At 73.1% G+C, this 115,343-nt stretch carries 101 protein-coding genes and 1 riboswitch (2 of these 102 cut by a window edge); of the genes, 49 read left to right on the forward strand and 52 right to left on the reverse strand.

The genetic code is table 11. From position 1 onward, the window contains the following. Positions 1-484: the final stretch of a benzoate/H(+) symporter BenE family transporter gene (locus tag FZC61_RS10220; RefSeq protein ID WP_148614068.1), read on the forward strand. It extends 704 nt beyond the left edge of the window; 484 of the gene's 1,188 nt are visible here — the last part of the coding sequence; its start codon lies off the left edge, out of view; the stop codon is at positions 482-484. On the opposite strand, the gene FZC61_RS10225 is transcribed toward FZC61_RS10220, so the two are convergent. Genes FZC61_RS10225 through FZC61_RS23935 form a run of 4 tightly spaced genes read right to left on the reverse strand, consistent with a single transcriptional unit; the run spans position 481 to position 2,810 of the window. Beyond that, positions 481-957 (reverse strand): acyl-CoA thioesterase, encoded by a 477-nt coding sequence (locus tag FZC61_RS10225; protein WP_211357198.1) that lies wholly within the window; start codon positions 955-957, stop codon positions 481-483. The genes FZC61_RS10220 and FZC61_RS10225 overlap by 4 nt on opposite strands. Before the next feature lie 51 nt (positions 958-1,008). Continuing rightward, entirely contained in the window at positions 1,009-2,373 is a 1,365-nt protein-coding gene (locus tag FZC61_RS10230; RefSeq protein ID WP_148614069.1) for an HNH endonuclease, read from the reverse strand. A 41-nt stretch (positions 2,374-2,414) separates the two neighbouring features. Then, positions 2,415-2,654 (reverse strand): hypothetical protein, encoded by a 240-nt coding sequence (locus tag FZC61_RS10235; RefSeq protein WP_148614070.1) that lies wholly within the window; start codon positions 2,652-2,654, stop codon positions 2,415-2,417. A gap of 30 nt (positions 2,655-2,684) precedes the next feature. Further along, entirely contained in the window at positions 2,685-2,810 is a 126-nt protein-coding gene (locus FZC61_RS23935) for a hypothetical protein (RefSeq protein ID WP_281289810.1), read from the reverse strand. A gap of 86 nt (positions 2,811-2,896) precedes the next feature. Between FZC61_RS23935 and FZC61_RS10240 the strand changes: the two genes are divergently transcribed. Continuing rightward, positions 2,897-3,469, forward strand: a complete 573-nt coding sequence (locus FZC61_RS10240) for a TetR/AcrR family transcriptional regulator (protein ID WP_148614071.1) — start codon at positions 2,897-2,899, stop codon at positions 3,467-3,469. After that, positions 3,466-5,205, forward strand: a complete 1,740-nt coding sequence (locus FZC61_RS10245) for an FAD-binding dehydrogenase (RefSeq protein ID WP_148614072.1) — start codon at positions 3,466-3,468, stop codon at positions 5,203-5,205. Before FZC61_RS10240 ends, FZC61_RS10245 begins: the two co-directional genes overlap by 4 nt. 4 nt (positions 5,206-5,209) lie before the next feature. Here FZC61_RS10245 and FZC61_RS10250 read toward each other — a convergent pair whose 3' ends face one another. The 3 genes from FZC61_RS10250 to FZC61_RS10260 all read right to left on the reverse strand — a co-directional run bounded on the left by FZC61_RS10250 (position 5,210) and on the right by FZC61_RS10260 (position 7,500). After that, positions 5,210-6,532, reverse strand: coding sequence for an OmpL47-type beta-barrel domain-containing protein (locus tag FZC61_RS10250; RefSeq protein ID WP_148614073.1), 1,323 nt, complete (start codon positions 6,530-6,532; stop codon positions 5,210-5,212). 53 nt (positions 6,533-6,585) lie between these two features. Further along, positions 6,586-7,080, reverse strand: a complete 495-nt coding sequence (locus tag FZC61_RS10255) for a hypothetical protein (RefSeq protein ID WP_148614074.1) — start codon at positions 7,078-7,080, stop codon at positions 6,586-6,588. Between the two features lie 132 nt (positions 7,081-7,212). Continuing rightward, the gene (locus tag FZC61_RS10260) at positions 7,213-7,500 is read right to left on the reverse strand and encodes a DUF1905 domain-containing protein (protein ID WP_148614075.1); all 288 of its coding nucleotides are present in this window, start codon (positions 7,498-7,500) and stop codon (positions 7,213-7,215) included. 24 nt (positions 7,501-7,524) lie between these two features. Here FZC61_RS10260 and FZC61_RS10265 point away from each other — a divergent pair, with 24 nt between their 5' ends. The 3 genes from FZC61_RS10265 to FZC61_RS10275 are packed head-to-tail and all read left to right on the forward strand — an operon-like array spanning position 7,525 to position 12,918. Continuing rightward, positions 7,525-8,010 (forward strand): PH domain-containing protein, encoded by a 486-nt coding sequence (locus tag FZC61_RS10265; RefSeq protein WP_148614076.1) that lies wholly within the window; start codon positions 7,525-7,527, stop codon positions 8,008-8,010. Further along, a complete protein-coding gene (locus FZC61_RS10270; protein ID WP_148614077.1) occupies positions 8,007-9,464 on the forward strand; it encodes a PH domain-containing protein in 1,458 nt (485 codons plus the stop codon). Before FZC61_RS10265 ends, FZC61_RS10270 begins: the two co-directional genes overlap by 4 nt. A gap of 46 nt (positions 9,465-9,510) precedes the next feature. Next, a complete protein-coding gene (locus tag FZC61_RS10275) occupies positions 9,511-12,918 on the forward strand; it encodes a pyruvate carboxylase (RefSeq protein WP_148614078.1) in 3,408 nt (1,135 codons plus the stop codon). Positions 12,919-12,928: 10 nt separating this feature from the next. On the opposite strand, the gene FZC61_RS10280 is transcribed toward FZC61_RS10275, so the two are convergent. The 3 genes from FZC61_RS10280 to lpdA form a co-directional block, all read right to left on the reverse strand. Continuing rightward, positions 12,929-14,101, reverse strand: coding sequence for a SpoIID/LytB domain-containing protein (locus FZC61_RS10280; protein WP_148614079.1), 1,173 nt, complete (start codon positions 14,099-14,101; stop codon positions 12,929-12,931). 90 nt (positions 14,102-14,191) lie between these two features. Further along, positions 14,192-15,592, reverse strand: a complete 1,401-nt coding sequence (locus FZC61_RS10285) for an NAD(P)H-quinone dehydrogenase (RefSeq protein WP_148614080.1) — start codon at positions 15,590-15,592, stop codon at positions 14,192-14,194. A 406-nt stretch (positions 15,593-15,998) separates the two neighbouring features. After that, positions 15,999-17,396, reverse strand: coding sequence for a dihydrolipoyl dehydrogenase (gene lpdA / locus FZC61_RS10290; RefSeq protein WP_148614081.1), 1,398 nt, complete (start codon positions 17,394-17,396; stop codon positions 15,999-16,001). A 63-nt stretch (positions 17,397-17,459) separates the two neighbouring features. On the opposite strand from lpdA, the gene FZC61_RS10295 reads away from it, so the two are divergent. The 6 genes from FZC61_RS10295 (at position 17,460) to FZC61_RS10320 (ending at position 21,195) form a co-directional block, all read left to right on the forward strand. Next, positions 17,460-17,906 (forward strand): gamma-glutamylcyclotransferase family protein, encoded by a 447-nt coding sequence (locus FZC61_RS10295; RefSeq protein WP_246142651.1) that lies wholly within the window; start codon positions 17,460-17,462, stop codon positions 17,904-17,906. 18 nt (positions 17,907-17,924) lie between these two features. Then, on the forward strand, positions 17,925-18,731 hold the full coding sequence (locus FZC61_RS10300) for a purine-nucleoside phosphorylase (RefSeq protein WP_148614083.1): 807 nt from the start codon (positions 17,925-17,927) through the stop codon (positions 18,729-18,731). An 11-nt stretch (positions 18,732-18,742) separates the two neighbouring features. Next, entirely contained in the window at positions 18,743-19,405 is a 663-nt protein-coding gene (locus FZC61_RS10305) for a TetR/AcrR family transcriptional regulator (RefSeq protein WP_148614084.1), read from the forward strand. A 31-nt stretch (positions 19,406-19,436) separates the two neighbouring features. After that, a complete protein-coding gene (locus FZC61_RS10310) occupies positions 19,437-19,826 on the forward strand; it encodes a MerR family transcriptional regulator (RefSeq protein ID WP_148614085.1) in 390 nt (129 codons plus the stop codon). Positions 19,827-19,860: 34 nt separating this feature from the next. Beyond that, positions 19,861-20,859 (forward strand): aldo/keto reductase, encoded by a 999-nt coding sequence (locus FZC61_RS10315; RefSeq protein WP_148614086.1) that lies wholly within the window; start codon positions 19,861-19,863, stop codon positions 20,857-20,859. Between the two features lie 66 nt (positions 20,860-20,925). Further along, complete coding sequence (locus FZC61_RS10320) at positions 20,926-21,195, forward strand: hypothetical protein (RefSeq protein ID WP_148614087.1); 270 nt, start codon at positions 20,926-20,928, stop codon at positions 21,193-21,195. A 39-nt stretch (positions 21,196-21,234) separates the two neighbouring features. On the opposite strand, the gene FZC61_RS10325 is transcribed toward FZC61_RS10320, so the two are convergent. Continuing rightward, complete coding sequence (locus FZC61_RS10325; RefSeq protein WP_148614088.1) at positions 21,235-21,771, reverse strand: HEAT repeat domain-containing protein; 537 nt, start codon at positions 21,769-21,771, stop codon at positions 21,235-21,237. Positions 21,772-21,789: 18 nt separating this feature from the next. Between FZC61_RS10325 and FZC61_RS10330 the strand changes: the two genes are divergently transcribed. Continuing rightward, positions 21,790-23,472 carry a phospho-sugar mutase gene (locus FZC61_RS10330; protein ID WP_148614089.1) on the forward strand — a complete coding sequence of 561 codons (1,683 nt, stop codon included), beginning with the start codon at positions 21,790-21,792 and terminating at the stop codon, positions 23,470-23,472. Positions 23,473-23,499: 27 nt separating this feature from the next. On the opposite strand, the gene FZC61_RS10335 is transcribed toward FZC61_RS10330, so the two are convergent. Continuing rightward, a complete protein-coding gene (locus FZC61_RS10335) occupies positions 23,500-24,087 on the reverse strand; it encodes a hypothetical protein (RefSeq protein WP_148614090.1) in 588 nt (195 codons plus the stop codon). Between the two features lie 23 nt (positions 24,088-24,110). Between FZC61_RS10335 and deoC the strand changes: the two genes are divergently transcribed. The 5 genes from deoC to FZC61_RS10360 are packed head-to-tail and all read left to right on the forward strand — an operon-like array spanning position 24,111 to position 28,534. Next, entirely contained in the window at positions 24,111-25,073 is a 963-nt protein-coding gene (deoC, locus tag FZC61_RS10340; RefSeq protein ID WP_148614091.1) for a deoxyribose-phosphate aldolase, read from the forward strand. A 17-nt stretch (positions 25,074-25,090) separates the two neighbouring features. Then, positions 25,091-26,524 carry an aldehyde dehydrogenase family protein gene (locus FZC61_RS10345; protein WP_148614092.1) on the forward strand — a complete coding sequence of 478 codons (1,434 nt, stop codon included), beginning with the start codon at positions 25,091-25,093 and terminating at the stop codon, positions 26,522-26,524. After that, positions 26,524-27,405: an aldehyde dehydrogenase family protein gene (locus FZC61_RS10350; protein ID WP_148614093.1), complete on the forward strand. Its 882-nt coding sequence runs from the start codon at positions 26,524-26,526 to the stop codon at positions 27,403-27,405. The genes FZC61_RS10345 and FZC61_RS10350 overlap by 1 nt, the downstream gene beginning before the upstream one ends. After that, the gene (locus FZC61_RS10355) at positions 27,402-28,019 is read left to right on the forward strand and encodes an ATP-binding protein (RefSeq protein WP_246142626.1); all 618 of its coding nucleotides are present in this window, start codon (positions 27,402-27,404) and stop codon (positions 28,017-28,019) included. The genes FZC61_RS10350 and FZC61_RS10355 overlap by 4 nt, the downstream gene beginning before the upstream one ends. Next, the gene (locus tag FZC61_RS10360) at positions 28,016-28,534 is read left to right on the forward strand and encodes a hypothetical protein (RefSeq protein WP_148614094.1); all 519 of its coding nucleotides are present in this window, start codon (positions 28,016-28,018) and stop codon (positions 28,532-28,534) included. The genes FZC61_RS10355 and FZC61_RS10360 overlap by 4 nt, the downstream gene beginning before the upstream one ends. Here FZC61_RS10360 and FZC61_RS10365 read toward each other — a convergent pair. Together FZC61_RS10365 and FZC61_RS10370 are read right to left on the reverse strand one after the other, a co-directional pair. After that, positions 28,518-28,958: a hypothetical protein gene (locus tag FZC61_RS10365; RefSeq protein WP_148614095.1), complete on the reverse strand. Its 441-nt coding sequence runs from the start codon at positions 28,956-28,958 to the stop codon at positions 28,518-28,520. The genes FZC61_RS10360 and FZC61_RS10365 overlap by 17 nt on opposite strands. An 18-nt stretch (positions 28,959-28,976) precedes the next feature. Then, complete coding sequence (locus FZC61_RS10370; RefSeq protein WP_148614096.1) at positions 28,977-30,059, reverse strand: adenosine deaminase; 1,083 nt, start codon at positions 30,057-30,059, stop codon at positions 28,977-28,979. 56 nt (positions 30,060-30,115) lie between these two features. On the opposite strand from FZC61_RS10370, the gene FZC61_RS10375 reads away from it, so the two are divergent. Further along, complete coding sequence (locus FZC61_RS10375) at positions 30,116-30,571, forward strand: MaoC family dehydratase (RefSeq protein ID WP_148614097.1); 456 nt, start codon at positions 30,116-30,118, stop codon at positions 30,569-30,571. Positions 30,572-30,596: 25 nt separating this feature from the next. After that, positions 30,597-30,977: a hypothetical protein gene (locus tag FZC61_RS10380; RefSeq protein ID WP_148614098.1), complete on the forward strand. Its 381-nt coding sequence runs from the start codon at positions 30,597-30,599 to the stop codon at positions 30,975-30,977. A gap of 47 nt (positions 30,978-31,024) precedes the next feature. Here FZC61_RS10380 and FZC61_RS10385 read toward each other — a convergent pair whose 3' ends face one another. The 13 genes from FZC61_RS10385 to FZC61_RS10445 form a co-directional block, all read right to left on the reverse strand. Continuing rightward, positions 31,025-32,311 carry a thymidine phosphorylase gene (locus tag FZC61_RS10385; RefSeq protein WP_148614099.1) on the reverse strand — a complete coding sequence of 429 codons (1,287 nt, stop codon included), beginning with the start codon at positions 32,309-32,311 and terminating at the stop codon, positions 31,025-31,027. After that, the gene (locus FZC61_RS10390) at positions 32,308-33,501 is read right to left on the reverse strand and encodes a cytochrome P450 (RefSeq protein WP_148614100.1); all 1,194 of its coding nucleotides are present in this window, start codon (positions 33,499-33,501) and stop codon (positions 32,308-32,310) included. The genes FZC61_RS10385 and FZC61_RS10390 overlap by 4 nt, the downstream gene beginning before the upstream one ends. After that, positions 33,473-33,868 (reverse strand): cytidine deaminase, encoded by a 396-nt coding sequence (locus FZC61_RS10395; protein ID WP_148614101.1) that lies wholly within the window; start codon positions 33,866-33,868, stop codon positions 33,473-33,475. The genes FZC61_RS10390 and FZC61_RS10395 overlap by 29 nt, the downstream gene beginning before the upstream one ends. Then, the gene (locus tag FZC61_RS10400) at positions 33,865-35,133 is read right to left on the reverse strand and encodes an ABC transporter permease (RefSeq protein ID WP_148614102.1); all 1,269 of its coding nucleotides are present in this window, start codon (positions 35,131-35,133) and stop codon (positions 33,865-33,867) included. The genes FZC61_RS10395 and FZC61_RS10400 overlap by 4 nt, the downstream gene beginning before the upstream one ends. Then, on the reverse strand, positions 35,130-36,362 hold the full coding sequence (locus FZC61_RS10405; protein WP_148614103.1) for an ABC transporter permease: 1,233 nt from the start codon (positions 36,360-36,362) through the stop codon (positions 35,130-35,132). Before FZC61_RS10405 ends, FZC61_RS10400 begins: the two co-directional genes overlap by 4 nt. Further along, a complete protein-coding gene (locus tag FZC61_RS10410) occupies positions 36,359-37,927 on the reverse strand; it encodes an ABC transporter ATP-binding protein (RefSeq protein WP_211357199.1) in 1,569 nt (522 codons plus the stop codon). Before FZC61_RS10410 ends, FZC61_RS10405 begins: the two co-directional genes overlap by 4 nt. Before the next feature lie 188 nt (positions 37,928-38,115). Continuing rightward, complete coding sequence (locus tag FZC61_RS10415; protein WP_170286060.1) at positions 38,116-39,123, reverse strand: BMP family lipoprotein; 1,008 nt, start codon at positions 39,121-39,123, stop codon at positions 38,116-38,118. Between the two features lie 234 nt (positions 39,124-39,357). Beyond that, on the reverse strand, positions 39,358-40,524 hold the full coding sequence (locus tag FZC61_RS10420; protein ID WP_246142627.1) for an amidohydrolase: 1,167 nt from the start codon (positions 40,522-40,524) through the stop codon (positions 39,358-39,360). 107 nt (positions 40,525-40,631) lie between these two features. Then, positions 40,632-40,871, reverse strand: a complete 240-nt coding sequence (locus tag FZC61_RS10425; protein ID WP_148614107.1) for a hypothetical protein — start codon at positions 40,869-40,871, stop codon at positions 40,632-40,634. A 215-nt stretch (positions 40,872-41,086) separates the two neighbouring features. After that, positions 41,087-41,482, reverse strand: a complete 396-nt coding sequence (locus tag FZC61_RS10430; RefSeq protein WP_148614108.1) for a hypothetical protein — start codon at positions 41,480-41,482, stop codon at positions 41,087-41,089. Positions 41,483-41,595: 113 nt separating this feature from the next. Further along, a complete protein-coding gene (meaB, locus tag FZC61_RS10435; RefSeq protein WP_148614109.1) occupies positions 41,596-42,585 on the reverse strand; it encodes a methylmalonyl Co-A mutase-associated GTPase MeaB in 990 nt (329 codons plus the stop codon). After that, on the reverse strand, positions 42,585-44,750 hold the full coding sequence (gene scpA, locus FZC61_RS10440; protein ID WP_148614110.1) for a methylmalonyl-CoA mutase: 2,166 nt from the start codon (positions 44,748-44,750) through the stop codon (positions 42,585-42,587). Before scpA ends, meaB begins: the two co-directional genes overlap by 1 nt. Continuing rightward, positions 44,747-46,471: a methylmalonyl-CoA mutase family protein gene (locus tag FZC61_RS10445; RefSeq protein WP_148614111.1), complete on the reverse strand. Its 1,725-nt coding sequence runs from the start codon at positions 46,469-46,471 to the stop codon at positions 44,747-44,749. Before FZC61_RS10445 ends, scpA begins: the two co-directional genes overlap by 4 nt. Positions 46,472-46,678: 207 nt before the next feature. Between FZC61_RS10445 and FZC61_RS10450 the strand changes: the two genes are divergently transcribed. From FZC61_RS10450 to FZC61_RS10475, 6 genes are all read left to right on the forward strand, one after another. Beyond that, positions 46,679-48,001, forward strand: a complete 1,323-nt coding sequence (locus tag FZC61_RS10450) for a hypothetical protein (RefSeq protein ID WP_148614112.1) — start codon at positions 46,679-46,681, stop codon at positions 47,999-48,001. A 78-nt stretch (positions 48,002-48,079) separates the two neighbouring features. Next, positions 48,080-49,750, forward strand: coding sequence for a SpoIIE family protein phosphatase (locus tag FZC61_RS10455; protein WP_148614113.1), 1,671 nt, complete (start codon positions 48,080-48,082; stop codon positions 49,748-49,750). Positions 49,751-49,829: 79 nt separating this feature from the next. Next, the gene (locus tag FZC61_RS10460; protein ID WP_148614114.1) at positions 49,830-50,885 is read left to right on the forward strand and encodes a glycosyltransferase; all 1,056 of its coding nucleotides are present in this window, start codon (positions 49,830-49,832) and stop codon (positions 50,883-50,885) included. Between the two features lie 85 nt (positions 50,886-50,970). After that, the gene (locus FZC61_RS10465) at positions 50,971-51,690 is read left to right on the forward strand and encodes a succinate dehydrogenase cytochrome b subunit (RefSeq protein ID WP_148614115.1); all 720 of its coding nucleotides are present in this window, start codon (positions 50,971-50,973) and stop codon (positions 51,688-51,690) included. 17 nt (positions 51,691-51,707) lie between these two features. Further along, the gene (locus tag FZC61_RS10470; RefSeq protein WP_148614116.1) at positions 51,708-53,732 is read left to right on the forward strand and encodes a fumarate reductase/succinate dehydrogenase flavoprotein subunit; all 2,025 of its coding nucleotides are present in this window, start codon (positions 51,708-51,710) and stop codon (positions 53,730-53,732) included. A gap of 104 nt (positions 53,733-53,836) precedes the next feature. Further along, complete coding sequence (locus FZC61_RS10475; RefSeq protein ID WP_148614117.1) at positions 53,837-54,580, forward strand: succinate dehydrogenase/fumarate reductase iron-sulfur subunit; 744 nt, start codon at positions 53,837-53,839, stop codon at positions 54,578-54,580. Here FZC61_RS10475 and FZC61_RS10480 read toward each other — a convergent pair. Beyond that, entirely contained in the window at positions 54,564-55,613 is a 1,050-nt protein-coding gene (locus tag FZC61_RS10480; RefSeq protein WP_170286061.1) for a helix-turn-helix transcriptional regulator, read from the reverse strand. The genes FZC61_RS10475 and FZC61_RS10480 overlap by 17 nt on opposite strands. An 18-nt stretch (positions 55,614-55,631) precedes the next feature. On the opposite strand from FZC61_RS10480, the gene FZC61_RS10485 reads away from it, so the two are divergent. Then, positions 55,632-56,204, forward strand: a complete 573-nt coding sequence (locus tag FZC61_RS10485) for an isochorismatase family protein (RefSeq protein ID WP_148614119.1) — start codon at positions 55,632-55,634, stop codon at positions 56,202-56,204. A gap of 13 nt (positions 56,205-56,217) precedes the next feature. On the opposite strand, the gene FZC61_RS10490 is transcribed toward FZC61_RS10485, so the two are convergent. From FZC61_RS10490 to trpS, 3 genes are read right to left on the reverse strand one after another with little or no spacing between them, the layout of a single operon-like run. Continuing rightward, positions 56,218-57,279 (reverse strand): YihY/virulence factor BrkB family protein, encoded by a 1,062-nt coding sequence (locus tag FZC61_RS10490; protein WP_246142629.1) that lies wholly within the window; start codon positions 57,277-57,279, stop codon positions 56,218-56,220. 15 nt (positions 57,280-57,294) lie between these two features. Continuing rightward, positions 57,295-57,807, reverse strand: a complete 513-nt coding sequence (locus tag FZC61_RS10495) for a 2'-5' RNA ligase family protein (RefSeq protein WP_148614121.1) — start codon at positions 57,805-57,807, stop codon at positions 57,295-57,297. A 9-nt stretch (positions 57,808-57,816) separates the two neighbouring features. Then, positions 57,817-58,878 (reverse strand): tryptophan--tRNA ligase, encoded by a 1,062-nt coding sequence (trpS, locus tag FZC61_RS10500; protein WP_148614122.1) that lies wholly within the window; start codon positions 58,876-58,878, stop codon positions 57,817-57,819. A 51-nt stretch (positions 58,879-58,929) separates the two neighbouring features. On the opposite strand from trpS, the gene FZC61_RS10505 reads away from it, so the two are divergent. Further along, on the forward strand, positions 58,930-59,697 hold the full coding sequence (locus FZC61_RS10505) for a maleylpyruvate isomerase family mycothiol-dependent enzyme (protein ID WP_211357200.1): 768 nt from the start codon (positions 58,930-58,932) through the stop codon (positions 59,695-59,697). Positions 59,698-59,721: 24 nt separating this feature from the next. Here the strand turns inward: FZC61_RS10505 and FZC61_RS10510 are convergent, their stop codons facing one another. Further along, positions 59,722-60,066, reverse strand: a complete 345-nt coding sequence (locus FZC61_RS10510) for a hypothetical protein (protein WP_148614123.1) — start codon at positions 60,064-60,066, stop codon at positions 59,722-59,724. 70 nt (positions 60,067-60,136) lie between these two features. Here FZC61_RS10510 and FZC61_RS10515 point away from each other — a divergent pair, with 70 nt between their 5' ends. Together FZC61_RS10515 and FZC61_RS10520 are read left to right on the forward strand one after the other, a co-directional pair. Beyond that, complete coding sequence (locus tag FZC61_RS10515) at positions 60,137-61,618, forward strand: M20/M25/M40 family metallo-hydrolase (protein WP_148614124.1); 1,482 nt, start codon at positions 60,137-60,139, stop codon at positions 61,616-61,618. Between the two features lie 56 nt (positions 61,619-61,674). Next, positions 61,675-62,844, forward strand: a complete 1,170-nt coding sequence (locus FZC61_RS10520) for a GNAT family N-acetyltransferase (protein WP_148614125.1) — start codon at positions 61,675-61,677, stop codon at positions 62,842-62,844. Here FZC61_RS10520 and FZC61_RS10525 read toward each other — a convergent pair. Then, positions 62,796-64,031, reverse strand: coding sequence for an MFS transporter (locus FZC61_RS10525; protein WP_148614126.1), 1,236 nt, complete (start codon positions 64,029-64,031; stop codon positions 62,796-62,798). The genes FZC61_RS10520 and FZC61_RS10525 overlap by 49 nt on opposite strands. Before the next feature lie 153 nt (positions 64,032-64,184). Between FZC61_RS10525 and FZC61_RS10530 the strand changes: the two genes are divergently transcribed. After that, complete coding sequence (locus FZC61_RS10530) at positions 64,185-64,892, forward strand: SDR family NAD(P)-dependent oxidoreductase (RefSeq protein WP_148614127.1); 708 nt, start codon at positions 64,185-64,187, stop codon at positions 64,890-64,892. Here FZC61_RS10530 and FZC61_RS10535 read toward each other — a convergent pair. Both FZC61_RS10535 and FZC61_RS10540 read right to left on the reverse strand, forming a co-directional pair. Continuing rightward, a complete protein-coding gene (locus tag FZC61_RS10535; protein ID WP_148614128.1) occupies positions 64,876-65,286 on the reverse strand; it encodes a hypothetical protein in 411 nt (136 codons plus the stop codon). The genes FZC61_RS10530 and FZC61_RS10535 overlap by 17 nt on opposite strands. Positions 65,287-65,322: 36 nt before the next feature. Next, on the reverse strand, positions 65,323-68,886 hold the full coding sequence (locus FZC61_RS10540) for an ATP-binding cassette domain-containing protein (RefSeq protein ID WP_148614129.1): 3,564 nt from the start codon (positions 68,884-68,886) through the stop codon (positions 65,323-65,325). Between the two features lie 58 nt (positions 68,887-68,944). On the opposite strand from FZC61_RS10540, the gene FZC61_RS10545 reads away from it, so the two are divergent. Next, complete coding sequence (locus FZC61_RS10545) at positions 68,945-69,577, forward strand: ribonuclease FAU-1 family protein (RefSeq protein WP_170286062.1); 633 nt, start codon at positions 68,945-68,947, stop codon at positions 69,575-69,577. Between the two features lie 99 nt (positions 69,578-69,676). Here the strand turns inward: FZC61_RS10545 and FZC61_RS10550 are convergent, their stop codons facing one another. Next, positions 69,677-71,866 (reverse strand): NADP-dependent isocitrate dehydrogenase, encoded by a 2,190-nt coding sequence (locus FZC61_RS10550; RefSeq protein WP_148614131.1) that lies wholly within the window; start codon positions 71,864-71,866, stop codon positions 69,677-69,679. A gap of 177 nt (positions 71,867-72,043) precedes the next feature. On the opposite strand from FZC61_RS10550, the gene FZC61_RS10555 reads away from it, so the two are divergent. Continuing rightward, positions 72,044-73,141 carry an MIP/aquaporin family protein gene (locus FZC61_RS10555; RefSeq protein ID WP_211357201.1) on the forward strand — a complete coding sequence of 366 codons (1,098 nt, stop codon included), beginning with the start codon at positions 72,044-72,046 and terminating at the stop codon, positions 73,139-73,141. A gap of 54 nt (positions 73,142-73,195) precedes the next feature. On the opposite strand, the gene FZC61_RS10560 is transcribed toward FZC61_RS10555, so the two are convergent. Further along, complete coding sequence (locus FZC61_RS10560; protein WP_148614132.1) at positions 73,196-73,837, reverse strand: hypothetical protein; 642 nt, start codon at positions 73,835-73,837, stop codon at positions 73,196-73,198. Between the two features lie 81 nt (positions 73,838-73,918). Between FZC61_RS10560 and FZC61_RS10565 the strand changes: the two genes are divergently transcribed. Then, the gene (locus FZC61_RS10565; protein WP_148614133.1) at positions 73,919-74,905 is read left to right on the forward strand and encodes a malate dehydrogenase; all 987 of its coding nucleotides are present in this window, start codon (positions 73,919-73,921) and stop codon (positions 74,903-74,905) included. 71 nt (positions 74,906-74,976) lie between these two features. Here the strand turns inward: FZC61_RS10565 and FZC61_RS10570 are convergent, their stop codons facing one another. The 7 genes from FZC61_RS10570 to FZC61_RS10600 all read right to left on the reverse strand — a co-directional run bounded on the left by FZC61_RS10570 (position 74,977) and on the right by FZC61_RS10600 (position 85,713). Then, positions 74,977-75,441: a DUF3017 domain-containing protein gene (locus tag FZC61_RS10570; RefSeq protein WP_246142630.1), complete on the reverse strand. Its 465-nt coding sequence runs from the start codon at positions 75,439-75,441 to the stop codon at positions 74,977-74,979. A gap of 5 nt (positions 75,442-75,446) precedes the next feature. After that, the gene (locus tag FZC61_RS10575; RefSeq protein WP_148614134.1) at positions 75,447-76,307 is read right to left on the reverse strand and encodes a bifunctional methylenetetrahydrofolate dehydrogenase/methenyltetrahydrofolate cyclohydrolase; all 861 of its coding nucleotides are present in this window, start codon (positions 76,305-76,307) and stop codon (positions 75,447-75,449) included. Positions 76,308-76,369: 62 nt separating this feature from the next. Further along, complete coding sequence (locus tag FZC61_RS10580) at positions 76,370-80,497, reverse strand: Calx-beta domain-containing protein (RefSeq protein ID WP_148614135.1); 4,128 nt, start codon at positions 80,495-80,497, stop codon at positions 76,370-76,372. Positions 80,498-80,681: 184 nt separating this feature from the next. Then, complete coding sequence (locus FZC61_RS10585) at positions 80,682-81,920, reverse strand: MFS transporter (RefSeq protein WP_148614136.1); 1,239 nt, start codon at positions 81,918-81,920, stop codon at positions 80,682-80,684. Positions 81,921-82,159: 239 nt separating this feature from the next. Beyond that, entirely contained in the window at positions 82,160-83,716 is a 1,557-nt protein-coding gene (purH, locus tag FZC61_RS10590) for a bifunctional phosphoribosylaminoimidazolecarboxamide formyltransferase/IMP cyclohydrolase (protein ID WP_148614137.1), read from the reverse strand. 22 nt (positions 83,717-83,738) lie between these two features. Continuing rightward, a riboswitch (ZMP/ZTP riboswitch) is annotated at positions 83,739-83,816 on the reverse strand. Positions 83,817-83,822: 6 nt separating this feature from the next. Beyond that, positions 83,823-84,431 (reverse strand): phosphoribosylglycinamide formyltransferase, encoded by a 609-nt coding sequence (purN, locus tag FZC61_RS10595; protein WP_148614138.1) that lies wholly within the window; start codon positions 84,429-84,431, stop codon positions 83,823-83,825. A gap of 10 nt (positions 84,432-84,441) precedes the next feature. Then, entirely contained in the window at positions 84,442-85,713 is a 1,272-nt protein-coding gene (locus FZC61_RS10600) for a cell division protein PerM (RefSeq protein ID WP_148614139.1), read from the reverse strand. A gap of 179 nt (positions 85,714-85,892) precedes the next feature. On the opposite strand from FZC61_RS10600, the gene FZC61_RS10605 reads away from it, so the two are divergent. From FZC61_RS10605 to FZC61_RS10615, 3 genes are all read left to right on the forward strand, one after another. Further along, on the forward strand, positions 85,893-87,752 hold the full coding sequence (locus FZC61_RS10605; protein ID WP_148614140.1) for a SigE family RNA polymerase sigma factor: 1,860 nt from the start codon (positions 85,893-85,895) through the stop codon (positions 87,750-87,752). A gap of 83 nt (positions 87,753-87,835) precedes the next feature. Beyond that, positions 87,836-89,200: a hypothetical protein gene (locus FZC61_RS10610; protein WP_148614141.1), complete on the forward strand. Its 1,365-nt coding sequence runs from the start codon at positions 87,836-87,838 to the stop codon at positions 89,198-89,200. A 134-nt stretch (positions 89,201-89,334) separates the two neighbouring features. Next, on the forward strand, positions 89,335-90,585 hold the full coding sequence (locus FZC61_RS10615; RefSeq protein WP_148614142.1) for a class I SAM-dependent methyltransferase: 1,251 nt from the start codon (positions 89,335-89,337) through the stop codon (positions 90,583-90,585). Between the two features lie 54 nt (positions 90,586-90,639). Here FZC61_RS10615 and sucD read toward each other — a convergent pair whose 3' ends face one another. Together sucD and sucC are read right to left on the reverse strand one after the other, a co-directional pair. Continuing rightward, positions 90,640-91,533 (reverse strand): succinate--CoA ligase subunit alpha, encoded by an 894-nt coding sequence (gene sucD, locus FZC61_RS10620; protein ID WP_148614143.1) that lies wholly within the window; start codon positions 91,531-91,533, stop codon positions 90,640-90,642. Position 91,534: 1 nt separating this feature from the next. Further along, positions 91,535-92,707 carry an ADP-forming succinate--CoA ligase subunit beta gene (gene sucC / locus FZC61_RS10625; protein WP_148614144.1) on the reverse strand — a complete coding sequence of 391 codons (1,173 nt, stop codon included), beginning with the start codon at positions 92,705-92,707 and terminating at the stop codon, positions 91,535-91,537. Positions 92,708-93,185: 478 nt separating this feature from the next. Between sucC and FZC61_RS10630 the strand changes: the two genes are divergently transcribed. Beyond that, the gene (locus tag FZC61_RS10630; RefSeq protein ID WP_211357202.1) at positions 93,186-94,049 is read left to right on the forward strand and encodes a M23 family metallopeptidase; all 864 of its coding nucleotides are present in this window, start codon (positions 93,186-93,188) and stop codon (positions 94,047-94,049) included. A 383-nt stretch (positions 94,050-94,432) separates the two neighbouring features. Here FZC61_RS10630 and pcrA read toward each other — a convergent pair whose 3' ends face one another. Beyond that, a complete protein-coding gene (gene pcrA / locus FZC61_RS10635) occupies positions 94,433-96,877 on the reverse strand; it encodes a DNA helicase PcrA (protein WP_148614146.1) in 2,445 nt (814 codons plus the stop codon). Between the two features lie 277 nt (positions 96,878-97,154). Between pcrA and FZC61_RS10640 the strand changes: the two genes are divergently transcribed. Continuing rightward, positions 97,155-97,817, forward strand: a complete 663-nt coding sequence (locus FZC61_RS10640; RefSeq protein ID WP_148614147.1) for a sortase — start codon at positions 97,155-97,157, stop codon at positions 97,815-97,817. 19 nt (positions 97,818-97,836) lie between these two features. On the opposite strand, the gene FZC61_RS10645 is transcribed toward FZC61_RS10640, so the two are convergent. The 3 genes from FZC61_RS10645 to FZC61_RS10660 are packed head-to-tail and all read right to left on the reverse strand — an operon-like array spanning position 97,837 to position 100,684. Then, entirely contained in the window at positions 97,837-98,733 is an 897-nt protein-coding gene (locus FZC61_RS10645) for a M15 family metallopeptidase (protein WP_211357203.1), read from the reverse strand. Next, entirely contained in the window at positions 98,730-99,407 is a 678-nt protein-coding gene (locus FZC61_RS10655; protein WP_148614148.1) for a LuxR C-terminal-related transcriptional regulator, read from the reverse strand. The genes FZC61_RS10645 and FZC61_RS10655 overlap by 4 nt, the downstream gene beginning before the upstream one ends. After that, positions 99,404-100,684 (reverse strand): ATP-binding protein, encoded by a 1,281-nt coding sequence (locus FZC61_RS10660; RefSeq protein WP_170286063.1) that lies wholly within the window; start codon positions 100,682-100,684, stop codon positions 99,404-99,406. Before FZC61_RS10660 ends, FZC61_RS10655 begins: the two co-directional genes overlap by 4 nt. A 157-nt stretch (positions 100,685-100,841) precedes the next feature. Here FZC61_RS10660 and FZC61_RS10665 point away from each other — a divergent pair, with 157 nt between their 5' ends. The 6 genes from FZC61_RS10665 to FZC61_RS10690 all read left to right on the forward strand — a co-directional run bounded on the left by FZC61_RS10665 (position 100,842) and on the right by FZC61_RS10690 (position 108,918). After that, the gene (locus FZC61_RS10665) at positions 100,842-101,963 is read left to right on the forward strand and encodes a PspC domain-containing protein (RefSeq protein WP_170286064.1); all 1,122 of its coding nucleotides are present in this window, start codon (positions 100,842-100,844) and stop codon (positions 101,961-101,963) included. Continuing rightward, a complete protein-coding gene (locus FZC61_RS10670; protein WP_148614150.1) occupies positions 101,960-102,313 on the forward strand; it encodes a hypothetical protein in 354 nt (117 codons plus the stop codon). Before FZC61_RS10665 ends, FZC61_RS10670 begins: the two co-directional genes overlap by 4 nt. Continuing rightward, a complete protein-coding gene (locus FZC61_RS10675) occupies positions 102,310-102,852 on the forward strand; it encodes a YbaK/EbsC family protein (protein WP_148614151.1) in 543 nt (180 codons plus the stop codon). Before FZC61_RS10670 ends, FZC61_RS10675 begins: the two co-directional genes overlap by 4 nt. A gap of 54 nt (positions 102,853-102,906) precedes the next feature. After that, on the forward strand, positions 102,907-104,622 hold the full coding sequence (locus FZC61_RS10680; protein WP_211357204.1) for an ABC transporter ATP-binding protein: 1,716 nt from the start codon (positions 102,907-102,909) through the stop codon (positions 104,620-104,622). Further along, positions 104,619-106,361 carry an ABC transporter ATP-binding protein gene (locus tag FZC61_RS10685; protein ID WP_148614152.1) on the forward strand — a complete coding sequence of 581 codons (1,743 nt, stop codon included), beginning with the start codon at positions 104,619-104,621 and terminating at the stop codon, positions 106,359-106,361. Before FZC61_RS10680 ends, FZC61_RS10685 begins: the two co-directional genes overlap by 4 nt. A gap of 349 nt (positions 106,362-106,710) precedes the next feature. Beyond that, positions 106,711-108,918, forward strand: coding sequence for an acyltransferase family protein (locus FZC61_RS10690; RefSeq protein ID WP_170286065.1), 2,208 nt, complete (start codon positions 106,711-106,713; stop codon positions 108,916-108,918). 18 nt (positions 108,919-108,936) lie between these two features. Here the strand turns inward: FZC61_RS10690 and npdG are convergent, their stop codons facing one another. After that, positions 108,937-109,626, reverse strand: a complete 690-nt coding sequence (npdG, locus tag FZC61_RS10695) for an NADPH-dependent F420 reductase (RefSeq protein ID WP_148614154.1) — start codon at positions 109,624-109,626, stop codon at positions 108,937-108,939. A 98-nt stretch (positions 109,627-109,724) separates the two neighbouring features. Here npdG and FZC61_RS10700 point away from each other — a divergent pair, with 98 nt between their 5' ends. Next, the gene (locus FZC61_RS10700; RefSeq protein WP_148614155.1) at positions 109,725-110,762 is read left to right on the forward strand and encodes an LLM class F420-dependent oxidoreductase; all 1,038 of its coding nucleotides are present in this window, start codon (positions 109,725-109,727) and stop codon (positions 110,760-110,762) included. A gap of 16 nt (positions 110,763-110,778) precedes the next feature. On the opposite strand, the gene FZC61_RS10705 is transcribed toward FZC61_RS10700, so the two are convergent. After that, complete coding sequence (locus FZC61_RS10705) at positions 110,779-111,498, reverse strand: MerR family transcriptional regulator (RefSeq protein WP_148614156.1); 720 nt, start codon at positions 111,496-111,498, stop codon at positions 110,779-110,781. A gap of 67 nt (positions 111,499-111,565) precedes the next feature. On the opposite strand from FZC61_RS10705, the gene FZC61_RS10710 reads away from it, so the two are divergent. The 3 genes from FZC61_RS10710 to FZC61_RS10720 form a co-directional block, all read left to right on the forward strand. Further along, positions 111,566-112,714: an acyl-CoA dehydrogenase family protein gene (locus tag FZC61_RS10710; RefSeq protein WP_148614157.1), complete on the forward strand. Its 1,149-nt coding sequence runs from the start codon at positions 111,566-111,568 to the stop codon at positions 112,712-112,714. Positions 112,715-113,044: 330 nt separating this feature from the next. Continuing rightward, positions 113,045-114,907 carry an AMP-dependent synthetase/ligase gene (locus FZC61_RS10715; RefSeq protein ID WP_148614158.1) on the forward strand — a complete coding sequence of 621 codons (1,863 nt, stop codon included), beginning with the start codon at positions 113,045-113,047 and terminating at the stop codon, positions 114,905-114,907. Positions 114,908-114,989: 82 nt separating this feature from the next. After that, on the forward strand, positions 114,990-115,343 hold the start of the coding sequence (locus FZC61_RS10720; protein ID WP_148614159.1) for a class I SAM-dependent methyltransferase. Its footprint extends 480 nt past the window's final position; only the first 354 of its 834 coding nucleotides appear in the window; it begins with the start codon at positions 114,990-114,992; its stop codon lies beyond the right edge, outside the window.

Here is a 115,343-nt window from a genome sequence, read left to right on the forward strand (position 1 = left end):
GGCCGTGATGGCGTCGTTCGGCTACACCGCTCCGCTGCGTCCGGCCCTCGGGTTCTCCGGCGCCGTGACGGTCGCGACGGCTCCGCTGGGCGGCTACTCGATCAACCTGGCCGCGATCTCCGCAGCCTTGGCGGCCGGACCCACGGCCGGCGACGACCCGGACCGGCGCTGGGTCGCCGGGGTGTCCTCCGGGGTCACCAACCTGTTCCTGGGCCCGCTGGCCGCCCTCGTCACCACGGCCTCCGCCGTCGCTCCTGCCGGCGTGATCGCCGCGGTCGCCGGGGTGGCGCTGCTGGGGACCTTCGGGTCTGCCGCTGCGGCCGCCCTGGCCGACGAGGGCGCTCGCGAGGCGGCCGCGATCACCTTCGTCGTCGCCGCCTCCGGGTTGACGGTCGCCGGGGTCGGGCCGGCGTTCTGGGCGCTGGTAGCAGGCGGGGTCTACCTGGTCGTCGTCCGGCCGGCCTGGTTGCTGCCGGTGGCCTAGGACGGCGTCGGTGCGCCGCCGTTTGCCGCGTCCCCGCGCAGCTGGAGCAGGCGCGCTCGAAGGTCGTCCGACACCGGGGCCTTGCTGTTGGTCGCGTAGGAGAAGGTGACGATCAGCGACTCGCCGTCGGCCGCGGCCGCGACGTGGCGGTGGCTCACCGCCCGGTAGGACATGACGAACCGGTCGTCGCCGACGTCGCCGATCCGCGCACCGACGGTGACGGTGTCGGGATAGGTCAGCGGGATCCGGAACCGGCAGCTCGCCGAGTGCAGGATCGGCCCGACGTCACCGGACTTCTCGATCGCCCCGAGACCGAGCTCGGCGAAGCACGCGAGGCGGGCAGTCTCGAAGTAGCGGAAGTAGACGACGTTGTTGACGTGGCCCATCGCGTCCATGTCGCCCCAGGCGACGGGGATCTCCACCCGCACCGGGAAGTCGGCCAGCAGGTCAGCGATCCGATGCTCGTGCGTCACCGGGGCAGGTTATCGATCCACGCCGGTTCGGGGCGGGTCGTAGCGGCGTCGTCAGGCCGCGCGGTAGTGCTGGATCACCGACGCGAACCCACGCTCGGGCGCGCTCACGTAGTCGACGCGGGCCGACTGTGGGACAGGAGAGGGTCGGGCTGGTGAGGGGGGCGAGGGCGCTCGCGAGCGGTGGCGGTGGCCGGTGGGGGTGACGGTCTCGACGGCGTGGCGGCCGTCGTCGTCGTCGACGACGCGTTGGCGCCAGCCGGGCGCCTGCTTGGTGTGGTCGCAGGCCTCGCAGAGCCCCTGCAGCTGGTCGGCGTCGGTCGCACCACCGTCGGCCCAGGCGACGACGTGGTCGGCATCGCGGATCGGGGCGTCGCACCAGGGAGTGCGGCAGATGCCCTGGTCGCGGAGCGTGAGGAACTCGGAGAGCCCGTCGGTGGCCAGGCGCTGCCGGGTGCTCATCGCGACGAGGCGGCCGGTGGGGTCGGCGTAGAGGCGGCGCACCCAGGCCTGCACGGCCTCGCTGGCGCGAGCGACGACCTCGCGGGCGACCTGGGCGGGCACGGGGCCCCAGCCAGGCACGGTGGCCGGCTCGTGGCCGGCGCCCACCAGAGTCGCGTCGGACATGACGAGGTCGACGGTGACCGGGACGCCCGCGGCCTCGGACTGCCCGGTGAGTCGCTCGACCAGCAGGTCGGCCATGATCTGTCCGCGGCTGCGGGGGTCGCCCTGGGCGCGCAGCGCCTCGGCCGACTCCTTCAGGTTGGCCCAGCACGCGACACCCTGGACCATCGGGACCAGCCCGGTGAGGTAGGCCATCCCCTCGGGGGCGGGGCGCACGGTGACGTTGCGGTCGCCCACCGCCCGCGCGTGGCGGCGTACGACGCTGGCGGGGTCGAGCGCGTAGGCGCGCTTGGCCACCTCGGCGGCCAGGGCGCGGGTGCCGAGCCCGTCAAGCAGGCGGGCGTCGCCGCACACGCCCTCGTCGACCACGGCCCGGTCGCTGCGCCCCAGTCCCCCGGTCTCACGGGCCACGACCTGGGCCCGGTGTTCGTTGAGCCGGCCCTCGCGCAGGGCGCGGCGGGTGGCGGGCAGGTCGGTGGCGAGGTCCTTGGCCAGCCCGAGCAGGACCTGGCCCCGGTGGGGCGACTCCTGCCGGGCGAGCGCGACCTGGGCGGCGACCCCGCGGCCGCGACGCTGCGAGGGGACCCCCACGGCGGCGTCCTGCTCGCGCACCGAGGCGTCGAGCCCGACGGCGAGGTCGCCCTGGGCAGCGCAGGCCGCCGACTTGAGCTGCTCGAGGGCGGCGAGCAGGGCGACCCGCTCGGCGTCGGCTGCGGTGTCGTGGCCGGCCGGGTCGACGGCACCCTCGACCAGTGCGGCACGGAGGCCGCGGACCTGGTCGAGGAGGGCTGACATGGTCACATCATGTGTCGAACAGGTGTTCGATTGCAAGCGGGCTACGGCGAGGGGTCGTGCGTCTGGACGGCGTTCTCCGCGTCAGCCGCCACGTGCGACCGCCAGACGGCGTCGGCCCAGCGCTGGGTGGCGAGGACGAGGCAGAACGCGATCACCACACCGACCAGGCCGTGGCCGAGACCTGCCCACAGGACGGCGGCGTCGGCGACCACGACAGCGAGCGCCAGCGCCACGAGAGTCGAGGTACGGCGCCGACGCGGACGGCGGTCGGACGGGCGCACCCGGCCACCATCGCACGACCGGGGGCGGCGTCAGCGTGTCAGCAACGAACCGATCGTGACCTCGTCGCGGGCCAACCCGGCCGCCGCGTGCTGTCGATCGGCCTCGTCCGCAGGCAGCGCCGGGTCGGTCGAGGTCATCCCCTGCGGCAGCACCATGAGCCCCACCCCATGCCGGCGACCCTACGACGATCCCATGACACCCAGACTTAGCGAGCATCCACTCGCTAAGTTAGGGTCGGTCCGTGCCCACCCAGCTCGAGCGTCGTACGGCGACCGTGACGCGTCTGCTCGACGCGACCGAGGTCGTCGTCCACGAGCGGGGCTACGCGGCCACGACCGTGGCGGCCGTCTGCGCCGAGGCCGGGGTCAGCCAAGGCGGTCTCTTCCGCCACTTCCCGCACCGCCGGGCCCTGCTGGTCGCCACCGCGGCGCGTGTCGCCGAGCGCCAGACCGCCGACGTCCCGGCCGGTCTCGGCCTGCTCGAATCACTGCGCCACCTGCGCGACCTCGTGCGCTCACGGCCCAACCAGGTCTGGCACGAGCTCGTGCGCGCCGCCCGCACCGACGCCGAGCTGCGTGCCGACCTGGCGCCGGCCCTGCGCGACTACCACCGGCGCACCGGCGCTGCCGTCGCCGCGCTCGCCCCGACCGGCCGGCCCTGGACCGACCGGCACCAGGCCGCGCTGCGCATCGTCGTCAACTACCTCGACGGTGAGGCCGCCGTCGCCCACGTCCTGCCCGACCCCGCCCGTGACGAGGCCACCCTGCGGACCCTCGCCGACCTGCTCCACCCGCTCTTCGAGGAGACCCCATGAGCACCACGCCCCACACCGTGCCCGACACCGCCTTCGAGCCCGACGCGATCGTCGTCGGCGCCGGTCTGGCCGGCCTGGTCGCCACCCACGAGCTCGTCCTGGCCGGCAGGAAGGTGCTCGTGGTCGACCAGGAGAACCGCGCCAACCTCGGCGGCCAGGCGTTCTGGTCGCTGGGCGGGCTCTTCTTCGTGGACTCCCCCGAGCAGCGACGGATGGGCATCAAGGACTCCGTCGAGCTGGCCCTGCAGGACTGGTGGGGCTCGGCCGCGTTCGGCGACTCCGTCGACGAGGGCGGTGACGACTGGGGCCGCCGCTGGGCCCGGGCCTACGTCGAGTTCGCCGCCGGTGAGAAGCGCGACTACCTGCACGCGCTGGGGCTCAGGTCGGTGCCGATGGTCGGCTGGGCCGAGCGGGGTGGCGCCGACCCGCAGGGCCACGGCAACTCGGTCCCCCGCTTCCACCTCACCTGGGGCACCGGGCCCGAGGTCGTGCGGATCTTCGCCGAGCCCGTGCTCGCCGGTGAGGCCCGAGGGCTCGTGCGGTTCGCCTTCCGCCACCGGGTCGACGAGGTCGTCGTCTCGGACACCGAGGACGCCGAGGACGGGCCCAGGGTCGTCGGCGTCCGCGGCTCAGTGCTCGAGCCGAGCCACGAGGCGCGTGGGGTGGCCTCGTCGCGGGTCGCCGTCGACACCTTCGAGCTGCGGGCGCCGGCGGTGGTCGTGACCTCCGGCGGCATCGGCGGCAACCACGACCTGGTGCGCCGGACCTGGCCGACCGAGCGGATGGGCAAGGCTCCCGAGCACCTGATCTCCGGCGTACCGGCCCACGTCGACGGGCGGATGCTGGCGATCAGCGAGGCGGCCGGGGCCCGCGTCGTCAACCGCGACCGGATGTGGCACTACACCGAGGGCATCCACAACTGGGACCCCATCTGGCCCGAGCACGCGATCCGGATCATCCCCGGCCCGTCGTCGTTGTGGCTCGACGCGCACGGCAAGCGCTTCCCCGCACCCAACTTCCCCGGCTGCGACAACCTGCAGACGATGCGCGCGATCCTCGCGACCGGCTACGACTACTCGTGGTTCGTGCTGACGCAGACGGTGATCGAGAAGGAGTTCGCCCTGTCGGGCTCCGAGCAGAATCCCGACGTCACCGAGAAGGACCTCAAGGTGCTGCTGCGCGAGCGCCTGTCGAAGGGCGCCCCGAGCCCGGTGGAGAGGTTCAAGGATCACGGCGAGGACTTCGTCGTCGCCGACACCGTCGACGACCTCGTCGCCGGCATGAACAAGCTCGCCCGCGGCAGCGGCGACCGGCCGGCGCCCGTCCTCGACGTCGCCGAGGTCGAGGCGATGATCATCGCCCGCGACCGCGAGCTCGACAACGGCTTCTCCAAGGACGCCCAGCTCATGCTGGTCGCCAACGCCCGCCGCTCGCGCACCGACAAGGTCGTGCGCGTCGCCAAGCCGCACAAGATCCTCGACCCGGCCCACGGTCCGCTGATCGCCGTGCGCCTCAACATCCTGACGCGCAAGACCCTCGGCGGCATCCAGACCGACCTGTCCTCACGTGCCCTGGGCGCCGACGGCCGGCCTGTGCCGGGCCTGTACGCCGCGGGTGAGGTCGCCGGGTTCGGCGGCGGCGGGGTCCACGGCCACAACGCCCTCGAGGGCACCTTCCTGGGCGGGTGCATCTTCTCCGGGCGGGCCGCCGGACGGGCGATCGCCGCCGGCGACTGACAGCTCAGCCGACAGGTCCTGCGACAACGGCACTGCCGGTGTTGCCGGCGGCGTCGGTCGGGACGGCACGTGCGTAGTAGGCGAAGGCGTCCGTCGAGCTGACCGTCGCCGGCGCCGTCCAGCTGTTGCTCGAGGAGACCGTCACGACCGTCTCCGTGCACGAGCCCCAGATCGGCGGGAGCAGGTTGATGAAGAGCAGCCCGGTCCCCCGGCAGAACGTCACCGTCACCGACGCGGGCTCTGACGTGGTGCCGGTGACCGTGAGGTTGCCGCCGCTCCTGGTGAAGCTGCTGACGGCCACCGTCGGTGCGACCGTGTCCCGCACGACCGTGGCCGTCCCCGAGGCCGTGTTGGGGTTGTCGGCGACGTCGACGGCCGCGGCGGCGGGCACCGACACCGACAGGGTGCCCTGCCCGGTCATCCCGCTGATCGCCACGGTGTACGACGCCCCGGTGCCGCTGACGGCGGCTGTCGCGCCGGTGACGCCCGACAGCACCACGTCGGTGGAGGTGAACCCGGTCACCGCCTCGGAGAAGGTGACGGTGAGCTGCGCCGTCGACGCGTTGGTCGGGTCGGCCTGCCCACCGGCCTTGGCCACGGTGACGGTCGGTGCGGTGGTGTCGAGCCTGACCGTCGTCGAGCCGATGACGCTCACGTTGCCCGCCGCGTCGGTGGCTGCGTAGGTGACCACGCGGGTGCCGTCGCCGCTCACCGAGACCGAGGTGGTCGCGGCGGCCACGGTCGTGACCGTGCCCCCGTCGATGCGGTAGCTGATCGAGGCGACCCCGGCCGGACCGACGTCGGTGGCGGTGAGGGGCACGGTGACCGGGGCGGTGCGCTGGTAGCCGTTGGCGTTGGCGACCGGCGAGACGGAGCCCGCCACGATGCTCGGCGCCGTCGCGTCAGTGGCGAACGCGGCACTGGCCGTGCTGGTGCTGGTCCAGCTCTGCTGGGTCGCGGTGACGACGTAGCGGTGCGTGCCGGTCGGCACGGCCGGGTCGTCGCAGGCCAGCGAGGCGGTGGGGCTCCCGGCGCTGGTGCCGCAGGCGGCCGCGGTGCTGCCGTCGGCCTCGTCGACCCGGACGACGACGTAGGACTGCGCCGCCAGCCCGCCCGAGGTCGTCGCCGCGGTCCACGCGACGTGGACGGTGCTCGACCAGGCCGTGCCGCTCACGGTGACGACGGGGGCGCTGAAGGTGGCGGTCACCGCAGTGCCGCTGCCGAGCCCCGTGGTGCGCCAGAAGGCCCACGCCGGCTGGGTGCAGGTCACGACCGCGAGCACGACGACGCCGAGCAGGACGCCTCGACGCAGCAGGCCGTGGCCCACCCCGCCTCGACGCCCTGCTCGGTGGTCACCGGCTCGGGCCATGGCGTCTCAGGTCAGGAGGCCGCGTAGGCGATCGCGACCGTGGCGCCCTTGCACTGGTCCTGGTTGCTCCCGGCCTTGTTGTTGAAGGCGATCGTCAGGCCGCTCCACGCTCCTTGGGCGGTGCCGGCCGGGACCTCGGCGTTGACCACGGCCGTGCCGCCGACGGTGTAGTCGGTCGCGTCGCACGTGCCGGCGGCGGCACCTCCGGCCTTGCTGACGGTGAGACCGGTGATGGTCACCGAGCCGACGTAGACCGGGCCGCTGTTGGGGTTGTCGAAGGTCCCGCTGAGGGTCTGCGCCGCGACGCCGGGCGCGAGGTTGGTGATGACGGTCGACTGGTTGACCGTGACGGCGGTGTTGGTGCCGGTGGTGACCGTGCCCGAGCCGGTACCTCCCGCCGTCCAGTAGGCGTAGGCGCCACCGGCGGCGGCGACGACACCGACCGCGGTGAGGACGGCGACCCGCCGGCGACGGCGCGGCGGCTTGGGACTGGCGTGCTGGGACATGTGGGTTTCCTCCCCGTAGACCCGACCTCGCTCGTCTGGGGGTCGAGGGTCGGGTGTTGCTACCACCTTCCGCCCGCACCTCCCCGGCCCGCCACGGCCGACGGGGCAGACCCTCATGGCCCGGTTGGGGCATCAGGTCGCGACGATCAGCCTCACCGTCACCACGTCGCCGAGCTCGATCCCCTCGGCGCGGCGTACGGCGTCCTTGACCGGTACGACGTAACCGCCCTCGCGCGGCCACAGCGCGGTCGTGAAGTCGGTCGCGCCGATCCGGCCGGTGACCGGCACCATCCCCCAGCCGTAGGACACCAGGGGCGCGACGTCGGCGAGAGCGGTGCACTCGGGCTCGGGGACGGCCACGAAGTGGTACGGGGAGGGCCCACGCCACGAGAACACCTCACCGCTGAACGCGAGCTCCACGGACCCCACCCTAGGCTCGGGAGCATGTCGGAGTCCGGGACCAGCCTGCGCGACCCCGCCCACCGCGTCAGCCCCCGGGCTCGGGTGATGTGGACCGTGACCGCGGCGACCGAGGGGGCGGTCGCGGTCGCGGTGCTGCTCGTCGCTGTCCTGGCGTGGGAGGTGCCGTGGTGGACGCTGGCGGCCCTGGTCGTCGTGGTGGTCGGGTGGGTGGCGGTCGTGCCGCGGTGGCGCTACCTCGTGCACCGGTGGGAGACCACCGAGACGGCCGTCTACACGCAGACCGGGTGGTGGGCCCGCGAGCGCCGGATCGCGCCGATGAGCCGCATCCAGACCGTCGACTACGCCGAGAGCCCGGTGGCGCGGCTCTTCGGGCTGGCCAGTGTCACGGTGACCACGGCGTCGGCCGCCGGGGCGCTGAGCATCGACGGGCTCGACCGCGACGTGGCACGGCGGCTGGTCGACGACCTGACCCGCCAGGCCGACGCCGTGGAGGGCGACGCCACGTGAGCCTGCCCGTGGCGCCGTCGGACTGGCAGCGCCTCGACCCGCGGATGCTGCTGGTGCACCCGGTGCGCGAGCTGGTCCGCTTCCTGCCCGCGCTGCTCGTCCTCACCGTGGCGGGCTCGGCGTCCAGCGGCCCGCCCTGGGAGCTGCTCGGCGTCGTCGCCGCGGTCGCGGTCGGCATCCTGCGCTACCTGACGACCCGCTACCGCGTGGCGGCCGGGCGCATCGAGCTCAAGCGCGGCCTGCTCAGCAGGCGCATCACCTCAGCGCCGCTCGACCGCGTCCGCACGGTCGACCTCACCTCGTCGGTCATCCAGCGGGTCCTCGGCCTGACCACCCTGCGCATCGGCACCGGGCTGGCCGCGGCCGACGACAGCGACGCGCTCGACCTCGACGGGCTGCCGGTCGACCGGGCGCGCGCGTTGCGGGCCGACCTGCTGCACACCGCCACCGTCGGGGTCCTCGACCGGGCCGGCACGCCGCCCGACGACGGTCGCACGCTGGTCGCGTTCGACCCGCGGTGGCTGCGCTTCGCGCCGTTCACCGGCACCGGCCTCGTGGTCGTCGCCGCGACCATCGGTGGGGCGACCCAGCTGCTCGACTCCCTCGGCGTGTGGCGCGACCTGCGCTCCGACGACCTGCCCGTCACCTCGGTCGTCGGGGTCTGCGTCGCGGCGGCTGCCGGCCTGCTGGTCCTGCTGACGCTGTCGGTGCTGGGCTACCTGGTCACCAACGGCGGGTTCCGGCTGACGCAGCAGGGCGGTGCGTGGCACGTGCGCCGCGGCCTGCTGACCACGCGCGAGACCAGCATCGACGAGGAGCGCCTGGCGGGCGTGTCGCTCGGGGAGCCGCTCGCGCTGCGCCTGACCGGCGGCCGGCACCTGCAGGCGATCGTCACCGGCGTCGACCGCTCCGAGACCGGCAGCTCGACCCTCGTGCCCCCCTCCGACGCCGACGTCGCGCCCCGCGCGGCCGGGCTGCTGCTGGGGCACGACGCACCCGTGGCGGTCGCGCTCACCCCGCACGGCCCGGCAGCGGCGCGCCGACGCTGGACCCGGGCGCTGGTGCCCGTCGTGCCGGTGGTGGCGGCCGCGGTGGTCGTCGGGGTGCGCGAGGGCTCGTGGTGGCTGCTGGTCCCGGCCGGGCTGCTGGTGCTGGGGGCGGCCGCGCTCGCGGCCGACCGGGTCGCCGGTCTCGGGCACGCCCTGTCGCACGGCCACGTCGTGGCGCGCTCGGGCAGCCTCGCGCGCCGTCGCGAGATCCTCGGAGTCGACCACGTCATCGGCTGGAACCTGCGCGCCACCTGGTTCCAGCGGCGTGCCGGCCTCACCGAGCTGGCCGCCACGACCGCCGGCGGCGGCGGGTCGGTCCGGTTGCTCGACGTGCCCGAGGCCGACGCCGTACGCCTGGCCGACCAGGCCCTGCCCGGGTTGGTCGAGCAGTTCTTCCGGGCGTGAGACGGCACGCCGCCGTCCGACGCCCCGATTCACTAGGTTGACGCCCATGTTCTCGAAGGTGCTGGTGGCCAACCGTGGCGAGATCGCGATCCGGGCGTTCCGCGCGGCGTACGAGGTGGGGGCCCGCACGGTCGCGGTGTTCCCCTACGAGGACCGCTGGTCCGAGCACCGGCTCAAGGCCGACGAGGCCTACGAGATCGGTGAGCGCGGCCACCCGGTGCGGGCCTACCTCGACGCCGAGGCGATCGTCGCGGTCGCGGTCAGGTCGGGCGCCGACGCGGTCTACCCCGGCTACGGCTTCCTCTCGGAGAACCCTGCTCTCGCCGAGGCGTGCGCCAACGCCGGCATCACGTTCGTCGGCCCACCCTCGACGGTGCTCGAGCTGACCGGCAACAAGGCACGGGCGATCGCCGCGGCCAAGGCGGCCGGCGTCCCGACCCTGGCCAGCGTCGAGCCCGGCACTGACGTCGACGCCCTCGTGGCGGCGACCGAGGTGGGTGGCCCCGACGGCGGACGGATGCCCTACCCGCTGTTCGTCAAGGCCGTCGCCGGCGGTGGCGGGCGCGGCATGCGCCGCGTCGAGCGGCCCGAGGACCTCCGCGAGGCCGTCGAGACCTGCATGCGCGAGGGCGAGGGCGCCTTCGGCGACCCGACGGTCTTCATCGAGCAGGCCGTCGTCGAGCCCCGTCACATCGAGGTGCAGATCCTCGCCGACGGCGAGGGCAACGTGATGCACCTCTTCGAGCGCGACTGCTCGGTGCAGCGGCGCCACCAGAAGGTCGTCGAGATCGCCCCGGCGCCCAACCTCGACCCCGAGCTGCGCGAGCGGATGTGCGCCGACGCCGTGCGCTTCGCCCAGGAGATCGGCTACCGCAACGCCGGCACCGTCGAGTTCCTCCTCGACCCGGCCGGCAACTACGTGTTCATCGAGATGAACCCCCGCATCCAGGTCGAGCACACCGTGACCGAGGAGGTCACCGACGTCGACCTCGTCCAGTCCCAGCTGAGGATCGCCTCCGGCGAGACCCTCGCCGACCTCGGCCTGTCGCAGGAGACCGTGCAGCTGCGCGGGGCCGCGCTGCAGTGCCGGATCACCACCGAGGACCCCGCCAACAACTTCCGCCCCGACACCGGCGTGATCACGACCTACCGCTCCCCCGGTGGCGGCGGCGTCCGCCTCGACGGCGGCACCGTCTACACCGGAGCCGAGGTGTCGGCCCACTTCGACTCGATGCTCGCCAAGCTCACCTGCCGCGCGCGCACCTTCGACAAGGCCGTCGAGAAGGCCCGCCGCGCCGTGGCCGAGTTCCGCATCCGCGGCGTCTCCACCAACATCCCGTTCCTGCAGGCGCTGCTCGACGACCCCGACTTCGCCGCCGGGCACGTGACGACGTCGTTCATCGAGACCCACCCCCAGCTGCTCAACGCCCGCAGCTCCGGCGACCGGGGCACCAAGCTGCTGACCTACCTCGCCGACGTCACGGTCAACCAGCCCCACGGCGCCGCGCCCGTCTCGGTCGACCCCGCGTCCAAGCTGCCCGACGTCGACCTCACCGTCCCCGCCCCCGACGGCTCGCGCCAGCTGCTGCTCGCGCTCGGCCCCGACGCCTTCGCCCGGCGCCTGCGCGAGCAGACGACGGTCGCGGTCACCGACACGACCTTCCGCGACGCCCACCAGTCGCTGCTGGCCACCCGGGTGCGCACCCGCGACCTGCTCACGGTCGCCGGCCACGTCGCGCGCACCACCCCCGAGCTGTGGTCGCTCGAGGCCTGGGGCGGCGCGACGTACGACGTGGCGCTGCGCTTCCTCGGCGAGGACCCCTGGGAGCGGCTCGCCGCGCTGCGCCAGGCGGTGCCCAACATCCAGCTGCAGATGCTGCTGCGCGGACGCAACACCGTGGGCTACACGCCCTACCCGCGCGCGGTCACCGAGGCGTTCGTCGAGGAGGCCGCGGCCACCGGCATCGACGTCTTCCGCATCTTCGACGCGCTCAACGACGTCGAGCAGATGCGCCCCGCGATCGAGGCGGTGCGCGCCACCGGCACGACCCTCGCCGAGGTGGCGCTGTGCTACACCGGCGACCTGTCGAGCCCCGACGAGAGGCTCTACACCCTCGACTACTACCTCGCCCTGGCCGAGCGGATCGTCGACGCGGGTGCCCACGTGCTCGCCATCAAGGACATGGCCGGGCTGCTGCGCGCGCCGGCCGCCCGCACCCTGGTCACCGCGCTGCGCGAGCGGTTCGACCTGCCCGTGCACCTGCACACACACGACACCCCCGGCGGCCAGCTCGCCACCCTGCTGGCCGCGATCGACGCCGGCGTCGACGCCGTCGACGCGGCCTGCGCCTCCGTGGCCGGTACGACGTCGCAGCCCGCGCTCTCGGCGCTGGTCTCGGCGACCGACCACTCCGCGCGCGAGACCGGCCTGTCGCTGGCCGCCGTCAACGCCCTCGAGCCCTACTGGGAGGCGACCCGCCGCGTCTACGCGCCGTTCGAGTCGGGCCTGCCGTCGCCGACCGGCCGCGTCTACCGCCACGAGATCCCCGGCGGTCAGCTCTCCAACCTGCGCCAGCAGGCGATCGCGCTGGGCCTGGGCGAGAAGTTCGAGCAGGTCGAGGACATGTACGCCGCGGCCAACGACATCCTCGGCCGGATCCCCAAGGTCACCCCGTCGTCGAAGGTGATCGGCGACCTGGCGCTCTCGCTGGTCGGCATCGGCGCCGACCCGGCCGAGTTCGCGGCCTCGCCCGAGAGGTTCGACATCCCCGACTCGGTCATCGGCTTCCTCAACGGCGAGCTCGGCGACCCGCCCGGCGGGTGGCCCGAGCCGTTCCGCACCAAGGCGCTCGCGGGCCGCACCTGGAAGGCCCCGGCCGAGTCGCTGACCCCCGAGGCCGAGGCCGGGCTCGCCGGCGGGTCGCCCTCGCGGCGTCGTACGCTCAACGAGCTGCTGTTCCCCGGCCCCACCAAGGACTTCGCCGAGGTCCGTCAGACCTACGGCGACGTCTCGGTCCTGCCGACCCTCGACTACCTCTACGGCCTGCGCCAGGGCGACGAGCACGAGGTCGAGATCGAGCCCGGCAAGACCCTGCTGATCGGGCTGTCGGCGATCAGCGAGCCCGACGAGCGCGGCTACCGCACGGTCATGGCCATGATCAACGGCCAGATGCGCCCGATCTCGGTGCGCGACCGCAGCGTCGCGTCCGACGTCGCCGCCGCCGAGAAGGCCGACGCCGGCAACGACAAGCACGTCGCCGCCCCCTACCAGGGCGTCGTGACGGTCGTCGTCGCCCAGGGCGACACCGTCGAGGCGGGCCAGACCCTGGCCACCATCGAGGCCATGAAGATGGAGGCCTCGATCACCGCACCGACGGCCGGGGTCGTCGAGCGGCTGGCCCTGTCGGGTACCCGGGCCGTCGAGGGTGGCGACCTGGTCGTGGTGCTGGGCTGAGCCGGCCGGATCAGCGCACTTCGCTGAACCAGGTGGAGTTGAGCCCGAAGTAGGACCGGAAGGTCTCGCCGCTGACGGTGGTGGACGTGCGCGAGCCGACGATCTCGATGCTCGTCACGCGGCCGCCCCACTGGCCGTTGCCGTCGCGCGCGACTGCACCGATGTGCTCGAACATCCCGATCGCCGGGAACGCCCGCTCGATCTCGGCCGGGGCGATGGAGTCGGACACGCCGCGGAAGTAGTCGTCGTAGGGGTCCTGCTTGGCCACCAGGTAGGGCTGGGAGCCGGCGGACATCCAGCCCCCGTTGCTGGCGGAGAACTGCGTGAACGCCGGGCGGCCGTCGACGGTCAGCACCCGCCCCCTGGTCGCGGCGACCGCGGCGTCGGTGGTGGCGACCTCGCTGGCCACGCCGCCGTAGACCTGCGACGAGGTGGTGTCGTCGACGTGGACGTAGCGGCGGCGGCGGTCGTTGCGCTCGAAGGCGGCGTAGGTGCGGGCCGCGACCGCCTGTGCCTGCAGGGCGGCCGGCTCCCACGACGGGAAGATCTCGCGGGGTACGACGCCGCGCAGGTAGGCCTCCAGCGGCACGACGTTGACCGTGTCGCGCGAGCTCGACGACGGCGACGGGCGCGCCGAGCGCAGCGCCCCGCGGTAGGCGCTGCGTCCTGCCGGCGTGACCAGCGTGACCGGTCGGCCACCGGCCGACAGCTCCGCGTCACCGGGCACGGTGCGCAGCACGTGCCAGCCGCCGCCGGCGCCCTTCCAGGCGACCTTGCTGCGGCCCTCGGGGGCCGGGGTGATCCGCCACCGGCGCGCCGCGGTCGGGGCGTCGAGCGAGGTGGTGCGACCGCTGCCGAGGCTGCGCACCCGCAGACCGGGCCGGTCGACGACCACGACGTCGTCGGTGGTGTCGGCCGTGAGCAGCACGCGCATGGACCCACCGGCGCTCCCGCTGCCCAGGTCGGGGTAGTAGAACCCCAGGATCTGCCGCTGGCTGCGCCCGGCGAGGGCCTGCGCCTGGGCGCCGTACTGCGACAGCCCGTGGCCGTGCCCGAAGCCGTTGGTCACCAGGCGCACGGTCGTCGCCCGCTCGGCGGGGCGGGCCGACGCGGGTGCAGGCGCCACGCTCGCCGCCGTCGACAGGGCCAGCGACAACGCGAGGCAGGTCCGCAGAAGGATCACCGAGAGCTCCGGGTGGTGGTCGGGATGTCCGGGCCAGACTACGGGGACCCCTGACGAGCGGGCGACGTCGCGACGTCGGCCGACCGCCCTTCAGGACGTGCGCCCGGCCTCGAACCGGTGCAGCCGGCGCGCGGCCTCGGCGATGGAGCCGCTGACCGACGGGTAGACGGTGAAGACCTGGGCCAGCTGGTCGGCCGTGAGCGACTCCGCGACCGCGACGGAGATCGGGTGGATCAGCTCGCTGGCGCGCGGACCGACGACGACGCCGCCCACGACGATGCCGGTGCCGGGACGGCAGAACAGCTTGACGAAGCCGTCGCGCACGCCCTGCATCTTGGCGCGCGCGTTGCCCGACAGCGGCAGGGTGACGACGTCGGCCAGCATGTCGCCGGCGTCGACGGACTTCTGCGACCAGCCTACGGTGGCGATCTCGGGGGCGGTGAACACGTTGGACGAGACCTTCTTGAGGTCGAGCGGGTGCACGGTGTCGCCGAGGAAGTGCCACATCGCGATCCGGCCCTGCATGGCCGCGACGCTCGCGAGCATGAGCACCCCGGTGCAGTCGCCCGCGGCGTACACCCCGCGTGCGGAGGTGCGCGAGACGCGGTCGACGTAGACGAAGCCGCCGTCCTTGAGGATCACCCCGGCGTCCTCGAGGCCGAGGTCGGCGGTGTTGGGCACCGAGCCGAGGGCGAGGATGCAGTGGCTGCCCTGCACCTCACGGCCGTCGGTGAGGCGCACCGTGACCACGTCGCCGTCGCGGGTCACCGACTCCATCCGCGAGGTCGACAGCACCGTCATGCCACGGCGGATCGAGACGTCCTCGAGGACCTTGGAGGCGTCGGCGTCCTCGCCGGGCAGCACCCGGTCGCGGCTGGAGACCAGGGTCACGGGGATGCCGAGCGCGAGGTAGGCGCTGGCGAACTCGGCACCGGTGACGCCGGAGCCCACCACGATCAGCTTGCTGGGCATCTCGGTGAGGTCGTAGACCTGCTCCCAGGTGAGGATGCGCTCGCCGTCGGGCTGAGCGCTCGGCAGCGTGCGCGGCGCGGCCCCGGTGGCGACCAGGACGGCGTCGGCGTCGTACGTCGCCCCGTCGACGACCACGCGGCCCGGGCCGTCGAGCCGCCCCCGGCCCTTGACGACGCGCACGCCCTCCTTGTCGAGGCGGCGGGCGATGTCGTCGGACTGGTCGGCCGCGAGGGCCTTGACGCGGGCGTTGACGCGCGCGAGGTCGACGCGGATGGTGCGGGCCGCGTCGCCCTCGTGGTCGTGGAAGTCGATGCCGAGCTCGGCGGCGGCGGCGACCTCGGTCATGACCTCGGCCGTCGCGATGAGCGTCTTGCTCGGGACGCAGTCGGTGAGCACCGCCGACCCGCCGATGCCGTCGGAGTCGACGACCGTGACCTCGGCGCCCAGCTGGCTCGCCACGAGGGCAGCCTCGTAGCCACCGGGTCCTCCGCCGAGGATGACGACCTTGTCGGTGCTCATGACCTCAGGCTATCGAGCGCGCACCCCGGGCACGCAGCCACGGGGTGGCTGCACGACCTGACCACACGGCGCACGTCACAGCCGGTCGGCCCCCGCGACCACCGACGACGCACCCACGCACCCCGACCCGAGGAAGCAACCAGGCACAGGCGCCCGGGGCCCGCCCAGACCGGACCACACGGCGCACCTCACAGCCGGTCGGCCGCTGCGACCACCGACGACGCACCCACGCACCCCGACCCGAGGAAGCAACCAGGCACAGGCGCCCGGGCCCCACTCAGACCGGACCACACGGCGCACGTCACAGCCGGAGGGCCCCCGCGCGGGCCGGCCCCGCCGTACCAAACGGCGGCAGCCCTACAAGAGAGACGCGGGGCCGCCGCGCGAGCCCACCGGCTGGGACCAATCAGAAGTTGATCATGTGGCCGGCGATGCCGTGCACGGCCTCCTTGACGGCCTCGGAGAGCGTCGGGTGGGCGAAGATGTTGCGCGAGACCTCGTCGGCGGTGAGGTCCCACTGCTGAGCCAGCGTCAGCACGGGCAGCTGCTCGGTGACGTCGGGACCGATGAGGTGGGCGCCGAGCAGCTCGTTGTGCTCGGCGTCGGCGACGACCTTGACGAAGCCGACGGCGTCGCCGAGGCCCTGCGCCTTGCCGTTGGCCGAGAACGGGAAGGTCGACGTCTTGACGTCGTAGCCCTTCTCGCGGGCCTGGGCCTCGGTGTAGCCGAAGGAGGCGACCTGCGGCTGGCAGTAGGTCGCACGCGGGACCATGACGAAGTCGATCTCCATCGTCTCGGCGCCGGCGATGGTCTCGGCGGCCACGATGCCCATGGCCTCGGCGACGTGGGCGAGCATGAACTTCCCGGTGACGTCGCCGATGGCGTAGACGTGGTCGACGTTGGTGCGGCCGCGGCCGTCGACCTCGATGGCACCGCGCTCGGTGGTCTTGACGCCGATCGCGTCGAGCCCGTAGCCCTCGAGCCGCGGCGCGAAGCCGAACGCGGCCATGAACTTGTCGGCCTCGAGCACCTGCTCGTCACCGCCCGCCGCGGGGGCGACGGTGACCTTGACCCCGGAGCCGGTGTCCTCGACGCCCTTGACGGCGGTGGAGGTGAGCACCTTCACGCCGAGCTTCTTGTAGTGCTTGGCGAGCTCCTTGGACACGTCGGCGTCCTCGGTGGGGACCATCCGGTCGAGGTACTCGACGATGGTGACGTCGACGCCGAAGTTCTTCAGCACGTAGGCGAACTCGACGCCGATGGCGCCGGAGCCGCCGATGATGATCGAGGACGGGAGGTTCTCGTCGAGGATCTGCTCCTCGTAGGTCACGACGTTGCCGCCGATGGTGACGCCGGGCACGGTGCGCACGGTGGCACCGGTGGCGATGATGAGGTGGTCGAAGGTGTGCGAGGTGGTCTCGCCGTCCTTGCCCTTCACGTCGATCGAGGTCGGGCTGGTGAGGGTGCCCCAGCCGTCGACCTCGGTGATCTTGTTCTTCTTCATCAAGAAGTGGACGCCCTTGACGATGCCGGCGCTGACCTGGCGGCTGCGCTGGTGGGTCGGGCCGAAGGACATGGTGGCGTCGCCCTCGATGCCGAACTTCGCCTTCTCGTGCGTCAGCACGTGCGCGAGCTCGGCGTTCTTGAGCAGCGCCTTGCTGGGAATGCACCCGACGTTGAGGCAGACCCCGCCCCAGTACTTGTCCTCCACCACGGCGACGGACTTGCCGAGCTGGGACGCGCGGATGGCAGCGACGTACCCACCGGGGCCGGCACCGAGGACGAGGACATCGAAGTGGCTCACACGGCGATCGTAGTGCGGTCGCCTCGACGACTCGCCCCGGGCACTACCCTGCTCACCGTGACGATGTACGCCGCCTACGGGAGCAACCTCGACCCGGCCCGGATGAGCGAGCGTTGCCCCCACTCCCCCCTGCAGACCACCGGGTGGCTGACCGGCTGGCGACTCACCTTCGGCGGCGAGGAGCACGGCTGGGACGGCGCGCTGCCGACCCTGGTGCAGGACCCCTTCGAGCAGGTCTTCGTCGCCGTCTACGACGTCGGGCCCAAGGACGAGTCGGCCCTCGACGCCTGGGAGCAGGCCGACTCCGGCCTCTACCGCAAGACCAAGGTGCGCGTCGCGACGATGAACGGCGAGCTGGTGGTGTGGACCTACGTCCTCGACGCCTACGAGGGCGGGCTGCCGTCCGCGGTCACGCTCGGCGTCCTGGCCGACGCCGCCGAGGCCGCCGACGCGCCCGACGACTACGTCGCCGCGCTGCGGCGACGGCCGTGCCGTTCGACGGGGCTGTAGGTCCTAGAGTCACGCCTTGTGAGCGACCCCACTCTTGACCCCCACGACCTGGCCCGCGACGCGGCGCGCCGCCTCGCCGAGCTGACCGGGGTCGAGCGTCACGACGTCGCCCTGGTCCTCGGCAGCGGCTGGCTGCCGGCCGTCGACGCGCTGGGCGAGGCGACCGCCGAGATCGACACCACCGACCTGCCGGGCTTCTCGGCCGCGGCCGTCGTCGGCCACTCCGGCAAGATCCGCAGCATCAGGGCCGGTGACCGGCAGCTGCTGGTGTTCCTCAGCCGCACCCACTACTACGAGGGCAAGGGCGTCGCCGCCGTCGTCCACGGCGTCCGCACCGCCGCGGCGGCCGGGTGCCGCGCGATCGTGCTCACCAACGGCTGCGGCGGGCTCAAGGAGACCTGGAGCCCCGGCACCCCCGTGCTGATCAGCGACCACATCAACCTGACCGGCAGGTCCCCCATCGAGGGCGCTCACTTCGTCGACCTCACCGACCTGTACTCCCCGCGGCTGCGGGCCCTGTGCCGGCAGGTCGACCCGAGCCTCGACGAGGGCGTCTACGTGCAGTTCCCCGGGCCCCACTACGAGACCCCGGCCGAGATCGGCATGGTCCGGGCCATCGGTGGCCACCTGGTCGGGATGAGCACGACCCTCGAGGCGATCGCCGCCCGCGAGGCCGGCCTGGAGGTGCTCGGCATCAGCCTGGTCACCAACCTGGCGGCCGGCATCAGCGGCGAGCCGCTCGACCACGCCGAGGTGCTCGAGGCCGGGCGCGCCGCCGCCAGCCGGATGGGCGACCTGCTCGGTCGCGTCGTCCCCGGGATCTGAGCGGGCTCGCCGTGCCCGAGCCCGACCGCGCCGCCCCGGGCCCCGCCGACGAGACCCGTCGCCGGCTGCTCGTCGCCGCGACCCTGGGGTTCGCCGAGCACGGTGTCCACACGGCCTCGCTGCTCGAGATCACCCGCCAGGCCGGGCAACGCAACCGCGGAGCGGTCCACTACCACTTCGGCTCGCGCACCGGCATGCTCGTCGCCGTCCTCGAGCAGCACGTCGAGCTGCTGACCTCCCGCGAGCGCGAGCTGCTCGCGATCGCGCGCCAGCGTCCCGACAGCGACCTCGCCTCCGCGGTGGAGGCCCTGGTCCGGCCGGCGGTCGAGCTGGCCGAGCTGGGAGGCCAGGGCCGCGCCTACCTCATGATCCTGGCCGAGCTGGTCGAGGAGAATCCCGAGACGATGGACCCCGAGGTCCTCGCCGCCCTGCACCGGATGGGCGGCTACGACGCCTACGCGCTGCTCGAGCAGCGGGTGCCGCCGATGGCCGACGACATCCGGGCCGAGCGGCTCTCGCTGGTGACGTCGTTCATCCTGCGCGCGATCGCGGACCGCGGCCGCGCCGGCGAGCGGGCCTCGGCCCGCTCGCAGCTCGCGCTCGAGCCGTTCGCCGCCAACCTCGTGGCGATGGTCGTCGGCATGCTCAGCGCCCCGGCGCCGCAGCCGGCTTGATCTGGAGCCGGCTCCAGGCTTCACTGGCCCGATGAGCGACGGCCTCCCCATCGCCGAGGCGGCTGCTCGCCTCGGCCTGACGCCCGACACCCTGCGCTACTACGAGCGCGACGGCCTGCTGCTGCACCCGGTCGGGCGCGCACCCAGCGGCCACCGGCGCTACGGTCCCGACGACGTGCGCTGGATCGAGCTGGTCACCCGCCTGCGGTCGACCGGCATGACGATCCGCGACGTACGCCGCTACGCCGACCTGGTCCGCGATGGTGCCGGCAACGAGGACGAGCGTCTCGAGCTGCTGCGCGAGCACCGCCGCAAGGTCCTGGCCCAGCTGGCCGAGGTGCAGCAGCACCTCGGGGCGATCGACTACAAGATCGGGGTCTACGTCGATGCCCTCGAGGGGCGCGACGCCGGGGCGGCTTGACTTCGAGCGCGCTCCAAGCGACAAGGTGGAGGCCATGACCCTCCAGACGCGCACCCTCGGAATCGCCTCCCCGCTCGACGTCTCGGCCCTCGGCCTGGGCTGCATGGGGATGTCGGAGTTCTACGGCACCCCCGACGAGGCCGGCGGGATCGCCACGATCCACCGCGCCCTCGACCTCGGCGTGACCTTCCTCGACACCGCCGACATGTACGGCCCGTTCACCAACGAGCGCCTGGTCGGCCGGGCGATCGCCGAGAGCGGCCAGGGCCGCGACGGCGTCGTGCTGGCGACCAAGTTCGGCAACGAGCGCAGCGAGGACGGCGGGTTCCTCGGCGTCAACGGCCGACCCGATTACGTGCGTGCGGCCTGCGACGCCTCGCTGCAGCGCCTCGGCGTCGACCACATCGACCTCTACTACCAGCACCGCGTCGACAAGACGGTCCCGATCGAGGAGACCGTCGGGGCGATGAAGGAGCTCGTCGAGGCCGGCAAGGTCCGCCACCTCGGACTGTCCGAGGCCGGGCCCGACACGATCCGCCGCGCCCACGCCGTGCACCCGATCACCGCCCTGCAGACCGAGTACTCGCTGTTCACCCGCGACCTCGAGGCCGAGATCCTGCCGGTGCTGCGCGAGCTCGGCATCGGCCTGGTCCCCTACTCCCCCCTGGGCCGCGGCATCCTCACCGGCGCCATCACGCGCGGGTCGCTGGCCGACGACGACTCCCGCAACAGCCGGTTCCCGCGGCTCAACGGCGACGCGCTCGACGCCAACCTCGCCCTGGTCGACCGCATCAAGCAGCTCGCCGACGAGAAGGGCTGCACGCCGGGCCAGCTGGCCCTCGCGTGGGTCCTCGCGCAGGGCGACGACGTCGCCCCCATCCCCGGCACCAAGCGGGTCGCCTACCTCGAGGAGAACCTCGGCGCGGCCGACCTCGACCTCACCCCCGCCGACCTGGCCCGCATCGCCGACGCCGTCCCGGCGGACGCGGTCGTCGGTGACCGCTACGGCGACATGAGCTCGATCGACGCCTGAGGCCCTCGGCCGGTCTCGCCCGCCGGGGTGAGTCGTCGCGCGGAGGCGCCGTGATGGCGTCGAGCGATGAGCTACGACCGCGAGCAGAGCATCGACAACCCCGTTGCCCAGGGCCAGGCCGACCCCGACGGCTCGACCGAGGCCGACGGGGCCCCAGAGGGGCTGGCCGGGTCCGCCGACCCCGGCAAGCGGTTCCGCGAGATGGAGGTCAGCGAGGAGGAGCAGCGCGAGATCGCCGCGGAGCGCGAGCGTCGCCTCGACCCCGCCAACCGTCCTGACAATGCCGAGGTCGACAACACCCACCGCACGTTCGAGGACGGCGAGTTCAAGGACTAGCGCCGGTCGGGCGCCCGCGCGGGGCCGCGCTCGAGGACCTCACAGGTCGAGGCGACGCATCAACGCCTCGAGCGCCCTGCCGGCCTGACGCCGTACGTCGGGGTGGTCGTCGTCGAGCAGGGACCGGACGACCGCCACGTGCTCACGGTCGCCGCTGACGGCCAGGCAGCGCACCGCCTGCGCGCGCACCCGGGGCAGCACGTGACGGGCCAGCGCGGCCGCGCCGTCGCCGGCGCCCGCGACGTCGTGCCGGGTCGCGACCTTGAGGCACATCTCGGCGGGCCGGTAGTGCTCGTCGCCGAGCCCGCGCACGACCGCGTCGGTCGCCGCGTCGTCCCACACGTGCAGGAGCCCGCGGGCCCCCCACGTGCGCACCCAGTAGTCCTTCCAGGCGTCGGGGTCGAGCACGTCGTCGCCCGGGAGCCACGCGTGGCCGGTGATCCCGCGCAGCTCGTCGAGGTAGCGCTCGCGGGGCGCTCCACCGAGCAGCGCGACGCACGCCGACACGAACGCCGAGGTCCCGATCCGCGCGGCCAGGTCGGTGATCGACCGGGCCACGGGAGGGCGGGTGGGCATGACGCTACGGTGCCTCACATGAGCCCCGACGTCGACGTCCTGGTCGCGCGCGCCCGCGCCTGGATGGCCGAGGACCCCGATCCGCAGACCCGCTCCGAGCTCGCGCAGGTCCTCGCCACCGTCGAGGCCGACGGCCCCGACGCCGCGGCCGCGGCCGCCGACCTGGCCGACCGGTTCCGCGGCTCCCTGGAGTTCGGCACCGCAGGCCTGCGCGGGGCCCTGGGGGCCGGTCCGCACCGGATGAACCGCGTGGTCGTGCTGCGCGCCGCGGCCGGCCTCGCGGCGTACCTGCACCAGGAGGGCGCGACCGGCCAGTCCGGGCAGCGCTCGGTCGTCATCGGCTACGACGCCCGCCACAACTCCGAGGTGTTCGCCCGTGACACGGCCGAGGTGATGAGCGGGGCCGGCTTCACCGCGTGGGTGCTGCCGCGCCCGCTCCCGACGCCGGTGCTGGCCTTCGCGATCCGCGAGCTCGGGTGCGCGGCGGGCGTGATGGTGACCGCGAGCCACAACCCCCCTCAGGACAACGGCTACAAGGTCTACCTCGGCGACGGCAGCCAGATCGTGCCGCCCGCCGACGCCGACATCGCCGCCCACATCGACGCGGTCGGCCACCTCGCCGAGATCCCGCGCGGGGGCCCCGGGACGCTGCTCGGCGAGGACCTGGTCGACCACTACCTCGACACGGTGGCGGCCCTGGCCGAGGACGGTCCGCGCGACCTCGACGTGGTCTACACCCCGCTGCACGGCGTCGGCGGCACGACGGTGCTCCAGGTGCTCGAGACCGCCGGGTTCAGCGAGCCCCGCGTGGTCGCGGAGCAGGCCGAGCCCGACCCCGACTTCCCGACCGTGGGCTTCCCCAACCCCGAGGAGCCCGGGGCGATGGACCTCGCGCTCGCGCTGGCCGAGGAGACCGGGGCCGACCTGGTCGTGGCCAACGACCCCGACGCCGACCGGTGCGCGGCCGCCGTACCCGGGCTGCACGGTTGGCGGATGCTGCGCGGCGACGAGGTCGGGGCGCTGCTGGCCCACCACCTGCTGGCCCGCGGCCGTACCGGCACCTACGCCACCTCGATCGTGTCGTCGTCGCTGCTCGCCACCATGGCGGCCGCGGCGGGCCAGCTCCACGAGGAGACCCTCACGGGGTTCAAGTGGATCGGCCGCGTGCCCGGTCTGGCCTTCGGCTACGAGGAGGCGCTCGGCTACTGCGTCGACCCCGACCACGTGCGCGACAAGGACGGGGTCTCGGCGCTGCTGCTGCTCTGCGAGCTGGCCGCACGGCTCAAGGCGGAGGGACGCGGCCTGGTCGACCTGCTCGACGACATCGCCCGCGAGCACGGGTTGCACGCGACCGACCAGGTGTCGGTCCGCGTCGACGACCTCGCCCGGATCCCCGCGGCGATGGCGCGGCTGCGCGAGCACCCGCCCACGACGCTCGGCGGGCTCGCCGTCCTTGCGGTCGACGACCTCGCCCAGGGCACCGCGGCGCTGCCGCCCACCGACGGCCTGCGCTACCGCCTCGCCGACGGTGCCCGCGTGATCGTGCGGCCCAGCGGCACCGAGCCCAAGGTCAAGTGCTACCTCGAGGTCGTCGTGCCCGTCGAGGCCGGCGCCGCCGACGGGGTCGAGGCCGCGCGCATCAGCGCGGCCGCCCGCCTGGACGCCCTGGGCGCCGACATCCGCGCCGCTGCCGGGATCTGAGCGAGCCTGCGTCGGCAGGGGCGCAGGTCAGACCAGGATCGCCACGACGAGCGCGACGGTCGAGGCGGCCAGCACCGCGATCTCGGCCACGGCCGGCACGCGCTCCACGGGCGGTCCGCCGGCACCGGGGTCGGTGGGCTCCTCGCGGCGCTGGGCCTGTGCGCGCAGCAGGGAGGCCCGCTCGCGGATGCGCTGCTCGACGAAGAGCGCGAACGCCTTGTCGGACAGCGACGCGGCGGAGTCGGCGTCGCCGACCAGGTCGTCCTTCTTCATCTGCCGCCGCGGCCGCCCGACGGCGGGCGAGGTGTAACGCTTCTCACCGACCCGGACCGCCAGCACCTGGCGTACGACGACGTCCTCGACCGCCACGAGCGGGATGCGCACGGTGTCGACCATGTTGCGCAGCACGAGCGTGTCGTCCTCGATCGCCACCCGGGGCCGCAGCAGCGAGACCCAACTCACGGCGGCGAAGAGCACCCCGAGGGCCACCACCGCCCACGACCCGCCCTCGGTGATCGCCGTCACCGCGGCCACGAGCCCGATCACCACGCCGCAGGTGCCGAGGACCCGCCCGCTGGTGGGCGGGAACCGCTCGTCCGAGTTGTCGCCGTCCATGATCCCAACTCTATGCTGGGCTGATGCCCACGACCGCCACGGACTACTCCGACGTCACCGGGTCCGAGGCCTCGCTGCGACGCTTCCTCCACGGACTGCCCGGGGTCGACCAGGTCGGCGCCGAGGCCCGCGCCGCCGCCCTCGGGACCCGCTCCATCAAGACGACCGCCAAGGCCCAGGCCCTCGACCTGGCCATCCGCATGGTCGACCTCACCACGCTCGAGGGCCAGGACACCCACGGCAAGGTGCGCGCGCTGGCGTCCAAGGCGATGCGGCCCGACCCCGCCGACCCGACCTGCCCCGCGGTCGCCGCGGTCTGCGTCTACCCCGACATGGTCGCCACGGTGAAGCAGACCCTCGGGTCCTCGGGAGTCAACGTCGCCGCCGTCGCCACGGCGTTCCCCAGCGGGCGCGCCGCGCTCGACATCAAGCTCGCCGACACCCGCGACGCCGTCGAGGCCGGCGCCGACGAGATCGACATGGTCATCGACCGCGGCGCGTTCCTGTCGGGCCACTACCTGCGGGTCTTCGAGGAGATCGTCGCGGTGCGTGAGGCCTGCGCCCGCCCCGGCGGCGACGACGCCCACCTCAAGGTGATCTTCGAGACCGGTGAGCTGCAGACCCTCGACAACGTACGCCGGGTGAGCTGGCTGGCGATGATGGCCGGCGCCCACTTCATCAAGACCTCCACCGGCAAGGTGCAGCCCGCGGCCACGCTGCCCGTCACGCTGGTCATGCTCGAGGCCGTCCGCGACTTCCGTGAGGCCACGGGGCAGATGGTCGGGGTCAAGCCCGCGGGCGGCATCCGCACCGCCAAGGACGCGATCAAGTACCTCGTGATGGTCAACGAGGTCGCCGGGCCCGACTGGCTCGACCCGGCCTGGTTCCGCTTCGGCGCCTCCACGCTGCTCAACGAGCTGCTCATGCAGCGCACCAAGATGACCACCGGGCGCTACTCCGGTCCCGACTACTTCACCCTCGACTGAGGCCAGGACTGACACGCATGGACTTCACCTACGCCCCGGCCCCCGAGTCGCGCAGCATCGTCGACCTCAAGGCGTCCTACGGCCTGTTCATCAGCGGCCAGTTCGTCGACGGCCACGGCTCGTCGTTCAAGACGATCAGCCCGGCCACCGAGGAGGTCCTCGCCGAGGTCGCCGAGGCCGACGACGCCGACGTCGACGCCGCGGTCAAGGCCGCCCGCCGCGCCCACACCCGCGTCTGGTCGCGGATGCCCGGCAGCGAGCGCGCCAAGTACCTCTACCGGATCGCCCGCATCATCCAGGAGCGCTCCCGCGAGCTCGCCGTCCTCGAGTCGCTCGACAACGGCAAGCCCATCAAGGAGTCGCGCGACGTCGACGTCCCCGTGGTCGCCGCCCACTTCTTCTACTACGCCGGGTGGGCCGACAAGCTCGAGCACGCAGGCTTCGGCACCACCCCGCTCGGGGTCGCCGGCCAGGTCATCCCGTGGAACTTCCCGCTGCTGATGCTGGCCTGGAAGGTCGCGCCCGCCCTGGCCTGCGGCAACACCGTCGTGCTCAAGCCGGCCGAGACCACGCCGCTGACCGCGCTGCTCTTCGCCGAGATCTGCCAGCAGGCCGACCTGCCGCCCGGGGTCGTCAACATCGTCACCGGAGCCGGTGGCACCGGTCAGGCGATCGTCGCCCACCCCGACGTCGACAAGGTCGCCTTCACCGGCTCGACCGAGGTCGGCAAGGCCATCGCGCGGGCCGTGGCCGGCACCGGCAAGAAGGTCACCCTCGAGCTGGGCGGCAAGGCGGCCAACATCGTCTTCGACGACGCGCCGATCGACCAGGCCGTCGAGGGCATCGTCAACGGCATCTTCTTCAACCAGGGCCACGTCTGCTGCGCGGGCTCACGGCTGCTGGTGCAGGAGTCGGTCGCCGACGAGCTGCTCGAGCGGCTCAAGCGCCGGATGGGCACGCTGCGCGTCGGTGACCCGCTCGACAAGAACACCGACGTCGGGGCCATCAACTCCGCGGCGCAGCTGCAGCGCATCCGCGAGCTCAGCGACGTCGGCGAGGCCGAGGGCGCGGGCCGCTGGTCGCCGCCGTGCGAGCTGCCCGACCGGGGCTTCTGGTTCCCGCCGACGATCTTCACCGGCGTCTCCCAGGCCCACCGGATCGCGCGCGAGGAGATCTTCGGACCGGTGCTCTCGGTGCTGACCTTCCGCACGCCGTCCGAGGCGGTCGAGAAGGCCAACAACACGCCGTACGGCCTGTCGGCCGGCGTCTGGACCGAGAAGGGCTCGTTGATCCTGCACATGGCCGGTGCGCTCAAGGCCGGCGTCGTCTGGGCCAACACGTTCAACAAGTTCGACCCCACCAGCCCGTTCGGCGGCTACAAGGAGTCGGGACAGGGTCGCGAGGGCGGCCGCCACGGACTCGCGGCCTACCTGAAGGGTGGCGACCTCTGATGGCTCGTGACACGACGCGGATCGACGTCCGCAAGACCTACAAGCTCTTCATCGGCGGCGCGTTCCCGCGTTCGGAGTCGGGGTACTCCTACGTCGTCAACGACGCCAAGGGGAAGTTCGTGGCCAACGCCGCCCTCGCCTCGCGCAAGGACGCCCGCGACGCGGTCGTCGCCGCCCGCAAGGCCGCCGGCGGGTGGGCCGGCCGCACGGCCTACAACCGCGCGCAGATCCTCTACCGGGTCGCCGAGCTCGTCGAGGACCGGCGCCCGCAGTTCCTGCTCGCCGTCCAGCAGTCCGAGGGGCTCAGCGCCGCCAAGGCGGGCGACGTCCTCGACGCCGCGATCGACCGCCTGGTCTGGTACGCCGGGTGGGCCGACAAGCTCACCCAGGTCGTCGGCAACGCCAACCCCGTGGCCGGGCCGTTCTTCAACCTCAGCACGCCCGAGCCCACCGGCGTCGTCGCGGTGCTCGCACCCCAGGAGTCGTCGCTGCTCGGCCTCGTGTCGGTGGTCGCGCCGGTGGTGGTCACCGGCAACACGGCCGTCGTCGTGTCGTCCTACGACCGTCCGCTGCCGGCGGTCACGTTCGCCGAGGTGCTCGCCACCTCCGACGTGCCGGGCGGCGTCATCAACGTCCTGACCGGCTCCGCGGCCACCGTCGGACCATGGCTGGCCTCCCACATGGACGTCAACGCGATCGACCTCACCGGGATCGCCGGTGACACCGCGCTGGCCACCGACCTCGAGGTCGCGGCCGCCGACAACCTCAAGCGGGTGCGCCGGGCCCCCGCCGCCGAGCCCGACTGGACCCTCACCCCCGGCCTCGACACCATGACCGACTTCGTGGAGATCAAGACGGTCTGGCACCCGATGGGCGTGTGACCCAGGTGGTCGCGCAGGTCGTCGTGCTCGCCGGCCCTTCGGGGTCGGGCAAGTCGCGACTCGCCGAACGCCTGGGCCTGCCGGTCCTGCGGCTCGACGACTTCTACAAGGACGGCCACGACCCGACGCTGCCGCGCATCACCAGCGGGGCCAACGCCGGCATCACCGACTGGGACGACCCCCGGTCGTGGCTGTGCGACGACGCCGTGGCCGCCGCCGTGGCGCTCTGTCGCGACGGCGCCGGTGACGTGCCCGTCTACGACATCGCCCACGACGGCCGGACCGGCTGGCAGCGGCTCGACCTCGCGGGCGCGCCGTACGTCGTGGCCGAGGGGATCTTCGCCCAGGAGGTCGTGCCGCACCTCGAGGCCGAGGGCCTGCTCGCCGCGGCGTTCTGCGTGCGGCAGGCGCCGGCGGTCACCTTCTGGCGGCGGCTGGTCCGCGACCTGCGCGAGCACCGCAAGCCGCCGCTGGTGCTCGTGCGCCGGGGCCTGGCCCTGATGCGCGACCAGCGCCACGTCGTCGCCCACGCCGTGAGCCTCGGGTGCACCCCCGTCCTGCCCGACGAGGCCGCCGCGGCGGTCCGCGCGCTGCTCGAGCAGGTCGAGCGGTGAACCCGCTGGCGGCCGGGCTGCGCCAGCCCGACGCCCGCTCCTGCGGGGCCGCCAGCGTCGTGATGGCGCGGCTCGTGCGCGACGCCGTGACGCCGACTCCCGCCGCGTTCCGGCGCGAGGTGCTCGACTGCCACCGTCGCCTCACCGCCCCTCGCGACGCAGGCAGGTGGCAGGTGCCCTGGCCCCGGGCGATCGGCACCCCGCCGTGGGCCGTGCGCCACGAGCTGGAGTCGGTGACCGGTCACGCGCACGAGGTGCACGTGGCGCGCTGGTCGCGCGCCGCGGCGTACGACCGGCTGGCGACCGCCGGTGGTGCGCTCTACGTCGGCAGCCGGACGCTCCCCCGCCACGTGCTGCTGGTGCTGCCCCCGGTGGGCGACGCCGACGACGGGCTCTGCTGCTACCAGCCCTCACGGGGCACCGTGGAGGTCCTGACCCGCGACGAGTTCGTGGGTGCGCGCCTGCGGTCGGCCGGCTGGCCCTACCCGTGGCTGCTGGTCACCCCCGCCGGCTGACGCCGCTGCTCAGGGCCCGTCGTACGAGGAGGGCGCCCGCCAGGGCCACCACGAACTCCTGCGGCAGTCGTCGGGGCGACTCGCGCTGGATCTGCTGGTGCCACAGGTCGACCGCGGACGGGAACGGCGAGCGACCGAAGAAGAGGTTGCTGGGCTTGTCGGCGTCGGGCAGGCAGGCGCCGAGCATGCCGGCGACGACCCGTGCCCGAGGCTCGGGACCGGCTGCCCGCGCGACCGCACCCAGGGTGGCCAGCCCGACGAGCCCGTCGACCACCGCCACCGGCAGGAAGATCGACTCGTCGCCCCAGTGCGGCACGCTGTCGAGGACGGCGTGCGACACGACCCCGAGGGCGAACGCCGAGGCGGGGCCGGGCGAGACCGCCCCCACCAGGGCACCCGACAGGACGTGGTTGGTGATCAGCACGGTCAGCCCCTCAACTCATCAGGCCATCAGCGCCGCGTACCCAGGCTTGATGACCTCGTCGATGATCGCGAGCCGCTCGTCGAAGGGCAGGAACGCCGACTTCATCGCGTTGACGGTGAACCAGCGCAGGTCGTCGAGGCCGTAGCCGAAGGCCTCGACCAGCGCCGTCATCTCGTCGGTCATCGAGGTGTTGCTCATCAGCCGGTTGTCGGTGTTGACGGTGACCCGGAAGCGCAGCCTGGTCAGCAGCCCGATCGGGTGCTCGGCGATGCTGGTCGCCGCACCCGTCTGCACGTTGGACGCCGGGCACATCTCGAGCGGGATCCGCTTGTCGCGCACGTACGACGCCAGGCCGCCGAGCTCGACGGTGCCGTCGTCGTGCACCGTGATGTCGTCGATGATCCGGACGCCGTGACCCAGCCGGTCGGCCCCGCACCACTGGATGGCCTGCCAGATCGACGGCAGCCCAAACGCCTCGCCGGCGTGGATCGTGAAGTGGGAGTTCTCGCGCTGGAGGTACTCGAACGCGTCGAGGTGCCGGGTGGGCGGGTAGCCGGCCTCGGCCCCGGCGATGTCGAACCCGGCGACGCCGCGGTCGCGCCACGCCACGGCGAGCTCGGCGATCTCCATCGAACGGGCCTGGTGCCGCATCGCGGTCAGCAGCTGGCGCACCACGATGCGGTGGCCCCCGGCACCGGCCTCGGCGGCTCCGGCGTCGAACCCCTCCTGCACCGCCGCGACGACCTCGTCGAGGGTGAGACCGCCCTCGACGTGCTGCTCGGGGGCGTAGCGGACCTCCGCGTAGACCACGCCGTCGGCCGCGAGGTCCTCGACGCACTCGCGCGCCACCCGCACCAGCGCGGCGCGGGTCTGCATCACCGCGACCGTGTGGTCGAAGGTCTCGAGGTAGCGCTCCAGGGAGCCGGAGTCTGCCGCGTCGGCGAACCACGCACCGAGCGCCTGCGCGCTCTCGTGGGTCGGCAGGGTGTGCCCGACCTCGTCCGCGAGCTCGAGGACGGTCGCCGGCCGCAACCCACCGTCGAGGTGGTCGTGCAGCAGGACCTTGGGCGCCGAGCGCACCGTCTCGCGTGTAGGTTCCATGGCGTCATCCAACCACCCCCCTGCTCGTCCGCGACGAGCCAAGCCCAGGAGGCACCATGCGCACCTTCACCACGCTCGACGAGGTCTCCGGGGCCGTCGGTGAGGAGCTCGGAGCGGGCGACTGGCTGACCATCGAGCAGGAGCGGGTCAACACGTTCGCCGACGCCACCGACGACCACCAGTGGATCCACGTCGACGTCGAGCGCGCCAACGCCGGCCCCTTCGGCGGACCCATCGCCCACGGCTACCTCACGCTGTCGCTGATCCCCTTCCTCGGCACGTCGGTCTTCACCTTCGCGACCCCCGGCGCCAAGCTCAACTACGGCCTCAACAAGGTGCGTTTCCCCAACCCCGTCAAGGTCGGTCACCGCATCCGCGACCACGTCACCCTCCTTGCCGTCGACGACCTCCCCGCCGGCAAGCAGGTGACGATGAAGCACGTCATCGAGATCGACGGCGAGTCCAAGCCGGCCTGCGTCGCCGAGATGGTCGTCCTGCTGCTCGAGGCCTGAGGACGCCGCGCAGCGGTACCTCGTGGTGACGTCGACCGTGGACATCCTCGGCTTCTTCGCGGCGACGTCGGCACGGACCGACGACGAGGTGCTGCGGCTGGGCGACGCGGCGTTCGCCCACGCGGCCGTCACCGAGCTCCCCACGACCCTGAGCATCGCGGTCGTGGTGGTGTACGCCGCGGCGGCGACCGACGAGGTCTCGTTCGCGATCGGGCTGCAGCGTCCCGACGGCTCACGGTCCGAGCGTCGGCACGGGCTCACGGTGGTCACCCCGGGGCGCTACGCGCACCTCGACGTCCCCGTGGACGTCTTCGAGGAAGGTGGGCACGCGCTGCTGCTCCATCCCCTCGCGGACACCGCCACGACCCTCGCGACCTACCCGTTCGGCGTAGGACTGTCGCACTGAGGCGTCTCGACCCGACCGGCCCGGTGGGCCCTGTCGGTACGTCGCCCTCAGCCGACCCGGTCGATGACCAGCGGTGAGGCGACCGGAGCGTCCGGGCCGATCTCCCAGCCGCCGTCGAGCGAGGCCAGCGCGCGGTCGAAGCGGGCGGGCTCGTCGGTGAGCAGGGTGAACAGCGGCGACCCGGCGGTGACCGCGTCGCCGGGGCGGGCGTGCCACACGACACCGGCGCCGGCCTGCACCGGGTCCTCCTTGCGGGCACGGCCGGCGCCCAGCCGCCAGGCCGCCAGGCCCACGGCCATCGCGTCGAGCCGGGTGAGCACGCCGGAGATCGGCGCGATCACGACGTGCGACTCACGCGCCACCGGGAGCGCGGCGTCGGGGTCGCCGTCCTGGGCGCGGACCATCGCCTTCCAGACGTCCATCGCCGAGCCGTCGGCCAGCTTGTCGGCGGGGTCGACGTCGTCGCGCCCGGCGCCGGCGAGCATCTCGCGGGCCAGGGCCACGGTGAGCTCGACGACGTCGGCCGGTCCCCCGCCGGCGAGCACCTCGACGGACTCGGCGACCTCGATCGCGTTGCCGGCGGTGAGGCCGAGCGGCACCGACATGTCGGTGAGCAACGCCGTGGTCCGGACGCCGGCGTCGGTGCCGAGCGCGACCATCACCTCGGCGAGCTCGCGGGCGCGGGTGACGTCCTTCATGAAGGCCCCCGAGCCGACCTTGACGTCGAGGACCAGGGCGCCGGTGCCCTCGGCGATCTTCTTGCTCATGATCGACGACGCGATCAGCGGGATGGCCTCGACGGTGCCCGTGACGTCGCGCAGCGCGTAGAGCTTCTTGTCGGCAGGCGCCAGACCGTCGCCGGCGGCGCAGATGACCGCACCGACCGACTCCAGCTGCGCCATCATCTCGTCGTTGGTCAGCGCCGCCCGCCAGCCGGGGATCGACTCGAGCTTGTCGAGGGTGCCGCCGGTGTGGCCCAGGCCGCGCCCGGACAGCTGGGGCACGGCGACCCCGCAGGCGGCCACCAGGGGCGCCAGCGGCAGCGTGATCTTGTCGCCGACCCCGCCGGTCGAGTGCTTGTCGGCCGTGGGCCGCGAGAGCGAGGAGAAGTCCATGCGCTCCCCCGACGCGATCATCGCAGCGGTCCACCGCGTGATCTCGTGGCGCTCCATGCCGTTGAGCAGGATGGCCATGGCGAGCGCCGACATCTGCTCGTCGGCCACCTCGCCGCGGGTGTAGGCGTCGACCACCCAGTCGATCTGGGAGTCGGAGAGCTCGAGGCCGTCGCGCTTGGCGAGGATCACCTCGACTGCGTCGTGGAGGGGTCTGTTCACCCGGTGACCCTACTGAGGTCGGGGCCGGTCAGGCCGAGACCGGCACGGACCGGCACGGACCGGTAGCCACGAAGCACGAAGGTGCCGCGGCTCTCGGGCTCGGAGCGGAGCTCGAGGCCGGGGTACGTCGCGTGCAGCGCGGTCAGGGACTCGGTCAGCTCCATCCGCGCGAGCGGCGCTCCGAGGCAGAAGTGCACGCCGGCCCCGAACGCCACGTGCGGGTTGGGGTCACGGTCGAGGAGCATCTCGTCGGGCCGCTCGAAGACCTCGGGGTCGCGGTTGGCAGACCCGAGCAGGGCGGCGATCTTCTGGCCCGCCCGGATGAGTACCCCGGCGACCTCGACGTCGTCGGTCGCAGTCCGCTCGAAGAGCTGCAGCGCGGAGTCGAAGCGCAGCATCTCCTCCACGGCCAGGGCGACGTCGCCAGGCCGCAGCCCGCGACGCAGCGCCGCGACGCAGCCGTTGCCGAAGACGTTGACCGACGCCTCGTGACCCGCGTTGAGCAACAGGACCACAGCCGCGACCACCTCGTCGTCGCTCAGCTCCGTGCCCGCCAGGTCGCTCATCAGGTCGTCTCGGGGCCGCTCGCGGCGCTCGGCGAGGAGCTCGCGGACCAGCGCGGCGAAGTCGGTGGCCGCCGCGACGGCCGCTGCCTGCACCTCGTGGTCCGGCGCGACCTCGTACATGCCGACGATGGCCTGCGACCAGCGTCGCAGGTCGCCGGCGTGCGAGGCGGGGACGCCGAGCAGCTCGGCGATCACCAGCACCGGCAGGGTCTCGGCGAAGTCACCGACGAGGTCGAAGCCGGCCGGATCCACCTCGTCGAGCAGCGTGGCCGCGAGTGCACGGACCCGGGGTCGCAGGCGCTCGACGTGGCCCCGGTTGAAAGCACGGGCGACCGGTCGGCGAAGGCGCGCGTGGTCGGGTGGTTCGTTCTCCATCATCTGGTTGCGGTGCAGCAGGTTGAAGGGTTCGAGGGCCGCCGCCGGCTCCCGGTCGCGCCAGATCCGGCCCAGGCGACGCTCGCGCAGCACAGCGCCCACGGCCTCGTGGGTGAACGCGAGGTACACCCCGGTCCGCTCGTGCCATGCGACGGCGTGACGGGCGCGCTCCTGGGCCAGGAACCGGTAGGGATCGGCGACGAACTCGGCCGACCCGAGGTCAAGCGAGGTCGTCGGGACCGAAGGCATCGGGCAGCACCTCGTCCATGCGCTTGACACCGGAGACCGTGAGCAGCAGCAGGTCCTTGCCGCCGTTCTCGGAGAGCAGCTGGCGGCACCGGCCGCACGGCATGATGACCGTGCCGTGCCCGTCGACGCACACGAAGTGCGTCAGCCGACCGCCGCCGGTGAGGTGGAGCTGGCTGACGAGCCCGCACTCGGCACACAGCGCGACACCGTAGGCCGCGTTCTCGACGTTGCAGCCGGCCACGTGGCGACCGTCGTCGACGACGGCGGCCGCACCGACACGGAAGCGGGAGTACGGGGCGTAGGCGTGCTGGGCCGCCGCGGTGGCCTCGGCCGTGAGGGCTTCCCAGTCGAACCCGCCGACCGTCACCCCGCGCTCCCCTTGCGGTAGACCTGACCGTCGGCCGCCGGCATCCGCAGCCGTTGAGCCGCGAAGGCCAGCACGAGCAGCGTGATCACGTAGGGCGTCATCCGGGTGAAGTCACCGGGCACCTCGTCGATCGCGAAGTAGAGCGCCCCCAGGCCGAACGCGACGAGCGCCATCACGGCGGCGGTGCGGACGTTGCGCCGGTAGAGCTGGAACAGTGCCGCACCGGCGGCGAGGACCGCGATCGCGAGCAGGAGCGCGTGCACGGAGTCCTGACCCGAGCGCAGGCCGAGGGTCTCGGTGTAGCCGAACAGGCCCGACCCGGCCAGCAGGCCGCCAGGACGCCAGTTGCCGAAGATCATCGCGGCCAGCCCGATGTAGCCGCGACCGCCGGTCTGGCCGTCGCGGTAGGAGCTGGACGCGACCATGGACAGGAAGCAACCGCCCAGGCCCGCCAGCCCGCCGGACACGATGACGGCGATGAACTTGTACTTGATGACGTTGATGCCGAGCGACTCGGCGGCGGCGGGGCTCTCGCCGCACGACCGCAGTCGCAGGCCGAAAGACGTCTTCCACAGCACGAACCAGGTCAGGACGCACAGCAGCACCGCGATCACGACCAGCACCGACAGGCCGTTGCACAGTGCCCGAGCCACGGCGGCCAGCTCGGAGACGAAGAAGATGTCGTCCTTCTCCACCTTGCCCAGGCTCTCGACCAACGGGTCGATGGTCAGCGACGGTAGGTCGGGCAGGCCCGGCGACTGGGTCGCACTGCCGCCCTCGCGCTCGCCGAAGGTGACCGCCGCGAGGTACTGGACCGCGCCGAGCGCGATGATGTTGATCGCGACACCCGACACGATGTGGTCGACGCCGAAGGTGACCGTGGCGATGGCATGGACGAGCCCGCCGATCGCCCCGAAGAGGATGCCCCCGAGCACGCCGGCCCAGGCCCCGTAGTAGAACGCGAAGTAGGCCGCGCCGAAGGTGCCCAGGATCAGCATTCCCTCGAGACCGATGTTGACGACACCGGCACGCTCGGACCAGAGCCCGCCCAGACCGGCGAGCAGGATCGGGGTGGTCGCGGCCAGCGAGGCCTTGATGGCACCCGAGGACGTGAGGTCGTTGGCGTCGGTCACCAGCTCCAGCACCGACAGGAAGAAGATCAGGACGACGAAGACGACCGGTGCCGCCCAGAGCGGGACACGGCGCCGGCGTCCGGTGGCCGGCGCGACGGTGGTGGGGACGAGCTGGGTCTCGGGCACGCTCACAGCGGGGCCTCCTCAGGTTGGTCGTCGGCGTCGCGAACCGCACCCGGAGTCGCGGGGAGGGTCGTCGCCGCGTGCGTGCCGTCACCGTCGACACCCTTGACACGCTCGGCACCCTCGACACCCTCGGCGGGCGGCGACGCAGGGTCCCGCTGGGCGAGCACGCGGGCGACGTGCTGCTGCTCGAGCCGCAGTCCGTAGCGACGCACGACCTCGGAGGAGATCACGACCATCAACAAGATGGTGCCCTGCATGATCTTGACGATCTCGGGCGAGACACCGGCATCGATCTGCAGCTTGTTGCTCTGCTCGTCGAGGAAGGCGAAGAGGAGAGCCCCGAGCGCCACGCCGATGGGGTGGTTGCGCCCGATCAGTGCCACCGCGATCCCGGTGAAGCCGAGGCCGGCCGGGAAGGTCGAGCCGTAGGAGTGGTACTCGCCGAAGATGTAGGGCAGCCCGACCAGGCCGGCGAACGCGCCGGAGATCATCATCGCCACCACCGTCATCCGCTTGACGTTGATGCCGGACGCCACGGCGGCGGTCAGGGACTGACCGGTGGCGCGCAGGTCGAAGCCGAACCGGGTGCGGTTGATCATGAACCAGTAGACGAACCCGGCCACGACCGCGATCACGACGAAGCCGTAGATCTCAGACGCCGGACCGTCTCCGATGGAGATGTTGGGGATCCAGCTCTCCTCGGGGATGAGCTTGGTCTGCACCACGCTCACGTTGCTCTGGGTGGCCGACTTGGCGAGCTCGCGGGTGATGAACGCGGTGAGACCGACCGCGACCGCGTTGAGCATGATCGTGGAGATCACCTCGCTGACCCCGCGGTAGGCGCGCAGCACGCCGGCGATGCCGGCGTACAGCCCGCCGGCGACCATCGCGGCGATGATCGCCACCCCGGTGTTGAGGTAGCCCGGCAGCCAGGCCTCGCCGGCGACGAAGGCGGCCATCAACGCGGCCACGAGGAACTGGCCCTCGACGCCGATGTTGAACAGGTTCATCCGGAAGCCGATCGCGACGGCGATCCCGGAGAGGTAGTAGATGGTGGTCTTGTCGATGATGTTGGCCCAGTTGCGCTCAGCCGGGGCGGTCCGCAGGACCTGCCAGACGGCCCCGATCGGGTCGTCGGCGAGGAACAGCACCAGGCTGATGACCAGGACCGAGAGCACGAGCGCCAGGACGGGCACGGAGAGCGCGAGGACCGCGCGCTGGAGGCGGATGTTCACGCCGTGACCGCCTGTCCCTCGTCGGAGGTGGCCCCGGTCATCGCGGACCCGAGCTGCTCGGGCGTCACCGAGGCCGGGTCGAAGGTGCCGACGAGCCGGCCGCGTAGGATCACCTCGATCCGGTCCGACAGGCCGATCAGCTCGTCGAGGTCGGCCGAGATCAACAGCACCGCCAGTCCGTTGCGGCGCGCCGTCTTGATGTGGTCCCAGATCGCGGCCTGGGCGCCCACGTCGACGCCGCGGGTGGGGTGGGAGGCGATCAGCAGGATCGGGTCGCTGCTCATCTCGCGCCCGACGATCAGCTTCTGCTGGTTGCCGCCGGACAGGGCGCGGGCGAGCACGTTGGGGCCGGGCGTGCGCACGTCGTAGTCCTCGATGATGCGCTCGGTGTCCTGACGAGCCGCCCGACTACGGATCAGGCCGCGGGACGAGCTCGGTGGGCGCGACTGGTGGCCCAGGATCCGGTTCTCCCACAGCGGCGCGTCGAGCAGCAGGCCGTGTCGGTGCCGGTCCTCGGGGATGTAGCCGATCCCTGCCTCACGACGGTCCAGGGTGCTCGAGCGGGAGATGTCGACGCCCGCCAGCTCGATCGCACCGGTGACCCCGGGGCGCATCCCCATGATCGCCTCGACCAGCTCGGCCTGGCCGTTGCCCTCGACCCCGGCGATGCCGAGCACCTCGCCGCGGTGGACCTCCAGCGACACGGCATCGAGCAGCGGCCGGCCGTCGGGCGCGGGCAGCGTGAGGTCGCGGACCGACAGCAGCACGGTGTCGGTGACGGTGGAGGTCTCGGTGCTCGGCGAGGGCAGCTCGGCCCCGACCATGAGCTCGGCGAGCTGGCGCGAGGTGACGCTGCGCGGGTCGGTCACGGTCGTCACCGTGGTGCCACGGCGGATGACGGTGATCTCGTCGGCGACCGCGCGGACCTCGTCGAGCTTGTGGGAGATGAAGATGACCGAGAGGCCCTCCTGCTTGAGTCCACGAAGGTTGTCGAAGAGCTCCTCGACCTCTTGCGGCACCAGGACCGCGGTGGGCTCGTCGAGGATGATGAGGGTGGCTCCGCGGTAGAGGACCTTGAGGATCTCGACCCGCTGACGCGCGCCGACCCCGAGCTCCTCGACGAGGCGGTCGGGCTCGATGCCCAGCCCGTAGGCGTCGGAGATCCTCATGATCTCGCGGCGCGCCGCACGACCGATCCCGTGGAGGCGCTCGGCGCCGAGGACGACGTTCTCGACGACGGTGAGGTTGTCGGCCAGCATGAAGTGCTGGAAGACCATGCCGACGCCGGCCTTGATCGCGTCGGCTGGGGACGACAGCGAGAGCTGCCGGCCGTTGATGGTGATCGTGCCGGAGTCGGGCGGCTGGACGCCGTAGAGGATCTTCATCAGCGTCGACTTGCCGGCGCCGTTCTCGCCGACGATGGCGTGGATGGTGCCGCGCCGGACGTCGATGTTGATGTCGTCGTTGGCGATGACGCCGGGGAAGCGCTTGCCGATCCCGCGCAGCTGGACCGCCAGGTCGTCCGGAGGGCCGCCGGTGGTGCTGGCACCGTCAGGGTGGGGCACTGCCTGAGTCACGGTGACCGTGACCTCCTTCGCGAGCTGGTGACCGCGGCCGATTGGCGGACGGCCGACGTCAGGATCGTACTGACCACCGGGCCCGCGACGGACGAGGCCCGCGTGGACGCGTGGAGCGTGCGCGCGGGCCTCGCCTACCGACCGGTTTGCCGAGCCAGAAGGCCCGGCGAACGAGGTCACGGGGTGGTGGGAACCGTGATGGTGCCGTCGATGATCTGCTGCTTGTACTCGTCGAGCTTGGCCGCGATGTCGTCGACCTGGCCACCGCTGGTGGAGTAGCCGACACCGTCGACCGAGAGGTCGTAGCGGGTGACGCCCGACGGGAAGGTGCCGTCGTTGACCTGGCTGAGGTACTCGTAGACCGCGACGTTCACGTTCTTGAGCATCGAGGTCAGGATGACGTCCTGCACGGCCGGGTCGGCGGTGTTGTACTGGTCGGAGTCGACGCCGATCGCGAGGTTGCCGCTGTCGGCGGCCGCCTCGAAGACGCCGCCGCCCGAGCCACCGGCTGCGTGGTAGACGATGTCGGCACCCTCGTCGAACATGCCCTCGGCCGCCGTCTTGCCCTTGGCCGGGTCACCGAAGCCGGAGAAGTCCGGCGGCTGGGTGAGGTAGGTCGACTGGATCTCGACGTCGGGGTTGACCGCCTTGGCACCAGCGATGTAGCCCGCCTCGAACTTCTGGATCAGCGGGACCTCGACGCCACCGACGAAGCCGATGTTGCCGGTCTCCGACTTGAGCGCGGCGGCCGCACCGACGAGGAACGATCCCTGCTCCTCGGCGAAGACCAGGTCGGCGACGTTGTCGGCGTCGATCGACTCGTCGTCGATGATGGCGAAGTGGACGTCGGGGTACTCGGCGGAGACCTTGGTCAGGGCCGCGGCGTAGGCGAAGCCCACGGCGATCACCGGGTCGTAGCCACCGTCGGCGAAGGTCCGCAGCCGCTCCTCGCGGGCCGCCTCGTCCTCGCCGTCCTCGGCCTCGGCCTCCTCGGAGGTCATCCCGAACTCCTCGATCGCCTGGTCGAGACCGGCGGCAGCCGAGTCGTTGAACGACTGGTCGCCCCGACCACCGACGTCGTAGGCCATGCCCACCTTGACGTCGCTCTCGGCCGACGTGGCGCCCGAGCCCGAGTCCGTGGCACTCGGCTCGCTGTCCTCGCTGGCGCACGCGGTCAGAGCCATCACGCTGACGCTGAGCACTGCTGCAATCTTGGTCGTGAGACGCAAGATCCCTCCTCAAGTTAGTGGTGCGCCCATCGGTCGGGGCACACGGAAAACAAACGTGACCTTAGCCCCGCCCGCACCCGGGAAGAGGTAGTTGGGTGGACAAATCTGTGAACGTCACCAGTTGTTACCTGACAGTGACCACGACCAGGTCACGCCGGGCTCGCTGCGCGCGGCCCACCCGGACCGCCATCAGGAGCTCTCGAGCGCCCCGATGGCCGCCATGGCCAGCACGCGGGCCCCGATCCCGATGGCCCGCTCGTCGATGCGCAGGTTGCCCTGGTGCAGGTCGTACGTCGCCCCGCCGGGGGTGCGGGTGCCGAGGCGGAACATGGCGCCGGGCACCTGGTCGGTGTACCAGCCGAAGTCCTCGCCGCCCAGGCTCTGCGGCACGCCGGTCTGCCCGCCGTGGCCGAGCACGGCACGCGTGGCGGCGGCCAGGATCGCGTTGGAGCCCGGGTCGTTGACGACCGGGGGCACGCCCTGGAGGTAGTCGATCGTGGCGGTGACGCCGTAGGGCCGCACGATGTCGTGGACGGCCTCGCGGATGATCGGCTCGCAGCGCGCCCAGGCGACGGCGTCGAGGATGCGCACGGTGCCGGCGACCATGCCGGTGTCGGGGATGACGTTGGGCGCCGATCCGGCCCGCACCATCCCCCACACCACGCTGACCCCCGCACGCGGGTCCATCCGGCGGCTCAGGACGGCGGGCAGCTCACTGGTCACCTTGGCCAGCGCGAAGGTCAGGTCACCGGTGAGGTGGGGCCGCGAGGTGTGTCCGCCGTTGCCCTCGAGGTGGACCTCGATCTTGTCGGCGGCGCTGGTCAGCGCCCCGGAGCGCAGGCCGATGCGGCCCACGTCGACGTTGGGGTCGCAGTGCAGCGCGAAGATCCGCTGCACGTCGTCGAGGTGGCCCTCGGCGATCAGCTGCTTGGCGCCGCCGGGCATGACCTCCTCGGCGGGCTGGAACAGCAGGCGCACCCGTCCGGGCAGGTCACCGCGCTCGTGGACCTCACCGAGGGCGAGGGCGGCACCGAGCAGGCTGGAGGTGTGGACGTCGTGGCCGCAGGCGTGCGCGACGCCGGGGACGGTGCTGGCCCAGGGAACCCCTGAGACGTCCTGCACCGGCAGGGCGTCCATGTCGGCGCGCAGCGCGACGACCGGCCCGTGGCCGGGGCCGAGCTCGGCCACGACCCCGGTCGGCGCGGGGAACGTGACCCGCCAGCCGGCCGCCTCGACCCGCTGGGCCACCAGGTCGGTGGTCCGGGTCTCGGACCACGACAGCTCGGGGTGGGCGTGCAGGTCACGTCGCAGGTCGATGAGCTCGGCGTCGTACTTGGTGAGGACGTCGTCGATCACCGCGGATGGGTCATCGGGGCGGCCGGGCACCAGCCCAGGTTAGTGCCCCTGGCCAGCGCCCTCGGTCAAGTCGCACCCTGGGACGAGGCGGGCTCCACGTCCTCCTCCTACTCCTCGCGCGTCGTGACCCGCAGGCTCCAGTCGACGTCGTCGGTCCCGACCACGTCGACACCGAACGACCGACCCCGCACGGTGAAGACCTGGGTCCGCGACACGACACCGTCGCAGGGCACCTTCAGGGCCTCGGGGCGCGGCAGGGTCAGGATGAGGGTGAGGGTGAGGCCCGCCTCCACCTCCGCGCACACGGCGTACACGACGACCACGTCGTCGGACACGGTCGTGAGCACCCGCGGGACCGGACCACGGCCGGTCCGGGCACCTCGGTCGACCTCGTCCGGCCGCACGGGCACGAGGTCCGGCAGTGCGACCGACGACGGACTCCCGGTCGGAGCGCTCGTCGTCGGGGCGGGCGCCGGCGCGCGGCCGCCGGACTGGCAAGCCGACAGCAGCACGGCCGCGGTGATCACCACCGCGGCCGTGCCCACCTCGCGAACGCGAGAGATCAGTAGATCCACCACCGCAGTCGGGCCGGCGCCTGGAAGGACCACTTCTTGGTGGTCGTGGAGCACCCACCGCCGCAGTAGCTCAGCTTGGTGTAGCCCTCGAGCCGCTCGTTGACGATGCCGCGGTCACAGTAGACCGTCTCGTCGGCGGGGATCTTGAACGACGCCGAGGTCACGTACCCGGTGGTCATGCTCTTCTCGACGCCCGCGTTGACCTCGGCCTTGACCCCACCGAAGATGCCGGCCTTGATCTCGGTGCCGAGGGTGGTGCTGAGCGTGTAGGTCGACGTCTTGCTCGTGTTGGCCTCGCAACTACCGTGGATCGCGTAGCTGCGGTTGTTGGTGATGCTGTCGCGGTAACCGATGGTCTTGTTGTTGACGAGGTTGCGTGTCATGTAGCTGCACCAGCTGCTGTTGTTGGTCTGGCCGCAGTCGATCTTGTTACCGGCAGCCGAAGCGGGAGAGGTCGGTGCACCCGCGACGACGGCGAGCGCGGCCACCAACGCCATCAGTAGTGCGAGTCGTCGTAGGCCGCGAGGAGCCGGTCGGCCGCCACGGTCGCCGGCAGGGCACCGGCCAGAACCTCGCGGCGCACCTCGTCGCGGATCGCACGGACGCCGGGCGAGTGCCGCAGCCGCTGGTCGAGCTCGTCGCGCACCAGGGCCCAGGTGAAGGCCAGCTGCTGCTCGGCCCGCTTGGCGGCCAGCCCGTCGGCCCCGAGGTGCTCGCGGTGCGACAGCACGCGGTGCCACACGTCGTCGACGTGCAGGTCGTGCAGCGCCGAGCAGGTGACGACCGGGGGCGCCCACTCGGCGTGGCCACGGACCAGGCGCAGGGCACCGGCGAGCTCGCGGGCCGCCACCCGGGCCTCCTGCTCGTGCTCGCCGTCGGCCTTGTTGACGGCCACGACGTCGGCGATCTCGAGGATGCCCTTCTTGATGCCCTGCAGCTGGTCACCGGTGCGGGCCAGGGTGAGGAACAGGAACGTGTCGACCATGCCGGCCACGGTGACCTCGGACTGGCCGACGCCCACGGTCTCGACCAGCACCACGTCGTACGTCGCCGCCTCGAGCACCGCCATCGCCTGCACCGTCGCGCGCGCGACGCCGCCCAGGGTGCCGGCCGACGGGGACGGCCGGATGTAGGCGGCGGGGTCGGCCGAGAGCCGCGCCATGCGGGTCTTGTCGCCGAGCACCGACCCGCCCGTGCGGACGCTGCTGGGGTCGACGGCCAGGACCCCGACGCGGTGGCCGGCCGCGGTCAGCTGGGAGCCGAGGGCCTCGATGAACGTCGACTTGCCCACGCCGGGCACCCCGCTGATGCCGACGCGCACGGCCTTCGAGTGCACGCCCGACCGGTCGTCGGTCAGGACGGTGAGGAGCTCACGCGCCATCGCGCGGCGTTCGGGCTTGCCCGACTCCACCAGCGTGATCGCCTGCGCGACCGCGGCGCGACGTCCGTCACGGATCCCGGTGACGAGGGTGCCGACGTCGGGCATCAGTGACCCAGCTGCTCCCGCAGCTTGGCGAGCAGGTCGAGCGCCGACTCGGCGATGACGGTGCCGGGCAGGAACACCGCGGCCGCCCCCATCTCCTTCAGCGTGGGGACGTCGTCGGGCGGGATCACGCCGCCGATGACCGTCATGATGTCGGGCCTGCCCTGCTCCTCCAGCGCCCTCTTGAGCGCCGGCAGCAGGGCGAGGTGGCCGGCCGCCAGCGAGCTGACCCCGACGATGTGCACGTCGGCGTCGACCGCCTGCTGGGCGACCTCCTCGGGCGTGGAGAACAGCGGGCCGACGTCGACGTCGAAGCCGAGGTCGGCGAACGCCGAGACGATGACCTTCTGACCGCGGTCGTGGCCGTCCTGGCCCATCTTGGCCACCAGGATGCGCGGACGGCGTCCCTCAGCCTCCTCGAACTCGGCGGTCGCGTCGAGGACCTGCTGGAGCAGGCTGCCGTCACCCTCGCCTGCGGTGTCGCGGTACACGCCGGAGATCGTACGGATGACCGCCTGGTGGCGGCCGTAGACCTTCTCGAGCGCGTCGGAGATCTCGCCGACGGTCGCCTTGGCCCGGGCCGCGTCGACGGCGAGCGCGAGCAGGTTGCCGTCGAGCGACCCCTTGGCCGGGCCCCGCTCGGCGCTGTTGGTCAGCGCCTCGAGAGCACTGCTCACGGCGTCGTCGTCACGCTCGGCCCGCAACCGCTCGAGCTTGGCGATCTGCTGGCGGTAGACGTCGTCGTTGTCGACGCGCAACACGTCGAGCTTGTCCTCGGCCGCGAGCCGGAAGGTGTTGACGCCGATGACCTTCTGGGCGCCGGAGTCGATGCGCGCCTGGGTGCGCGCGGCCGCCTCCTCGATGCGCATCTTGGGGATGCCCTGCTCGATCGCCTTGGCCATCCCACCGGCCTGCTCGGCCTCCTGAATGTGGGCCCAGGCCTTCTCGGCCAGGTCGTGGGTGAGCCGCTCGACGTAGTAGGAGCCGGCCCAGGGGTCGATCGTGCCCGTCGTGCCGCTCTCCTGCTGCAGGAGCAGCTGGGTGTTGCGGGCGATGCGCGCCGAGAAGTCGGTCGGCAGCGCGATGGCCTCGTCGAGGGCGTTGGTGTGCAGGCTCTGCGTGTGGCCCTGGGTGGCCGCCATCGCCTCGATCGCCGTGCGGCCGACGTTGTTGAACACGTCCTGGGCGGTCAGCGACCAGCCCGAGGTCTGCGAATGGGTGCGCAGCGAGAGCGACTTGGGGTTCTCGGGCCCGAACTCGCGCACGAGCCGCGACCACAGCGCCCGGGCCGCGCGCAGCTTGGCGACCTCCATGTAGAAGTTCATCCCGATCGCCCAGAAGAAGCTGAGGCGCGGCGCGAACTGGTCGATCGTCATGCCGGTGTCGAGGCCGGCGCGGATGTACTCGACGCCGTCGGCGAGCGTGTAGGCCAGCTCGAGGTCGGCCGTCGCCCCGGCCTCCTGGATGTGGTAGCCCGAGATCGAGATCGAGTTGAAGCGCGGCATCCTGGCCGAGGTGTAGCTGAAGATGTCGGAGATGATCCGCATCGACGGCGCCGGCGGGTAGATGTAGGTGTTGCGGACCATGAACTCCTTGAGGATGTCGTTCTGGATGGTCCCCGCGAGCTGCTCGGGCTTGACGCCCTGCTCCTCGGCCGCGGCGATGTAGAGCGCGAGCACCGGCAGCACCGCACCGTTCATCGTCATCGACACCGACATCTCGTCGAGCGGGATGCCGTCGAAGAGGGTGCGGGTGTCGTAGATCGAGTCGATCGCCACGCCGGCCATGCCGACGTCACCGCGCACGCGCGGGTGGTCGGAGTCGTAGCCCCGGTGGGTGGCGAGGTCGAAGGCGACCGACAGGCCCTTCTGACCGGCCGCCAGGTTGCGGCGGTAGAACGCGTTGGACGCCTCGGCGGTCGAGAAGCCGGCGTACTGGCGCACGGTCCAGGGCTGGGTCGTGTACATCGTCGGGTAGGGCCCGCGCAGGAACGGGCTCAGGCCGGGCCACGTGTCGAGGGCGTCGAGGCCCTCCAGGTGCTCGGGGCCGTAGACCGGGAGGATGTCGATGCCCTCGGGGCTCGTCCAGGACTCGCCACCCCCACTGGTCGAGCTCGTCGGGACCCCGCCGCCGAGCGGCAGGCCGGCGAAGCTCTTCGGGACGCTCATGCGAGTGCCTCTCTCGTGCGGGTCAGGAACTCGAGTGCGTCGACGCCCATGGCGCAGGAGTCGTCGCTGTAGCCGGTGGCCTTGCCGGCGATGACCACGTGGGTCGCGCCGGCCTCGCGCAGCGCGGCGGCCGCGGCCTCGCCCCACTCGGCGTACGCCGCGTCGGAGCCGGCCAGGCAGACCACCGCCTGCCCGTCGTAGGCCGCCACGAGCGCGTCGACGCCGTCGGTCGCGCCCGCGACGTCGACGGCCACGCCGCCGGCCGCGAACAGGTTGGTCGCGAAGGTGGCGCGGGCGGTGTGGGCGGCCACGGGTCCCAGGGTCGCGAGGAACACGTGGGCGGCGGGCGGGTCGTCGCGCAGCGCCTCGAAGCTGGCGCCGTAGGAGCGGACGCCCAGCCCAGCGCCCTCGCGGGCCGGGAGGGTCTCGGCGAGGTGGGGGAACTCGGACAGGCCGGTGAGCGGCCGCTTGCGGGTGGCGACCTGCTTGTCGCGCGCGGCGACGACGTCGGCGATCGCGGCGTCGAGGTCGGCCCCGTCCTCCAGCTCGCCGAGGACCGCCCACGCCGCGACGGCGAGGTCGTCGGTGAGCTTCTCGACGGCGTAGGAGCCCCCGGCGGGGTCGGCCACGCGGGCGACGTGGGACTCGGAGATCAGCAGGTGGGAGGTGTTGCGGGCGATCCGGCGACCGAACAGGTCGGGGCGCCCCAGCGCGCTGTCGAAGGGCAGCACGGTCACCGCGTCGGCCCCGCCGACACCGGCGGAGAACGCGGCGACGGTGGTGCGGAGCATGTTGACCCAGGGGTCGTAGCGGGTCATCATCGGCCGGCTCGTAACGGCGTGCAGGGCCATCGGCACCGGTCCTGGCTCGGACCCGGACAGCTCCTGCACCCGCGCCCAGAGCCGGCGGGCCGCCCGCAGCTTGGCGATGCTCGTGAACTGCTCGTCGGTCACCGCGAGGCGGACCTCGACGAGCCCGGCGGCGTCGGCCACCGAGAGCCCGGCGTCGGTCGCGGCACGCAGGTAGGTCGCGGCCCGGGCCATCGCCCAGCCGAGCTCCTGGGCGTCGGAGCCACCGCGGTCGTGGACGGTCGTCGCGTCGACGACGAAGGCCCGGACGCCGGCGGCGCGGGCGGCTTCGGCGGCCTGCGCGTCGAAGGCGGGGAGCCCGAGGTTGGTGGCCGGGTGCAGCTCGAGGTCGCCGGCCCAGGTCAGGAACGCGGTGGCGGTGGCGGCCTCGTCGCCGGCGGGCGCCTGCAGCACGACCGGCGCGAGGTCGAGGAAGACCCCCTTCAGCAGGGCGTCGAAGTCGGTGTCGGGGCCGGCCTCGAGCCACAACGAAGTCACCCCGCCCTCGAGGTCACCCAGTGCCTCCTCGTTGACGGCCTCGGCCTCCCCGGCTGCGAGATGCGACCGGATGTCCCAGTCGCCGGCCCTGGTCGGGCGGCCGGAGGTCTGCAGGCCCTCGAGCAGGTCGGGGGTGCCCAGCGGCGGCAGCGCGATGCCGTCGAGCGTGGTGCGGGTCAGCGTGTCCCAGACCCGGTCGTCGGGGTCGTCGTCGGACATCCGGCGCGCCTTGCGCAGCACCGTGGCCGCCTCGCGCTCCCAGTCGGCCCGGGTGTGCCGGTCCTCCGGCTGCGCCAGGTCGAGCGAGCCCTGCACGGGCTCGAGCCGGGTCGGCTCGTCCAGACCGCCCTCGACGGTGGTCCCCTCGGTCGTCATGGACCGAACCCTAGGAGCCCGCCCGACACCCGACCACACAGTGTGACGTTTTTGGTACGCCGCCGCCGTCCCGCGCCCGGCCGGATCCCGGCTGAATCTGGCCCGATATGACCAGAGACGACCCCGTCCGACGCGGCCTAGCGTGGCGTGGCGCCGCCTCGGGACGGCGTCAGCCATGCCCCCTCCTCCTCGGACAGCGAGATCCCCATGCCCTCACCCCAGCCGCTCCCCGGCACCCTCCGCTCCTCCCTCACCGCACGCGTGCGCACCGTCGGCGTCGCGACCCTCGCCCTGACCGGGGTCCTGACCGCCACCCTGGTCGCGCCCGCGCAGGCGGCGACGATCAGCGTCACCCCCGTGCGCACCATCACCACCGGCTCCTCGATCAACCCGGTCGGCGGCATCGCCGACAACGGCACCCTCTACGCCGTCGACTCGGGCGACATCCAGGTGTGGGCACCGAGCTCGGACGGGACGCCGGTCGTGACCAAGACCTTCACCGGCACCGACGTCAGCGGCAGCTCGGTGCCGGCGCTCAGCCCGTCGCTCGGACTGGCCTACATCGACGGCGGCAGCACCAGCGTCGACGTCCTCGACCCGGCCCAGCCCGACGGGGCGGCGGCGCCCGTCCGCTCGATCAGCGGAGCCCTCACCGAGATCACCCAGCCCCAGGCCCTCGCGTGGACCCCCGAGGGCTCGCTGTGGGTCCTCGACGCGACCACGGGCGGCGACGTCGAGCTGCTCCGCTTCGCCCCCGGCGCCAACGGCAACGTCGCCCCGGTGCAGAAGATCTCCGGCAACCGCACGCAGCTCGACGTCGACTCCCTCGGGATCAGCTTCGTGGCGGGTCTGCCCGGCAACGCGGTCGCGGTCGCGCCCGCCGCCTTCGACCCCTCGGTGTCGGTGTTCACCGCGACCCAGACCGGCGACGTCGCGCCCTCGCGGCGCCTGGAGGTCCCGACGCCGCGGCCCAGCTACCTCTCCGAGGGCGTGGCGACCGACCCCCAGGGCCGGATCTACATCGGCTCGGGCGACATCAACGGCAACGACTGGGGACGCCTCGACGTCTTCGCCCCCGGCGCCCCGACCGGCGCCGCGCCGATCCTGACCCTCGGCGGTGCCGCGCAGCGGCTGCGCATCCCGCTGCTGCCCACCGTGGCCGCCAACGGCACGATCGCGCTGCTCGACGCCACCATCGTCACCCTCGGTGGCAGCACGATCCAGAGCGCCAAGGTCAAGGTCTTCCGCCCGCTGTTCACCAAGCCCGGCCGGCCCGCGGCCCTGAGCGTGTCGAAGTCGGCCTCGAAAGTGACCTTCCGCTGGAAGCCCGCCACCAACCCGTCCGGCACCCCGCTGACCTACAAGGTCGTGGTGCGCCGCTCCGGCAAGACCGTGCTGTCGCGCTCGCTGGCGGCGACCAGCCTCGGTGTCAGCCGCACGACCCTGCCCCGGGGCAAGCTCACCGTGAGCGTCACCGCCGTCAACGTCGGCGGGTCCGGGCCGACGGCCGGCAAGTCCTTCAGCTCGTGAGGGACTGACCCGGACCGCGCCCCCGGGGCCGACCCAAACCTCTGCGGAGGTCCGGCCCGGGGGCTAGGTTCTGGTCGCGTGGAGCACGGACTGTTCGGCACGGACGCGATGCTGTCGTCGTCGTACGCCGAGGTCGACTGGGCCGTCACGTCGCTGGGAGCACCGGCGTCGTGGTCGCCGACGCTGCGCAGCACCGTGCGGTTGATGCTCAGCTCGCGGTTCCCGATGACCTTGCTGTGGGGCCTCGACTACACGCTGCTCTACAACGAGGCCTACGTCGAGCTCATCGGCGACAAGCATCCGCAGGCCCTCGGCGCGCCCGCCGAGCGCGTCTTCGCCGAGGCGTGGGAGTTCATCGGGCCCCGGCTCGACCTCGCGCGCCACGACAGGACCAGCACCTTCATCGAGGACGCGCTGGTGCCCCTGGAGCGCGCCGGCTTCCTCGAGGAGTGCTACTTCACCTTCTCCTACTCCCCCGTGCTGTCCCCCGACGGCGAGGTCGAGGGGGTCATCGACATCGCCGCAGAGACGACGTCGCACGTCGTCACCGAACGCCGGCTCAGCCTGCTCTCGCGCCTGGGCGCCCTGCTGCGCGGCGTCGACCGGATGGAGGACGTGCCGACCCGGTCGGTCCTGCTCCTGCGATCGGCCCTCGCCGACCTGGGCGGCGTCGACCTCCACCCCGCCTCGGGCGCGGTGCCGCGCGACGACGCCCTGCCGGCGGGGCCACGCAGTCCGGTGCTCGGGGGCGACCCCGTCGTCGAGGACCACGACGGCCGTACGGTCGTGTGGCTGCCCCTGCAGCTCGGCACCTCCGTGGACCTGCCGGTGGGCGAGCCCCGCACGAGCCCCTCCCCGGCGCGGACGGCCACCGACGCGTCGTCGGACCGGCCCCTGCTCGTCGTGGCGCCCAACCCGATGCTGCCGCTCGACGAGGACCACCTCGACTTCCTGCGGCTCGTGGCCGCGACCATCGGCCAGGCCCTCGACCGCGCCGAGAGCCTGACGCTGGAGCGGCAGGTCGCGGGCGCCGAGCGCGCCATGTCGGAGACCCTGCAGCGCAGCCTGCTGGGCGAGCCCTCCGCACCCAGCGGCTACCAGGTCGCGACCCGCTACGCCCCGGCCATCGAGACCGCCCAGGTCGGCGGCGACTGGCACGACGCCTTCACGCTGCCCGGCGGCCAGCTCGTGGTCGTGGTCGGCGACGTGACCGGCCACGACCGGCACGCCGCGGCCGCGATGGCCCAGATGCGCAACCTGCTGCGCGGCATCGCCTACGCCGCCGACGGCGACCCCGACCCGGCCGCCGTCCTGACCGCGCTCGACGGCGCGCTGCACGGGCTCGAGGTCGGCACCTTCGCCAGCGCGATCCTGGCGGTGCTCGAGCCCGACCCCCGCGGGGGCTCCACGATGAGCTGGACCAACGCCGGGCACCCACCACCGTTCGTCGTCGACGCCGACGGGGTCCGGCTGCTGCACGGCGAGCCCGAGCTGCTGCTGGGCGTCGAGCCGAGCTCGCCGCGGACCGTGAGCCGGGTCCGGCTGGCACCCGGCTCGACCGTGGTCCTCTACACCGACGGCCTGGTCGAGCGCCGCGGACGGTCGCTGGACGAGGGGCTTGACCGGATGGCCGACGACCTGCGCGGCCGGGTCGACCTCGGGCCCCACGAGATGGCCGACCACCTGCTGGCCGCCGCCCCTCCCGGCGCCGGCGACGACACCGCGCTGGTGTGCGTGCGCGTCCACTGACCCGGACCGGCACCCGCATTTCAACCGGCGTCCACGTCGTGATCGGCGTGCGGACGCACGGCGGTCCGACCCTCGTCCCATGCGGATCGCCCTGGTCACCGAGACGTTCTACCCGGCAGTCGACGGCACCACGACGACCCTCAAGGCCGTCGCGGACCGGTTGGTCGACCTCGGGCACACCGTGCGGGTCGTCGCCCCGGGGCCCGGGCTGACGACGTACCGGACCTGCCAGGTGGTGCGGGTCCGGCCCCTCGACGCGGCCGGCCCCCAGGTCCGGGCCGCGGTCGACCAGTTCGCCCCCGACCTGGTGCACGTGACCTCACCGGGCACCCTGGGCCGCAAGGCGCTCAAGCACACCCGCCGTACCGGGATCCCCTCGGTCGTCGTCGAACAGTCCGCGGTGCTCGACCAGAGCGCCGACTACTGGCGCACCCGCGTCGCCGACCGCGCCGACCGGGTGCTGGTCACCTCGCAGTGGATGGTCGACCGGGTCGCGGAGTTCGGCGTCGACGCGGGCCTGTGGCGCCCCGGGGTCGACGCGGCCGCCCTCACCCCGGCCCTGCGCGACCAGTGGCTGCACGACTCGTGGTCGCGGGCCCGCGCCGTCGGCGGACCCCTGGTCGTGGTCGGCTACGTCGGCGGCCTGCACAAGAAGCACGGCGTACGCCGCCTGGCCGAGCTGGCGTCGCTGCCCGGGATCCGGCCCGTGGTGATCGGCGCCGGTCCGCAGCGCGACTGGCTCGAGAGCCGGCTGCCCGGAGCCCGGATGACCGGGGCCCTCTCGACCGGCGACCTCACCATCGCGGTGCCGACGCTCGACGTGCTGGTGCACCCGGGTGAGCACGAGACCTGCTGCCACGCCCTGCGCGAGGCCGCGGCCGCGGGCGTGCCGGTCGTGGCGCCCCGGTCGGGCGGCGCGCCCGACGTCGTACGGCACCTGGAGTCGGGGCTCCTCTACGACCCGGCCGACCCGCGCGCCCTGCGGCGCGCCGTCGAGTCGGTCGCCGCCGACCGCCACCGCGGCCTGCTCGGCTCCCACGGACGCCGCCTCGCGGTGACCCGGAGCTGGACCGAGGCGGTCGACGAGCTCGCCGCCCACTACGACGCGCTCGTCGGGGCCCGCGCGCCCCTCTGAGCGCGTCACTGGTCCGGACCAGCGACCTACGTCACAGCCCTAGGGGGTGAGCGCAGGTCCGTCCGCGGTCGTAGAGTGACCTCTTGTGGCAACAACGACACGACCTGCTCTCGTCAAGGGCTCTCGATCGTCCCGCTCCACGATCACCCTGAAGCTGCTGATGGCCGCCAGTGGCCTCCTCTTCATCGGGTTCGTGCTGGGACACATGTACGGCAACCTCAAGGCGTTCGCCGGTGAGGAGACGTTCAACAACTACGCAGAGCACCTGCGCGAGTTCGGCGAGCCGATCCTCCCCCACGAGGGCTTCTTGTGGATCGCCCGCGTCGGCCTGCTCGCCGCGCTCGTCGTGCACGTCACGTGCGCGGTGATCCTGGCCCGCCGTGCGGGTCGCGCCCGCACCGTGAAGTACGTGGTGAAGAAGAACACCCACTCGAGCTTCTCGTCGCACTGGATGCGGTGGGGCGGCGCCACGCTGCTGCTGTTCATCGTGTGGCACCTGCTCAACTTCAGCTTCGGCAAGGTCAACGTCTCCAACGGCGAGACCGGTGACCCCGACAAGAACCCCTACCGCCTCATGGTCGACAACTTCGACGTGTGGTGGCTGACCGCGATCTACCTGGTCGCCATGGTCGCGCTCGCGCTCCACCTCCACCACGGCACGTTCAGCTCCGCCCAGACCCTCGGTCTCACCGGCACCGCCCGAGCCCGCCGCAACGCGCGCGCGGCCGGACTGGTCATCGCGATCGTGGTCGCCGGCGGGTTCTCGTTGGTTCCGATCGGCGTGCTCGCCGGCATCATCGACTGAAGGGTTCAGACACCATCATGGCCGGATCGACCTTGCACGACGGGCTCACGCCCCTCAACAGTGCGCCCACCCAGACCTCCGACGACGCCCACGGCTACTACGTCAAGGGCGACAAGATCGTCGACACCGCTGCCCCGACCGGCCCGATCGCCGATCGCTGGACCACGCGGCGCTTCGAGAACCGGCTGGTCAACCCGGCCAACCGCCGCAAGCTCACCGTGATCATCGTCGGCACCGGCCTGGCCGGGGCCGCCGCGGCCGCGACGATGGGCGAGGCCGGCTACAAGGTCAAGTCGTTCTGCTACCAGGACTCCCCGCGTCGGGCGCACTCGATCGCCGCCCAGGGCGGCATCAACGCGGCCAAGAACTACAAGGAGGACGGCGACTCGGTCTTCCGTCTCTTCTACGACACCGTCAAGGGCGGCGACTACCGCTCCCGCGAGTCCAACGTCTACCGCCTGGCCGAGGTCAGCACCAGCATCATCGACCAGTGCGTGGCGCAGGGCGTGCCGTTCGCGCGTGACTACGGCGGCCTGCTCGACAACCGCTCGTTCGGCGGCGTGCAGGTCTCGCGCACCTTCTACGCCCGCGGGCAGACCGGCCAGCAGCTCCTCATCGGCGCCTACCAGGCCATGGAGCGCCAGGTGGCCGCCGGCACGGTGGAGTCCTACACCCGCCACGAGATGCTCGAGCTGATCGTCGTCGACGGCGTCGCGCGCGGCATCATCGCCCGCGACCTGGTCTCCGGCGAGATCGAGACCCACCTGGCCGACGTCGTCGTGCTCGCCTCGGGTGGCTACGGCAACGTCTTCTACCTGTCGACCAACGCGATGAACTCCAACGTCACCGCGGCGTGGCGCGCCCACCGCAAGGGCGCCTACATGGCCAACCCCTGCTACACGCAGATCCACCCCACCTGCATCCCGGTCGCCGGTGAGTACCAGTCCAAGCTGACCCTGATGTCGGAGTCGCTGCGCAACGACGGTCGGATCTGGGTCCCCAAGAACCGCGAGGACTGCGACAAGGACCCCCGCGACATCCCCGAGGAGGACCGCGACTACTACCTCGAGCGGATCTACCCGGCGTTCGGCAACCTCGTCCCACGCGACATCGCCTCGCGCCAGGCCAAGAACGTCTGCGACGAGGGCCGCGGCGTCGGCCCGGTCGTCGGTGACTTCCGCCGTGGCGTCTACCTCGACTTCGCCGACGCGATCGAGCGGCTGGGCGAGGACGCGGTGCGCGAGAAGTACGACAACCTCTTCGACATGTACGAGCGCATCACCGGCGAGAACCCCTACCAGGTCCCGATGCGCATCTACCCGGCCGTGCACTACGTCATGGGCGGCCTGTGGGTCGACTACCACCTGCAGTCCAACATCCCCGGGCTCTTCGTGACCGGTGAGGCCAACTTCTCCGACCACGGCGCCAACCGCCTGGGCGCCTCGGCGCTGATGCAAGGCCTGGCCGACGGCTACTTCGTGCTGCCCAACACGATCCGCGACTACCTCGCCGACGGGCCCTTCGCCCCGGTCGACGAGTCCCACCCCGCCGTGGTCGAGGCACGCCAGGACGTCGAGGACCGCGTGCAGAAGCTGCTGTCGATCAACGGCAAGCGCTCGGCCGACAGCTTCCACAAGGAGCTGGGCCACATCATGTGGGAGTACTGCGGCATGGAGCGCAGCGAGCCCGGGCTGCGCAAGGCCATCGACATGATCCGTGAGCTCAAGGCGGCGTTCTGGTCCGACCTGCGCGTGCTCGGCTCGGCCGAGACCATCAACCAGTCCCTCGAGAAGGCCGGCCGGGTGGCCGACTTCATCGAGCTGGGCGAGCTGATGTGCATCGACGCGCTCAACCGGCGCGAGTCCTGCGGCGGCCACTTCCGTGCCGAGTCGCAGACCGACGACGGCGAGGCGCTGCGTCACGACGACGAGTTCGCCTACGTCGCTGCCTGGGAGTGGGGCGGTGAGGAGGGTCAGCCGGTGCTGCACAAGGAGGACCTCATCTACACCGCCGTCGAGATGAAGCAGCGCAGCTACAAGTAACGACCCCTGCGAGACGATCGCGGCGAGGCCGGGCCGTGGGCCCGGCCGGCGCCGCCCCCACACCAGCCGGGGCCCGGCTGGGACGACCGAGTGCGAGTGACGAGATGAAGCTGACCCTGAAGATCTGGCGCCAGGCCTCCCCGGAGGCTCAGGGTGCCATCCACACCTACGACCTCGACGACGTCTCCGAGGAGATGAGCTTCCTGGAGATGCTCGACGTCCTCAACGAGCAGCTCAACGACGCCGGCGAGGAGCCGATCACCTTCGACCACGACTGCCGCGAGGGCATCTGCGGCTCGTGCGACCTCATGATCGACGGCCAGGCCCACGGTCCCGAGGTCACGACCTCCTGCCAGCTGCACATGCGCTCCTTCAAGGACGGCCAGACGATCACCGTCGAGCCGTGGCGCTCCGACGCGTTCCCGGTGCTCAAGGACCTGAGCGTCGACCGGTCCGCCTTCGACCGCATCATCCAGGCCGGCGGCTACATCTCGGCCAACACCGGGTCCGCCCCCGAGGCCAACTCGGTCCCGGCCCCGCGCGAGAAGGCGATGCGGGCCTTCAACGTCGCCACCTGCATCGGCTGCGGCGCCTGCGTCGCGGCGTGCCCCAACGGCTCGGCCTCGCTCTTCCTGGGCGCCAAGATCACCCACCTCGGTGAGCTGCCGCAGGGTCAGCCCGAGCGCTGGTCGCGGGTGACCGCCATGGTCGCGCAGCACGACGCCGAGGGCTTCGGTGGTTGCACCAACATCGGTGAGTGCACCGCCGCGTGCCCCAAGGAGATCCCGCTCGACGTGATCTCGCAGCTCAACAAGGACTACCGGATGGCGCTCAAGCAGGGTCACTGACCCCGCTGGCCCCGTTCGTCCCGTCCACCGTGGATGGCCCGGCGACCCGGGTCATCCAGGCGGCCCTCCTCGCGAACGCCTCGCGCAGGGCTGCCGGTTCCTCGACCCGCATCGCGAACGCGTGGTCCGACAGTCGCAGGACCGTGGCGTCGAGGTTGCGTGTGGTCAGCCGTAGCCGTGTCGTCGTCGCGTCCACCTCCTCCGGCACGCCGACGTAGCGCGGGAAGGCCGCCTCGACCGCCGCCAGGGGTGCGTCGAGCACCACGCTGACCGACCAGCCGTCCCACGTGGTCGCCAGCGAGGTCGCGACCGCGTCGGCGACGTCGAGGCCGGCGGGGGCGTGGAAGGTGTCGGGCAGCAGCTGCACCGAGGTGATCCGGTCGACGCGGAAGGTGCGCCGCGCGCGCCGCAGGTGGCACCAGCCGTGCAGGTAGAGGCGGCCGCGCACGACGGCCACGCCGTAGGGGTTGACCGCCCTCACGGTGTCCTCCCCCGGGCCGCCGGACGGTCGGTGCCGGATCCGGCACACGCGCTCGCCGACGACCCCGGCCGCCAGGGTCGCGAGCAGCGACGGGTCGGGCGCCGCGCCGGCGGCCAGCCGGTCGCTGTGCTCCGGCGGGACGACGGCCGACAGCACGTCGTCGACCCGCTCGGCCACGGCGCGGGGCAGCGCCCGGCGCAGCTTGGCGAGCGCGGCGTCCGCCGGCCCGGTCGTGCCGTCGCGGCCGGCGAGCACCGCCATGGTCAACGTGAGGGCGACCGCCTCGTCGGTGCTCAGCATCAGCGGCGGCATCCGGAACCCCGCCTCGAGGTGGTAGCCGCCCACCCGACCCCGGCGGGCGACCACCGGGATGCCGAGGTCCTGCAGCGTGGTGACGTAGCGGCGTACGGTCCGCTCCCCCACGCCGAGCTCGGCGGCCAGCTGGTCGGCGGTGAGCCCCGGCCGTTCCTGGACCCGCTCGAGCAGCGCGAGGACCCGACCGGCCGGACTCGGCGCGGACGTCGCGAATCCGGTCGGAAAGTGTCCGCTCACTGCTCTAGCGTACGGCGCATGAGCACCCGCCCCGGAGAACCCCGCACCGTCCTGCTCGTCGTCGACGTCCAGCACGGCAACACCGCCGACGCCCTCGACCGCGACGGGGTCGTCTCCCGCATCCGCGGCCTCATCGAGCGCGCCCGCGCCGACGACGTGCCGGTGCTGTGGATCCAGCACGAGGCCGGTCCGTTCGTGCCCGGCTCCGACCCCTGGCAGATCGTCGAGGCCGTGCGCCCACCCGACGGCGAGGCGGTGATCGGCAAGCAGTACCTCGACGCATTCGTCGAGACCGACCTGCGCGACCGTCTCGACGTGCTCGGCGCGACCCGGCTGGTGATCTGCGGCGCGGCCACCGACGCCTGCATCCGCAGCACCGCCGCCCGCTCGCAGGTCGAGGGCTACGACACCGTGCTGGTGGCCGACGGCCACACGACCGACACCGGACCGTGGCCCCTGGACCTGCCCGACGGCACCACCGTGCCGGTCGGGGCCCGGGAGATGATCGCCTTCACCAACTTCTTCGTCGCCGACACCGACTACCCCGGCGTCACCACCGAGGTGGTGTCCGCGGCCGACGTCACCTGGTGACGACCGGTCGCCATCAGGTGCGCCTGCGGCGCAGGAGCGCGACCACCGCGAGCGTCGTGGCGCTGCCGGCGGCGAACGGAGCCGGCCACGAGCGACCGTCCGCGGCCACCGACCTGACGGCCGGCTCGGCGCCACCGACGCGCACCGCCTCGGGGAGGTGGGTGAGGTCGGGGGTCACCGGGCCCTGCACCGGCTCGACGGGTCCGCCGCCGCGCAGGGCGACCGCCTCGGGCGCGGTGTGGGCCCAGGAGGCGGCATACAGGACCAGGCGGGAGAAGTAGTTAATCCAGACCACCAGGATCAGCGCGATGCCGAACGCCTGGAAGGCCGGCTGTCCCTTGGTGGCGCTGATCAGCAACCCGGACAGCTGCTTGAGCACCTCGAACCCGACCGCGCCGATCAGGGCCCCCGACCACAGGCAACGCGGCGGGGCCTGCGGCTCGGCGAGCAGCCGGAACAGGGCGTAGAACAGCACGGCGTTGGCGGCCAGCCCGAGCGCCACGGCCAGGAGCTTGACCACCCAGCTGAGCTCGGAGCCCAGCCCGACCAGGTCGAGCAGGAAGGTCGAGGACGCCGAGACCAGGCCGGCGACCGCGACGGAGACCATGAGCACGAGACCCACCAGGACCAGTGCCTCGAGGTCGCGCAGCTTGCCCTTGACCAGCGAGGGCTGCGCGCGCTTGGGGGTCTCGAAGACCTCGACGAGCGCCTCGCGCAGGGCCGAGACCCAGCCGAGCCCGGCGTACAGCACCCCGAGCAGACCCAGGACGCCGGCCAGCCCGGAGAAGCTCTGCACGTCGTCGAGGGAGAGCTGGTTGTCGTCGGGTCCGACGATGCCGGGCAGCACGGACTCGATCGCCGTGGTGAGGTTGGCCCGGGCCTCGGGATAGACCCCCGCAATCAGGCCCACGGCGAAGAAGGCCAGCGCGAGCACCGGGAAGACCGACAGGAACGCGAAGTAGGTCACCGCGCCGGCCTGCTGACCGCCGTGGACCTTGCCGTAGTGCTCGTTGGTCGAGAGCACGTGGTCGAGGACCGGGCGTTCGTCGCGCGCCTCGGACAGCCGTTGCGTCACCGAGACCATGGTGTGTCAGCTCCCCGAGAGCGTGAAGTCCTGCGACGCCTGCCAGCCGAGCACGTCGTCGTGGACGTAGAGGTGGAAGTCGGCCACGGTGAACTGGCACTCGAACCCGGCCAGCTCGACGAACGCCTGGTCGAGGCGGTCGTCGGGCAGGTGGTGGGCCACCGTGACGTGGGGGTGGTAGGGGTAGTCGAGGTCGACGTCGAGCGGTCCTCGGCGTACGGCCTGGGCGAGCTGCTCGCACTGCGAGATGCCCTCGACGAGGCTGACGAAGACCACGGGCGAGACCGGGCGGAAGGTGCCGGTGCCACGCAGGTGCACGTCGAACGGTTCCAACCTCGCGGCCGTGGCGTGCAGGTGCTCCTCCACCACGCCCAGGTCGTCGTCGACCTCGGTCGGCGGGACGAGGGTGATGTGGGTCGGGATCATCGTCGCCGTCGTGTCCCCGACAGCGGTGCGATAGTCCTGCAGCTGCGTCGCCCACGGTTCCGGGATCGCGACGGCCACTCCGATCGTCGGCATCCCCCGACCCTAGCGGGCCGCGGGAGCGACGAAACCCACCCGCTGGTACACGTCCTTGAGCGTGGCCCGGGCCACGGCCCCGGCCTGCTCGGCGCCCTGGCGCAGGACCTCGGTGAGGTAGGCCTGGTCGTCGAGCAGCTCGAGGGTGCGGTCGCGGAACGGGGTGACGAAGGCGACCACCGCGTCGGCGAGGTCGCCCTTGAGAGCGCCGTAGCCCTGGCCGGCGTACTGCTGCTCGAGGTCGCTGACGGCGGTCCCGCTGAGCGCTGCGAAGATCGTGAGCAGGTTGCTGATGCCGGGCTTGGTCTCGGGGTCGAAGCGGATCTCGGCCTCGCTGTCGGTCACCGCCGAGCGGATCTTCTTGGCACTGACCGACGGCTGGTCGAGCATCTCGATGATGCCGGCCGCAGACGACGCCGACTTCGACATCTTCGCCGTGGGCTCCTGCAGGTCGGCGATCTTGGCGGTCGCCTTGAGGATGTAGGGCTCGGGGAGCCGGAAGGTCTTCTTGTAGCGGTGGTTGAAGCGCTGGGCGAGGTCGCGGGTCAGCTCGAGGTGCTGGCGCTGGTCCTCGCCGACCGGCACGTAGTGCGGGCGGTAGAGCAGGATGTCGGCCGCCTGGAGGACGGGGTAGGTGAAGAGGCCGACCGAGGCCGCGCCCTCGCCGCCCTTGGCCGACTTGTCCTTGAACTGCGTCATCCGCCGCGCCTCGCCGAAGCCGGTCAGGCACTGCAGCACCCACCCGAGCTGGGCGTGCTCGGGCACCTGGCTCTGCACGAAGATCGCCGAGCGCGCCGGGTCGACGCCCATGGCCAGCAGCTGGGCGGCCGCCCGCAGCGTGCGCTCGCGCAGCACCTTGGGGTCCTGCTCGACGGTGATCGCGTGCAGGTCGGCGATGAAGAAGAAGGGCTGGTGATCACGCTGGAGGTCGACCCACTGGCGCAGGGCACCGAGGTAGTTGCCGAAGTGGAACGAGTCGGCGGTGGGCTGGATCCCGGACAGCACGCGGGGCCGGGCCCCTCCCGCCGTCAGCGTGGGCACACTGACCTCGGGCTGGGTCGTGGCAGACATGGCCCTCATTGTTGCCGATGCCCGCGCCGGGCCGGATGGGAGGATGCCGACGTGCCCACCGACCTCACCTTCGCCCAGCACCTCACCGGCCTCCACACGGCCATGCGGGAGCTCGCGCGGTACGCCGGGCAGGCCGGCCTCGACGTACCCGTGCCGTCGTGCCCCGAGTGGACCGTGCGCCGCCTGGTCGGCCACCAGGGCGCCGTGCACCGCTGGGCCGCCGCGTCGTTCCGCGGCGAGGACCTGGAGTGGACGCCGATCGAGAAGGCCGGGCGCAGCAGCAGCGACCCCGTCGAGTGGCTGCGCGACGGGGCGATCGCGCTGGTCAAGGTGCTGGTCGACGCCGCCGACGACGCGCCCGCTCCGGTGTTCCTGCGCGACGCTCCGCCGCCGAAGCGGTTCTGGGCGCGCCGGCAGTGCCACGAGACGACGATGCACGCCGTCGACGTGCTGGGCGCCGCGCTCGGGCGGCTCCCCCGCGCCGACGAGACCTGGCTCGGCGACGAGGCCGGACGCGCCCTGGCCCTCGACGGGATCGACGAGCTGCTGCTCGGTTTCGTGCCGCGCTCGAAGTCGCGGCTGCGGTCGCCCGAGCCCGTCACGATCGCGGTGCTGCCCACCGACGCCGACGACTCCTTCACCGTGCGGGTCAGCGACGAGCCGCCGGTCTCGACCCGCGTCACGGGTCACGAGGGCCGCGCCACCGGCGACCTCACGATCGAGGGCACCGCCGCCCAGCTCTACCTCGCCCTGTGGCACCGCACCGACGAGCTCACCTCCGACATCTGGCCGCTGTGGCACGGCAGCGCCGTGCAGTGACGCACCGCGTCGCGAGCGACCTGCTCAGACGGTGACGCGCTCGCCGGTGCGCGGGTGGGTGCGGTCGGCGACGGCGTACGTCGCGGCGGCCATCACCGCGGCGACCAGCGCGACCGACGGCCACGTGCCGAGCGGGTCGGCGATGACGTGGGAGAGGGCGAAGAGCACGAGGTAGAGCACCACCATGGCCGCGATCCGCGGGCCCGGCACCTGCCGCGACAGCCAGGTCACGCCGCACCACAGCATCGCGACGACCAGGACGACACCACCGATCGCCCGCACCCCGGTGAGCTCGGCGACGGCGAAGCCGACGACGAGCGAGAGGCCCGTCACGGGCCAGGTCGGGATGCCGGGGTCGGTGATCTGCATGTTTCAGAGCCTAGCCAGGGACGTGGCATGGTGGACGGCACGACAGTCGACCGTTCTCGGGAGGAACGCCATGTCCGACACCCAGCCCACCCCTGCCCAGACCCCTGCCCAGCCGAGCCGCCGGGCCCTGCTCGGCACCGGCGCCGCGGCGGCCGCAGGCCTGGCGGTCGGCGCCGCCGACGGCAGCCGCGCCCAGGCCGCGCCCGGGCGTCCGGGCGCCCGTGGCGCCGACCCGTCCACCGAGGGCTGGCCCGACGGGCCCGGGCGCCCACTGAGGCCGCAGCGGGCCGACGCCGAGCTCCGCGCGCTCCTGCGCGAGGTCGACCCGCGGCGCATCCAGGCGACCGTCGAACGGCTGGCGGCCTTCGGCACCCGCCACACGCTGAGCTCGCAGACCGACCCGCAGCGCGGCATCGGGGCGGCACGCGACTGGATCGCCGAGCAGATGCGGGGCTACGCCGCGCGCTCCGGCGGCCGGATGACGGTGAGCGTGCCGTCGTACGTGCAGCAGCCGGCCAGCCGCATCCCTACACCCACCGTGATCAGCAACGTGGTGGCTCGCCTCGAGGGCTCGACCGACCCCGGTCGCGTCTACGTCGTCAGCGGTCACTACGACTCGCGGGCCACCGACGTCATGGACTTCACCAGTGACGCCCCCGGCGCCGACGACGACGCCTCGGGCGTGGCCGTGGCCATGGAGCTGGCGCGCATCATGGCCACGCGGCGTCCGGCCGCGACGATCGTGTTCGCCGCGGTCGCCGGCGAGGAGCAGGGTCTCTACGGCGCCGCGTTCCTGGCCCGGCAGCTCAAGGAGGAGGGCGCCGACGTGCAGGCGATGTTCACCGACGACATCGTCGGCTCGAGCCGGGCCGACGACGGCGAGGTCGACGCCACGAGCGTGCGCCTGTTCGTCGAGGGGCTGCCCCGCACCGAGGACGCCCAGCGCCGCGCGACCCGGCTGTCGATCGGCGGCGAGAACGACAGCCCCACCCGTCAGCTCGGCCGCTTCGTCACCGAGGTCGCGACCCGCGAGGTCACCGGCATGCAGGTGCGGCTGGTCCACCGCCTCGACCGCTACCTGCGCGGCGGCGACCACCGCGCGTTCCTCGACGCCGGGTTCCCGGCGGCCCGCTTCACCGAGCCCGCCGAGGACTTCGCCCACCAGCACCAGGACGTCCGCGTCGTCGACGGCCAGCAGTACGGCGACCTCCCCCGCTTCTGCGACTGGGACTACATCGCGGGCGTCGCCCGGGTCAACGCCGCGACCCTCTGGTCGCTTGCGCAGGCGCCCGGTGTCCCGCTCGACGTCACCATCGACACCACCGACCTGACCAACAACACCACCTTGACCTGGCGCGCAGGCACCGGCGAGGCCGCCGGCTACGAGGTCGTGTGGCGCCCGACCGCCGAGCCGCTGTGGCAGCACGTCGTGCCCGTGGGTGACGTCAGCCGCACCACCCTCGACCTGTCGAAGGACAACGTGGTGCTCGGGGTGCGGGCCGTCGGGCCGCGCGGGCACCGCAGCCCGGCCGTGTTCCCCTTCCCCGGCTGAGACGTCGGTAGAAATCGGGCGGCGCCGGGACGACCCCGCATGACAGGGTCGTGCGCATGGCCGAACCCGAGACCTCCCCCGCCGTGCCCCCCGCCGTGCCCCCCGCCGTGCCGCTCCTGTCCGACGGCACGGTCACCCTGCGGGCCCTCGACGACCGTGACGTGGCCGGCGTGCTCGAGCAGTGCCTCGACCCGCTCTCGATCGCGTGGACCAACGTGCCGGTGCCCTTCGGCATGACCGACGCCATCGGCTTCGTGCACGACATCGCACCGGGCGCGTGGGCCGACGGGTCGCAGTGGATCTTCTGCGTCGACGCCGGCCCCGCCGGTCTGCCCGACGGCAGCCACTACGCCGGCAACATCGCCCTGCGCGACGAGGGCCACGGCCGGGCCGAGATCGCGTACGGCGCCCACCCGGCCGCCCGTGGGACCGGCGTCATGGAGGCCGCGCTGCGACTGCTGCTCGAGTGGGGGTTCACCACCCAGGGTCTGCAGACCGTGGTGTGGCGGGCCAACGTCGGCAACTGGGCCTCGCGCAAGCTGGCGTGGCGGCTCGGCTTCAGCCTCGACGGGGTGCTGCGCCGCTCGCACGTCTTCCGTGGCGAGCTGGTCGACGCGTGGGTCGGCACCCTGCTGGCCGGGGAACGCCGCGAGCCGTCGGGCCGCTGGTTGACGGTGCCCGTGCTCGAGGCCGGCGACGGGCTGCGGCTGCGGGCGTTCGGACCCGACGACGTACCACGTATCGTCGAGGCGTGCTCCGACGAGCGCACCCAGCGGTGGCTGGGGCGGATGCCGGCGCCCTACACCGAGGCCGACGCGCGGGCCTGGATCGCCCACCAGACCGAGAGGCGCGCGACGGGGGCGGCGGTGCAGTGGGCGGTCGTCGACGCGACCGACGACCGGCTGCTGGCGGCGATCAACCTGTTCGACATCACCGACGACGACGCCGAGATCGGCTACTGGACCCACCCCGACGCCCGCGGCCGCGGCGTCATGCGCGCCGCCGTGCCGGTCGTGACGACGTGGGCGTTCGCCGAGCTGGGCCTGCGCCGCGTGCGGTGCTTCGCGGCGGTCGACAACGCCGCCTCACGTCACGTCATCGAGTCGTCGGGCTTCACGCACACCGGCCACGAACGTCTCGGCACCGTCACGCGTGACGGCCTGACCGACCTCGCGCTCTACGACGTGCTGGCCGAGGAGTGGGCCGAGGAGCGGGCCCGGCGCTGAAGCCGCGCCGACACCAGGATCACCAGCAGCCCGCCGGCCGACAGGCCGATCCCGACCAGGGCAGGCGCCCGGTAGCCGTAGCCGGCGGCGATCACGAGCCCGCCGAGCCAGGCGCCGAGGGCGTTGGCGACGTTGAGGCTGGCGTGGTTCATCGCCGCGCCCAGGGTCTGGGCGTCACCGGCGACGTCCATCAGGCGCAGCTGGAGGTTGACCACCAGCACCGAGCCGAGAGCGGTGATCGCGAAGGCGACCGGCAGCAGGCCGAGGCCGGTGGGGGCCAGGAGGTACCACGCGACCAGGGCCACGCCCATACCGCCGGACCCCAGCACCAGCGCCCGGAACACCGACCAGTCGGCCAGCTCCCCGGCCACCCAGGTGCCGGCGACCATGCCGAGCCCGAAGACCAGCAGGAACAGCGGCACCGCACCGTCACCCAGGCCGCCGACCTCGGTGACCGTCGGGGCGACGTAGGAGAAGACCGCGAACATGCCGCCGAACCCGACCGCGCCGGCCAGCAGCGTCAGCCACACCTGGACCTTGGAGAAGGCGGCCAGCTCACGTCGTCCGGTCGCCTCGGCGTCACCGGGGACCGACGGCACGAACGCCAGCACCATCGCGACCGTGACCAGCGCGAGCAGGGCGACCGACCAGTACGCCGAGCGCCAGCCGAGGTGCTGACCGAGCCAGGTGGCGGCGGGGACGCCGACCACGTTGGCGACCGAGAGCCCCAGCATCACCGACGCCACCGCGCGGCCCTTGCGGCCCGGCGCGGCCATGCTGGCCGCGACCAACGACGCCACGCCGAAGTAGGCGCCGTGCGGCAGGCCGTCGAGGAAGCGCGCCAGCAGCAACCAGTGGAACGAGGTGGCCAGGGCGCTGAAGGCGTTGAAGACGGCATAGGCCGCCATCAGCGCCACGAGCAGGCCGCGGCGCGGCCACCGCGCACCGAAGAACGCCAGCAGCGGGGCCCCGACGACCACGCCCACGGCGTACGCCGAGATCACGTGACCGGCACTGGGGATCGACACGTCGACGCCGGCGGCGATCTCGCGGATCAGGCCCATCGTGACGAACTCGGTGGTGCCGATCGCGAAGCCGCCCATCGCCAGGGCCAGCACGGCGAGGCGGAAGTGGGCGGCCCGCGCCGTGGGTACGGCGGGGAGGTCGGTCGGGGCGGTCGTCGTCATCTCGGCTTCCGGTCGGGGGCGCGTCCATCCTCCAACCGGCCCCCGACGGGGTCCTATTCCACGGCGACCGGCACGGTCGCGTGGCGACGCTCGACGAGGTCCGCACTGGGCGGGTGAGCCCACCGGGTCCGCACCCCGAGGATCATCGGGGCCATGGACCTCGACGGGGCACGGACACTGGTGGCAGGGGCGAGCGGCGCGCTCGGCACAGGACTGGCGCAGGCGCTGCACGCCCGCGGCGCCCGGGTGGTCGTCGGCGGACGACGCCGCGAGCCGCTCGACGTCCTCGCCGCGCAGTTCGCGACCGCACCGGTGCTGTTCGACGCCGTCGACGGTGACTCGTGCCGACGCGCCGTCGACGAGGCGGTCGAGGCGCTGGGCGGGCTCGACCTGCTGGTCGTCTGCGTGGGGGTGGCGGCGTTCGGGCCCGCGCTCGAGGCCGACGCCGCCGTGGTCGACGAGCTGTTCGCGGTCAACGTGCTGGGCCCGATGTCGCTGGTGCGCGCGGCCGCCCCCGCGCTGGCCGCGAGCGACCGCGGTCGCGTCGCCGTGCTCTCGGCGATCCTCGCGGACCTGCCGACCAACCAGATGGCGGAGTACTCCGCCACGAAGGCCGCGCTCTCGTCGTGGCTCGAGGTGCTGCGCCGCGAGAACCGGCGGGCCTTCGGCGTGCTCGACGTCCGTCCCCCGCACCTCGACACCGGGCTCGAGACGCGCGCCCTGGCCGGCACGCCGCCGCCGCTGCCCGACCCCCGATCGGCCGGCGAGGTCGTCGAGGCCACGGTGGCCGCACTGGTCGACGACGTGCGCGTGCTCGGGTGGGACCCGAAGGAGAAGAAGCTGGTCAGCAGAGCGTCGTGAGGTCCTCGACGGCCCGGTCGAGGTCGGCCTTGGCGGCGTCGACGGCGCCGGTGTCGACCTCGGCCCCCCGGGCGGCGCCCTGGGCCTGGCCGAGCAGCTCCTCGACGGCCGCCTTGGCGTCGGCGATGTCGGCCTTGACGTCGCCGTCGACGCCCCGCTCGGCCGCGGTCAGCGCGTCGCGGACCCCGCGCAGCTCCTGCTCGGCCGACCGCGGGTCGGCCCCGATGTCGTCGACGGCCGTCCGGGCCTGACGCGCCGCCTCGTCGACGGCGCTCCGGGCGACCGAGCAGGCGGCACCGCCGACGGCGTCCTTGGCGGCATCCTCGGCCTGGGAGCAGGCGCTGAGGGACACGGCGACGAGCGCCGCCGCGGCGAGGGTGGGGATGGGTGGCATGGGGCCAGTCTGACGGGTCTGGGGACCGTCGGTGGCTCAACCCGCCAGGTGGCTCCACTGCGCGGCCAGGGAGTGCCACGGCCCGACCGCGGCGACCTCGCCGTCGACGAGGACCACGACCCGGTCGGCCTGCTCGAGGGCGGCGCGCTTGGAGGTCGCCCCGATGACGGCGGTGCCGCGCTCGCGCAGGGCCGCCCACAGCTCGACCTCGGTGGTGGCGTCGAGGGCGCTGGAGACGTCGTCGGCGAGCAGCAGCTCGGTGTCGGCGGCCAGGGCCCGGGCCAGGGCGAGGCGTTGGACCTGGCCGCCGGAGAGCCGTACGCCGCGGTGCCCGACCACGGCGTGGGCGCCGCCGGCCTCGTCGAGGTCGCGCCCGAGACGCGCGTCGGCGACCGCGCTGTCGAAGGACCGGTCGTGGCCCAGGAGCACGTTGTCGGCGAAGGTGCCCGACAGCACCCGCGGCACCTGCGCGACGTGGGCGACCTGCCCGGGACGCAGGAACGCCTGGGCGTCGGCGACCTCGACGCCGTTCCAGCGGATGGAGCCGGTGTGCTCGACCAGACCGGCCAGGGCCGAGAGCAGGCTGGACTTGCCCGAGCCGACCTGGCCGAGCAGCAGCACCAGCTCGCCGGCGCGCACGGCGAGGTCGACCCCGACGACCCCGCGGGTGCCGTCGTCATGGACGGCGGCGACGTCGTGCAGGGTGAGCTCGACCAGCGGGGTGCGCTGCACCTCGGCCGGCGGCGGGGCGGTGCCGGCGACGAGGTCGACGCCAGGACGCTGGGCGACCAGGTCGACGCCGCCCGCGAGCCGGCTGGAGGCCTTCTGCCAGGCCCGGACGCCGGGGGCCTCGGTGACCACCGACCCGGCCACCCGGCCGAACCAGTCGAAGCCGTTGACGGCTGCGGAGACGAGGATCGCGGTGGCGAGGTCCCAGCCGCCGAGGAAGTAGGTCGCCCAGGCGGCCACCACGCCGCACTGGACCATCACGACCGGCACCCCGTCGAGCACCGCCTGGACGCGGTGCTCGAAGACGGCGGCCTCGACCCGGCCCTGGTCGACGCGACGCAGGTGGGCGTGGACCGAGGGGGTGGCGGCGGCGAGCTTGACGGTGCGGGCCGACTCGAGGGCGGAGACCAGCGACCGACCGAACCGGGCGCGGGCCGCCGAGGACTCGGCGGCCGAGCGGCCGGCGATCGGACGTCCCAGGGACGACGCGGCCGCCGAGCCGATCATGACGGCCAGCAGCACGCCGCCGGCGAAGAGGCTGCCGCCGGCGATGCTGGTGACCACGACGATCGCGAGGCCGTTGATGAAGTCGACCCAGCGGTCGGCGTAGCGCGCGTAGCGGTCGGCATCCATGGAGCGCGCGACGACCTCGCCGGGCGGGGTGCGGGTCAACCGGTGCTGCTGGGTCTGCCCGATCAGCATCGCCATCCGCACCCGCAGCATGACCTCGATCCACCACCGCGGGTAGCGGCGGATGGCGACGGTGATGACGTAGGGGGCCGACATGATGCACACCACCAGGGCGGCACACAGCCACCACGTCGAGGCCTGGTCGCCGCGGCCCTGCTGGAGGTCTTGGACCAGCGTGCCCCACACCCAGCCGGTCACCGCCCCGAAGGCACCGAGGAGCGCCTGCACCAGGAAGAGCCCGGCGGCGAACGCACCCCACCACGGCTTGACGAGCAGCGCGTGGAAGATGCCGCGGGCCAGGCTCGGGCCGTCGCCGACCACCGGCAGCACGGGTGGCTCGCCGGTACGGCGGGCACCGCCGACCGCGCCCTCCGACAGCGGCCGGTCGACCGGGTCGGGAGCGTCCGGGTCGACCGGGACCTCGTCGTCGAGCGAGTCGCCGTGGCTCGCGTCGAGCAGCCGTTTGAAGGGGCCCTCGCGCGAGGCGAGCACCTCGCGCGGCCCGGTCTGCACCACACGACCGGCCTCGAGGACGGCGACCAGCTCGGCGCGCGCGGTGGTCGAGAGCCGGTGGGCGACGAGCAGGCCGGTGCGACCGCGCAGCAGGCGGTCGGAGGCGCGGACGACGAGCGCCTCGGTGAGGGGGTCCATCCGGGCGGTCGCCTCGTCGAGCACGACGACCTGCACGTCGCGCACCAGGAGCCGGGCGAAGGCGACCAGCTGCTCCTCCCCCGCGGACAGGGTGGTGCCGCCGGGGCCGAGCATGGTGTCGATGCCGTCGGGGAGCCCGTCGACCCAGGCGTCGAGGCCGAGCTCGGTGACGGCGGCCACGACGCGCTCGCGAGGCACGTCGGTGAACAGGGTGATGTTGTCGGCCAGCGAGCCGGCCAGGATCTCGGTGCGCTGGGTGACCACGCCGACCGCCGCCCGCAGCTGTTGCAGGTCGAGGTCGAGCACGTCGACACCGCCGACGAACAGGGTGCCGGGCACCGGGTCGACGGCCCGCGAGACCAGCGACGCGAGGGTCGACTTGCCGGAGCCGGTGCGACCGACCAGCGCGATCGTGTGGCCGGCCGGCACGTGCAGGTCGACGTCGCGCAGGGCGAAGGTGCCCTCGTCGTAGGCGAAGTGCAGGTCGCGCAGCTCGACGTCGAGCGGGCGGTCGGGGACGGGCAGGCCACCCACCGGCTCGGTCTCGGCCTCGAGGACCTGCCGCAGCCGGATGACGGCCCCGAGCCCGGCCTGCAGGTCGGGCAGGTGACGGGCCATCTGGTCGATCTGGCCGACGAAGGTGCTCGTCACCAGGAACAGCGTCACGAGCCGGCCGACCGACAGGTCGTCGTCGACCGCGAGCGCGACACCGACCAGCGCGACGCCGGTGAGCAGGGCGTGGAGCAGCAGCCCGGTGCGCAGGGTGATGCGGGTCTGCACGACGAGCATGTCGGCGAAGCGGCGGTGCACGAGGCCCGACAACGCCGCGACCCGGCGTACGACGTGGGCCTGGCCGAGACTGGTGCGTAGGTCGTCGCGGCCGCTGACGCCTTCCTCCATGGCGGCGGCGTGGTCGGTCCAGGCCATCTCCTCGAGGACCGTGAGGCGCTTGACCTCGGGCAGCAGCGGCCGCATCACGAGCCAGGCGCCGTAGCCGAACAGCGGGAACAGCACCCAGGCCGGCCACCAGGTCAGCCCGGCGACCACCCACATCGGCAGCGCCGCGAAGACGGTGCGCAGCGCGTCCCAGACCTGGCGGCGCAACAGGGCGCCGACCTCGTGGGTGTCGTCATCGACCCGGTCGAGCACCTCGCCGACCGCCTGCTCGTGCAGGTTGACCAGGGGCTGGTGGAGCGCGGCCTCGAGCAGGTCGCCGCGCAGCCTGCCCTCGGCCCGGTCGACGACCGCCGACCAGACCGTGCGACCGGCGGTGTCGAGGACCGCCCCGCCGACCACGCAGAGCGCGAGGAGCCACACGAGCAGGCGGGTCGGGCCCTCGGCCAGCGAGCCGGCGACGACCGTGCCGAGGGTCTTGCCGAGCGCCCCGAGGAACGAGGCCCCCATGGCCCAGCCGACCGCCGTGCGGCGCAGGCGGCGCCAGTCGACGGTGCGGGCCGGGTCGGCGACGGCACCGACGCCGTCGGCGGGGTCGGGTCTGGTCGGGCGCTCGGTGGTCGTCGTGTCGGTCATCGTGGTCGAACCTACGCTGCGGGACCGACTACTTCACCCGGGTTTCTACGCTGCCCCTGTGACCGCCACGACACCGCACTGGACTCCCGGCACGTTGATCACCTGGCGCTGGGGCGACGTCTCCGGACCTCACTTCGCCGAGCCGGTCAGGGTCGTGCGCGACGACGACGAGGTGCTCGCCGTCTGGTGCGCGGCCGGCACCCCGGTGCTGCGCAAGGCCCGCGCCGACGGGCTCGGGATCCGCGAGGACAAGGCGACGCTGTTCACCGCCGAGACCGTGCAGGCCACCGCCACCTGGACCGGGTACGACGTGCTGCGGGTCTGGCCGGCGGGGCGCCGCTGGGCGGTGTGGTGCTTCTTCGACGCGCGCACCCGTGCCTTCGAGGGCTGGTACGTCAACCTCGAGGACGGCCACACCCGCCACGACACCTGGCTGCACGCTCACGACCGGGTCCTCGACGTGTGGGTCGAGCCCGACCGCACCCACGAGCGGAAGGACGAGGACGAGCTCGAGCTCGCCGTCGCGCAGGGCCGCTACACGAGGGCCGAGGCCGACGCGATCACCGCGGTCGCCGACGAGGTCGAGGCCGTCGTCGCGGCGTGGGGGTCGCCGTTCTGCGACGGGTGGGAGAGCTTCGAGCCCGACCCGGCGTGGCCGGTGCCGTCGCAGGCCCCGGCCCCGACCCCCTGACCCTGGCCCCCTGACGCAGTCGTCCGCCCCACCGTGAGCCGGGGCTCACGCTGGGGCGGACGAGTGGTGCCGCGGGGTGGTGCGGGTCGACCTGCTGCGTCAGAGAGCGGCGAGCGCCGCGTTGAGCGTCGCGGACGGGCGCATCACGTGGTCGGCCTTGGCCTCGTCGGGGCGGTAGTAGCCGCCGATGTCGGCCGGGTGGCCCTGCACGCCGTTGAGCTCGGCGACGATCGTGTCCTCGTCGGCGGCCAGCGACTCGGCGAACGGCTTGAACACCGCGGCCAGGGCGGGGTCGTCGGTCTGCGCCGCGAGCTCCTGCGCCCAGTAGAACGCCAGGTAGAAGTGCGAGCCGCGGTTGTCGATGCCGCCGATCCTGCGCGTCGGCGACTTGTCGTTCTCCAGGAACGTGCCGGTCGCCCGGTCGAGGGTGTCGGCCAGCACCTTGGCGCCCCTGTTGTCGGCGAAGCCCGACAGGTGCTCGAGCGAGGCGGCCAGGGCGAAGAACTCGCCGAGGCTGTCCCAGCGCAGGTAGTTCTCCTTGACCAGCTGCTGCACGTGCTTGGGAGCGGAGCCGCCGGCACCGGTCTCGAACAGGCCGCCGCCGTTCATCAGCGGGACGATCGACAGCATCTTGGCCGACGTGCCGAGCTCGAGGATCGGGAACAGGTCTGTGTTGTAGTCGCGCAGGACGTTGCCGGTGACCGAGATGGTGTCCTCGCCCCTGCGGATGCGCTCGATGGAGTAGGCGCAGGCCGCGGCGGGGGCCATGATCTCGATGGTCAGGCCGTCGGTGTCGTGCTCGGCGAGGTAGGTCTTGACCAGCCCGATCAGGTTGGCGTCGTGGGCGCGGTTCTCGTCGAGCCAGAACACCGCGGGGGTGTCGGAGGCGCGGGCGCGGGTGACGGCCAGCTTGACCCAGTCGCGGATCGGGGCGTCCTTGGTCTGGCAGGCGCGCCAGATGTCGCCGGGCTGGACCTCGTGCTCGATCAGCACGTCGCCGTTGGACGCGACGACCTGCACCGTGCCCGCCGAGGGGATCTCGAAGGTCTTGTTGTGCGAGCCGTACTCCTCGGCCGCCTTGGCCATCAGCCCGACGTTGGGCACCGAGCCCATGGTGGCCGGGTCGTAGGCGCCGTGGGCGCGGCAGTCGTCGATGACGGTCTGGTAGACGCCGGCGTAGGACGAGTCGGGGATGACGGCCAGGGTGTCGGCCTCCTCGCCCTTGGCGTCCCACATGTGGCCCGAGGTGCGGATCATCGCAGGCATCGAGGCGTCGATGATGACGTCGGACGGCACGTGGAGGTTGGTGATGCCCAAGCGGTCGTCGACCATCGCCATGCCGGGACCGTCAGCCAGGCCCTGCGCGACGGCGGCCTTGATCGCGTCTCCCTCGGGCAGCGACCCGACCGAGTCGAGGAGCGCGCCGAGGCCGTCGTTGGGCGAGATGCCCGCGGCGGCCAGCTGCTCGCCGTACTGCTCGAAGAGCGTGGGGAAGAACGCCTGCACGACGTGGCCGAAGATGATCGGGTCGGAGACCTTCATCATCGTGGCCTTGAGGTGCACCGAGAACAGCACGTCCTCGGCCTTGGCGCGGGCGATCTGCTCGGTGAGGAAGCGGCGCAGCGCGGCGACGTCCATGAACGTCGCGTCGACGACCTCGCCGTCGAGCACCGCCATGTCGTCCTTGAGCACGGTCTCGGTGCCGTCGACGCCGATGTGCTTGATCGTCAGCGTGTCGGCCGCCGGGACGATGACGGACTTCTCGTTGGAGAAGAAGTCGCCCTGGCCCATCGTGGCCACGTTGGTCTTGGACTCGGGACTCCAGGCACCCATCCGGTGGGGGTACTTCTTCGCGTATCCCTTGACCGCGGCGGGGGCGCGGCGGTCGGAGTTGCCCTCGCGCAGCACCGGGTTGACGGCGGAACCCTTGACCTTGTCGTACTTGGCGGCCGTGGCCCGCTCCTCGTCGGTCGAGGGGTTCTCGGGGTAGTCGGGCAGGTCGAAGCCCTGCTCCTGCAGCTCCTTGATCGCGGCCTTGAGCTGCGGGACGGAGGCGGAGATGTTGGGCAGCTTGATGATGTTGGCCTCGGGCTTGGTGGCCAGCTCGCCGAGCTCGGCGAGCGCGTCGTCGGCCAGGCCGAACTGGGCGAGGATGCGGGCGGCGACCGAGATGTCGCGGGTCTCCACGTCGACACCGGCCTTGGCGGCGTACGCCGCGATGATCGGCAGGAAGGAGTACGTCGCCAGCAGCGGCGCCTCGTCGGTGTGGGTGTAGATGATCTTGGCCATGAGTGGTGGTCAGCTCCTGCGACGGTGTGCGACGGTTTGGATGTCTTGACGTCAAGATACCTGACGTCGGTTGCCGCCGGTCAGCCTGGCAGCCTCTGGTCCCCCAGACCACCCCGCCGACCCCCTAGAGTCGGCAGTCAGGTTTCGCACCCGAGCACGAAGGGCAGGTCCGCGCCCATGGACTCCACCACCCCCGCACCACCGACCATGACCCAGAAGCTCCTCGCAGAGGCCATCGGCACGTTCGTGCTCGTCGTGCTCGGCGTGGGAGCCGCCTTCTTCGGCGGCGGTGACGTCGCCGCCATCGGCCTGGCCTTCGGCATCGCCATCGTCGCCATGGTCTACGCCTTCGGCCGAGTCTCCGGGGGCCACTTCAACCCCGCGGTCTCGGTCGGCGCCGCGCTCGGCGGCCGGATCTCGTGGAAGGACGCCGGGCTCTACTCCGCCGCGCAGTGCGCCGGGGCCTTCGTCGGCGGCCTGGTGCTGACGGTCATCGCCCTGGCCGGCGACATCGGCTACGAGCTCGGCGACCCGATCGGCGCCAACGGCTACGGCGACCAGGGCGGCGTCGCGCTGCTCGGGGCGCTGCTCATCGAGCTGGTCCTGACCTTCATCTTCCTCGTCGTGATCCTCTCGGTCACCGACGAGCGCAACGAGCACCCCGCCCTGGCGCCGCTCGCGATCGGCCTGACCCTCGCCGCCATCCACTTCGCCTCGATCGGCGCCGACGGGACCTCGGTCAACCCGGCCCGCTCCTTCGGTGTGGCGTTCTTCTCCGGTGGCGACGCGATCCTCCAGCTCTGGCTGTTCATCGTGGGCCCGCTGCTCGGTGCCGCCGCGGCCGGCTTCGCCTACCCCGCGATCTTCGGCCACGCCAGCGACCCGGTGCCCGGCTCCGGCCTCAACTTCGCCGCCAAGCCCGGCGCTGCCGTCCCCGGCTACGGTGCCCCCGACCAGTTCCAGCAGCAGTGGAACCAGCCTGGCGGGTCGGCCTACCCCGGTGCGGCGTACGGCGGCTCCGCGACCCCCGACCCGGCCGCCTACCAGCAGCCCGGCAGCTACGCCGCGCCCGCCGCGCAGAGCACGCAGCAGCAGCCACAGGTCGAGCAGCCGATCATCCAGGACGGCTGGCAGTGGGACCCCCAGGCCCAGCAGTGGTTCCCCGCCCCCCAGCAGGCACCCCAGCCGCCGCAGACCCCGCAGGCACCCCAGCAGGGTGGCTGGCCGACGCCCGGGAGCGAGCAGACCCAGGTCCGCCCGCCCGACGGGGTCTGACCCCCGCCCGACCCGCACCACCCGCACGACCGCCTGGCCCGTCCGGGCCGGGGGCTACTCGCCCTCGGCCTGGCGGGCCAGCACCACGTCACCGGCCGTCGAGACCAGCTCGAGGCCCACGCCGCGGGTGTAGAGCTCCTGGGTGACCTCGTCGCCGGTGACGACCTCGAGGACCACGCGGGTCTCGTCGACCTCGACGACCGTGGCCCGCAGGTCCTCGGCGCCGACCGCCGCCCGGCGGAAGCCGTCCCCGACCCGCGGCCGGGCCGGCATGACGAGACCGGCCTCGGCCCCGTCGGTGCCGGCCGACCACTCTCCCTCGCGTCCCAGCCACCACACGTTGCCGGAGGTGTCCTGGGCGTAGAGGTCGGTCTCACCGGCCAGCGAGACCGCGGTGGTGGGCACCCCGGCGACGTCGGGGCCGTCGGTGACGACCCGCGTGACGAGCGCGCCCGCACCGTCGGCGTACGCCGCGTCGTCCAGCACGAACCACGGGTTGTCGATGGTGTCGACGAAGTCGACCGGGTCCGGCGAGGGCGTCGGTACGACGAGCCCGTCGACGCCCGCGGTCGCGATCGGGTCGGAGCCGGTGGAGCACCCGGCGGCACCGACCAGCACGCAGACCGTCACCGCGGTCAGCGCCCACGAGCCCCACCTCGACCGGGCGGGGCCTCGTCGTACCGATCGTGATCGCACGGCCCCATCGTCGCGCAGCCCCGCGCCGCTGCTAGCGTCGGGCGGCGTCAGCACCACTCTCTCTCGTCACCAGGAGTCCTCGTGAGCTCTGCTCCGTTGAAGGTCGCCGTCACCGGCGCCGCCGGCCAGATCGGCTACAGCCTGCTCTTCCGTCTCGCGAGCGGCGCGCTCACGGGCGACCGCCCCATCGAGCTGCGCCTGCTCGAGATCACCCCGGCGCTCAAGGCGCTCGAGGGCGTCGTGATGGAGCTCGACGACTGCGCGTTCCCCGGCCTGGCCGGCGTCGAGATCGGCGACGACGCGGAGAAGATGTTCGACGGCGTCAACCTGGCCCTGCTCGTCGGTGCCCGCCCGCGCGGTCCCGGCATGGAGCGCGGCGACCTGCTCTCGGCCAACGGCGCGATCTTCACCGCCCAGGGCAAGGCCCTCAACGCGGTCGCGGCCGACGACGTGCGCATCGGGGTCACCGGCAACCCGGCCAACACCAACGCCCTCATCGCGCTCAAGAACGCCCCCGACATCCCGGCCGAGCGCTTCTCGGCCCTCACGCGTCTCGACCACAACCGCGCGATCTCGCAGCTCGCGGCCAAGACCGGCGCCCCCGTCACCGACATCACCAAGATGACGATCTGGGGCAACCACTCCGCGACCCAGTACCCCGACCTGTTCCACGCCGAGGTCGGCGGGCGCAACGCCGCCGAGGTCGTCGGTGACCAGGACTGGCTCGAGAACACCTTCATCCCGACCGTCGCCAAGCGCGGCGCCGCGATCATCGAGGCGCGCGGCTCGTCCTCGGCCGCCTCGGCCGCGTCGGCCACCGTCGACGCCGCCCGCGACTGGCTCTTCGGCTCCGCCGAGGGCGACTGGGTCTCGATGGCGGTCGTCTCCGACGGCTCCTACGGCGTCCCCGAGGGCCTGGTGTCGTCGTTCCCCGTCACCACCAAGGACGGCGACTGGGAGATCGTCCAGGGCCTCGAGATCGACGACTTCTCGCGCACCCGCATCGACGCCTCGACCGCCGAGCTGGCCGACGAGCGCGCCGCGGTCACCGAGCTCGGCCTGATCTGAGCCACCCGGCCCCACCTCACCGACGCTGCCGCTCACCGCGGCGGCGTCGGTGTCTTTTTGCGCCAGGCAGGTCAGACCGGCGGCTGGTCGGGGATCGACCCCGCGAGCCACCACAGCACCGCCGCGACGGTCACCAGCATCACCACGTCGACCATGCGGTGGCGTACGGCGAGCATGCCGGCGTCGCGCTGCGGCAGGACCAGGCGCATCAGCCCGGCCGCGCCGAGCCCGGCGGCCAGCACGCGCACCCCGACCCGCCAGTCGCCGCCGTAGGTGATCACCAGGGCCGTGACCGCCGCGGCCAGGACGGCCAGGTAGAAGGCACCGCCGACCGTGGACGGGTAGCGGCGCGGCGCGGGCTCGTCGTGCTCCTGCAGGTCGGCGCCGTCGGCGTCGCGCGATTCGACCTCGGGCTCCGGGTCCTCGGCGACCGCAGGGTGCGCCGGGTCGACAGGCTCGGCGGGCTCAGCGGGCTCGTCCGGGTCGTCCGGCTGCGGGGGCGGGGCCGGCTCGGGAGGGCCGGCGAGATCGTTCACGGGGATCAGGACGCGGAGCTGTTCTCGAGGACCAGCTCGGCGCGGGCCACGATGTTGGACAGCAGCATCGCCCGCGTCATGGGGCCGACGCCTCCGGGGTTGGGCGAGACCCAGCCGGCGACGTCCCACACGTCGTCGGCGAGGTCGCCGGCGATCTTGCCGTCGACGCGCGAGACGCCGACGTCGAGCAGCGCGGCGCCGGGCTTGACCATGTCGGCGGTGATCAGGCCGGGGACGCCGGCGGCCGCGATGACGACGTCGGCCCGGCGCACGTGGTCGGCCAGGTCGCGGGTGCCGGTGTGGCACAGGGTCGTGGTGGCGTTCTCGGAGCGGCGGGTCAGCAGCAGCCCGAGCGGCCGGCCGACGGTGAGCCCGCGACCGACGACCACGACGTCGGCGCCCCGGAGCTCGACGCCGTGGCGGCGCAGCAGCTCGATGCAGCCGATGGGGGTGCACGGCAGGGGGCCGGCCTCGCCGAGGACGAGCTTGCCGAGGTTGACGGGGTGCAGGCCGTCGACGTCCTTGTCGGGGTCGACGCGCGACAGCAGCCGGAACTCGTCGAGCCCGGTGGGCTGCTGGACCAGGAAGCCCGTGCAGGACGGGTCAGCGTTGAGACGGTCGATCTCGGCCTCGACCTCGGCCTGGGTGGCCGTGGCCGGGAGGTCGACACGGATCGACTCGATGCCGATCTCGGCGCAGTCCTTGTGCTTGGCGCCGACGTACCAGTGCGAGCCGGGGTCGTCGCCGACCAGGACCGTGCCGAGGCCGGGCACCACGCCGCGCCCGCGCAGCCGGGCGACCCGCTCGGTGAGCTCGGCCTTGATGGTCTTGAGGGTGGCGGTGCCGTCGAGCTTCTGCGCTGTCACGGGCCTCAGTGTAGGGACGGGCCGGAGGCCGTGCGGCCCCCGACCCGCCCGGTGCGCCCGGCTCAGTCGTCGTCGACGATCGTCCCCGTCGCCGACGCCCTGGCGAGCACGCCGCCGACCACCTTGCCCAGGGTCAGCGCCAGCCGCTCGTTGCGCTCGTCGAGCCGGTCACCCACCACCGTGACCCGCAGGGTGCCCTTGAGGGACCCCGCCGGGATCGTGAGCCGACCCGACGCCGAGCGGAAGTCCTTGCCCGCCTTGGCCGTCAGCCCCTTCGTGCGCCACGTGAAGCCCACCGGTGCGGTGCCGGCCCGGTCGAGCACGACCCGGAAGACCAGCCGGCGCGTGCCTCGGTCGCCCTCCTTGACCTTGGCCGCCTTGACCGTGACGACCGGCTTCACCACCGGTGGGGTGGTCGGCAGGTCGTCGTCGAGGATCGTCCCGGTGGCCGTGGCGGTCGCGAGGACGGCGTTGGTCGGTGACGACACGGTGACCTCGACGGTCTCGTCGGGCTCGTCGGAGCCGTCGTCGGTCACCGGCACCTCGACCAGCTGGGTCGCCGGGTCGCCCGGCGACCACGTCAGCGTCCGCGAGACCGCGGCGTGGTCGACCCCCGTCGTGGCCGTGCCGCCGGTCGTGTCGACCTGCACGCTGTAGGTGGTGTCGGGGTCCGGGTCGGCGAGGGTGACCGGGAACTGCAGCGAGCCGCCGCTCTCGGTCACCGATGCTGCCGGGCTGATCGCGACGGTCGGCGCGAGGGCCAGGATCCGTGCGGTGACCGGGGCGCTGACCGGCACCGTCGCGGCCGTCGCCGCGACCGTGAAGGTCTCCTCCGGCTCGGCGACCCCGTCGGCGACGACCGGCACGAGGACGTGCTGCGTGGCCGGGTCGCCGGGGTTCCAGGTGAGGGTGACCGGGGTCGCGGTGAAGTCGTCGGGTGCCGTGGCCGTGCCGTCGGTCGTGCCGAGGGTCACCGTCTCGGTGCCGCCGTCGGGGTCGAGCAGGGTCACCGGGACGTCGAGCACGCCGCCCTCGCCGACCGGCGCCGGCGGCGTGACGACCACCGAGGGACTCGCCGGACCGCAGACCCGGGCCGGGGGCTGCGCGGTGATGCCCCAGGAGGTCAGCGTGCCGGTGTCGAGGTTGGCGTTGTCGCTGACTTTGAGGGTCCAGGTGCCGGCCAGCGGCTGCCCGTCGACGGTCGCGAAGGACGTGACCGGCCGGAAGAGCCCGGTGTAGGGCGCGCCGCCGGCCGCCGGCGCGGCCGCGGCCGCGTCGCTGAACTCCGTGCCCATCAGGTTGTCGCCGGAGTTGCCGGCGCCTCCGATCCGCGAGAAGAGCGTGAGCACCGTGCCGGACGGGGTCGTCACCGTCGCCGAGAGGTCGCCGTCAAACGTGTGGGTGACGGCGAGCCGCACCACGAGCCGGCTCAGCGTGTCGTCCGAGGGAGGCACGACCAGGGTCGAGGTGACCCCGGCGGGGGTGTTGTCCGGGATGGCCTTCGGGACGTCGGTGGAGGTCGCGGTGACGTCGGCGACCGGCGACCCCAGCGACAGGCGCAGTCGCTCGACGATGCTCTGGCCGCCCGCGGTGTAGGTGTGCTCGAGCACGACGGCGGTGCTGCACGCGGGCGAGGTGTCGATCCGGACCTGGTAGGCCCTGCGGTTCGAGACGGTCTGCCCGGGTGTGATCACGCCGAACCCGGAGCTGCCCTGCAGCACGCTCGCGGAGCCGCTCACGACCGTGAGGGTCCCGGTGCCGGCCGGTAGCTCGAGGGTGCCGGTGTCGGTGACGGAGGCCTCGACGGTGACGACCTCGCCCGGGTCGACGGTCGTGCCGGCGTCGTCGGACTCCGCGAAGGTCAGGCCCGCGGCGCCCGCGACCGCCGTCGGCGTCTCGTCGGTGTTGGAGACGGTGAGCGCGAAGTCCTGCTCGAGCGGTCCGCCCGAGCCCGGGAGGGCGTCGCCCGCGATGTTGGTGGCGACGACCCGCACCGAGACGGGGCCGCTGGTGCCGGCGGGCAGGAAGACGCTCTCGAGGTTGTTCTTGGCGTCTGCGCTGCCGCCGGTGGCCGACAGTCCGTCGGTCCCGAAGACGTTGCCCCGGTAGGTCAGCCCGCCCGCGGTCACCTCGAGGTCGAGGTCGTTGACGTAGGCGTTGCCCACCGTGGGACCGGCCGCGTCGGTCCACGCGAGCGTGACTCGCACGGGCTGGGTCGTGTCGTGCACCGTCCCGGCACGCACGCGGCTCTGCCCGGAGGCGGTGAAGGTCACGGCCTGGTCGCTGACCAGCCGGTGCGGGGCGTCCTCGAAGAGTGCGCCGAGGTCGGGGACGCCGTAGCCCTGGCTGTTGCTGGGCAGCACGTCGCCGGTGCCGAGCCCGCCGTCGAGGTAGCGGGGGGTGTTGGCCAGCAGCGCCTTGAGCATCGCGGGGCTGGCCGTGGCCCCGGGGGCGAGCACCCGGCCGTAGTAGTTCTGCAGCAGCGAGGCCGCACCGGCGACCGCCGGTGTCGAGTGCGAGGTGCCGGACGACCACGTGTAGAGCGTCTGGCCCACGGGGTAGTAGTTGCCCTGGCCGGCGGCGGGGCCGCAGACGCCGGTGCCGTTGAAGCCCGGGTCCTGCGAGGCCGGGCCCTGCACGTGCGTCCCGGCGGCCACGAGCTCGGGCTTGACCCGGCCGTCGTCGGTCGGGCCACGGCTGGAGAAGGTCGCGATGTCGGAGTCGCTGTCGCCGTCGGCGGTCGCGCACCCGTCGGGGGTGCCCTGGTCCCGGACGTTCTCGGTGGCCCCGACGGTGAGCACGTTCTTGGCGGTGCCGGGTGAGCCGATCGTGTTGGCGCCGCTCCCGGCGTTGCCGGCGCTGAAGACGTGGAGCAGCTCCTGGTCGCCGGGGTCGACGGAGGAGGCGTCGCGGGTCAGCAGGTCGTAGGCGCGTGCGCTGGCGTCGTAGGCGCCGCCGACGTTGGCCCCCCAGGAGTTGGTGCTGATGCCGGCGCCGGTCGACCACACCCGTGCCACGACCCCGGCGTCCGTGCCGGAGCAGCCGGAGATCGAGTAGGGACCCGAGTTCGCGAAGATCTTCACCCCGCCGAGACGCCCGTACGGCGACACCCCGAGGCCGCGCTGGTAGCCGCCCGCGTCGGCGAACGTGGCACCGACCCGGTCGCTGTAGCCACCGACGATGCCGGCGTTGAGGTTGCCGTGGCCCCCCACGGCGTTGGCCGTGGCGTCGGTGGTGCAGTTGGCGTTGCTGAGCAGGCGCGAGTTGTTGTCGGAGCCGTTGCCGAGCTCGTAGAAGTCGGCGTGCACCGGCGTGGTGCTGCCGTTGTCGATGCCGTCGTCGACGACCACGACCTTCGGGTACGCCGCCGGGTCGGTCGGGAAGCCCTTCTCGGCGAGCCACGCGAGGTAGCCCGGTCCGGTGGGCACCGTCTTGCCACCGACGGTCTGCACGTTGCCGGCCAGCAGCTGGTCCTGCACCTCGTCGTCGAGCGTCGGGGCGACGTAAGGCTCCACGTTGACCACCGGGGCCATCGACGCGATCTCGTCGAGGCGCCCGACCGGCACGCGCACCGAGGTCGTGACCAGGCCGCCGAGGTCGTAGGCCGGCGAGAGCACCTCGCGGCCGGCGCTGACCGCGCTCAGCGCCGCGTCGCCGTCGGGACCCGAGACCGCCTGGACCGTGACGTCGACCGGGCCCGCGTCGGGGGCCTGCTTGCCCCGCAGGGGCGGCGCCAGCCGGTAGTAGGGGTCGAAGGGCCCGCTGTAGCGGGTGTAGGCGGTCGTGTCGGCCTGGCGCTCGAGGGCGGCTGCCCCGGACCCGGTGGTCCACACGAGGTAGGAGTTGTCGGGGACGTAGGTGACCACGGTGCCCAGCCGGGCGAGCCCGGCGTACCACGACGGGCGGACCGGTCCGCTGAACTGCACGAGCCGCAGCTGACGGCCCGACGTGGGACCCGCGGCCAGCGTGGGCGGCGGCGGGGGCCCGCCCTTGCCGGTGTCGAGGCTGGCGTCGCGCAGCCGGATCGCCGGGCGTGCGTGGTCCGGGCCGGCAGGCACGACCTGCGGCTGCGGTGCCGCCGGCGGCGCGGGCTGCGCGGCGACGGTCGGACGCGCCGCCGCGCTGGCGTCGGTGGCGCCCGGAAGGGTCGTGAGCGTGGTCAGCGGCAGGGCCAGGACGGGTGCGAGCACCCACCACCTCGGACGGGGACGGAGGGCCGGCAGCGACATGGAGGGTCCTAGGGAGTGGGAGACGGGGTCGCCCGCAGCCCCCGAGAGTGCGGTGCCCGCCGAGTCAAGCAGCCGCCACCCGACCAGGTCACTGGCCCGATCGGGGCATGGACGAGCCGTCGCCGAGCCCTCCGGCCGTACGGCCTCAGACTCCGACCGGCGCTCCGACCGCGACCAGGTGGCGCTCCGCGGCGCGCGCCGCCGGGTGCGCCACGACGGCCGCCGTCACGGCGATGACGGCGATCACCGCCCAGCCCGGGGCGCCCCACTGCAGCGCGAGGAAGGTGAACAGTGCCGGGCAGACGATCGACTCGACCTGCCCGCCCATCCCCCACACCCCCTGGTAGTCGCCGAGCCTGCGGTGGTCGGACAGCTCGGAGGCGAACCCCCAGCTCGCCGCCGATTGCCACAGCTCGGCGCCGGTGATGGTGACGTGGCCGGCCCAGATGAGCACGATCGAGAGCCACCCGGCCGTCTCGTGGGTGAGGCTGATGACCAGGCACGACACGACGAACGCCCAGCCCGACCACCGGACGGCCCGCAGCGCGCCGGGGACCGTCTCGGAGCCGCGCGAGGCGCGGACCTGCAGCAGCACCGCCAGGACGGTGTTGGTGCCGAACAGCCACGCGAGCAGCTGGTGCGGGGCGTCGGTGCGCTCGACCAGCCACAGCGGCACCACGACGTTGAGGAGCACCTGGTTGGACTGCAGCGCGCCGTTGCACAGCGACAGCAGCACGAAACCGCGGTTGCGCAGCGCGGCCGGGCCGGCGAGCTCGAGGTCGCCCCGGGCCCGGGCGGGCCGCTCGACGGTCGGCAGGAACGCGATCATCGCGGCGTTGACCACCAGCAGGGCGCCGGTGAGCAGGGGCACCGCGACGATCGCCTCGCGAGAGCCGATGCCGAGGGCGACACCGCCGGCACCCGCGCCGAGGGTGTAGCCGACGTTGCGGGCGGCCCGCATGTAGGCCATCGCCCGCACCCGCGTCTCGCGCGGGAACACCGCGATCCGGTAGACCTCGCGCGCCGAGCGCGCCGCGGTCTCGACCGTGGCCAGCACCGCCAGCATCGCGACGAACGCCGCGAAGCTGCCGATCAGCGGCCACGCCAGGTAGAGCCCGGCCTCGAGCAGCGAGGCCACCACCCACAGCAGCTTGGCCCCGACGACGTCGGTGAGCCGCCCCAGCGGGATCGACAGCGCCAGGCTGACCGCGGCCGCCACCGACATCCCGAGACCGACCTGCGCGCCGCTGAGGCCGACGACCTGCGTGAAGAACACCGCCGTGCCGGTCAGGAACGACCCCGTCGCGAACGCCGACAGCACGCACTGCAGCGCCAGGTCACGCTCGAGCTTGGTCTTCGGCACGATCCCCGTCAGCACACCCACTCGCGGATCCTCTCAACCCCCGTCCACCGCTTTTCCGCCGACCTCTCCAGGCCCACGGCGGGCGTGATGGGACGAGGTGAGTGGGCCTAGGCGCCCTGACCACCGCCAGCCCGGGCCACACGGCGCACGTCGCGGCGGGCGGCCCGCCGAGCTGGTCGCGGCCGCACTGCCAGGCAGGCGGCAGCACTACCAGGCGGTGCGGCTGCGCGGCTCGAGGCCACCCGTCCGCGACCAGTCGATCAGTGAGCGAAGTGGCGGGTGCCGGTGAAGTACATCGTAACGCCGGCGGCCTCGGCGGCCTTGACCGTGAGCTCGTCGCGCACCGAGCCGCCGGGCTGCACGATCGCAGCGACTCCGGCGTCGATGAGGATCTGGGGGCCGTCCTCGAAGGGGAAGAAGGCGTCGGAGGCGGCCACGGAGCCGGCCGCCCGGTCACCGGCGCGCGAGACCGCCAGCTTGCAGGAGTCGACGCGGTTGACCTGGCCCATGCCGACGCCGACCGACGCGCCGCCCTTGGCGAGCAGGATCGCGTTGGACTTGGCCGCGCGGACCGCGCGCCAGGCGAACGCGAGGTCGGCGAGCACCTCGGGCGAGGCGGGGGTGCCGGTGGCGAGGGTCCAGGTGGTCGGGTCGTCGCCGGGGGCCTGGAAGGCGTCGCGGTGCTGCATGAGCAGGCCGCCGGAGATCGGCCGGGTCTCGACGCCGCCGCGCTCGAGCGGCTCGCAGACGAGCACCCGGATGTTCTTCTTGCGGGCCAGCACCTCGACCGCGCCCTCGTCGTACGCCGGGGCGACGATCACCTCGGTGAACACCTCGGCGACCTGCTCGGCCATGGCCACGCTGACGGGCCGGTTGCTCGCGATGACGCCGCCGAAGGCCGAGACCGGGTCGCACTCGTGGGCGCGGCGGTGGGCCTCGGCGACGTCGGCGCCGACGGCGATCCCGCACGGGTTGGCGTGCTTGATGATGGCGACGGCCGGCTCGTCGAAGTCGTAGGCCGCGCGGCGTGCCGCGTCGGTGTCGAGGTAGTTGTTGTAGGACATCTCCTTGCCGTGCAGCTGCTCGGCCTGCGCGAGCCCGGTGCCGTAGCCGTTGAGGTAGAGCGCGGCGGGCTGGTGGGGGTTCTCGCCGTAGCGCAGCGTCGAGGACTTGGTCCACGTCGCGCCGGCCCACGCCGGGAACCCGGTGCCGTCGGAGGTGTCGGTGAGCACGTTGCCCATCCACGAGGCCACGTTGACGTCGTAGGTCGCGGTGTGGACGAACGCCTCGGCGGCCAGCCGCTGGCGCTGGGCCAGGGTGAAGCCGCCGGCGGCGACGGCGGCCAGCACCTCGTCGTAGGCCGCCGGTGAGGTGACGATGGCGACCGACGGGTGGTTCTTGGCCGCGGCACGCACCATCGACGGCCCGCCGATGTCGATCTGCTCCACGCACTCGTCGGGCGTCGCGCCCGACTCGACGGTCTGCAGGAACGGGTAGAGGTTGCTCACGACGAGGTCGAACGGCTCGACGCCGAGGTCGGCGAGCTGCTGGACGTGGGTGTCGAGGCGGCGGTCGGCGAGGATGCCGGCGTGCACGCGCGGGTGCAGGGTCTTGACCCGCCCGTCGAGGCACTCGGGGAAGCCTGTCAGGTCCTCGACCTTGGTGACGGGCAGGCCGAGGCCCTCGATGAGGGCGGCCGAGCCACCGGTCGAGACCAGCGCGACGCCGGCGTCGTGCAGGCCGCGGACGAGGGTCTCCAGCCCGGTCTTGTCGTAGACCGAGACGAGGGCGCGCTGGACGGGGATCTGGTCGGGCATGTGCTGCTCCTGTGGGTCGGACGTCGGCCACCCAGGCGGGCGATGGTCGACCGTGTCACTCCCTGGTGGTCACCCACCTGCGCCAGTCGTGTCGGGTGGCCACACCCTATCGGCCGAGGCGGACCCGGCGCCCGTCGAGGGTGAACCCCTCGCGCGCCATCCGGCCGACCGCCTCGATGAGCATCGCCCGCTCGGCGGCCTTGATGCGCTCGTGCAGGGTCTCGACGGTGTCGTCGTCCTCGACCGGCACCGCCGACTGGGCGACGATCGCACCGGTGTCGACCCCGGCGTCGACGACGAACAGCGTGCAGCCGGTCACCTTCACGCCGTAGGCCAGGGCGTCGGCAGGGCCGTGCATGCCGGGGAACGCCGGCGACAGCGCGGGGTGGGTGTTGACCACCCGGCCGCCGTGCGCGGCGAGGAAGGACTCCCCCACCAGCTTCATGAAGCCCGCCAGGACGACGACGTCGGGGCGGTGGGCCGCGACCTCACCGGCGAGGGCGGCGTCCCACGCGTCGCGCGTCGCGAAGTCCTTGACGCCGACCACGAAGGTCGGCACACCGGCGCGCTCGGCGCGCTCGAGGGCCTCGATGCCCGGGCGATCGGCGCCGACGGCGACCACCTCGGCGCCGTACGCCGGGTCGGCGCAGGCGTCGAGCAGGGCCTGGAGGTTGGTCCCGCTGCCGGAGACGAGGACGACCAGCCGTGCGGACACGCGCCGCAGACTACTGCTCGAGCGTGACCTCGACCGGCATGGTCCGCCGCTGCCACCACGTGACGGCCAGACCACCGAGGAGACCGCCGAGGCCGAAGGCCGTGACGGCGTGCAGCAGGACGTCGAAAGCGTACGGCGCCACGTCACGCATCCGGCCCGGCCCGACCGCTCCCCCGGCGAACGACGCCGCCAGCCCGAACAGCACCCCGGCGGCGATGCCCCCGGCCGCGCCGCGCACCGCGCCCTCGACGTAGTAGGCCGTCGGCCAGGTCCACTGCGACCAGGCCGCGGCGGCGAACGCGACCAGCGGCGCCAGCAGCACCAGCCAGCCCGTCCAGCCGGGGACCGGTCCGTCGTCGGGCAGCGCCGCGAGCACCGGGAACGCCGGCAGCGCCCCGAGGACCACGCTGCCCGGGGAGACGAGCGTGCCGGTGCCGACGGTGAAGCCGGGACCGAGCAGGTAGGAGCCGCTGAACAGCACCGAGTTGGGCAGCAGGACCAGCCCGAGCAGCACCACGAGGGTGACGGCGCCCCCGCCGCCCCCGACCTGGCCCATCACGTTGGCCGCCGTCGAGAAGTCACCGACCAGGGCCAGCAGGAAGACGAGCAGCGAGACCACCAGCCACAGCACCATGGTCCGACGAGCCACGTGGGCCGCCGCCCGCACCGTCACCGGCAGGTGGGCGGTCCAGATCGCCGCCCGGCCCGAGCCGACCGCGATCGCGCAGGCGCCGACCACCAGGCACAGCAGCAGCGACCAGAGCACGACCCGCGGGGTGCTGGGGGCGGTCGACGCCGACCCGGCGAGGGTCGCCGCCGCGACACCGGTGACGACGTAGCCGGCCGCGAAGAGCAGCGTGGCGGCGGGGACGACGAGGTCGCGCTGTCCGTCGGAGATGCCGACGGCGTCGGGACCGTGCCCGGAGACCGACGCACCGACCCGGTGCCCGGTGCGCCACACCGCCCACGCGCACAGCACCGTGATGCCGAGCGGCACCGCGGTCACGGCGACCCCCTCGACCCGGATGCCGCAGCCGTGGCCCATCAGCCAGGCCAGCGCCCCGACCCGCAGGCCGTCGCGCGGGGCACCGTGGGCGCCGCCGTCGGTGAGGTACCAGCCGGCCAGGCCGGCGGCCATGCAGACCAGCAGCGTCGACGCCGCGGCGAGGACGCCGCCGCCGGTGGCCAGCAGCACCAGCGGGCGCCTGGTCGCGAGGTCGTGGCGGACCTGCTCGCTCGAGCGGCTGGTCGTGCCCCTCGGGGGCGGCAGCAGGGTCGTCATGGCCCGCCCATCGTGACAAGCGCGGGCGGCGTACGAGCGCTCCCACGCCGACCGGGTGCCACTCCGCGTCGGGCATTCCTCGGGCCCGCGTCGGGCCTGAGTCGGGCCTGCGTCGGGCCTGAGTCGGGCCTGCGCCGAGTCGGAGGGGCACACCCTTGTCGTCTACGGTGAAGGACGCCATGAGAGAGCCCGACGACTTCGACGCGTTCTACAAGGACGCCCGTGAGCGGCTGCTCGCCCAGACCTACGCCCTGACCGGCGACCTCGGCGCCTCACGCCGGGCGGTCCGTGAGGCGTTCGTGGTCGCCTGGCACCGCTGGCGCAAGCTGTCGCGGCTCGACCAGCCCGAGGAGGTCGTCCGGCCCCACGCGTGGCGGCTGGCGCAGCGCAACCACACCGCCCGGGTCTGGCACCGCGAGAAGGACATCGCGCCCGAGGTCCGCGCCACGCTCGACGCCCTCGGCCAGCTCTCGGTGGCCCAGCGGCGCGCCCTGGTGCTCACCCAGCTCGCCGCGGTCTCCATGCCCCAGATGGCCCGCGAGGTCGGTCTGCCGCTCGAGCGCGCCGAGCGCGAGCTCCAGAACGGCGCGGCCGCGCTCGCCCTGGCCCTCGACGTCGAGACCAGCCAGGTGCGGTCGGTCTTCGAGCAGCTCGCCGCGTCGGTCTCGGGCCGCGGCCGCTGGCCGCGCGCCACGATCGTGCGCCGCTCGGGTGCCGCGCGGCGCCGGGCCCACACGGTCGCCGGCGTCCTGGGGGCCGTCGCGGTCGTGGTCGTGTCGGGCCTGGTGGTCAGCGACGGCGACGGCGTACGCCCCTCGCTCGACGTGGCCGGCTCGCCGTCGCAGCCGACCCCGGCCCCCGCCCGCGGCAGCACCACCCCGGTCGTCGTCACGCTCCCCGAGACCTCCCTGGTCGTCGCACCCGACCTCGACGCGCACTACCCGGGCCGACGCTGGGCCCAGGTCCGCACCGGCGACAACAGCGCCGGCACCGGCCTGGTCGTGCCCTGCCAGCAGGAGCGCTACGCCGACCCGCGCGGCCGCGCGACCCTCGTGCGCCTCCTCGAGGGCCGCGGCCCCGGCCCGGCCCCGAGCGCCACCCAGCTCACCGAGGCGTCGGCCTCGACCCGCGCGGCCCGCCGGGCGTTCCGCACCACCACCGGGTGGCTGGCCGGCTGCACCGAGTCGCGCGTCCAGCTGCTCGGCACCCGCACCCCCGAGGCCGTCGGCGACGAGGCCGTCCAGTTCGTGCTGCGCAGCTGGGAGTCCCCCGTCACGACGTACGTCGTCGGCGTGGCGCGCACCGGCGACTACACCACCACGACCGCCGTACGCCTGCCCGGTGCGGCCGTGCCCGACCGCGCCGCCGGCGCCGCCCTGCTCGCCACCGGCGTGAGTCGTCTCTGCGTGCTGCCCCGCGGCGGGGCCTGCGCCCCGGACAAGCCCGCGCTGGCCGACCGCGACCCGATCCCCACGGGCCAGCGGCCCGCCCTGCTCTCCGAGGTCGACCTCCCGCCCGTCAGCGGGGTGCGGCAGGCCTGGGTCGGCACCGAGCCGGGCCGTCCCACCACCAACGCCGCGGCGACCGGGTGCGACAAGACGTCCTTCAGCACGGCGTTCCAGGGCGCGCGGTTCAGCCGCACCGCCACCCGCACCTTCGTGGTGCCCGGGGCCGAGCTGCCCCAGGAGTTCGGCCTCGCCGAGACCGTCGGCGCCCTGCCCGGCCAGCGGGCCCAGGCGCTGGTCGGCCAGGTGCGCGACCGCCTGGCCCGTTGCCCCGCGCGTGACCTCAACACCGAGGTCGACGAGCTCGTGCGCCGCGACAGCCCCCGCTCGTCGCTGACGGCCTGGCGCCTCGACGTCAAGGTCACCGACCAGCGCTCGGTCGTCTTCTACATGGCGATCCTGCGCACCGGTACCGCCGTGGCCCAGCTCGGCTTCGTCCCCGCGCCCGGCGCCGACCTGGCCCCCGGGGCCTTCGTCGCGCTCGCCGAGCGCGCGCAGGCCCGGCTGCGCGTGCTGCCCGCGCCGCAGGCCTGACCCGACGCGGCCCCGGACGCCCCGGACAACCTTTGGGCGCGGACCTCCGTCCCACCCTCGTCCACCTCGACGAAGGGAACGCCATGTCGACCACCTCCCCCCGCCCGCGCCGTCGGCTGCGTGCCCCGCTCGCCGGCTGCGTGGTCACCCTCCTGGTGCTCGCCGGGTGCGGCACCACCGCCGGCGGCCGCCCGGCGACCAGCCGCGCGGCCGACCCCGTCGCGACCGCGACCGGTCCGACCGTGGCCGACGACCGCAGCACCCCGGCCGTCACGACCGAGCCCGCCGTCCTCACGCAGGTGCCCGACGACTTTCCCCTCGCCGCGGGGTTCCCCGCCACCAACGGCGACGACGGCACCCCGGTCGTGACCACCGACCGCCCGTCGTGGACCGACGTCGAGCTGTGCGGCGCGACGGCCTGGTCGCGCCGGGTGCCCGTCGCGGTCACCGACCTCGCGGGGGCGTCGTACACCGGCGAGGCCGAGGACACCCGCTCACGCGTCCTGGCGCTGTACGCCGACGGGGGCGGCGCCCGACACGCGCTCGACACCCTCCGCGACGCCTACGCCGCCTGCCCCGACGACACCGTCGGCGGCACCGAGCAGGTCTACGAGGTCGTCGAGGAGGGTCAGGGCTCGGCGACCCTCACCCACCGCTACCGCGGCGCCGACGGGTTCGACGCCGGCCTCGAGGTCATCGACCTGGTCGCGATCGGCAACGCGCTCTACCTGTCGTCCTACTACGGCGAGGGCGGCACGAGCGCGGGGGCCGTGGCCGACATGGTCGCGTTCGCCGAGAGGTCCGACCGCCCGGTGCGCACGGCGATGGCGGTGTTCGACTCCCCCGGTACGGACGACGGTCCGACGAGCACGCCCGCCACGGACGACCTGAGCGGGTTCCCGCTCGCCGCGGGCTGGCCGGCCGACGAGGACGCCGAGACCGAGGAGGCCGGCCTGACGCTGCCGGTCGAGCAGTTCCTCGCCGACTTCCCCGACTACACGTGCGGCCGCACCACCCCGGCGCCGGAGCCCAGCCAGGTGCTGCGCGGACAGTTCTCCGACGTCGAGGACTACCGCACCCGCGAGCTCGTCGTCCTCGCCGACGCCGACGCCGCCGTCGCCTGGGTCGACCAGCTGCGGGCCTTCTACGACACCTGCCCCGTCAAGCACGACGGCGGCCTGACCTACCCCGTCACCGTCCTGGGCACCGCGGTGGGCGGGCAGTCGTTCGGCGTCCTGCGGACCACGCGGCACGACGGTGAGCCCGCGATCGGCCTGAGCGCCCTGCAGGTGGTGCGCCTGGGCCGCGCGGTGCTGCTCGACAGCTCCTCCGGCGAGGGCATGGCACGCGACCCGCGGGCCGAGGGCCCCCGCGTGCTCGCCGGCCTTGCCGACGACGCGCACGACGTGGTGGCCGCGATGTGCGTCCTCACCGAGGTCGGCTGCTGAGGTAGCGTCCCGACACGCACCCCGGGGTGCCACCCGTCCGCGGAAAGGGCCGAGCCCACCCGATCTCACGACCGAGCAGCCTCACGGTCTCTCTGCCGAACCAGCGGACGTCGGCGCCGAAGGGGAGAACCGTCATGATCGACCTCGACCAGGCCCGCACCCGCGCCAAGCAACGCCTCGCGCAGCGGCGTACGACCGACCCGTCGGCCCGGCTCGCCGACGTCCAGCACGAGCTCGCCCGCGAGCTCGGGCACCGCAGCTGGCCCGACCTCGTGCGCGACGCCGAACGCTTCGGGCCCGTCTCGCCCGACGACGTCCCCTGGGAGCGCATCCGCCGGGTGAGCGTCGTCTGCTTCGTCGAGGACGTCGCCGTGGAGGGCGGTGCGTCGGTCGTGCTCCACGAGCACGACGGACGCTGGGTCGTCCCGACCGGCCAGCGCCTCGGCGACGAGGACGTCTGGGACGAGTCGGTGCTGCGGATCCCGTTGCGCGCCATGGGGTTCCGCCGCCAGGGCACCCACCCGCTCGCGCTCGACAGCCGTCGGCGCCACGTCGTGTTCTGGGTCGAGGGCGGCCGCTACTCCGGCACCCGGCTGCCGGGCCGCGACGACGTCGCGTGGTGGTCGGGTCCGGCCGCCGAGGCGGTCGCCCTGCTCGAGGCGCAGGGCGACGGCGCGCTGGCCCGCCTGGTCGCGCGTGCCGACGAGGACCGGCGCACGATGACCTACGCGCGGCACGCCGGCGACCTGCACCGCACCCTCGTCGGCGCCTACCTGCGCGCCGACACCCCGCAGGGCGGGTCGGGCTTCGGCGGGTCCGCGCAGGACTGGCGCGACTCCCGCGGCCAGCTCGCCGACGCCCTCGACGGGCTCGGGACCGGTCGCGACGCCGTCCGGTTCCTCGACCACTGCTGCGCCAACGGGCACCTGGCGGTCTCGATGGTCGCCTGGGGGGCCGAGCGCGGCGTGCGCGTCGAGCCGTACGGCGTCGACGTCGCCCCCGAGCTCGTCGAGCGGGCCCGCGCCGACCACCCCGACCTCGCCGACCGCTTCCTGGTCGGCGACGCGACGACCTGGCGGCACCCCGACGGTCTGCGCTTCGACCTGGTCCACATGCTCTACGACGTCGTCCCCGCCGACCGGTGGCCGGCGCTGACGCAGCACCTGCTCGACGCGGTGGTCGCCCCCGGCGGCCGGCTCCTGGTCAGCCACTACGGCGACCTGCCGGCCTCGATGTCGCCCGAGGCCATCGTCACCGGCCTGGCCCTGCGGGTCGCCGGCCGCACCGCCGTCCCGACCCGCGACGGGCGCCCCCGCGGCTTCCCCAGCGTCTGGATCGACACCCACCTCGCCGACCCGTCGCGTAGACGCGACGGGTCGGCGTAAATCACAGGTCGACCCGTCGCGTGGACGCGACGGGTCGACCTGGTGGGGCGTGGATCAGAGGTTGCGCAGGACCTCGCGCATCAGCTCGGCGGTCTCGGACGGCGTCTTGCCGACCTTGACGCCGACGGCCTCGAGGGCCTCCTTCTTGGCCTGGGCGGTGCCCGAGGAGCCCGACACGATGGCGCCGGCGTGGCCCATGGTCTTGCCCTCGGGAGCGGTGAAGCCCGCGACGTAGCCGACGACCGGCTTGGTCACGTTGTCCTTGATGTAGGCCGCGGCCCGCTCCTCGGCGTCGCCGCCGATCTCGCCGATCATCACGATCGCCAAGGTGTCGGGGTCGGCCTCGAACGCAGCGAGCGCGTCGATGTGCGTCGTCCCGATGATCGGGTCGCCGCCGATGCCGATGGCCGTCGAGAAGCCGTAGTCCTTGAGCTCGTACATCATCTGGTAGGTCAGCGTGCCCGACTTGGACACCAGACCGACCGGGCCGGTGCCCGCGATGGTGTGGGGCGTGATGCCGGCCAGCGACTCACCGGGGGTGATGATGCCCGGGCAGTTGGGGCCGATCATCCGCGTGCCGGCCTTGTTGGCCTCGCTCTGCAGGTAGGACCACACCTCGGCGGTGTCCTGCACGGGCACGCCCTCGGTGATGACCACGAGCAGACCGATGCCGGCGTCGATGGCCTCGATGCAGGCGTCCTTGGTGAACGCCGGCGGCACGAACGCGACCGACACGTCGGCGCCGGTCTCCTTCATCGCCTCCTCGACGGTGCCGAAGACCGGGAGCTCCTTGCCGTCGAGCTCGACGGTGGTGCCGGCCTTGCGGGCGTTGACGCCGCCGACGATGTTGCTGCCGGACTGGAGCATCAGGGTGGTGTGCTTGGCACCCATCCCGCCGGTGATGCCCTGGACGATGATCTTGCTGTCCTTGTTGAGGTAGATCGACATGTCACTTACCGCCGTTCGCGAGCTCAGCGGCCTTGTCGGCCGCGCCGTCCATCGTGTCGACCTGCGTGACGAGCGGGTGGTTCAGCTCGTCGAGGATCGCGCGACCCTTGTCGACGTTGTTGCCGTCGAGGCGTACGACGAGCGGCTTGGTGGCCGCGTCGCCGAGGATCTCGAGGGCGCCCTTGATGCCGTTGGCGACCTCGTCGCAGGCGGTGATGCCGCCGAAGACGTTGACGAAGACGCTCTTGACCTGCTCGTCGTTGAGGATCACGTCGAGGCCGTCGGCCATCACCTGGGCGTTGGCGCCACCACCGATGTCGAGGAAGTTGGCCGGCTTGACGCCGCCGTGGGCCTCGCCGGCGTAGGCGACCACGTCGAGCGTCGACATGACCAGGCCCGCGCCGTTGCCGATGATGCCGACCTGGCCGTCGAGCTTGACGTAGTTGAGGCCCTTGGCCTTGGCCTTCGCCTCGAGCGGGTCGGTCTCGTCCTTAATCTCGAAGGCCTCGTGCTCGTGGTGACGCACCTCGGAGGCGTTGTCGTCGAGCGAGATCTTGCCGTCGAGTGCCTCGAGCTTGTCGTCGGCCAGCCGCGCGAGCGGGTTGACCTCGACGAGCGTCGCGTCCTCCTCGACGAAGACCGTGTAGAGGGCCTCGATCATCGTGACGGCCTGCTCGAAGACGGCCTCGGGGAACTTGGCCGCGGTCGCGATCTCACGCGCCTTGGCGGCGTCGACGCCGGTGCCCGGGTCGATCGGGATCTGCTTGACGGCGTCGGGGTTGGTCTTGGCGACCTCCTCGATCTCCACACCACCCTCGACCGACGCGATGCAGAGGTACTGGCGGTTGGCGCGGTCGAGCAGGAACGAGAAGTAGTACTCCTCGACCGGCGGGGTCGCCGGCGTGACGAGCACCCGGTTGACCGTCAGCCCCTTGATCTCCATGCCGAGGATGTTCGACGCGTGCTCGAACGCCTCGTCGGCGGTCTTGGCGAGCTTGACGCCACCGGCCTTGCCGCGACCGCCGGCCTTGACCTGCGCCTTGACGACGGTCACACCGCCCATCTCCTCGGCAGCAGCCCTGGCTGCGTCTGCGGTCTCGACGACGACCCCGAGGGTCGTCGTCACGCCGTGCTTGGCGAAGAGCTCCTTCGCCTGGTACTCCATCAGGTCCACAGTCCACCACTCCCGGCGTCTCTTGGCTGCGCGGGCAGGATCGTCCTCGCGCAAGGCATTTTCCAGCCAGACCCTAGACCCGTGACGCCCCGTCCCGCCGACGAGGTCCGCTGGTGGGCCGTGGAGGTGTCCTGGACCACTCCGCGCGACGTCCGCGCCACGTCCGCGACCGGCCCGAGGACCACCCGGGGCCGGGTACGCGGTTTCGCCCCCAGGGGTGACGACGCTCGTCCACACGGGAGTCGCACCCGATTACCGGCCTCGTCACCGATCCGTTACTGTCGGGGCCGCGTCGCGTTGGCCCGTCCCGGGCCACCTTCGCCCAGCACGGCCCGCACGATCGGCACGACCAGCACCAGCGTCCACCTGTCCTCCCTCCAGGAGTCGTCTGTCAATGGGACATCACCGAGCAACGCGCCGCGACCCCGGTCGTCGACCCTCGGAGATCCCTCCCGGCAGCGAACCCGCCGGACGACGCGTGGCCCACCCGGTCGTTCCCGACGCCCGCTACGTCGGTGACCACGACGTCACCGCCGAGGTGCCGCTGCCGCGGGCCCAGACGCCCGGGCGGCGCAAGGCCGTCAAGCACGCCGGCTCGCGTGGACCGCTCTTCCGCGGCCTCCCGTCGGCGCCCGTGCTGCTGGGCGTGGCCACCATGGCCGTCACCGTCGGCGGGGTGCTCTACTCCCCCGCCGCCCCGACCGCGACCCTGGCCGGCACCGTCGTCAACGACGTCCGCCCGGCCAGCGCCCTGTCGGGGTCGGGCGGCATCGCCACCGTGGGGAGCCTGCGCACCACCCTGAGCCGCAGCGGTCCGCGCGACACGCTGGGCCAGGCCTCCGAGTCCGACCTGGTCGCCGTCGCCGAGGCCCAGGCCGAGGAGCGCAACGCCGCCCTCGGCGCGCTGGCGGCCCAGGCGGAGAAGCAGGCGGCCAAGATCGAGGAGAACCGCTGGTTCCTCCCGACCGACCCGGTGGTCCTCACCGCCCGCTTCGGCGAGTACGGCCTGTGGGCCAGCTACCACACCGGCCTCGACTTCAACGGCGAGACCGGTGACCCGATCCACGCGATCGCCAACGGCGTGGTGACCTTCGCCGGCTACGACGGCTCCTACGGCAACAAGACCGTCGTCACCCTCGAGGACGGCACCGAGATCTGGTACTGCCACCAGACCACCCAGTACGTCTCCGTCGGCGACGTCGTCACCGGCGACGAGATCATCGGCACCATCGGCGCCACCGGCCACGTCACCGGCTCTCACCTCCACGTCGAGGTCCGCCCCGGCGGCGGTGACCCCGTCGACCCGTACGCCGCCTTCGTCGCCCACGGCGTCGTCCCCTGACCTGACCTCACGCGGGCTCGGGCCTCGGCGCCTGGGTCTCCCGCGTGCTGCGATCGCGCAAGGGGCCGCGGCAAGCCGTGTCCTCGTCGGCGCGGACGACCGAGCCTCACACCATCAGCCCCACTTGCCCCACCGGTGCCACCGGTGCCACCGGGACGATGGAGCAGTGACAGGGCCGGTGAAATCTCAGCGTCCCTGTCACAGGTTCGACGTCCCGGTGTGACCACCGTGACCCAGAGGCACCCGACCCGGACGCCATGAGGCCTGGAGGCGGGTTGGGTGCGTCGGTGCGGCCGGTGTGGTCTCGTGACGGTTGCTAGCGCAACCTCCTCGGCCGCCGCGGGGTGATCGTCGCGATCGCCGTGGGTGCCGGGCCGGCCTGGCTAGAGCTTCTCGATCGGCGCGACGCGCAGCAGCAGCCGCTTGACAGGGCCCGAGCCGAAGTCGATCGAGGCGATGGTCTTGTCGCCCTGGCCCTCGAGGGCGACGACGGTGCCGAGGCCGAAGGAGTCGTGGGTGACCCGGTCGCCGGGCTCGAGCGAGGGGACGCTGCGGTTGCGGATCGACTTGGACGCGGCGTCGGCGCGGGCCGCGGCCGCGGAGAAGTGACGGCGGCCGGCGGCGGTCGGCTGGAAGCCGGTGCCGGAGTAGGCCGGGGACGAGGCGGCGAGGTCGGGACGGCCCCAGCTCGTCTGGGCGGCCTCGGTGCGGCGCCAGTCGACCAGGTCGACGGGCAGCTCGTCGAGGAAGCGGCTGGCCGGGTTGTGCGCCGGCGCCCCCCACGAGGAGCGCACGACGGCACGCGAGATGTAGAGACGCTCGCGGGCGCGGGTGATGCCGACGTAGGCCAGGCGGCGCTCCTCCTCGAGCTCGGTGCGGTCCCCCAAGGCGCGCGAGTGCGGGAACACGCCGTCCTCGAGACCGGTGAGGAAGACGGTGGGGAACTCCAGGCCCTTGGCGGTGTGGAGCGTCATCAGGGTGACGACGCCCTGCCCGTCGTCGTCGTCGGGGATCTGGTCGGAGTCGGCGACCAGGGCGACCCGCTCGAGGAAGTCGGCCAGGCCCGGGGCGACCAGGTCGGCGTCGACGTCGGCCGGGTCGGCGGAGGGTCCGGCGAGGGGGTCGTCGGAGAACTCGCGGGCGACCGCGACCAGCTCGCCGAGGTTCTCGACGCGGGTCTCGTCCTGCGGGTCGTCGGAGGCCTCGAGCTCGGCGAGCAGGCCCGACTTGTCGAGCGCGGTCGACAAGACGACGTCGGCACGCTCACCCGCGGCGACCATGGCCTGGAGCTCCTCGACCAGGGCGACGAACCCGCGGATGTTGGTCAGCGACCGGGTCGCGAGCCCGGGGGCGTCCTCGGCGCGGCGCAGGGCCTCCCAGAACGTGATGCGCTCGCGCTCGGCGAGCTCGTTGACGCAGGCGACCGCCCGGTCGCCGATGCCGCGCTTGGGCACGTTGAGGATGCGGCGCAGCGACACCGAGTCGTCGGCGTTGACCAGCATGCGCAGGTAGGCCAGCGCGTCGCGGACCTCGCGGCGCTCGTAGAAGCGCACGCCCCCGACCACCTTGTAGGGCTGACCGGTGCGGATGAACACCTCCTCGAAGACACGCGACTGGGCGTTGGTGCGGTAGAACACCGCGACGTCGCCGGCGCGATGCCCGTCGTCGGTGAGCTTGTCGATCTCGTCGCTGACGAACCGGGCCTCGTCGCGCTCGTCGTCGGCGACGTAGCCGACGATGCGCGCACCGTCGCCGGCGTCGGACCACAGCCGCTTGTCCTTGCGGCCCTGGTTGTGGCCGATCACCGCGTTGGCGGCGGTGAGGATGGTCTGGGTCGAGCGGTAGTTCTGCTCGAGCAGGATCGAGGTGGCGTCGGGGAAGTCCTGCTCGAAGTCGAGGATGTTGCGGATGTTGGCGCCCCGGAAGGCGTAGATCGACTGGTCGGCGTCGCCCACGACCATCAGCTCGGCGGGCTCGACCCGCTGCTCCTCGCTCACCTCCGGGTCGTCGGCGCACAGCTGGTGGATCAGGGCGTACTGCGCGTGGTTGGTGTCCTGGTACTCGTCGACGAGCACGTGGCGGAAGCGGCGCCGGTAGGTCTCGCGGACCTCGGGGAAGGCCTGCATCAGGTGGACCGTGGTCATGATCAGGTCGTCGAAGTCGAGGGCGTTGGCCTCGTGCAGGCGCCGCTGGTAGAGCGAGTAGGCCGCCGCGTAGGACTGCTCGACGCCGTTCTTGGCGTCGGCTGCGACGTCCTCGTGGTCACGCAGCTCGTTCTTGTGGTTGCTGACCCAGTGGAGCACCGGACCGGGCTGGAACTTGCGCGGGTCGAGGTCGAGGTCCTTGATGACCAGCGTCATCAGCCGCTTCTGGTCCTGGGCGTCGTAGATCGAGAAGCTCGACTTGTAGCCCAGCTTGTCGATCTCCTTGCGCAGGATGCGCACGCAGGCGGAGTGGAAGGTGCTGACCCACATCAGGCGGGCCCGCCGCCCGACGAGCTCCTCGACGCGCTCCTTCATCTCGGCGGCGGCCTTGTTGGTGAAGGTGATGGCCAGGATCGAGCCGGGGTGGGCCTTGCGCTCGGAGATCAGCCAGGCGATCCGACGGGTCAGCACCCGGGTCTTGCCCGACCCGGCACCGGCGACGACCAGGAGCGGGGCACCGGCGTGGCGCACCGCGGCCTGCTGCGGGTCGTTGAGCCCGGCCAGCAGCTCCTCGGGCGACGGGCCCGTACGGGCCGCCGGCCCCGGGCGGTCCTCACGCTGTCCGGCGCCCGCGCCGAGCGACAGGTCGAGGCCGAGGTCGAGGGAGAGGTCGGGCGTGCTCATCGTGGGTCCAGCCTACGGCGGGCCACCGACACCCCGGCCGGCGGCGCCGGCTCGGCTCGACCCACCCGGTCCCGGTCGCGTCGACGTCGAGCGCCACCGGGCGGCGTACCTCGAGACCTCCCGCGCGGCGAGGACAGATGTGGGTCTTTTGTGGATCTGCTGTTGCTCGACGTTGAGGCTGCGCTGAGGTTCGGGGCGCAGGGTGACGTGGTGCTGCGCCTCTCCCTGATCCTCGTCGCACACCCGGCGACCCCGACCGCCGGGGAGCGCGACTGAGGTGTCCTCGCGAAGCCAGCTGATCCTCGGAATCCTGCTCGCCGCCACCGGATTCACCCTGTTCCTCACCGTGGCCACGTCGGCCAACAGCCTCGAGGACCCCACCGGCCCCTCCTCGGAGCGCACGGCCGAGTGGGTGAGCGGCCCGGTCCCGACCGATTCCACACCCCCGTCGGCCACCCCGACGCCCGACCCCACGCCCGCCCCGGCGCCGACGCGGTTCGCGACGCTGGTCCTGCCGCGCAGCGGGGCACAGGTGCCCGTCGTGCGGGGCACCGACGCCGCCGCGCTCGCGAGCGGTGCCGGCCAGTGGGACAACGGCACCGAGCCCGGCGGCAAGGGCAACGTGGTCATCGTCACCGCGCCGGGCGACGCCACCGCCGGGGCCGGCATCGACGGTCTGCGACGTGGCGACCGGGTCGTCCTGCAGACCGCGGCCTACCGCTACGTCTACGTCATGGACACGCGCGGCGACGCCTTCCGCGTGCCCGGCACGGCACGGTGGCCCCTCGTCGACTCACCCGGACCGACCCGAGCCGACCGGCGCCGGGTCCTCACCCTCGTCACGGCCACCGGGAGCGACCCCGCCGCGGACCGCCTGATCGCCTTCGGCCACCTGCGCGCCGTCCACCTGCGCCCCGGCGCAGGGTCCCGGGCCGGCTGACCCGACTGCCCCGAGGCCGTCAGCGGCCGGTGGCGGTGAAGTGCTGGTAGTCGTGCAGCGTCACGAAGTCGCCGCCCCACGACCACCCGATCCGGGCGAACTCGCGCACGGCGAGGCTGCCGTCCAGCACCATGCCCGGCCGGACCCACGTGCGGTCGAGATAGCTGCTCGCGAGCTCGGGGAGCACCAGGTCGCCCTTGACGTAGGGGTTCTGGAAGGGGTCGAGGTCGAGGGCCAGACCGTAGGCGTGGGCCGAGAACCCGCTGCTCTGCCCGGTGGTGGGCCGGCACACGTAGGCCCCGGTGTTGTTGCCGTCGCCGGTCGGGGGCAGGTCGAGCTCGTCGAGCGAGGTCAGGCGCATCTGCTCGATCGGGAAGTCGGCGGCGTACAGCGCCCGGAAGACCGACACGACCCCGGCGGCCTCGGTGGCGGCGACGACCAGCTCGCCGGTGTGCGCGGCGCCGTCGAAGCCGCGGAAGGACACGGTGACGTAGCGCAGCTCGGCGAGCGCGACCGGGCAGCCGGGACGCCACGCCAGCCTCGACGCGATCGCGGGCGTGACCGGGCCGGCGCTCGAGCGCCACCGGCCGCCGGGTGGCGGGGGCAGCACGTCGCGGGTCGGGTAGCGCCGCTCGCGCAGGGTCGGCGGGGTCGGCCGCACCTGGCCGAAGCCGTCTGGGCGCAGCGGGAGCCTCCGCTGACCCAGCGGCCAGGTCGAGTACGCCGGAGCGCGGGTCGGCGGGGCGGTCGGCGGGGCGGTCGGCGGGGCGGTCGGCGGGGCGGTCGGCGGGGTGGTCGGGGACGTGGTGGCCGACGTGGTCGGCGCGAAGCTCGGCGCGGCGGTGGGTTGCGGGGCCCGGGCCGGCGACGAGCAGCCAGCCAGCAGCAGCGCGGCCGCCACGAGCAGCGGCTTCACAGCAGCCGGCGGTCGGAGGCCCAGCGGGTGAGCTCGTGGCGCGACGAGAGCTGCAGCTTGCGCAGGACCGACGACATGTGGGTCTCGACGGTCTTGATGGAGATGAAGAGCTCCTTGGCGACCTCCTTGTAGGCGTAGCCGCGGGCGATCAGGCGCATCACCTCCCGCTCGCGCTCGGTGAGGCGGTCGAGGTCCTCGTCGACGGCGGCGAGCTCGATCGAGCCGGCGAAGGCGTCGAGCACGAAGCCGGCCAGGCGCGGCGAGAAGACGGCGTCGCCCTCGGAGACCCGCTTGATCGCGGCGACCAGCTCGGGCCCGGTGATGGTCTTGGTGACGTAGCCGCGGGCGCCGCCGCGGATGGTGCCGATGACGTCCTCGGCCGCGTCGCTGACCGACAGCGCCAGGAAGCGGGTGCCGGGGGCGTTGCTGCGGCGCATCACCTCGACCCCGCCCCCACCGGGCAGGTGCACGTCGAGCAGCACCACGTCGGGGGCGTGAGCGGCGACCGCGCGGACGGCCTCGTCGACGTCGGCGGCCTCGGCGAGGACCCGGACGACCCCGGCGCCGGCGGCCTCGAGCTCGGCCCGGACCCCGCGGCGGAACATGGCGTGGTCGTCGACCAGGACGACGGTGATCAGGTCGGTGGTCGGGCCGGCGGTCGGGTCGGGGCTCATGCGGGGTCTCCCTGGAGGGTGCGGGGCAGGTGGAGCCGGACCTCGGTGCCGCCACCGGGCTCGGAGCGGACTTCGCCGCGGCCACCGTGACGGTCCATCCGGTCGACGATGCTGCGGCGTACGCCGTGGCGGTCGTCGGCGACGGCGGCGGGGTCGAAGCCGACGCCGCGGTCACGGACGAAGACGTCGACGGCACCGTCGGTGATCTCGGCGTAGACGTCGACGCGCGGCACGCCGGCGTGCTTGGCGGCGTTGGTGAGGGACTCTCGCGTCGCCGCGACGACCGGTCGCAGGCCCTCCTCGAGCGGGGCGTCGCCGACGGTGACGACGTCGACGCTGATGCCGTGGGCGTCCTCGACCTCCGCCGCGACCCCGCGCAGCGCGCTGGCCACGGTGGAGCCGCCGGTGGCGTCCTCGGAGAACAACCAGGAGCGCAGGTCGCGCTCCTGCGCGCGGGCGAGCCGGGAGACGGCGACCTGGTCGCCGGCGTTCTTCTGGATCAGCGCGAGGGTCTGCAGCACGGAGTCGTGCAGGTGGGCGGCGACGTCGGCGCGCTCCTGGGTGCGCACGCGCTCGGCGCGCTCGTCGGACAGCTCGCTGGCCAGGCGCCACACCCACGGGCCCACGACCACCACGATGCCGACGACGCCGAGGCTCCCGGCGATCACCGCACCCCGCGCCTGGCGCAGCGAGCCCTCGTCGAAGCCGAGGATGAACAGCGCCGACAGCAGCAGCGCCAGCCCGGCCGCGACGCGCGTGTAGGAGGCCCACCCGCCCGCACCGAACACGATGCGCAACGGGTTGAGGCGACCGTTGACGTCGAACCACCGCTCGCGCTGGGCCTCGTCGGCCTGGCGCCACAGCAGGGCCACCCCGACCACCGCGACGGTCACGGGCCAGGACACCGCGCCACGACCGAAGATCGCCTGGGCGGTGAAGACCGCGGCGATGCCCAGCGCGCCCAGCACGATGACCGGGCCCGCGTCGCTGAGGCGTCGCCTCACCCCGGGACGACGGCCGCCCCGGCTGGCGCTCTCGAGCCCGGGGGCGGCGTGCGCGAAGCCCGACCCGGCCGGCAGCAGGACCCAGAACGCGGCGTACAGGACCAGGCCCAGGCCACCGAGCGCGGTGGTGACCACGAAGCCCAGCCGGACCCAGAGCACCGGCAGGCCGAGGTGGTGGGCGAGACCGGACGCGACCCCGCCCACGATCGAGTCGTGCAGGTCGCGGTGGGCGCGCCGGTACTGGTGGGGCGGCGGCGTGGACAGGGCGGTCATCTCGGGATCCATCGTCACACAGCGCACCGCCCCTCCCCATGAGGTGAGACCCCGGCCCGACCCCCGGTCCGACCCCGAGGGCGAGCGCCCGCCGGGTGCGCGAGGATCAGGGGCGTCCCCGATGGTGGGACGCCCCCGACGAGACCACGCTGGTCACATGAGCACCCACCCCACCGAGACAGCACCCCAGCCGTCACCCCAGCCGCCGCGCGGCGACGGACCGCGGGTCTCCCGCGACGAGGTCCGCGACCTGGCCCGGCTGCGCCGTTCGCGCGACGACCGCAAGATCGGCGGTGTCGCCGGCGGCATCGCCCGCCACCTCGACATCGACCCGATCATCCCGCGGGTCCTGCTGGTGGTGCTCGTGTTCTTCGGGGGCGCCGGCGTCCTGCTGTACGCCGCCCTCTGGCTGGTCGTGCCCGTCGAGGGCACCGACGAGGCGACGATCCGTCTCGACGACCGCAGCCGCGCCGTCGCACTGGTCATCGTCGGGGCGATCGGCGGGCTCGCCCTGCTCGGCGACACCCTCGGCGGCTGGGGCTTCCCCTGGCCGGTCGTGCTCGGCGGCGTGGTGGTGCTGGTGGTGATGCTGGCCCGCGGGGGCGAGCCGCGCGTGCACCCGCTGCTGCGCGAGGGTGGGACGGCAGCCGCGGCCCCGGCCCCGAGGCCGAGCCGGCGCCGTGGACCCGTGCTGTTCTGGTACGCCGTGGCGGCGATCGCCCTGGGCTGCGGGGTGCTCGGCATCGTCGACACCGCCGGGGCCGACGTGCGCGGGTCCGCCTACCCGGCCCTGGCCCTCGCGACCTGCGCCGCACTGCTGCTGCTCGGAGCGTTCTGGGGACGGGCCGGTGGGCTGATCGCGCTCGGGCTGGTCGCGGCGGTCGCGACCGCCGGTGCGACCGCCGCGGGCGAGGCCGATGCCGGCGAGGTCAGGGCCACCCCGACCTCTGCCGCGGCGGTGTCGGACCGCTACGTCCTCGACTTCGGCGTCATCGACCTCGACCTCACCCGGGTCGTCGACCCCGAGAACCTCGACGGGCAGACCGTCGAGGTCGAGCTGCGCTTCGCGGGCCGGATCGAGGTCACGGTCCCCGACGACGTCGACGTGGTCGTGCACAGCGACATCGAGGAGGGCGACGTGGAGGTGTTCGGCGACGTGGTCGCCGACGGACCGCAGACCACCTCCGCCGACGGCGGGCCCGACGCCCCGCGGCTCACCCTCGACGTCTCGACCGAGTTCGGCGAGATCGTCGTCACCCGACAGGACGCGAACCGATGAGCACCACGCCGACCACGCCCACCACCCCTGACGCCACCCCTGACGCCACCCTTGACGCCACCCCGGGCGCCACCACCGCGCCCTCCGGGCGCCACCCCGTCAGCATCGCCCACCTCGTGATGGGGGTCGCGTTCGCCGGCCTCGTCGTCGTGTGGGCCCTGATCACCACCGACGCCGTCACGGGCGACCACGTGCGCTGGCTGCTGCCGGTGCCGTGGGTGCTCGGCGGGGTGGCGGGGCTGGTCGGGCTCGTCGCCTCCGACCGCCGCCACCTCGGCCATGCCGGCTCGGCGGGCCAGCAGCAGGTCGGGTGGGTCGACGCAGGGGGCTCCAGCAAGATGGAGCCGTGAGCACACCCTCCCTCGGCTCGATCACCACCGTGCCGGCCCTCGAGCGGCCCGACCTCCTGGCGCCCCCGGTCGCCGGCGCGCTCGCGACCTGGGAGCACGCGGGCGCGGTCGGGGTGGTGGAGATCGACCCGGCCGTCGCCGACACTGCCGCCCTGGCCGCGGCCTACGCGATCGGCATGGACACCGGCGCCAACTGCGTGGTCGTCGCCGGCCGGCGCGACGGCGAGGAGCGCACCGCCGCCTGCCTGGTGCGCGCCGACACCCGCGCCGACGTCAACGGGCTGGTCAAGCGTCTGCTCGACGTGCGCAAGTGCTCGTTCCTGCCGATGGACCGGGCCGTCGCGGAGTCCGGCATGGAGCACGGCGGCATCACCCCGGTCGGCCTGCCGCCCGAGTGGCGGCTGCTCCTCGACGCCCGGGTCGCCGCCATGGACGTGGCGGTCGTCGGGTCCGGCGTACGCCGCTCCAAGCTGCTGGTGCCGGGCCGGCTGCTCGCGCTGCTGCCCGGCGCCGAGGTGGTCGACGGCCTGGCCGGTTGAGCCCCACCAGATAACGGTTGGATCAACCAGCACCCCGGTCCGTACCGTCAGCGGGTGCGACACCTCCCTCTCGACCATCCCGGGACCGCCGACCACCGGTCGCCGACACGGTTCCTGTGGTGGCTGGCCGGGGGCCAGTGGCGCACCCTGGTCGGCGGGATGGCGTTCGGCATCGTGTGGATGAGCTGCCAGGCCGTGATGCCGGCGGTCATCGGCCGGGCCATCGACCAGGGCGTCTCCGCCCAGGACGGCGGCACGCTGCTGGCCTACGCCGGGCTGATGCTGGCCGTCGGCCTGGTCCAGGCGTTCACCGGGATCATGCGGCACCGCTTCGCGGTGACCAACTGGCTGACCGCGGCGTACCGCACGGTGCAGCTGACCGCGCGCCACACCGTCCACCTCGGCGGCACCCTGTCGCGCAAGGTGTCGACCGGCGAGGTCGTCGCCATCGGCAACACCGACATCTCGGCGCTGGGCCAGGTGATGGACGTCAGCGCCCGCTTCAGCGGGGCCGTCGTGTCGTTCGTCCTGGTCGCGGTGATCCTGCTGCAGACCTCGACGACGCTGGGCCTGGTCGTCCTGGTCGGAGTGCCCGGCCTGATGCTGCTCATCGGCCCGCTGCTCTCCCCGCTGCAGCGTCGCAGCACCGCGCAGCGCCACCTCATGGGCGGGCTGTCCAACACCGCCAGCGACATCGTCGGCGGCCTGCGGGTGCTGCGCGGCGTCGGCGGCGAGCAGGTGTTCCTCGACCGCTACCGCCGCGAGTCGCAGGCCACCCGGCGCGCGGGCGTCTCCGTGGCCCGCGTGCAGTCCCTGCTCGACGCGCTGCAGGTGCTGCTGCCGGGTGTCTTCGTGGTCGTGGTCGTGTGGCTCGGCGCGCGCTACGCCGTCGACGGGCGGATCAGCCCCGGCGAGCTCGTGGCGTTCTACGGCTACGCGGCGTTCCTGATGATCCCGCTGCGCACCGCCACCGAGTACGCCAACAAGCTCATCCGGGCCCGGGTCGCCGCCCAGCGCGTGTGCCGCCTGCTCGCGCTCGAGCCCGAGGTCGTCGAGCCGGTCGAGCCCGCCGCTGCTCCCCCGGTCGGCGCCGAGCTCGCCGACGCCCGGTCCGGGCTGCAGGTGCGCCCCGGCACGATGACCGCGGTCGTCTGCGAGCCGTCCGACGACGCCGCCGTCCTGGCCGACCGGCTCGGGCTGTGCGCCGCCGTGCCCGACGACGACGTCACGCTGGGCGGCACGCCCCTGACGGCGCTGCCGCGTGCCGACGTACGCCGCCGCGTCGTGGTCTCCGACACCGCGGCCACCTTGTTCTCCGGCCGGCTCGGCGACCGGCTCGACGTCACCGGCGCCGGCGGCGCGCAGGTCGAGCGGGCGCTGGCCACCGCCTCGGCCGGCGACATCCTCGACGCCCTGCCCGACGGCCTCGACACCGTGGTCACCGAACGCGGCCGCAGCTTCTCCGGCGGACAGCGCCAGCGCCTGGTGCTGGCACGGGTGCTCACCGGCGACCCCGAGGTGCTGGTGCTGGTCGAGCCGACCTCGGCCGTCGACGCCCACACCGAGGCCCGCATCGCCGCGCGGCTGCGCGAGCACCGCACCGGCCGTACGACGGTGGTCATGACCAGCAGCCCGCTGCTGCTCGACGCCGTCGACCAGGTCGCGTTCCTGCGCGACGGGGTGGTGGTCGCGACCGGCACCCACGCCGACCTGCTGCGCGACGTCCCGGCCTACCGCGCGGTCGTCACCCGCGAGGAGGTGAGCGTGTGAGCACCACGCTCCCGGTCGCCGACAGCGGCTCGCTGCGCCGCTACGCCGTCGACCTGGCCCGCCGCCACCCGCGGCTGCTGTGGAGCGCGCTGGTGCTGCACGTGCTGGCGGCGGTCGCCGGGCTCGCCGCGCCGCGGTTGCTCGGCGGTCTGGTCGAGTCGGTCGAGAACGGCACCACGACCGACCACGTCGACCGCATCATCCTGCTGCTCGCCGGGTTCCTCGTCGTGCAGACCGTGCTGACCCGCTACGCCCGGCTGGTGAGCCAGGTCCTGGGCGAGCAGGTGCTCGCCGAGCTGCGCGAGGACTTCGTGGGCAACGCCCTCGCCCTGCCCGTCGGGGTCGTCGAGGCCGCCGGGTCCGGCGACCTGCTCACCCGCACCAACCGTGACGTCGACCAGCTCGGCTGGTCGGTGCGCTGGGCGCTGCCCGAGTGGACGATCGCCGTCGTCACCGCCGTGCTCACCTTCGCCGCCGCGATCAGCGTCGGCTGGTGGGTCGCCCTGCCCTGCGTGCTCGGGGTCCCGCCCCTGGTGCTCGGGCTGCGGTGGTACCTGGCCCGCGCCAAGGACGGCTACCTGCGCGAGTCGGCGTCGTACTCCCAGATCAACGCGACCCTCACCGAGACCGTCGAGGGCGCCCGCACCGTCGAGGCGCTGGGCCTGGGCCAGGAGCGGATCGACGCGATCGACGACGACGTGCGCGAGTCGTTCGCCGCCGAGCGTTACACGCTGCACCTGCGCACCGTGTTCTTCCCGAGCATGGAGGTCAGCTACCTCGTCCCGACGGTGGCGACGCTGCTGCTCGGCGGCTACCTCTACACGCAGGGCTCGGTCTCGCTGGGTGACGTCACCGCGGCCACCCTCTACGTGCAGATGCTCATCGACCCGGTCGACCGCGTCGTCGCCATCCTCGACGAGCTGCAGATGGGCGCGGCCTCGCTGGCCCGGCTGCTGGGCGTGGCCCAGGTGCCCGACGACCGCACGGTCACCGGACGCGTCCCGGACGGCGAGCAGGTCGCCGCCGACGACGTCCGCTTCTCCTACGTCGAGGGCCGCGACGTCCTGCACGGGGTCGACCTCACCGTCGGCGTCGGCGAGCGGATCGCGATGGTCGGCCCGTCCGGCGCCGGCAAGTCGACGCTGGGCCGGTTGCTCGCCGGCATCCACCCTCCTCGCACCGGCGAGGTGACCGTCGGCGGCGTCGGGCTCGTCGAGCTGCCGCTGGGCGACCTGCGCGGCCACGTCGCGCTGGTCACCCAGGAGCACCACGTCTTCGTCGGCACCCTGCGCGACAACCTCGCCCTCGCGGCCCCTCCCGGCGCCGGGGACGCCGAGGTGCGCGCGGCTCTGGGGGCCGTCGACGCCCTCGAGTGGGCCGACGCCCTGCCCGACGGCCTCGACACCGTCGTCGGGTCGGGCGGGCGCGCGCTCAGTGCCGCGCAGGCCCAGCAGGTCGCGCTCGCACGGCTGGTCCTGGCCGACCCCCACACCCTGGTCCTCGACGAGGCGACGTCGTTGATCGACCCGCGGGCCGCCCGCCACCTCGAGCGCTCGCTGGCCGCCGTGCTCGAGGGCCGTACCGTCATCGCCATCGCCCACCGCCTGTTCTCCGCCCACGACGCCGACCGGGTCGCCGTGGTCGAGGACGGCGTCATCGCCGAGCTCGGCTCCCACGACGAGCTGGTCGCCGCCGACGGCTCGTACGCCGCGCTGTGGCGCTCGTGGAACGGTGGGTGAGGTCCCACGTCACCCCGCGGTGGTCGAGGAGGCCGCCCTGGCGACCCTCACCCACGGTGGTCGAGGAGGTTGCGCCAGCAACCGTCACGAGACCACACCAGGCCGCACCGACAGGCCTTCTCGTTCCAGGTCCTTCGGGTCCGGGTCGTACGGTCCAGACGTAGGGGACGTTCGGGTCGTGTGGTCTCGAGACGGTCGCGGGCGACCTCCTCGACCACCGTGGGCGAGATGCCGGCGTGACCTCCTCGGCGCCGAATGACCGGAATCACGTGCTTCTTGATATTTTGCGCGGACCATGACCATGGGGACGACTGACACCGCTCCCGCATTCCGGGGCGACGTCCAGGGGATGCGGGCTGTCGCGGTGCTCGCGGTGATCGCGGCGCACGCGACGATCCCCGGTTTCGGCGGCGGCTTCGTCGGCGTCGACGTCTTCTTCGTGCTCTCGGGCTACCTGATCACGCGGCTCATCCTCGGCAGCATCGAGACCGACGGCCGGTTCCGGGTCGGTGCGTTCTACGCCCGGCGCGCGCGACGCATCGTGCCGGCGGCGACGGTCGTGCTGACGATCACGATGATCGCCTCGGTCGTCTACCTCAACTTCCTCGACGTCATCGACGCGAGCCGCGACGCGGTGTGGGCGGCGTTCTTCGGGGCCAACCTGCGCTTCGCCACCGAGGGCGTCGACTACTTCTCCCTGGGCGAGTCGCCCTCCCCGGTCCAGCACTACTGGTCCCTGGCGGTCGAGGAGCAGTTCTACCTCGCGTGGCCGGTCCTGGTGGCGCTGGCGGTGCTCCTTACCCGCGGCCTGCGCCGCTCGGTCGACGCCGAGGGCCAACGCATCAAGCGCGGCGCCCCGGTGCGCACCATGATGCTGTTCGCCCTGGTCGGCGGGGGCGCGAGCCTGGCCTGGTCGGTGCACCGCACGGTCGAGGAGCCCACCTCGGCGTACTTCTCGACCTTCACCCGGGCGTGGGAGCTGGCGGCCGGCGTCCTGGTCGCCCTGGCCCTCCACCACCGCGCCGGGATCCGCTGGCGGGTCGTGACCGAGCCCCTGGCCCTCGCGGGCCTGGCCGGCATCGTCGTGGCGATCACGGCCTACGACACGAGCATGGCCTTCCCCGGCTACGAGGCCCTGCTGCCGGTGCTGTCGACCGCCGCGCTCATCGTCGCCGGCGCCCACGCCGAGGTGCGGCCGCTGGTGAGCCGGGTGCTCAGCACCACCCCGCTGCGCACGATCGGCGACTGGTCCTACTCGCTCTACCTGTGGCACTGGCCGGTCATCGTCATCCCGCAGGTCCACATGGGCCGCCCGCTCAACGTCACCGAGACGCTGATCGCGATCGCCCTGATCTTCCAGTTCGCCTACCTCACCCACCGCTTCGTCGAGCAGCCCTTCCGCACCGGCACCTTCTGGCGGGTGCGCGAGTGGCGCGGCCTGGTCCTCTACCCCGCCTCGCTGGCGCTGGTCCTGCCGGCCGTGCTGGGCGGCTACAACGTGGCCGAGTACCTCGGCAGCGAGCGCGGCAACGACCGGGCGATCACCACCGACGAGTACGGCATCACCGACGAGGACCAGGTCGTCGGCCTGGTCGAGGCCTCGGTCGAGGCCGCCCGGGTGGGTGCCAGGATCCCCAGCGACCTGACGCCCGACCTGCTCAACCTCTCCGACGACATCGCCGACGTGGGCCAGTGCAACTACCAGCTGCCCGAGCGGCCGGTCTGCGAGCGCGGCGACGTCGGCTCCGACAAGGTCCTCGTCGTCACCGGCGACTCCCACGCCCGTGCGTGGATCCCCGCCTTCGAGAAGATCGCCGCCGAGGCCGGCTACGCGACCTACTACTTCGTCAAGCAGCAGTGCACCGCGTCGTTCGTCGACCCCGGACGCCTCGGCACCGGCGACCCGTGGCCCGAGTGCGAGGACTTCCACCGCTGGGTCGTCGACCGGGTCACCGAGCTGCACCCCGACCTGATGGTCGTGGCCACCTCACCGCCGCCCGCCGGCGTCTACGACGACAGCGGCACCCTCGTGACCTCGCGCGAGGGGGTCCACGACCAGCTGGCCGGCGGCTTCGACGACGCGTTCGCGACGTACGCCCCGCTGGTCGACCGGCTGGTGCTGCTCGAGGACGTGCCGCGGCTGCCCGAGGAGCCCGGGGCGTGCCTGGCGGCCCACGACCTCATGCGCGACTGCACCTTCGGCCCGACCGACTACAACGAGGAGATGCGCCAGGTCTCGGTCGACGCCGCCGTGCGCGCCGGCCTCGACCACGTCGACCCGACGTCGTGGCTGTGCGCCGACGACCAGTGCCCGGTGGTCATCGGCTCGACGATCGCCTACCGCGACCGCTCCCACATCACCTCGACCCGGGCCGGCGAGCTGTGGTGGCCGCTCGGGGTCGCGCTGGGCCTGATCAAGGACCCGAACGCCGAGCGCAAGGCGCGCGACAAGACCACCGACGCGCCCACCGAGCCCACCGAGCCCGCTGCGCCCGACGCGGTCGGCCCGACCGCGCCGAGCAGCCCCGACACGAGCCCGGCCGAGCCCACCCGCTGAGGGTGACCGACCGGTCGGTCAGTGGCCCTCGAGCCCCGCGATCCGGATGCCGGAGTGGATCTTGTAGCGCTTGTTGATCGAGATCAGCACGGCCGTGAGCGGCTCGAGCTGACGGGCCAGGCGCAGCCGGCCGGCGTCGATGCCGTCGCGCCCCGACAGCGAGCGCGCGAGCTCGATCACGACGGCCTTGGCGTCGGCGTCGTCGCCGCAGACCAGGACGTCCTCGTCGTCGAGCAGCTCCTTGTCGCCCCACAGGGTGACGGCCGAGACGTGGTGGAACGCGCCGACGACCGTCGCACCGGGGGCGATCCGCTGGGCCGACTCGGCCGCGGAGCCCTCGCCGCCGTCGACGACACGGCCGCTGGGGCCCTGCTTGTCGAAGGCGAGCGGGTTGACGCACGAGACGACGACCTTGCCGTCGAGCGCACCGCCCTCGGCGAGGGAGGCGACCAGCTCGTCGTGGCCGTCGTACGGGATCGCGAGCAGGACGACGTCGGCGCCCTCGAGGGACTCGGCGTTGCTGGCGCCCGAGACCTGGCCGGCGCCCTCGACGCCGGCAAGGCGGGCCGACACCTCCTCGGCGACGGGGACCGCCTTCTCGGCGGCGCGGGACCCGAGGACGACGGTGTGCCCGTGACGGGCGAAGCGGTAGCCCAGACCCCTGCCCTGCGGCCCGGTGCCTCCGATGACGGCGATGCGATAGCTCATGACCGCGATCCTGCCAGGTGCCCACCGTGGACGGCAGGACGCCCGCACTGTGACACTATCGCTGTCACAGTGACGTCGAGACCACCGCAGGAGCCCCCATGAAGCTGTCCACGATGCTGATGTACGACGGCAACCCGCGAGCCGCCGCCGACCAGGTCGTCGACCTCGAGCGGGCCGGCCTCGACCTGGTGTGGGTCGCCGAGGCCTACGGCTTCGACTCCCCCACGCTGATGGGCTATCTGGCCGCCAAGACCGAGCGGGTCGAGATCGGCGCCGGCATCCTCAACGTCTTCTCGCGCACCCCCGGGGCGCTGCTGCAGACCGCCGCGGGCCTCGACAACGTCTCGGCCGGCCGCGCCGTCCTCGGCCTGGGCGCGTCCGGGCCGCAGGTCATCGAGGGCTTCCACGGCGTGCCCTACCGGCGGCCGCTGGGTCGCACCCGCGAGGTCATCGAGGTGGTGCGCCAGGGCCTGCGCCGCGAGCCCCTCGAGCACCAGGGCCGCGACATCACCCTGCCGCTGCCGGCCGACCAGGGCACCGGGCTGGGCAAGGCCCTCAAGCTGCTCACCAAGCCCGAGCGGGCCGACGTACCGATCTGGGTGGCCGCGCTCGGCGACAAGAACGTCGAGATGACCGCCGAGATCGCCGACGGCTGGCTGCCCCACCTGGTCTACCCCGAGAAGGTCGCCGAGACCTGGGGCGCGCCGCTGGCCGCCGGCAAGGCCAAGCGCTCGGCCGACCTCGGTCCCCTGCAGATGACCGGTGGCGGCATGCTCGCGATCGGCGAGGGCGAGGAGACCAAGGCGATGCTCGACTTCGCGCGCCCGCTGTTCGCCCTCTACGTCGGCGGTATGGGCGCCAAGGGCAAGAACTTCTACAACGACCTCGCCTGCCAGTACGGCTACGAGAAGGAGGCCACCGAGATCCAGGACCTCTACCTCAGCGGCAAGAAGAAGGAGGCTGAGGCGCTGGTCCCGCTCGAGTGGCTCGAGGCCGCCAACCTGGTCGGCCCCCGGTCGTACGTCGCGGAGCGGGTCGAGGCCTTCCGCGAGGCCGGCATCACCCACCTCAACGTGATGCCCGCCTCCGCCGACCCCGCCGCCACCCTGGCCGAGCTGAAGGAGATCGTCGGCTGAGGCGCGCGACGCCGGGTCACTCCTGGGACGTGAGTGACCGGGTGATGACGGCGTTGGCGGCACGCTGGAAGCCGTGGACGACGGCCTCGAGGGTCAGCCGGCGCAGCGTCGAGACGGTCTCCTCGAGGCGGCGGGCGTCCTCGGGCGAGGTCGACTGGCGGCGGTAGGGCTCGAGGACCTGCTCGTGCAGGATCGTGGTCAGCTCGTCGGCGAGGGCCTCCATGTGGCGCCGGATGGCCGCCTCGGCGAGCCCGAGGCTCTCGCGGGGCACGTCGACGTCGAGCAGGCCCAGCCCGACCGAGAGGTAGGGCATCACCCGCCAGCCGTCGTCGGTCTGCTCGATCGAGCCGAGGCTGGTGAGCAGCTCGAGGTCGGAGTCGGAGAGCCGGCGCCCGGCCTTCTCCTCCAGCGCGGCGCGGGAGAGCACCTCGGGCGGCTCGGAGGTCCACGAGGTGAGCATCGCGCGTTGCAGGGCGAGCTCCTCGACGCTCGCGTCGGCCGGGATCGAGCCGAGCACGCGCTCGGCGGCCTGCAGCGTGAAGCCGTGGTCCTGCAGCGCCCGGACCAGCTCGAGGCGCGCGAGGTGCACGGGGCCGTAGTAGGCGACGCGGCCGATCCGCTCGGGCGGCGGGACGAGGCCCAGGCTCGCGTAGTAGCGCGTGGTGCGCACCGTCGTACCGACGGCCGCGGCCAGCTCGTCGATCGTCAGCTGGTCCTGACCGGGGGCTACGCTCATGAGGATGACAGTAGTACTGTCACACCAGAATTGGCACACCAGCACTGGCGACTCCTGGAGGACAACGATGCCCGAGACCCCGTCGATCTACGAGCAGGAGCACGAGGACTTCCGTGCCACCGTGCGCGCCTTCCTCGAGAAGGAGGTCGTCCCCCACCACGACCAGTGGGAGAAGGACGGTCAGGTCAGCCGCGAGGTCTGGCGCAAGGCCGGCGAGATGGGGCTGCTCTGCTTCGACGCCGACGAGGAGTACGGCGGCGCCGGCATCCACGACTTCCGCTACAACGCGGTGGTCGCCGAGGAGATCAGCAAGGTCGGGGCGAGCGGACTCGGCTTCCCGGTCCACACCGACATCATCGTCCCCTACATCAGCAGCCTCGGCACGCCCGAGCAGAAGCAGCGCTGGCTGCCCGGCCTGGTCAGCGGCGAGCTCATCAGCTCCATCGCGATGACCGAGCCCGGCGCCGGCTCCGACCTGCAGGGCATCCGCACCAGCGCGATCGACAAGGGCGACCACTACGTCCTCAACGGGTCGAAGACCTTCATCTCCAACGGCATCATGAGCGACCTGGTCATCGTCGTGTGCCGCACCGACCCCGACGCCGGCCACCAGGGCATCAGCCTGGTCGTCGTCGAGCGCGGCATGGCCGGCTTCGAGCGCGGCCGCAACCTCGACAAGATGGGCATGAAGGCCCAGGACACCGCCGAGCTGTTCTTCGACAACGTCATGGTGCCCAAGGAGAACCTCCTCGGCGAGGAGGGCCAGGGCTTCATCTACCTGATGCAGAACCTCCCCCAGGAGCGCATCTCGATCGCCGCGATCGCGGTCGCCGCCATGGAGCACGTCATGGCCCTGTGCCTCGACTACGCCAAGGAGCGTCAGGCCTTCGGCAAGCCGATCGGCAGCTTCCAGCACAACCGCTTCATGCTCGCCGAGATGGCCACCGAGGTCTACATCGCCCGGCTGTTCGTCAACGACTGCATCATGAAGCTCAACAAGGGCGAGGTCGACCCCAGCCTGGCCTCGATGGCCAAGTGGTGGACCACCGAGCTGCAGAAGAAGTTCGTCGACCAGGGCGTCCAGCTGCACGGCGGCTACGGCTACATGTCGGAGTACCCGATCTCCAAGGCCTACGTCGACTCGCGCATCCAGACCATCTACGGCGGCACGACCGAGATCATGAAGGAGATCATCGGCCGCATGCTCGGCGTGTAGCTGTCTGGTCGCAGCTCCAGCTCCCTCGATCCGCCCACCCGCACCACCTGGTAGCGCTGCCGCCGGCCCGGTCGCGCGGGTGGTCCGGATCGGGGGTCCGCTGGACTGCTCCGTGCGCCCTGTGCTCGCCCCTGTGTGGGGCCCGGGCGCCTGTGCCACTCGAGTCCTCGCCCCGAGCCCTCGCCCCGAGTCCTCGCCACCCGCACCCGCTCGCGCTTGCGCGCCGACGGCTCGGCGGACGACCGGAAACCTTTCGTCGTGGTCGCGCGTTGGCCAGACTGTGTGACCTCGGCCACTTCACGTCCGCCCCTGCCCCACCCCAGGAGAGACATGCCCGACAACGCCCACGTCCTGTCCGAACGAGCCCGGGTCCAGGACCTGGTCGGCGGGCGCACCCTGCCGGCCGCCCTGGCCGACACGGTGGCGTCCGCGGGCGACCACCCGGCGTACTCCGACAAGCACCACGTGCCCGAGGGCGAGTCGTGGCGCACGCTGACCTGGGCGCAGACCCGCGACCTGGCGCTCGACCTGACCGGCGCGCTCCTCGAGCGCGGGGTGCTGCCGGGCGACACCGTCGCGATCATGATGTCCAACCGCATCGAGCACTTCGTCGCCGACATCGGGGCCGTGCACGCCGCCGCCACGCCGATGTCGATCTACAACACGCTGTCGGCCGAGCAGGTCGCCTACGTCGCCGGTGAGGCGCAGCCCAAGGTGGCGTTCCTCGAGACCGCCGACCACCTCGCGCGCTGGGAGAAGGCCCTGGGCCAGACCCCGAGCGTCACCACGGTCGTGCTGCTCGACGCCGCCGCACCCGCGGGCGACGCGCGCTTCACGACCTGGGCCGACTTCGTGGCGGCAGGGTCGGCGTACCGCGCCGCGCACGAGGCCGAGGTCGCGGCACGGGCAGGCGAGCTGACGCCCGACTCGCCGGCCACGATCCTCTACACGTCGGGCACCACCGGCAACCCCAAGGGCGTGGTGCTGACCCACTTCAACGTCCTCTACGAGGCCCAGTCCACGCTCGAGGCGGCCGGGCTGCACGAGCCGCAGGTCGGCGTCAGCTACCTCCCGCTGGCCCACATCGCCGAGCGGGTGCTCGGCCTGTACGGCCCGCAGATCCAGGGCAGCCACATGCACGCGATCGGCGACCCGTCGCAGCTGCTCGCGACCCTCGGCGAGGTGCACCCCACGGCGTTCTTCGGGGTGCCGCGGGTCTGGGAGAAGATCAAGACCGGCATCTCCGCCAAGCTCGCCGCCGATCCCGACCCGGCCAACCGGACGATGGTCGAGGACGCCATGGCCGCCGGTCTCGCGTGGGTCTCGGCCCAGGAGGTCGGTGGGGTGATGACCCCCGAGATCGAGCAGGCGTACGCCGACGCGGAGGCCGCCATCCTCGGCTTCCTCAAGCTGCTCCTCGGCCTCGACCAGGTCACCTGGGCCGGCTCGGCCGCGGCGCCCATGCCGATCGAGGTCGCCCGGTTCATGGCCGGGCTCGGGCTCAAGGTCTTCGACGTCTACGGCATGACCGAGACCTGCGGCGCCATCACCGCCAACGGCCCGGCCGCCTTCCGGCTCGGCACCGTCGGGCGGCCGACGCCGGGCATGGAGGTCAAGCTCGCCGACGACGGCGAGATCCTCGTGCGCGGACCGGTCGTCACCCCCGGCTACCACCGCCAGCCCGAGGCCACCGCCGCGCTCATCGACAAGGACGGCTGGGTCCACACCGGCGACATCGGCACCCTCGACGGCGACGGCTTCTTCGCCGTCGTCGACCGCAAGAAGGAGCTGATCATCACCTCCGCGGGCAAGAACATCGCGCCGTCCAACATCGAGAACTACCTCAAGGAGTCCCCGATCATCGGCCACGCCATGGCCGTCGGCGACGGGCGCCCCTACGTCGTGGCGATCCTGACCCTCGACGGCGAGGTCGCCCCGGTGATCGCGACCTCGATGGGCATCGAGTTCGGCGACCTCGCCGAGCTGGCCCAGCACCCGCAGATCCTGGCAATGGCCCAGGCCGCCGTCGACGCCGCCAACGAGCGACTGTCACGGCCCGAGCAGGTCAAGGCGTTCGAGCTGCTGCCGACCGAGTGGACGGCCGAGTCCGAGGAGCTGACGCCCACGCTCAAACTCAAGCGGCGGGTCGTCAACACCAAGTACTCCGACGTCCTCGACCGGCTCTACGGCTGACCACCACCGATAGTCGTGGACCTTCTGCACGCGTGCGAAACGTCCACGACTATCGAGGGGTCGGGCCGCTAGCGTCGTCGACGTGAGCGACAGCGACTACCTGCGGTTCAACCGGGCCCAGTGGGACGAGCGCGCGCCCGCGCACGCGGCGTCCCCCGACTACGCCCTCGACCGGTTCCGTGAGGACCCGGCGTACCTCTCCGACGTGGTGCGCTTCGACCTGCCTCGCCTGGGCAGCGTCGCGGGCCTGCGCGGCGTGCACCTGCAGTGCCACATCGGCACCGACACCGTCTCGTTGGCGCGCTTGGGCGCGCGGATGACGGGCCTCGACTTCAGCGCGGCGTCGGTGGCGCAGGCGCGCGAGCTGGCCGCCGCGTGCGGGGCCGATGTCGAGTTCGTCGAGTCCGACGTCTACGCCGCCGCCGATGTGCTGCCC

Source organism: Nocardioides rubriscoriae (assembly GCF_008087085.1).
GTDB lineage: Bacteria > Actinomycetota > Actinomycetes > Propionibacteriales > Nocardioidaceae > Nocardioides > Nocardioides rubriscoriae.

What these genes read in the sequence shown, in the direction of transcription:
- FZC61_RS10230 (WP_148614069.1), bottom strand. Translation starts at nt 2,373, where the DNA reads ATGTCAGCCCTCCTCGACCAGGTCCGCGGCCTCCGTGCCGCACTGGTC.
- FZC61_RS23935 (WP_281289810.1), bottom strand. Translation starts at nt 2,810, where the DNA reads ATGGTGCTGCCGCAGGGGATGACCTCGACCGACCCGGCGCTGCCTGCG.
- FZC61_RS10245 (WP_148614072.1), top strand. Translation starts at nt 3,466, where the DNA reads ATGAGCACCACGCCCCACACCGTGCCCGACACCGCCTTCGAGCCCGAC.
- FZC61_RS10255 (WP_148614074.1), bottom strand. Translation starts at nt 7,080, where the DNA reads ATGTCCCAGCACGCCAGTCCCAAGCCGCCGCGCCGTCGCCGGCGGGTC.
- FZC61_RS10265 (WP_148614076.1), top strand. Translation starts at nt 7,525, where the DNA reads ATGTCGGAGTCCGGGACCAGCCTGCGCGACCCCGCCCACCGCGTCAGC.
- FZC61_RS10275 (WP_148614078.1), top strand. Translation starts at nt 9,511, where the DNA reads ATGTTCTCGAAGGTGCTGGTGGCCAACCGTGGCGAGATCGCGATCCGG.
- FZC61_RS10285 (WP_148614080.1), bottom strand. Translation starts at nt 15,592, where the DNA reads ATGAGCACCGACAAGGTCGTCATCCTCGGCGGAGGACCCGGTGGCTAC.
- FZC61_RS10295 (WP_246142651.1), top strand. Translation starts at nt 17,460, where the DNA reads ATGTACGCCGCCTACGGGAGCAACCTCGACCCGGCCCGGATGAGCGAG.
- FZC61_RS10310 (WP_148614085.1), top strand. Translation starts at nt 19,437, where the DNA reads ATGAGCGACGGCCTCCCCATCGCCGAGGCGGCTGCTCGCCTCGGCCTG.
- FZC61_RS10315 (WP_148614086.1), top strand. Translation starts at nt 19,861, where the DNA reads ATGACCCTCCAGACGCGCACCCTCGGAATCGCCTCCCCGCTCGACGTC.
- FZC61_RS10320 (WP_148614087.1), top strand. Translation starts at nt 20,926, where the DNA reads ATGAGCTACGACCGCGAGCAGAGCATCGACAACCCCGTTGCCCAGGGC.
- FZC61_RS10325 (WP_148614088.1), bottom strand. Translation starts at nt 21,771, where the DNA reads ATGCCCACCCGCCCTCCCGTGGCCCGGTCGATCACCGACCTGGCCGCG.
- FZC61_RS10330 (WP_148614089.1), top strand. Translation starts at nt 21,790, where the DNA reads ATGAGCCCCGACGTCGACGTCCTGGTCGCGCGCGCCCGCGCCTGGATG.
- FZC61_RS10335 (WP_148614090.1), bottom strand. Translation starts at nt 24,087, where the DNA reads ATGGACGGCGACAACTCGGACGAGCGGTTCCCGCCCACCAGCGGGCGG.
- deoC (WP_148614091.1), top strand. Translation starts at nt 24,111, where the DNA reads ATGCCCACGACCGCCACGGACTACTCCGACGTCACCGGGTCCGAGGCC.
- FZC61_RS10345 (WP_148614092.1), top strand. Translation starts at nt 25,091, where the DNA reads ATGGACTTCACCTACGCCCCGGCCCCCGAGTCGCGCAGCATCGTCGAC.
- FZC61_RS10350 (WP_148614093.1), top strand. Translation starts at nt 26,524, where the DNA reads ATGGCTCGTGACACGACGCGGATCGACGTCCGCAAGACCTACAAGCTC.
- FZC61_RS10370 (WP_148614096.1), bottom strand. Translation starts at nt 30,059, where the DNA reads ATGGAACCTACACGCGAGACGGTGCGCTCGGCGCCCAAGGTCCTGCTG.
- FZC61_RS10375 (WP_148614097.1), top strand. Translation starts at nt 30,116, where the DNA reads ATGCGCACCTTCACCACGCTCGACGAGGTCTCCGGGGCCGTCGGTGAG.
- FZC61_RS10390 (WP_148614100.1), bottom strand. Translation starts at nt 33,501, where the DNA reads ATGCCTTCGGTCCCGACGACCTCGCTTGACCTCGGGTCGGCCGAGTTC.
- FZC61_RS10415 (WP_170286060.1), bottom strand. Translation starts at nt 39,123, where the DNA reads ATGGCTCTGACCGCGTGCGCCAGCGAGGACAGCGAGCCGAGTGCCACG.
- FZC61_RS10430 (WP_148614108.1), bottom strand. Translation starts at nt 41,482, where the DNA reads ATGACACGCAACCTCGTCAACAACAAGACCATCGGTTACCGCGACAGC.
- meaB (WP_148614109.1), bottom strand. Translation starts at nt 42,585, where the DNA reads ATGCCCGACGTCGGCACCCTCGTCACCGGGATCCGTGACGGACGTCGC.
- scpA (WP_148614110.1), bottom strand. Translation starts at nt 44,750, where the DNA reads ATGAGCGTCCCGAAGAGCTTCGCCGGCCTGCCGCTCGGCGGCGGGGTC.
- FZC61_RS10445 (WP_148614111.1), bottom strand. Translation starts at nt 46,471, where the DNA reads ATGACGACCGAGGGGACCACCGTCGAGGGCGGTCTGGACGAGCCGACC.
- FZC61_RS10450 (WP_148614112.1), top strand. Translation starts at nt 46,679, where the DNA reads ATGCCCTCACCCCAGCCGCTCCCCGGCACCCTCCGCTCCTCCCTCACC.
- FZC61_RS10460 (WP_148614114.1), top strand. Translation starts at nt 49,830, where the DNA reads ATGCGGATCGCCCTGGTCACCGAGACGTTCTACCCGGCAGTCGACGGC.
- FZC61_RS10470 (WP_148614116.1), top strand. Translation starts at nt 51,708, where the DNA reads ATGGCCGGATCGACCTTGCACGACGGGCTCACGCCCCTCAACAGTGCG.
- FZC61_RS10475 (WP_148614117.1), top strand. Translation starts at nt 53,837, where the DNA reads ATGAAGCTGACCCTGAAGATCTGGCGCCAGGCCTCCCCGGAGGCTCAG.
- FZC61_RS10485 (WP_148614119.1), top strand. Translation starts at nt 55,632, where the DNA reads ATGAGCACCCGCCCCGGAGAACCCCGCACCGTCCTGCTCGTCGTCGAC.
- FZC61_RS10495 (WP_148614121.1), bottom strand. Translation starts at nt 57,807, where the DNA reads ATGCCGACGATCGGAGTGGCCGTCGCGATCCCGGAACCGTGGGCGACG.
- trpS (WP_148614122.1), bottom strand. Translation starts at nt 58,878, where the DNA reads ATGTCTGCCACGACCCAGCCCGAGGTCAGTGTGCCCACGCTGACGGCG.
- FZC61_RS10510 (WP_148614123.1), bottom strand. Translation starts at nt 60,066, where the DNA reads ATGCAGATCACCGACCCCGGCATCCCGACCTGGCCCGTGACGGGCCTC.
- FZC61_RS10515 (WP_148614124.1), top strand. Translation starts at nt 60,137, where the DNA reads ATGTCCGACACCCAGCCCACCCCTGCCCAGACCCCTGCCCAGCCGAGC.
- FZC61_RS10520 (WP_148614125.1), top strand. Translation starts at nt 61,675, where the DNA reads ATGGCCGAACCCGAGACCTCCCCCGCCGTGCCCCCCGCCGTGCCCCCC.
- FZC61_RS10525 (WP_148614126.1), bottom strand. Translation starts at nt 64,031, where the DNA reads ATGACGACGACCGCCCCGACCGACCTCCCCGCCGTACCCACGGCGCGG.
- FZC61_RS10530 (WP_148614127.1), top strand. Translation starts at nt 64,185, where the DNA reads ATGGACCTCGACGGGGCACGGACACTGGTGGCAGGGGCGAGCGGCGCG.
- FZC61_RS10535 (WP_148614128.1), bottom strand. Translation starts at nt 65,286, where the DNA reads ATGCCACCCATCCCCACCCTCGCCGCGGCGGCGCTCGTCGCCGTGTCC.
- FZC61_RS10540 (WP_148614129.1), bottom strand. Translation starts at nt 68,886, where the DNA reads ATGACCGACACGACGACCACCGAGCGCCCGACCAGACCCGACCCCGCC.
- FZC61_RS10550 (WP_148614131.1), bottom strand. Translation starts at nt 71,866, where the DNA reads ATGGCCAAGATCATCTACACCCACACCGACGAGGCGCCGCTGCTGGCG.
- FZC61_RS10555 (WP_211357201.1), top strand. Translation starts at nt 72,044, where the DNA reads ATGGACTCCACCACCCCCGCACCACCGACCATGACCCAGAAGCTCCTC.
- purH (WP_148614137.1), bottom strand. Translation starts at nt 83,716, where the DNA reads ATGCCCGACCAGATCCCCGTCCAGCGCGCCCTCGTCTCGGTCTACGAC.
- FZC61_RS10600 (WP_148614139.1), bottom strand. Translation starts at nt 85,713, where the DNA reads ATGACGACCCTGCTGCCGCCCCCGAGGGGCACGACCAGCCGCTCGAGC.
- FZC61_RS10605 (WP_148614140.1), top strand. Translation starts at nt 85,893, where the DNA reads ATGAGAGAGCCCGACGACTTCGACGCGTTCTACAAGGACGCCCGTGAG.
- FZC61_RS10610 (WP_148614141.1), top strand. Translation starts at nt 87,836, where the DNA reads ATGTCGACCACCTCCCCCCGCCCGCGCCGTCGGCTGCGTGCCCCGCTC.
- FZC61_RS10615 (WP_148614142.1), top strand. Translation starts at nt 89,335, where the DNA reads ATGATCGACCTCGACCAGGCCCGCACCCGCGCCAAGCAACGCCTCGCG.
- sucD (WP_148614143.1), bottom strand. Translation starts at nt 91,533, where the DNA reads ATGTCGATCTACCTCAACAAGGACAGCAAGATCATCGTCCAGGGCATC.
- pcrA (WP_148614146.1), bottom strand. Translation starts at nt 96,877, where the DNA reads ATGAGCACGCCCGACCTCTCCCTCGACCTCGGCCTCGACCTGTCGCTC.
- FZC61_RS10655 (WP_148614148.1), bottom strand. Translation starts at nt 99,407, where the DNA reads ATGAGCCCCGACCCGACCGCCGGCCCGACCACCGACCTGATCACCGTC.
- FZC61_RS10660 (WP_170286063.1), bottom strand. Translation starts at nt 100,684, where the DNA reads ATGACCGCCCTGTCCACGCCGCCGCCCCACCAGTACCGGCGCGCCCAC.
- FZC61_RS10665 (WP_170286064.1), top strand. Translation starts at nt 100,842, where the DNA reads ATGAGCACCCACCCCACCGAGACAGCACCCCAGCCGTCACCCCAGCCG.
- FZC61_RS10670 (WP_148614150.1), top strand. Translation starts at nt 101,960, where the DNA reads ATGAGCACCACGCCGACCACGCCCACCACCCCTGACGCCACCCCTGAC.
- FZC61_RS10690 (WP_170286065.1), top strand. Translation starts at nt 106,711, where the DNA reads ATGCGGGCTGTCGCGGTGCTCGCGGTGATCGCGGCGCACGCGACGATC.
- npdG (WP_148614154.1), bottom strand. Translation starts at nt 109,626, where the DNA reads ATGAGCTATCGCATCGCCGTCATCGGAGGCACCGGGCCGCAGGGCAGG.
- FZC61_RS10700 (WP_148614155.1), top strand. Translation starts at nt 109,725, where the DNA reads ATGAAGCTGTCCACGATGCTGATGTACGACGGCAACCCGCGAGCCGCC.
- FZC61_RS10705 (WP_148614156.1), bottom strand. Translation starts at nt 111,498, where the DNA reads ATGAGCGTAGCCCCCGGTCAGGACCAGCTGACGATCGACGAGCTGGCC.
- FZC61_RS10710 (WP_148614157.1), top strand. Translation starts at nt 111,566, where the DNA reads ATGCCCGAGACCCCGTCGATCTACGAGCAGGAGCACGAGGACTTCCGT.
- FZC61_RS10715 (WP_148614158.1), top strand. Translation starts at nt 113,045, where the DNA reads ATGCCCGACAACGCCCACGTCCTGTCCGAACGAGCCCGGGTCCAGGAC.